This is a genomic window from Enterobacter hormaechei ATCC 49162 (assembly GCF_001875655.1).
GTDB classification, from domain to species: domain Bacteria; phylum Pseudomonadota; class Gammaproteobacteria; order Enterobacterales; family Enterobacteriaceae; genus Enterobacter; species Enterobacter hormaechei.
On record NZ_MKEQ01000002.1, the window covers coordinates 340,131 to 455,473 of the forward strand.

The 115,343-nt window shown below is 54.7% G+C and carries 102 protein-coding genes, 1 tRNA gene, 3 pseudogenes and 1 riboswitch (2 of these 107 cut by a window edge); of the genes and pseudogenes, 52 read left to right on the forward strand and 54 right to left on the reverse strand.

The annotated features are described in order from the left end of the window. From pflB to BH712_RS20735, 3 genes are all read left to right on the forward strand, one after another. Positions 1–1,004: the final stretch of a formate C-acetyltransferase gene (gene pflB, locus BH712_RS20725; protein ID WP_006812081.1), read on the forward strand. The gene continues 1,291 nt to the left of window position 1, outside the view; 1,004 of the gene's 2,295 nt are visible here — the last part of the coding sequence; the start codon falls outside the window, past its left edge; it ends in the stop codon at positions 1,002–1,004. A 272-nt stretch (positions 1,005–1,276) separates the two neighbouring features. Beyond that, positions 1,277–2,608 carry an SLC5/6 family protein gene (locus BH712_RS20730; protein ID WP_006812080.1) on the forward strand — a complete coding sequence of 444 codons (1,332 nt, stop codon included), beginning with the start codon at positions 1,277–1,279 and terminating at the stop codon, positions 2,606–2,608. A 20-nt stretch (positions 2,609–2,628) separates the two neighbouring features. Beyond that, positions 2,629–3,930 carry an L-cysteine desulfidase family protein gene (locus BH712_RS20735; RefSeq protein ID WP_032674066.1) on the forward strand — a complete coding sequence of 434 codons (1,302 nt, stop codon included), beginning with the start codon at positions 2,629–2,631 and terminating at the stop codon, positions 3,928–3,930. A gap of 108 nt (positions 3,931–4,038) precedes the next feature. Here the strand turns inward: BH712_RS20735 and BH712_RS20740 are convergent, their stop codons facing one another. Continuing rightward, positions 4,039–4,740 (reverse strand): pirin family protein, encoded by a 702-nt coding sequence (locus BH712_RS20740; RefSeq protein WP_006812078.1) that lies wholly within the window; start codon positions 4,738–4,740, stop codon positions 4,039–4,041. A gap of 104 nt (positions 4,741–4,844) precedes the next feature. On the opposite strand from BH712_RS20740, the gene yhaJ reads away from it, so the two are divergent. After that, positions 4,845–5,747, forward strand: a complete 903-nt coding sequence (yhaJ, locus tag BH712_RS20745) for a DNA-binding transcriptional regulator YhaJ (RefSeq protein WP_006812077.1) — start codon at positions 4,845–4,847, stop codon at positions 5,745–5,747. Between the two features lie 38 nt (positions 5,748–5,785). On the opposite strand, the gene BH712_RS20750 is transcribed toward yhaJ, so the two are convergent. From BH712_RS20750 to BH712_RS20800, 11 genes are all read right to left on the reverse strand, one after another. Then, complete coding sequence (locus BH712_RS20750) at positions 5,786–6,151, reverse strand: DUF805 domain-containing protein (protein ID WP_000384149.1); 366 nt, start codon at positions 6,149–6,151, stop codon at positions 5,786–5,788. A gap of 106 nt (positions 6,152–6,257) precedes the next feature. Then, complete coding sequence (locus BH712_RS20755) at positions 6,258–7,244, reverse strand: glutathione S-transferase family protein (RefSeq protein WP_006812076.1); 987 nt, start codon at positions 7,242–7,244, stop codon at positions 6,258–6,260. 72 nt (positions 7,245–7,316) lie between these two features. Then, positions 7,317–7,709: a DoxX family protein gene (locus BH712_RS20760; RefSeq protein WP_006812075.1), complete on the reverse strand. Its 393-nt coding sequence runs from the start codon at positions 7,707–7,709 to the stop codon at positions 7,317–7,319. A 203-nt stretch (positions 7,710–7,912) separates the two neighbouring features. Continuing rightward, complete coding sequence (locus BH712_RS20765; RefSeq protein ID WP_006812074.1) at positions 7,913–8,209, reverse strand: YqjK-like family protein; 297 nt, start codon at positions 8,207–8,209, stop codon at positions 7,913–7,915. Then, complete coding sequence (locus tag BH712_RS20770; protein ID WP_003862647.1) at positions 8,206–8,604, reverse strand: phage holin family protein; 399 nt, start codon at positions 8,602–8,604, stop codon at positions 8,206–8,208. Before BH712_RS20770 ends, BH712_RS20765 begins: the two co-directional genes overlap by 4 nt. 2 nt (positions 8,605–8,606) lie before the next feature. After that, positions 8,607–8,912 carry an ElaB/YgaM/YqjD family protein gene (locus tag BH712_RS20775; RefSeq protein WP_003862645.1) on the reverse strand — a complete coding sequence of 102 codons (306 nt, stop codon included), beginning with the start codon at positions 8,910–8,912 and terminating at the stop codon, positions 8,607–8,609. Between the two features lie 29 nt (positions 8,913–8,941). Then, positions 8,942–9,310, reverse strand: a complete 369-nt coding sequence (locus BH712_RS20780; RefSeq protein WP_006812073.1) for a DUF1090 domain-containing protein — start codon at positions 9,308–9,310, stop codon at positions 8,942–8,944. Positions 9,311–9,453: 143 nt separating this feature from the next. Further along, positions 9,454–9,837, reverse strand: a complete 384-nt coding sequence (gene mzrA / locus BH712_RS20785) for an EnvZ/OmpR regulon moderator MzrA (RefSeq protein ID WP_006812072.1) — start codon at positions 9,835–9,837, stop codon at positions 9,454–9,456. A gap of 2 nt (positions 9,838–9,839) precedes the next feature. Then, on the reverse strand, positions 9,840–10,502 hold the full coding sequence (yqjA, locus tag BH712_RS20790) for a DedA family general envelope maintenance protein YqjA (protein ID WP_003862638.1): 663 nt from the start codon (positions 10,500–10,502) through the stop codon (positions 9,840–9,842). A 342-nt stretch (positions 10,503–10,844) separates the two neighbouring features. Further along, positions 10,845–11,621 (reverse strand): transcriptional regulator ExuR, encoded by a 777-nt coding sequence (exuR, locus tag BH712_RS20795; RefSeq protein ID WP_006812071.1) that lies wholly within the window; start codon positions 11,619–11,621, stop codon positions 10,845–10,847. A gap of 197 nt (positions 11,622–11,818) precedes the next feature. Next, the gene (locus BH712_RS20800) at positions 11,819–13,117 is read right to left on the reverse strand and encodes an MFS transporter (protein ID WP_032674065.1); all 1,299 of its coding nucleotides are present in this window, start codon (positions 13,115–13,117) and stop codon (positions 11,819–11,821) included. Between the two features lie 475 nt (positions 13,118–13,592). On the opposite strand from BH712_RS20800, the gene uxaC reads away from it, so the two are divergent. Beyond that, positions 13,593–15,005 carry a glucuronate isomerase gene (uxaC, locus tag BH712_RS20805; protein WP_032674064.1) on the forward strand — a complete coding sequence of 471 codons (1,413 nt, stop codon included), beginning with the start codon at positions 13,593–13,595 and terminating at the stop codon, positions 15,003–15,005. Between the two features lie 17 nt (positions 15,006–15,022). Next, positions 15,023–16,510, forward strand: coding sequence for a UxaA family hydrolase (locus BH712_RS20810; RefSeq protein WP_006812068.1), 1,488 nt, complete (start codon positions 15,023–15,025; stop codon positions 16,508–16,510). Positions 16,511–16,595: 85 nt separating this feature from the next. Here BH712_RS20810 and sstT read toward each other — a convergent pair whose 3' ends face one another. The 4 genes from sstT to BH712_RS20830 form a co-directional block, all read right to left on the reverse strand. Next, positions 16,596–17,837, reverse strand: coding sequence for a serine/threonine transporter SstT (sstT, locus tag BH712_RS20815; protein ID WP_006812067.1), 1,242 nt, complete (start codon positions 17,835–17,837; stop codon positions 16,596–16,598). A gap of 210 nt (positions 17,838–18,047) precedes the next feature. Further along, a complete protein-coding gene (locus tag BH712_RS20820) occupies positions 18,048–19,013 on the reverse strand; it encodes a TerC family protein (RefSeq protein WP_006812066.1) in 966 nt (321 codons plus the stop codon). A 252-nt stretch (positions 19,014–19,265) separates the two neighbouring features. Then, positions 19,266–20,264, reverse strand: coding sequence for a Gfo/Idh/MocA family protein (locus BH712_RS20825; protein WP_006812065.1), 999 nt, complete (start codon positions 20,262–20,264; stop codon positions 19,266–19,268). Positions 20,265–20,334: 70 nt separating this feature from the next. Further along, positions 20,335–20,838: a M48 metallopeptidase family protein gene (locus tag BH712_RS20830; protein WP_006812064.1), complete on the reverse strand. Its 504-nt coding sequence runs from the start codon at positions 20,836–20,838 to the stop codon at positions 20,335–20,337. Positions 20,839–20,921: 83 nt separating this feature from the next. On the opposite strand from BH712_RS20830, the gene rlmG reads away from it, so the two are divergent. After that, the gene (rlmG, locus tag BH712_RS20835; protein ID WP_006812063.1) at positions 20,922–22,058 is read left to right on the forward strand and encodes a 23S rRNA (guanine(1835)-N(2))-methyltransferase RlmG; all 1,137 of its coding nucleotides are present in this window, start codon (positions 20,922–20,924) and stop codon (positions 22,056–22,058) included. Between the two features lie 82 nt (positions 22,059–22,140). On the opposite strand, the gene BH712_RS20840 is transcribed toward rlmG, so the two are convergent. The 3 genes from BH712_RS20840 to lsrR all read right to left on the reverse strand — a co-directional run bounded on the left by BH712_RS20840 (position 22,141) and on the right by lsrR (position 26,967). Then, the gene (locus tag BH712_RS20840) at positions 22,141–24,162 is read right to left on the reverse strand and encodes an NADPH-dependent 2,4-dienoyl-CoA reductase (protein ID WP_006812062.1); all 2,022 of its coding nucleotides are present in this window, start codon (positions 24,160–24,162) and stop codon (positions 22,141–22,143) included. Positions 24,163–24,331: 169 nt separating this feature from the next. Then, positions 24,332–25,963, reverse strand: coding sequence for an autoinducer-2 kinase (gene lsrK, locus BH712_RS20845; RefSeq protein ID WP_045284213.1), 1,632 nt, complete (start codon positions 25,961–25,963; stop codon positions 24,332–24,334). Between the two features lie 32 nt (positions 25,964–25,995). After that, positions 25,996–26,967 (reverse strand): transcriptional regulator LsrR, encoded by a 972-nt coding sequence (gene lsrR, locus BH712_RS20850; protein WP_006812060.1) that lies wholly within the window; start codon positions 26,965–26,967, stop codon positions 25,996–25,998. Between the two features lie 215 nt (positions 26,968–27,182). On the opposite strand from lsrR, the gene lsrA reads away from it, so the two are divergent. The 6 genes from lsrA to lsrG are packed head-to-tail and all read left to right on the forward strand — an operon-like array spanning position 27,183 to position 32,868. Beyond that, positions 27,183–28,670 carry an autoinducer 2 ABC transporter ATP-binding protein LsrA gene (gene lsrA / locus BH712_RS20855; RefSeq protein WP_032674062.1) on the forward strand — a complete coding sequence of 496 codons (1,488 nt, stop codon included), beginning with the start codon at positions 27,183–27,185 and terminating at the stop codon, positions 28,668–28,670. Continuing rightward, positions 28,667–29,698, forward strand: coding sequence for an autoinducer 2 ABC transporter permease LsrC (gene lsrC / locus BH712_RS20860; RefSeq protein WP_006812058.1), 1,032 nt, complete (start codon positions 28,667–28,669; stop codon positions 29,696–29,698). The genes lsrA and lsrC overlap by 4 nt, the downstream gene beginning before the upstream one ends. After that, entirely contained in the window at positions 29,699–30,676 is a 978-nt protein-coding gene (lsrD, locus tag BH712_RS20865) for an autoinducer 2 ABC transporter permease LsrD (protein ID WP_006812057.1), read from the forward strand. 1 nt (position 30,677) lies between these two features. Next, positions 30,678–31,679, forward strand: coding sequence for an autoinducer 2 ABC transporter substrate-binding protein LsrB (gene lsrB / locus BH712_RS20870; protein WP_006812056.1), 1,002 nt, complete (start codon positions 30,678–30,680; stop codon positions 31,677–31,679). 11 nt (positions 31,680–31,690) lie between these two features. After that, positions 31,691–32,578, forward strand: a complete 888-nt coding sequence (gene lsrF, locus BH712_RS20875) for a 3-hydroxy-5-phosphonooxypentane-2,4-dione thiolase (RefSeq protein ID WP_006812055.1) — start codon at positions 31,691–31,693, stop codon at positions 32,576–32,578. Next, positions 32,575–32,868: a (4S)-4-hydroxy-5-phosphonooxypentane-2,3-dione isomerase gene (lsrG, locus tag BH712_RS20880; protein WP_006812054.1), complete on the forward strand. Its 294-nt coding sequence runs from the start codon at positions 32,575–32,577 to the stop codon at positions 32,866–32,868. Before lsrF ends, lsrG begins: the two co-directional genes overlap by 4 nt. Positions 32,869–32,953: 85 nt before the next feature. On the opposite strand, the gene BH712_RS20885 is transcribed toward lsrG, so the two are convergent. Beyond that, positions 32,954–33,643, reverse strand: a complete 690-nt coding sequence (locus tag BH712_RS20885; RefSeq protein ID WP_006812053.1) for a B3/B4 domain-containing protein — start codon at positions 33,641–33,643, stop codon at positions 32,954–32,956. A gap of 42 nt (positions 33,644–33,685) precedes the next feature. On the opposite strand from BH712_RS20885, the gene BH712_RS20890 reads away from it, so the two are divergent. After that, positions 33,686–34,288 (forward strand): helix-turn-helix transcriptional regulator, encoded by a 603-nt coding sequence (locus BH712_RS20890; protein ID WP_006812052.1) that lies wholly within the window; start codon positions 33,686–33,688, stop codon positions 34,286–34,288. A gap of 69 nt (positions 34,289–34,357) precedes the next feature. Here BH712_RS20890 and ygjG read toward each other — a convergent pair whose 3' ends face one another. Continuing rightward, positions 34,358–35,737, reverse strand: a complete 1,380-nt coding sequence (ygjG, locus tag BH712_RS20895) for a putrescine aminotransferase (protein WP_032674061.1) — start codon at positions 35,735–35,737, stop codon at positions 34,358–34,360. A gap of 422 nt (positions 35,738–36,159) precedes the next feature. Here ygjG and BH712_RS20905 point away from each other — a divergent pair, with 422 nt between their 5' ends. Together BH712_RS20905 and BH712_RS20910 are read left to right on the forward strand one after the other, a co-directional pair. Next, positions 36,160–37,680: a methyl-accepting chemotaxis protein gene (locus BH712_RS20905; RefSeq protein WP_032674060.1), complete on the forward strand. Its 1,521-nt coding sequence runs from the start codon at positions 36,160–36,162 to the stop codon at positions 37,678–37,680. A gap of 239 nt (positions 37,681–37,919) precedes the next feature. After that, positions 37,920–39,479, forward strand: a complete 1,560-nt coding sequence (locus tag BH712_RS20910) for a methyl-accepting chemotaxis protein (protein ID WP_006812048.1) — start codon at positions 37,920–37,922, stop codon at positions 39,477–39,479. On the opposite strand, the gene BH712_RS20915 is transcribed toward BH712_RS20910, so the two are convergent. After that, the gene (locus BH712_RS20915; RefSeq protein WP_006812047.1) at positions 39,476–39,970 is read right to left on the reverse strand and encodes a PadR family transcriptional regulator; all 495 of its coding nucleotides are present in this window, start codon (positions 39,968–39,970) and stop codon (positions 39,476–39,478) included. The two genes, BH712_RS20910 and BH712_RS20915, sit on opposite strands and share 4 nt — an antisense overlap. A 145-nt stretch (positions 39,971–40,115) precedes the next feature. On the opposite strand from BH712_RS20915, the gene BH712_RS20920 reads away from it, so the two are divergent. Further along, positions 40,116–40,880 carry a siderophore-interacting protein gene (locus BH712_RS20920; RefSeq protein ID WP_006812046.1) on the forward strand — a complete coding sequence of 255 codons (765 nt, stop codon included), beginning with the start codon at positions 40,116–40,118 and terminating at the stop codon, positions 40,878–40,880. On the opposite strand, the gene BH712_RS20925 is transcribed toward BH712_RS20920, so the two are convergent. After that, the gene (locus BH712_RS20925) at positions 40,881–42,050 is read right to left on the reverse strand and encodes a coiled-coil domain-containing protein (protein ID WP_006812045.1); all 1,170 of its coding nucleotides are present in this window, start codon (positions 42,048–42,050) and stop codon (positions 40,881–40,883) included. 312 nt (positions 42,051–42,362) lie between these two features. On the opposite strand from BH712_RS20925, the gene BH712_RS20930 reads away from it, so the two are divergent. Genes BH712_RS20930 through imm45 form a run of 3 tightly spaced genes read left to right on the forward strand, consistent with a single transcriptional unit; the run spans position 42,363 to position 54,670 of the window. Continuing rightward, positions 42,363–44,039 carry a ShlB/FhaC/HecB family hemolysin secretion/activation protein gene (locus BH712_RS20930; RefSeq protein WP_006812044.1) on the forward strand — a complete coding sequence of 559 codons (1,677 nt, stop codon included), beginning with the start codon at positions 42,363–42,365 and terminating at the stop codon, positions 44,037–44,039. A gap of 9 nt (positions 44,040–44,048) precedes the next feature. After that, positions 44,049–54,359 carry a hemagglutinin repeat-containing protein gene (locus BH712_RS20935; RefSeq protein ID WP_006812043.1) on the forward strand — a complete coding sequence of 3,437 codons (10,311 nt, stop codon included), beginning with the start codon at positions 44,049–44,051 and terminating at the stop codon, positions 54,357–54,359. Beyond that, a complete protein-coding gene (gene imm45 / locus BH712_RS20940; protein WP_006812042.1) occupies positions 54,359–54,670 on the forward strand; it encodes an Imm45 family immunity protein in 312 nt (103 codons plus the stop codon). The genes BH712_RS20935 and imm45 overlap by 1 nt, the downstream gene beginning before the upstream one ends. A gap of 42 nt (positions 54,671–54,712) precedes the next feature. Here imm45 and BH712_RS20945 read toward each other — a convergent pair. Then, positions 54,713–54,838 (reverse strand): annotated as a pseudogene (locus tag BH712_RS20945) (SymE family type I addiction module toxin); the annotation flags it as partial. Between the two features lie 131 nt (positions 54,839–54,969). On the opposite strand from BH712_RS20945, the gene BH712_RS20950 reads away from it, so the two are divergent. The 4 genes from BH712_RS20950 to BH712_RS20970 all read left to right on the forward strand — a co-directional run bounded on the left by BH712_RS20950 (position 54,970) and on the right by BH712_RS20970 (position 57,666). Further along, positions 54,970–55,506 carry a hypothetical protein gene (locus tag BH712_RS20950; RefSeq protein ID WP_006812040.1) on the forward strand — a complete coding sequence of 179 codons (537 nt, stop codon included), beginning with the start codon at positions 54,970–54,972 and terminating at the stop codon, positions 55,504–55,506. Continuing rightward, positions 55,507–55,698 (forward strand): hypothetical protein, encoded by a 192-nt coding sequence (locus BH712_RS20955; RefSeq protein ID WP_006812039.1) that lies wholly within the window; start codon positions 55,507–55,509, stop codon positions 55,696–55,698. Between the two features lie 282 nt (positions 55,699–55,980). Then, positions 55,981–56,601 carry a hypothetical protein gene (locus tag BH712_RS25010; RefSeq protein ID WP_006812038.1) on the forward strand — a complete coding sequence of 207 codons (621 nt, stop codon included), beginning with the start codon at positions 55,981–55,983 and terminating at the stop codon, positions 56,599–56,601. A 522-nt stretch (positions 56,602–57,123) separates the two neighbouring features. Then, positions 57,124–57,666, forward strand: coding sequence for a hypothetical protein (locus tag BH712_RS20970; RefSeq protein WP_006812037.1), 543 nt, complete (start codon positions 57,124–57,126; stop codon positions 57,664–57,666). A 107-nt stretch (positions 57,667–57,773) separates the two neighbouring features. Here the strand turns inward: BH712_RS20970 and BH712_RS24940 are convergent, their stop codons facing one another. Then, the gene (locus tag BH712_RS24940; protein WP_006812036.1) at positions 57,774–57,914 is read right to left on the reverse strand and encodes a hypothetical protein; all 141 of its coding nucleotides are present in this window, start codon (positions 57,912–57,914) and stop codon (positions 57,774–57,776) included. A 48-nt stretch (positions 57,915–57,962) separates the two neighbouring features. Here BH712_RS24940 and BH712_RS24390 point away from each other — a divergent pair. From BH712_RS24390 to BH712_RS25305, 3 genes and pseudogenes are all read left to right on the forward strand, one after another. Beyond that, a pseudogene (locus tag BH712_RS24390) lies at positions 57,963–59,074 on the forward strand (IS3 family transposase). Positions 59,075–59,415: 341 nt separating this feature from the next. Next, positions 59,416–60,732: a tyrosine-type recombinase/integrase gene (locus BH712_RS20985; RefSeq protein WP_006812031.1), complete on the forward strand. Its 1,317-nt coding sequence runs from the start codon at positions 59,416–59,418 to the stop codon at positions 60,730–60,732. Positions 60,733–60,736: 4 nt separating this feature from the next. Beyond that, positions 60,737–61,349: pseudogene (locus BH712_RS25305) on the forward strand (Fic/DOC family protein). Here BH712_RS25305 and BH712_RS24775 read toward each other — a convergent pair. Further along, a complete protein-coding gene (locus BH712_RS24775; protein WP_006812029.1) occupies positions 61,346–61,504 on the reverse strand; it encodes a hypothetical protein in 159 nt (52 codons plus the stop codon). The pseudogene BH712_RS25305 and the gene BH712_RS24775 sit on opposite strands and share 4 nt — an antisense overlap. A gap of 138 nt (positions 61,505–61,642) precedes the next feature. Between BH712_RS24775 and BH712_RS21000 the strand changes: the two genes are divergently transcribed. The 4 genes from BH712_RS21000 to BH712_RS21015 all read left to right on the forward strand — a co-directional run bounded on the left by BH712_RS21000 (position 61,643) and on the right by BH712_RS21015 (position 65,240). Further along, complete coding sequence (locus BH712_RS21000; protein WP_019077733.1) at positions 61,643–62,506, forward strand: hypothetical protein; 864 nt, start codon at positions 61,643–61,645, stop codon at positions 62,504–62,506. 191 nt (positions 62,507–62,697) lie between these two features. Further along, a complete protein-coding gene (locus BH712_RS21005) occupies positions 62,698–62,934 on the forward strand; it encodes a helix-turn-helix transcriptional regulator (protein ID WP_006812027.1) in 237 nt (78 codons plus the stop codon). 132 nt (positions 62,935–63,066) lie between these two features. After that, positions 63,067–64,476 carry a YfjI family protein gene (locus BH712_RS21010; protein WP_006812026.1) on the forward strand — a complete coding sequence of 470 codons (1,410 nt, stop codon included), beginning with the start codon at positions 63,067–63,069 and terminating at the stop codon, positions 64,474–64,476. A 137-nt stretch (positions 64,477–64,613) separates the two neighbouring features. Continuing rightward, positions 64,614–65,240, forward strand: coding sequence for an inovirus Gp2 family protein (locus tag BH712_RS21015; protein ID WP_006812025.1), 627 nt, complete (start codon positions 64,614–64,616; stop codon positions 65,238–65,240). A gap of 114 nt (positions 65,241–65,354) precedes the next feature. Here the strand turns inward: BH712_RS21015 and brxL are convergent, their stop codons facing one another. The 8 genes from brxL to BH712_RS21055 are packed head-to-tail and all read right to left on the reverse strand — an operon-like array spanning position 65,355 to position 80,214. Further along, positions 65,355–67,424, reverse strand: coding sequence for a protease Lon-related BREX system protein BrxL (gene brxL / locus BH712_RS21020; RefSeq protein WP_006812024.1), 2,070 nt, complete (start codon positions 67,422–67,424; stop codon positions 65,355–65,357). A 10-nt stretch (positions 67,425–67,434) separates the two neighbouring features. Then, positions 67,435–70,032 (reverse strand): BREX-1 system phosphatase PglZ type A, encoded by a 2,598-nt coding sequence (gene pglZ / locus BH712_RS21025; RefSeq protein WP_006812023.1) that lies wholly within the window; start codon positions 70,030–70,032, stop codon positions 67,435–67,437. After that, entirely contained in the window at positions 70,032–70,601 is a 570-nt protein-coding gene (locus tag BH712_RS21030) for a hypothetical protein (protein ID WP_006812022.1), read from the reverse strand. The genes pglZ and BH712_RS21030 overlap by 1 nt, the downstream gene beginning before the upstream one ends. Further along, positions 70,595–71,716: an AAA family ATPase gene (locus tag BH712_RS21035; RefSeq protein WP_006812021.1), complete on the reverse strand. Its 1,122-nt coding sequence runs from the start codon at positions 71,714–71,716 to the stop codon at positions 70,595–70,597. The genes BH712_RS21030 and BH712_RS21035 overlap by 7 nt, the downstream gene beginning before the upstream one ends. Continuing rightward, the gene (gene pglX, locus BH712_RS21040; protein ID WP_006812020.1) at positions 71,716–75,321 is read right to left on the reverse strand and encodes a BREX-1 system adenine-specific DNA-methyltransferase PglX; all 3,606 of its coding nucleotides are present in this window, start codon (positions 75,319–75,321) and stop codon (positions 71,716–71,718) included. Before pglX ends, BH712_RS21035 begins: the two co-directional genes overlap by 1 nt. Positions 75,322–75,370: 49 nt before the next feature. After that, positions 75,371–78,985 carry a BREX system P-loop protein BrxC gene (gene brxC / locus BH712_RS21045; RefSeq protein WP_006812019.1) on the reverse strand — a complete coding sequence of 1,205 codons (3,615 nt, stop codon included), beginning with the start codon at positions 78,983–78,985 and terminating at the stop codon, positions 75,371–75,373. 12 nt (positions 78,986–78,997) lie between these two features. Continuing rightward, positions 78,998–79,600, reverse strand: a complete 603-nt coding sequence (locus BH712_RS21050; protein ID WP_006812018.1) for a DUF1788 domain-containing protein — start codon at positions 79,598–79,600, stop codon at positions 78,998–79,000. Continuing rightward, positions 79,597–80,214 (reverse strand): DUF1819 family protein, encoded by a 618-nt coding sequence (locus BH712_RS21055; RefSeq protein ID WP_032674058.1) that lies wholly within the window; start codon positions 80,212–80,214, stop codon positions 79,597–79,599. Before BH712_RS21055 ends, BH712_RS21050 begins: the two co-directional genes overlap by 4 nt. Before the next feature lie 424 nt (positions 80,215–80,638). Here BH712_RS21055 and BH712_RS21060 point away from each other — a divergent pair, with 424 nt between their 5' ends. The 12 genes from BH712_RS21060 (at position 80,639) to BH712_RS21115 (ending at position 86,836) form a co-directional block, all read left to right on the forward strand. Next, a complete protein-coding gene (locus BH712_RS21060) occupies positions 80,639–81,502 on the forward strand; it encodes a GTPase family protein (protein ID WP_006812015.1) in 864 nt (287 codons plus the stop codon). Between the two features lie 91 nt (positions 81,503–81,593). Continuing rightward, a complete protein-coding gene (locus BH712_RS21065; RefSeq protein ID WP_000197389.1) occupies positions 81,594–82,415 on the forward strand; it encodes a DUF932 domain-containing protein in 822 nt (273 codons plus the stop codon). 216 nt (positions 82,416–82,631) lie between these two features. Then, on the forward strand, positions 82,632–83,333 hold the full coding sequence (locus BH712_RS21070; protein WP_006812588.1) for a DeoR family transcriptional regulator: 702 nt from the start codon (positions 82,632–82,634) through the stop codon (positions 83,331–83,333). A 40-nt stretch (positions 83,334–83,373) separates the two neighbouring features. Continuing rightward, on the forward strand, positions 83,374–83,610 hold the full coding sequence (gene ypjK, locus BH712_RS21075) for a protein YpjK (RefSeq protein WP_001144031.1): 237 nt from the start codon (positions 83,374–83,376) through the stop codon (positions 83,608–83,610). Continuing rightward, positions 83,610–84,047 carry a YfjS/YafY family lipoprotein gene (locus BH712_RS21080; protein WP_016154551.1) on the forward strand — a complete coding sequence of 146 codons (438 nt, stop codon included), beginning with the start codon at positions 83,610–83,612 and terminating at the stop codon, positions 84,045–84,047. The genes ypjK and BH712_RS21080 overlap by 1 nt, the downstream gene beginning before the upstream one ends. A 28-nt stretch (positions 84,048–84,075) precedes the next feature. Further along, entirely contained in the window at positions 84,076–84,543 is a 468-nt protein-coding gene (gene ykfB / locus BH712_RS21085; RefSeq protein WP_001547765.1) for a protein YkfB, read from the forward strand. A 76-nt stretch (positions 84,544–84,619) separates the two neighbouring features. Further along, positions 84,620–84,859: a DUF905 domain-containing protein gene (locus BH712_RS21090; RefSeq protein WP_000194654.1), complete on the forward strand. Its 240-nt coding sequence runs from the start codon at positions 84,620–84,622 to the stop codon at positions 84,857–84,859. A gap of 97 nt (positions 84,860–84,956) precedes the next feature. After that, positions 84,957–85,415 (forward strand): antirestriction protein, encoded by a 459-nt coding sequence (locus BH712_RS21095; RefSeq protein WP_000211838.1) that lies wholly within the window; start codon positions 84,957–84,959, stop codon positions 85,413–85,415. 15 nt (positions 85,416–85,430) lie between these two features. Next, positions 85,431–85,907: a JAB domain-containing protein gene (locus tag BH712_RS21100; protein ID WP_071850078.1), complete on the forward strand. Its 477-nt coding sequence runs from the start codon at positions 85,431–85,433 to the stop codon at positions 85,905–85,907. 8 nt (positions 85,908–85,915) lie between these two features. Next, positions 85,916–86,137: a DUF987 domain-containing protein gene (locus BH712_RS21105; RefSeq protein ID WP_001548171.1), complete on the forward strand. Its 222-nt coding sequence runs from the start codon at positions 85,916–85,918 to the stop codon at positions 86,135–86,137. Between the two features lie 19 nt (positions 86,138–86,156). Next, positions 86,157–86,474: a type IV toxin-antitoxin system YeeU family antitoxin gene (locus tag BH712_RS21110; protein WP_006812013.1), complete on the forward strand. Its 318-nt coding sequence runs from the start codon at positions 86,157–86,159 to the stop codon at positions 86,472–86,474. Positions 86,475–86,494: 20 nt separating this feature from the next. After that, a complete protein-coding gene (locus BH712_RS21115) occupies positions 86,495–86,836 on the forward strand; it encodes a TA system toxin CbtA family protein (protein ID WP_006812012.1) in 342 nt (113 codons plus the stop codon). 161 nt (positions 86,837–86,997) lie between these two features. Here the strand turns inward: BH712_RS21115 and BH712_RS21120 are convergent. After that, a tRNA-Ile gene (locus tag BH712_RS21120) sits at positions 86,998–87,073 on the reverse strand. A gap of 124 nt (positions 87,074–87,197) precedes the next feature. On the opposite strand from BH712_RS21120, the gene mug reads away from it, so the two are divergent. Then, on the forward strand, positions 87,198–87,704 hold the full coding sequence (gene mug, locus BH712_RS21125; RefSeq protein WP_006812011.1) for a G/U mismatch-specific DNA glycosylase: 507 nt from the start codon (positions 87,198–87,200) through the stop codon (positions 87,702–87,704). A 94-nt stretch (positions 87,705–87,798) separates the two neighbouring features. Here the strand turns inward: mug and rpoD are convergent, their stop codons facing one another. The 3 genes from rpoD to rpsU form a co-directional block, all read right to left on the reverse strand. Next, on the reverse strand, positions 87,799–89,643 hold the full coding sequence (rpoD, locus tag BH712_RS21130; RefSeq protein WP_006812010.1) for an RNA polymerase sigma factor RpoD: 1,845 nt from the start codon (positions 89,641–89,643) through the stop codon (positions 87,799–87,801). Between the two features lie 165 nt (positions 89,644–89,808). Next, positions 89,809–91,554: a DNA primase gene (gene dnaG, locus BH712_RS21140; protein ID WP_006812009.1), complete on the reverse strand. Its 1,746-nt coding sequence runs from the start codon at positions 91,552–91,554 to the stop codon at positions 89,809–89,811. A gap of 115 nt (positions 91,555–91,669) precedes the next feature. Beyond that, positions 91,670–91,885, reverse strand: a complete 216-nt coding sequence (rpsU, locus tag BH712_RS21145) for a 30S ribosomal protein S21 (RefSeq protein WP_001144069.1) — start codon at positions 91,883–91,885, stop codon at positions 91,670–91,672. A gap of 236 nt (positions 91,886–92,121) precedes the next feature. Here rpsU and tsaD point away from each other — a divergent pair, with 236 nt between their 5' ends. Next, positions 92,122–93,135, forward strand: a complete 1,014-nt coding sequence (gene tsaD / locus BH712_RS21150; RefSeq protein ID WP_006812008.1) for a tRNA (adenosine(37)-N6)-threonylcarbamoyltransferase complex transferase subunit TsaD — start codon at positions 92,122–92,124, stop codon at positions 93,133–93,135. Positions 93,136–93,166: 31 nt separating this feature from the next. Here the strand turns inward: tsaD and BH712_RS21155 are convergent, their stop codons facing one another. Beyond that, complete coding sequence (locus tag BH712_RS21155) at positions 93,167–93,847, reverse strand: LuxR C-terminal-related transcriptional regulator (protein ID WP_006812007.1); 681 nt, start codon at positions 93,845–93,847, stop codon at positions 93,167–93,169. 595 nt (positions 93,848–94,442) lie between these two features. On the opposite strand from BH712_RS21155, the gene BH712_RS21160 reads away from it, so the two are divergent. After that, positions 94,443–96,227, forward strand: coding sequence for a S8/S53 family peptidase (locus BH712_RS21160; protein WP_226865413.1), 1,785 nt, complete (start codon positions 94,443–94,445; stop codon positions 96,225–96,227). A 33-nt stretch (positions 96,228–96,260) separates the two neighbouring features. Here BH712_RS21160 and ureG read toward each other — a convergent pair whose 3' ends face one another. The 9 genes from ureG to plsY all read right to left on the reverse strand — a co-directional run bounded on the left by ureG (position 96,261) and on the right by plsY (position 102,472). Continuing rightward, a complete protein-coding gene (gene ureG / locus BH712_RS21165) occupies positions 96,261–96,878 on the reverse strand; it encodes an urease accessory protein UreG (RefSeq protein ID WP_003862566.1) in 618 nt (205 codons plus the stop codon). 9 nt (positions 96,879–96,887) lie between these two features. Then, complete coding sequence (locus tag BH712_RS21170; RefSeq protein ID WP_006812004.1) at positions 96,888–97,562, reverse strand: urease accessory protein UreF; 675 nt, start codon at positions 97,560–97,562, stop codon at positions 96,888–96,890. Further along, entirely contained in the window at positions 97,562–98,101 is a 540-nt protein-coding gene (locus tag BH712_RS21175; protein ID WP_006812003.1) for a HupE/UreJ family protein, read from the reverse strand. Before BH712_RS21175 ends, BH712_RS21170 begins: the two co-directional genes overlap by 1 nt. Before the next feature lie 9 nt (positions 98,102–98,110). Then, complete coding sequence (ureE, locus tag BH712_RS21180) at positions 98,111–98,575, reverse strand: urease accessory protein UreE (RefSeq protein ID WP_006812002.1); 465 nt, start codon at positions 98,573–98,575, stop codon at positions 98,111–98,113. A 9-nt stretch (positions 98,576–98,584) separates the two neighbouring features. Next, positions 98,585–100,288 carry an urease subunit alpha gene (gene ureC / locus BH712_RS21185; protein WP_006812001.1) on the reverse strand — a complete coding sequence of 568 codons (1,704 nt, stop codon included), beginning with the start codon at positions 100,286–100,288 and terminating at the stop codon, positions 98,585–98,587. Then, entirely contained in the window at positions 100,281–100,595 is a 315-nt protein-coding gene (locus tag BH712_RS21190; RefSeq protein ID WP_006812000.1) for an urease subunit beta, read from the reverse strand. The genes ureC and BH712_RS21190 overlap by 8 nt, the downstream gene beginning before the upstream one ends. 10 nt (positions 100,596–100,605) lie before the next feature. Beyond that, positions 100,606–100,908 carry an urease subunit gamma gene (locus BH712_RS21195; RefSeq protein ID WP_006811999.1) on the reverse strand — a complete coding sequence of 101 codons (303 nt, stop codon included), beginning with the start codon at positions 100,906–100,908 and terminating at the stop codon, positions 100,606–100,608. A gap of 10 nt (positions 100,909–100,918) precedes the next feature. Beyond that, a complete protein-coding gene (locus BH712_RS21200) occupies positions 100,919–101,746 on the reverse strand; it encodes an urease accessory protein UreD (RefSeq protein WP_006811998.1) in 828 nt (275 codons plus the stop codon). Between the two features lie 111 nt (positions 101,747–101,857). Further along, a complete protein-coding gene (gene plsY / locus BH712_RS21205) occupies positions 101,858–102,472 on the reverse strand; it encodes a glycerol-3-phosphate 1-O-acyltransferase PlsY (protein WP_001272780.1) in 615 nt (204 codons plus the stop codon). 107 nt (positions 102,473–102,579) lie between these two features. Here plsY and folB point away from each other — a divergent pair, with 107 nt between their 5' ends. Further along, complete coding sequence (gene folB, locus BH712_RS21210) at positions 102,580–102,948, forward strand: bifunctional dihydroneopterin aldolase/7,8-dihydroneopterin epimerase (protein WP_000355782.1); 369 nt, start codon at positions 102,580–102,582, stop codon at positions 102,946–102,948. 106 nt (positions 102,949–103,054) lie between these two features. Continuing rightward, positions 103,055–103,876 (forward strand): undecaprenyl-diphosphate phosphatase, encoded by an 822-nt coding sequence (gene bacA, locus BH712_RS21215; RefSeq protein WP_006811997.1) that lies wholly within the window; start codon positions 103,055–103,057, stop codon positions 103,874–103,876. A 13-nt stretch (positions 103,877–103,889) separates the two neighbouring features. Here the strand turns inward: bacA and BH712_RS21220 are convergent, their stop codons facing one another. Beyond that, a complete protein-coding gene (locus tag BH712_RS21220; protein ID WP_006811996.1) occupies positions 103,890–105,131 on the reverse strand; it encodes a multifunctional CCA addition/repair protein in 1,242 nt (413 codons plus the stop codon). Between the two features lie 60 nt (positions 105,132–105,191). Beyond that, complete coding sequence (locus tag BH712_RS21225; RefSeq protein WP_001303390.1) at positions 105,192–105,812, reverse strand: TIGR04211 family SH3 domain-containing protein; 621 nt, start codon at positions 105,810–105,812, stop codon at positions 105,192–105,194. A gap of 237 nt (positions 105,813–106,049) precedes the next feature. Between BH712_RS21225 and BH712_RS21230 the strand changes: the two genes are divergently transcribed. Genes BH712_RS21230 through hldE form a run of 3 tightly spaced genes read left to right on the forward strand, consistent with a single transcriptional unit; the run spans position 106,050 to position 111,699 of the window. Then, the gene (locus BH712_RS21230) at positions 106,050–107,351 is read left to right on the forward strand and encodes a CYTH domain-containing protein (protein ID WP_006811995.1); all 1,302 of its coding nucleotides are present in this window, start codon (positions 106,050–106,052) and stop codon (positions 107,349–107,351) included. 21 nt (positions 107,352–107,372) lie between these two features. After that, on the forward strand, positions 107,373–110,228 hold the full coding sequence (gene glnE, locus BH712_RS21235; protein ID WP_006811994.1) for a bifunctional [glutamate--ammonia ligase]-adenylyl-L-tyrosine phosphorylase/[glutamate--ammonia-ligase] adenylyltransferase: 2,856 nt from the start codon (positions 107,373–107,375) through the stop codon (positions 110,226–110,228). Positions 110,229–110,268: 40 nt separating this feature from the next. Then, the gene (hldE, locus tag BH712_RS21240; RefSeq protein ID WP_006811993.1) at positions 110,269–111,699 is read left to right on the forward strand and encodes a bifunctional D-glycero-beta-D-manno-heptose-7-phosphate kinase/D-glycero-beta-D-manno-heptose 1-phosphate adenylyltransferase HldE; all 1,431 of its coding nucleotides are present in this window, start codon (positions 110,269–110,271) and stop codon (positions 111,697–111,699) included. 77 nt (positions 111,700–111,776) lie between these two features. Here the strand turns inward: hldE and ubiK are convergent, their stop codons facing one another. Beyond that, positions 111,777–112,073, reverse strand: a complete 297-nt coding sequence (gene ubiK, locus BH712_RS21245; protein WP_000566823.1) for a ubiquinone biosynthesis accessory factor UbiK — start codon at positions 112,071–112,073, stop codon at positions 111,777–111,779. Between the two features lie 120 nt (positions 112,074–112,193). After that, positions 112,194–112,344: riboswitch (FMN riboswitch) on the forward strand. A gap of 105 nt (positions 112,345–112,449) precedes the next feature. Between ubiK and ribB the strand changes: the two genes are divergently transcribed. Further along, complete coding sequence (ribB, locus tag BH712_RS21250) at positions 112,450–113,103, forward strand: 3,4-dihydroxy-2-butanone-4-phosphate synthase (protein ID WP_006811992.1); 654 nt, start codon at positions 112,450–112,452, stop codon at positions 113,101–113,103. Positions 113,104–113,149: 46 nt separating this feature from the next. Here ribB and BH712_RS21255 read toward each other — a convergent pair whose 3' ends face one another. The 3 genes in view from BH712_RS21255 to BH712_RS21265 are tightly spaced (at most 9 nt apart) and all read right to left on the reverse strand, a layout consistent with a single transcriptional unit that may run on beyond the window. Then, positions 113,150–114,211 carry a fimbrial protein gene (locus tag BH712_RS21255; RefSeq protein WP_006811991.1) on the reverse strand — a complete coding sequence of 354 codons (1,062 nt, stop codon included), beginning with the start codon at positions 114,209–114,211 and terminating at the stop codon, positions 113,150–113,152. Continuing rightward, positions 114,195–114,956: a fimbrial biogenesis chaperone gene (locus BH712_RS21260; protein ID WP_006811990.1), complete on the reverse strand. Its 762-nt coding sequence runs from the start codon at positions 114,954–114,956 to the stop codon at positions 114,195–114,197. Before BH712_RS21260 ends, BH712_RS21255 begins: the two co-directional genes overlap by 17 nt. A 9-nt stretch (positions 114,957–114,965) precedes the next feature. Next, positions 114,966–115,343 carry the final stretch of a fimbria/pilus outer membrane usher protein gene (locus BH712_RS21265; protein ID WP_032674056.1) on the reverse strand. The gene runs 2,061 nt beyond the window's last position, so the window shows 378 of its 2,439 coding nt (coding positions 2,062–2,439); its start codon lies off the right edge, out of view; it ends in the stop codon at positions 114,966–114,968.

The following is a 115,343-nucleotide window of genomic DNA, read 5'->3' on the forward strand; positions in this document are numbered from 1 at the left end:
GCAAGCAGATGCAGTTCTTCGGCGCACGCGCTAACCTGGCGAAAACGCTGCTGTACGCGATCAACGGCGGGGTGGATGAGAAGCTGAAGATCCAGGTCGGCCCGAAAACCGAGCCGCTGCTGGATGAGGTGCTGGATTACGACACCGTGATGGCGAGCCTCGATCACTTCATGGACTGGCTGGCGGTGCAGTACATTAGCGCGCTGAATCTCATTCACTACATGCATGATAAATACAGTTATGAAGCCTCGCTGATGGCGCTCCACGACCGGGACGTCTACCGCACCATGGCCTGCGGCATTGCCGGGCTGTCGGTGGCGGCGGATTCCCTGTCGGCCATCAAATACGCCACGGTAAAACCGGTGCGCGACCACACCGGACTGGCGGTCGATTTTGTCATCGAAGGCGACTATCCGCAGTACGGCAACAACGACGATCGCGTGGACAGCATTGCCTGCGACCTGGTGGAGCGCTTTATGAAGAAGATCCAGGCGCTGCCGACATACCGCAACGCGGTGCCGACGCAGTCGATCCTGACCATCACCTCCAATGTGGTTTACGGGCAGAAGACCGGCAACACGCCGGATGGACGCCGCGGTGGTACGCCGTTTGCACCGGGGGCCAACCCGATGCACGGGCGTGACAGAAAAGGGGCGGTGGCGTCGTTAACCTCGGTCGCCAAGCTGCCGTTCACCTATGCGAAAGACGGGATCTCCTACACCTTCTCCATCGTGCCGCAGGCGCTGGGCAAGGACGAGCCGGTGCGCAAAAACAACCTTGTCGGGCTGCTGGACGGGTACTTCCACCACGAAGCGGCCATTGAGGGCGGTCAGCACCTGAACGTCAACGTGATGAACCGGGAGATGCTGCTGGATGCGATTGCCCATCCGGAGAACTACCCGAACCTGACGATCCGTGTTTCAGGCTATGCGGTGCGGTTTAACGCCCTGACGCGCGAGCAGCAGCAGGACGTGATTTCGAGGACGTTTACGCAGGCGATGTAATTCCGGCTGCCTTCAAGCCTCCTCGTTTGAGGAGGCTTTTAATTTCGTGAACACCGTCACTTTTAGAAAATAACCTCTTTATCGAATCCACCAAAAGCAAAATTTCCTCCAAACGAAGAAAACCCTTATTAAAGTTGTGACTTTTTTCTCCCGCGCTCCGGATATGATCTCCCCATACCAATAACACACACCTGCACTCTCTGACTCGCCATCGCTGGCGGTCGGAACCTTATAAAAACAACTAGTTACCCTACAAAATAAGCGAGTGCCCAATGAATATGGCAACAAACAGCAATGTGATTGTGAGTGATTCCCCTGCGGCAAGGCGGGCGGGAATGAGCGAAAGCGAATGGCGAGAGGCGATCAAATTCGACAGTACCGATACGGGCTGGGTCATCATGAGTATTGGGATGGCTATCGGCGCGGGGATTGTTTTTCTCCCGGTGCAGGTCGGATTAATGGGGCTGTGGGTCTTTTTGCTCTCGTCGATTATTGGCTATCCGGCCATGTACCTGTTCCAGCGCCTGTTTATTAATACGCTGGCGGAATCCCCGGAATGTAAAGACTACCCGAGCGTCATTAGCGGTTATTTAGGTAAAAACTGGGGCATCTTGTTGGGTGCGCTTTATTTCGTGATGCTGGTGATCTGGATGTTTGTCTATTCTACGGCTATCACCAACGACAGCGCATCTTATTTGCACACCTTCGGCGTGACCGACGGTTTGTTATCTGAAAATCCGTTCTACGGTTTATTCCTGATCTGCATTCTGGTCGCCATTTCGTCGCGCGGTGAAAAGCTGCTGTTTAAAGTCTCCAGCCTGATGGTGCTGACCAAATTATTTGTGGTGGCGGCGCTGGGTCTTTCGATGATTGGACTCTGGCATTTAGCCAACGTCGGCATGCTGCCACCGATGGGGCTGCTGATTAAAAATGCCATTATTACGCTGCCCTTTACCTTAACCTCCATTCTGTTTATTCAGACCTTAAGCCCGATGGTAATTTCCTATCGGTCGCGGGAAAAATCCGTTGAGGTGGCGCGTCATAAAGCGCTGCGGGCGATGAATATTGCTTTCGGCGTGCTGTTTGTCACGGTCTTTTTCTACGCGGTCTCCTTCACACTGGCGATGGGGCACGACGAGGCGGTGAAAGCCTACGAGCAGAACATTTCTGCCCTGGCAATCGCGGCACAGTTTATCAGCGGCGACGGCGCGGGCTGGGTCAAAATCGTCAGCGTGATCCTCAATATCTTCGCTGTGATGACCGCCTTCTTCGGCGTCTATCTCGGCTTTCGCGAGGCGACGCAGGGCATCGTAATGAATATCCTGCGCCGCAAAATGCCGGTGAAGAAAATCAATGAAAACACCGTCCAGCGCGGGATTATGCTCTTCGCGATCCTGCTGGCCTGGAGCGCGATTGTATTAAACGCGCCGGTGCTGAGCTTCACCTCCATCTGTAGCCCTATTTTCGGGATGGTGGGCTGCTTAATTCCGGCGTGGCTGGTCTACAAAGTGCCCGCACTTCATAAATATAAAGGCGTATCGCTGGTGATTATTGTGATTACCGGGCTGCTGCTTTGTGTTTCTCCTTTCCTCGCCTTCTCATGAGGTTAAATAAGGTCGTAACGATGTCTGAGCAAATTAATCCTTTATGGAACCATTTTATTCGCGCCGTGCAGGAAGAGGTAAAGCCTGCGCTGGGGTGTACCGAACCCGTCTCGCTGGCGCTGGCCTGCGCCATGGCTGCCGGACAGCTTTCCGGCGACGTAACGCGTATCGAGGCGTGGGTATCGCCGAACCTGATGAAAAACGGGCTTGGCGTAACGGTACCCGGCACCGGTATGGTTGGTTTGCCAATAGCGGCCGCGCTGGGGGCCATCGGTGGCAATGCGCAGGCGGGGCTGGAGGTGCTGAAAGATGTCACCGCCGATGCGCTGGCGCGGGCCAAAGCAATGCTGAAAGCGGGCCTGGTGCAGGTGAAATTGCAGGAGCCGTGCGATGAGATCCTCTATTCGCGTGCCTGCGTTTACGCCGGTGAGTCCTCGGCGATGGTGACTATTGCGGGCGGGCATACCCGGGTGGTGGAGGTGGTTTGTCAGGGCGAAACGCGCTTCAGGCTTGACGAGCAACAGCGCCAGACGAACTATGATCCGCTTGCGGTGCTCTCGACCACCACGCTCTCGCAGATCCTTGAGTTTGTGGAGCAGGTGCCGTTCGACGCGATCCGCTTTATCCTCGATGCAGGGCGACTGAACGATGCGCTCTCCCGGGAAGGTTTACTTGGTAACTGGGGGTTGCACATTGGCGCGACGCTCAATAAGCAGCGCGCACGTGGATGGATGGCCCAGGATCTGGGTTCAGACATTGTGATCCGCACCAGTGCGGCCTCGGATGCCCGCATGGGGGGCGCGACGCTTCCGGCGATGAGCAACTCGGGGTCCGGGAATCAGGGCATCACCGCCACCATGCCGGTGGTCGTGGTGGCTGAACATGTTCAGGCTGATGACGAACGCCTGGCGCGGGCGCTGATGCTCTCGCATCTGTCGGCTATCTATATCCATTACCAGCTTCCGCGCTTGTCCGCGTTGTGCGCGGCGACAACGGCGGCAATGGGGGCTGCGGCGGGGATGGCGTGGCTGATGGGCGGTTCTTACCAGACCATTTCCATGGCGATCGGCAGTATGATCGGCGACGTGAGCGGGATGATCTGCGATGGGGCGTCTAACAGCTGCGCAATGAAGGTCTCGACCAGCGTCACCAGTGCCTGGAAAGCCGTGATGATGGCGCTGGATGATACTGCCGTGACGGGTAACGAGGGGATTGTGGCGCACGATGTGGAACAGTCTATTTCTAACCTGTGCGCCCTGGCGTGCCGCTCAATGCAGGCGACGGATCGGCAGATCATAGAGATTATGGCGAGTAAGGTGTAAAAATTTCCCCTCACCCCAACCCCTCTCCCCAGAGGGGCGAGGGGCTTGATCGTTCCCTCTCCCCTTTGGGGAGAGGGCCAGGGTGAGGGGTAAGGGCGAGTGTGTTCTTTACACCGGCAAATCAATCAGCAGCGCGCGCAGCGGCGTGTCCGCCACCAGGGTGATATTCGCTTCATCACGAATAAACGCCCCGTCACCGCAGGTGAGCGCTTCTTTCTCTTCCGTATGCGTTACCGCATGCACCGTTCCGTGAATGGACTGCAAATAGGCGCGCGGGCCATGAAGCTGGAAGCTCGCCTGTTCACCTTTTTTCAGTTCGATATGGTGCAGCCACACCTGCTGGCGTAACTGCAAACTGCCTTTGCTGCCGTCTGGTGAGGCAATCAGCTGCTGTTTATCGCCCTTCAGATCGATCTTTTGTACCAGCGGATTTTCCCGCTCCGGACAGGCATCAAGCCACAGCTGCATGCGGGTCAGCGTTTTATCTTTGCTGAGGTTATGCTCGCTATAGCTAATGCCTGGCTGCGTGGAAATTAGCAGCGCCTCGCCAGCCTTCGCCTGGACATGATTGCCCTCGCTATCGCGGTATTCTGCCTCGCCTTCCAGGATCAGGTTCAGGATATCGACTTTAGGGTACGTGCGCGGCTGGAAGGACGCGCCCGGGGCGAGCACTTCCTGATTCAATACGCGCAGTGAAGCGTAACCGAGAAGTTTAGGGTCAAAGTAGTGTCCAAAGGAAAAGGTGTAGCGGGCCTGCAACCAACCGAAATCGGCTTGTCCGCACTGTTTCGCTGTTCTTGTCGTAATCATAAACTTGACCTCTCTTTACACTAAATCAATGGTAAAGGTATGGACGCTGCATTGTTAGCCAGATATTCTGCCCGGTATGTTCAAATTTCCTGAATGAGAACGAGATGGCTAAAGAGAGAGCATTGACGCTTGAGGCGCTACGCGTCATGGACGCGATTGACAGGCGCGGCAGTTTTGCCGCGGCGGCAGATGAACTGGGGCGCGTTCCGTCTGCGCTGAGCTACACCATGCAAAAGCTGGAAGAGGAGCTGGATGTCGTGCTCTTCGATCGCTCCGGTCATCGAACAAAATTCACCAACGTTGGGCGAATGCTGCTGGAGCGTGGACGCGTATTGCTGGAAGCGGCGGATAAGCTGACAACGGATGCCGAAGCGCTGGCCCGCGGCTGGGAAACCCACCTGACGTTAGTCACCGAAGCGCTGGTGCCCACCGAGGCGCTGTTCCCGCTGGTGGACAGACTGGCCGCGAAAGCCAATACCCAGCTGTCGATCATCACCGAGGTGCTGGCCGGGGCGTGGGAGCGTCTTGAGACGGGCAGGGCGGATATCGTCATTGCGCCGGACATGCATTTCCGCTCATCGTCAGAGATCAACTCACGCAAACTGTACAGCGTGATGAACGTTTACGTCGCCGCCCCGGATCACCCTATCCATCAGGAGCCGGAGCCGCTTTCTGAGGTCACGCGCGTAAAATACCGCGGCGTGGCGGTCGCGGATACTGCCCGTGAACGACCGGTGCTGACGGTACAGTTGATGGATAAACAGCCGCGTCTGACGGTAACGTCGCTGGAAGATAAGCGTCAGGCGCTCCTGGCGGGGCTGGGCGTGGCGACCATGCCGTATCCGTTTGTCGAAAAGGACATTGCAGAAGGGCGGCTGCGCGTCGTCAGCCCGGAATACACCAGCGAAGTGGATATCATTATGGCGTGGCGTCGTGACAGCATGGGCGAAGCCAAATCGTGGTGTTTGCGTGAAATTCCAAAGCTCTTTGCCCACCACAACAAATAAGCGTAGGCCCGGTAAGCGTAAGCGCCACCGGGCAGAATTTACGCGCTTGCCTTAGGATCCGGACCAAAGCGGTTTTCGCCAGGCGTTCCGCTCTGACAGTTGAAAATCAAAATCACGATCCAGCCGATAAGCGGGATCAGCAGCAACAGCAGCCACCACGCCGAACGATCGGTGTCGTGGAGACGACGAAACAGTACGGCCCATGAAGGCAGCAGAACTAACACACCATAAATGGTGGTGAGAATGCCTTCACCCCCCTCGCGTTCCCAGCCGAGGATCTTGTCCACAATGCCCAGCACCATAATCAGGACGAAGTTCACCAGAACGAACATCCAGTACTCTTTGCGGCGGGCGCGGCCACCAAAACCAAAATAGTTGCGCAGTACCTTTAAATACCAGTCCATTTTTCCTTGCCTCTTAATCAGTCAATCACTTGTTTTCTAAGCGATCGAGGTAAGGATAGATGCATGCCGTAAATTAAAAAAGGGAATCAATTGATTCCCTAAATAATTATCCGAAACGCACGTCGCGCCCGTGTGGTTCATCCAGATCCTGCCAAGGGCCAATGGAGATAATGCCCGTTGGGTTGATGGTCTTATGGCTGCGGAAATAGTGGGTGCGAATATGGTCAAAATTGACCGTCTCCGCAATCCCCGGCATCTGGTAGATGTCGCGCAGGAAACCGTGCAGGTTCAGGTAGTCGCTGATGCGATGTTTGTCGCACTTGAAGTGGGTGACATACACCGGATCAAAGCGGATCAGCGTGGTCCACAGGCGGATGTCCGCCTCCGTCAGGCGGTCGCCCGTCAGATAGCGATGCTGGCCGAGGATCTGCTCCAGTCGTTCCAGGGATTCAAAGACTTTTCCGACCGCTTCGTCGTACGCTTCCTGGCTGGTGGCAAATCCTGCTTTATAGACGCCGTTGTTAACGTTGTCGTAGATCCAGCCGTTCAGTTCGTCAATTTTATCGCGCAGCTCAACCGGGTAGTAATCCCCGGCACGGGCGCCGTGCGCGTCAAACGCGGTATTGAACATGCGAATGATTTCAGCGGATTCATTGCTGACGATCGTCTGGTTTTTTTTGTCCCACAGCACCGGCACCGTTACGCGTCCGGTGTAGTGCGGATCGGCGCGCAGATAGAGCTGATACAGGAAATCGTGATGATAAAGCTCATCACCGGTCGCGGCAGGGAAGTCACTGTCGAACGTCCAGCCGTTTTCCAGCATCAGCGGGTTGACCACCGAAACCGGAATCAACGATTCGAGACCTTTAAGTTTGCGCACAATCAGCGTGCGGTGTGCCCACGGGCAGGCGAGAGAAACGTACAGATGATAACGATCTTTTTCCGCCGCAAAACCCCCTTCGCCACTCGGGCCGGGTGCGCCGTCGGCGGTCAGCCAGTTACGGAAGGCCGAAACAGAGCGCTTAAAGCGTCCACCGGTGGATTTGGTGTCATACCAGACATCCTGCCAGACGCCGTCTACGAGTTGTCCCATTTTTTACTCCTCCGTCAGATAGCAAAAGCGAGGAGATGTCTCCTCGCTTTGAATGTAATCAGTATAGCCTGCTTACCACTTCTTATTCAGAAGACGGTCGATGCTGTAGGCGCCTGGACCAGTGATGGCCAGCAGCAGGAAGCCACCCGCGATGGTCAGGTTTTTCATGAACATCAGGGAGTTCACGCCTTCCGCAAAGTTGCTGTGGAAGATGAACGCGGTCAGCAGGGTAAAGCCTGCGGTGAACAGCGCCGTGGTGCGGGTCAGGAAACCGAACAACACTGCCAGGCCGCCGCCGAACTCAAGCAGGATGGTCAGCGGCAGCAGGAACCCTGGCACGCCCATCGCTTCCATATATTGCTGAGTGCCCGCATAGCCGGTGATTTTGCCCCAGCCTGCGGTAATGAACAGAACAGGCATCAGAATTCGCGCTACCAGTACACCAACATCTTCTAATTTTTTCATTTTACTCTCCAGGAAACCACATCAGCGGCTAAACGTTATTTGCTTGCAAATTCGGGTAGATACCGCGTCTTTGCTGTCGATGGAGAGGAGTGTAAACGGGGCGGATGGCAATTGTTAGCAAGGAAAACTGTTAATCTTTTTCAAAGATATTGAGTAAGGGAGGAAGTTTTGCCGGGTAAGCGCAGCGTCACCCGGCAAGAAGGCTAGCGCAACTGCTGCTGTCGCAGCGTGGTTTTCACCAGACGCCATGCGCTCCAGACACCAAAGCCACGGCGTGCCCAGCGAATCAGCATGTTTGGATGACGAATCGTCCAGATAGCCATCACGCTGCTACCCACCAGCGCCCACGACCGCAGGCTCAGGAGAGTATTCCAGCCGCGATCGTAACGCTGCGTCAGCTCCAGCCAGTCGCGACGGCTGGCGGACAGATCCAGCCGCTGCTGCTGGATTTGGCTCAGCAGATACGCTTTTCGCTTCTGACGTTCGGCTTTGTCGCTCACGACTTATCATCCTCCAGCAGGGCGCGGTCGTTGGCCAGCTCCTGACGCGTGTGGCGCAGGAAGGTCGACGTACGCGCTTTATGCAGGGTCCAGATACCGCCTATCAGCGCCGCCACCAGCAGAACCACGGTAGTCGCAATCATCGCGTTCAGACGATACTGTGGATCGATTGCCCAGATGATTAACACCATCAGGCTCATCAGACCAAACGCGGCAAAGAGCATCGTAAGGCCAAGCATGAGCAGCATCTGGAAGAGATTGGCTTTCTCTTCTTCCAGTTCCACTACCGCAAGCCGGACGCGCGTTTCGGCAATCCCGACCAGCGTGGTAAGAATACGCTGGCCGATGCCGAGGACGTTTTTAGCAGGCCCTTGTGCGTGACGTGGATCTTCCATAATCAACGACGCGTCAGCAGGACACCCAGCACCACACCCACTGCGGCACCAATACCTACACCCGTCCATGGATTATCACGTACATATTCGTCTGCGCGCGCTGCCGCTTCGCGGGTCTGTTTCGCCAGTGCATCACCGGTTTCACCCAGACGGTAACGGCTCTCTTTCAGCGCCTGCTCCGCTTTGCTGCGCAGTTTGCTCACTTCTTCTTTCGATTTATCGGCAGAAGAGTTCAGCACCTCTTCCAGGGTATCCGCCAGGGATTTCAGTTCAGCGCGCAGATTTTCTGAAGTTGTATCTTTTGACATGATTTTCTCCTGTTGAGATTTCCGTTAACTCAATAATCGCGAGCTTCCAGCGCTTTCAGTTCGTCCTGCGCCTCTTGCAACTTCCTCTCGCGCTTGGCAATTTTTTCCGCATCACCTTTCTCTTTCGCTTCTTGCAGGTCTTGACGGCGCTCGGCTATCTCCTCCTTCTGTTCAGCGATTTTTTCCTGATGATCGGCACGCAGCTTGCTGTCCGTACAATTGTCTTTCACTTCGCTCAACGCTTTTTTCAGTCCGTCGATCCGGTGCTGATTGTTATGCTTTTCGGCATAACTGATTTCGCGTTGGATATCCTGTTCTTTCTCCTGACAAAGAGACATAGCGAAGGAAGCTGTGCTTAAAGAAAAAAGGGCCAAAGCCAGAGTGATGCGGTATTTCATTATAGAAACCTTCCATTGTGTAACGGCGTAAGCCGTGTTCCAGAACTATGCGGAGAACATCTGAGGGGTGCTCCGCGTACTTAAGCATAGTAAGTAAACGGGAGTTTCACCAAAGTCGGTGAAAATATTCGGAATCTTAGTCGTTAACCAAATCGATGCGAGGTGTCGCGTAACCGTGACATCCAGGAGGCAACGTGGCTGTCATCATCCTGTTGCGCGATGATGTAACCCTGCGGCAGCGTGCGGTCCAGCACGGCTTTCGCCGCGGCGCTTTGCGCACTGGAGTCAAATTTTATCAGCAGCACATCGTCTTGCGGCGTGATGCTCTTAAAGCGGATCCCGTTAGCGTCCAGATGATGCCAGATGGAAAAACCATCCGGCACGCTGGCTCCCTGGCTCACAGGACGGATAGCCAGCGTAGACTCCTCATGCTGTAGCGCCGACCACAGCAGAATGAGGGCGCTGAACATCATCAGCGCGACGATGGCGTAAGAGAAGCGGCGCAGCGCGAGCGGGGAGATAACCATCGTTAACCCCTGGCTCCGTATTTCTTCTTCCACAGCACAACCAGTGAACCGACCAGGCCAAACACCAGCAGGACGACGGGCAGCAGCATCAGGCAAGACATCAGCTGGTCTTCATATTTCATAAAGACCGGCGTTTTACCGAGCGCGTAGCCGAGCGTGGTCAGGATCAGCACCCACAGCAAGCCACTCATCCAGTTAAAGAACTGGAAGCGCGTACTGCTCAGGCCGGACAGACCCGCGATGGTGGGCAGCAGGGTGCGTACAAAGGCGATAAAACGGCCAATCAGCAAGGCGGAAAGCCCATGCTTATGGAAAAGGTGGTGCGCTCGCTGGTGGTAATGTGCCGGGAGATGCGAAAGCCAGTTCTGAACGATTCGCGTGTTGCCCAGCCATCGCCCCTGAATATAACTCACCCAGCAACCCAGGCTGGCGGCAATGGTCAAAAGCAGGACCGTTTGCGGGAAAGCCATTGCCCCTTTCGCACAGAGCACGCCGACCAGCACCAGCAGACTGTCGCCCGGTAAAAAGGCAGCAGGCAACAGACCGTTCTCAAGGAACAGGATCATAAATAACACAAAGTAGAGCATGCCAATCATGGACGGGTTGGCCAGCGTTTCGAAATCCTGAGCCCAGAGGGCGTTCAGTAGTTGGGTCAAAAGTTCCATTCAGTGTTCCTGGAAATCGGTTAACGTCACGCCTGTCATTCGGGAAAAACAGCACGGCGACATTGTCGTGATTTCATTATGGTCGCTCGCGGACACATTGATGTGTGGCCAACACTGTTCCCTGTTAATTGGCTGGTTAGCAAGCACTAACTTACAAAATAACGAAGTGAATCCAATTGTAACAAAGCCCGACGTTCTGCGTCACAGAATTTGAGGGGAAACACGATTTTGGCGTAAGCCACGGAGGGGAGCGAGAAATTTTACAAAGGCTGACACTATAGAGGTTTTCTTACCCTGTCTGGCCGGAAGGCGCAGCGGTGCGCCTGCCAGCAGTTCGGGAGCTTATTTTGCGAGATTGGTCGCCGTATCGAGGTGAACCACCGGATTATCGGCAAAAAGATAGCGGTCAGCGTTAAATTCAAAGTCATCACTTGTTTCATTAAACAGCATCTGCTTAGTGTTCTCGAGATGCTGCCACATCGCCAGTTTCGCCGCATGCGGATCTTTACGAATCAGGGCTTTAAGAATTTGGTCATGGTCGTCACACCAGTTATCAACCGTGCGGGAATCAATGTGATCGTGCAATTTTTTCCAGTACGGGTTGTGAACGCGCTGAGTCCACATTTTTTCAACGATTGCCGCCAGCGCCGTATTCTGAGTCGCAAGGGCAACCTGGACGTGGAATTGCAGGTCCCATTCTGAATCGCGGAAACATTTTTCTTTACGCGCGTGATCCTGGATTTCCATCAGCTTCATGATGTCCTGCTTGGTCACCTGCGTCGCCGCAAATTCCGCGATGTTGCTTTCAATCAGCTGGCGAGCCTGGAGAAGCTCAAACGGACCGTAGCTGGCAAACTCCAGACTTTCGTCCGGGGCGGGGGAGTGTTTCGCCTGGCTGGAAATCACATGAATGCCGGAACCTTTGCGTACCTCAACATACCCTTCCACTTCCAGCATGATGATGGCTTCGCGGACCACCGTACGGCTGACGCTTTTTTCATCCGCAATGAAGCGCTCAGCGGGAAGTTTATCACCGACAAGATAGACCCCTTGCTCGATGCGATCTTTCAGCTCGGCGGCAAGTTGTTGATATAAACGACGTGATTCGGTGATTTCCATATGCGCTCCAGGCAGGGTACGGCGAATGATTTGTTATACCACTTTTGCGTGCCAGTCTCCAGATTTCGCCATGAAAAAAGCCGCCCGGAGGCGGCTTTTGAGTAGATTTTGCCGGGTGGCGCTGCGCTTACCCGGCCTACGATTTTATTGGGTTTTGTAGGCCGGGTAAGGCGGAGCCGCTACCCGGCACAACAACGCTAACTCTGCGTCGCCGGTCCCCCGAGGGACTCTTTCGCCAGTTCGTCGGCGGATTTACTTTTCAGCACCGTCCAGATAACCACCGCACCCAGCAGGTCGAAGATAGCCAGTACCGCGAACAGCGGGCTGAAGCCGATGGTATCCGCCAGCGCGCCGACCACCAGCGCAAACATCGTACTCGCGGTCCATGCCGCCATACCGGTCAGGCCGTTGGCGGTAGCCACTTCGTTACGACCAAACACGTCGGAAGAGAGCGTAATCAGCGCACCGGACAGAGACTGGTGAGCGAAGCCCCCGATACACAGCAGGGCGATAGCCACGTAAGGGCTGGTGAACAGGCCGATCATGCCCGGACCAATCATCAGCAGGGCGCCCATGGTGACCACCATCTTACGGGAAACAATCAGGTTCACACCGAACCAGCGCTGGAACAGCGGTGGCAGGTAGCCGCCGACGATACAGCCCAGGTCAGCAAACAGCATCGGCATCCAGGCGAACATCGCGATCTCTTTCAGGTTAAAGCCATAAACTTTAAACATGAACAGCGGGATCCAGGCGTTGAACGTACCCCATGCCGGTTCTGCCAGGAAGCGTGGCAGGGCGATACCCCAGAACTGGCGTGTGCCCAGGATCTGCCAGACGGACATCTTCTTACCGTTGTCGGTCTGATGCTGAGATTCCTGACCATTGATAATGTAGTCACGTTCTTCGTCAGACAGCTTTTTCTGATCGCGCGGGTGTTTATAGAAGATCAGCCACGCCATGGCCCAGGCAAAGCTCAGCACACCAGAGATGATGAACGCCATCTGCCAGCTGTGCATCACAATCGCCCACACCACCAGCGGTGGCGCAATCATCGCCCCGATGGAGGAGCCGACGTTGAAGTAACCGACAGCGATAGAACGCTCTTTTGCCGGGAACCACTCGGAGCTGGCTTTCAGCCCCGCCGGGATCATCGCCGCTTCTGCCGCACCAACTGCACCACGCGCCAGCGCCAGTCCACCCCAGCTGCCAGCCAGCGCGGTTGCCCCACAGAAGACGGCCCAGGCTACTGCGAAGAAGGCATAACCAATTTTTGTACCCAGAATATCAAGAACATAACCTGCAACAGGCTGCATTACGGTGTAAGCGGCAGAATAGGCCGCAATGATGTAAGAGTATTGCTGCGTGGAGATATGTAGCTCTTCCATCAACGTTGGCGCCGCTGCTGCCACGGTGTTACGTGTCAGGTAGCCCAGCACGGTGCCGAGCGTCACCAGTGCGATCATGTACCAACGTAACCCTTTAATTTTACGCATGTAAAACCTCATCGTTATGTTATTTCCGTGTCGGGACACGGCAACAACTCAACCGTTGCCGGGAGCTGTTCTGTAACGGGAGGGGCGTAACCGGGAACCTGTCCCGGAACGGCCCGAACCTTGCCATAAGTAATCGTGCTAAGTCGGCTTCCGTACCGTTAAATCCGATGTATCAAACACCGGTAATGCATTCCGTCGGCTTATAGTTTGCGACGGCGAAAAGATAACTTGTCATACAACTTTAAAAGGTGAGTGACATCACAAAAGTGTGAATCTTTGTAGGGACATTATGCGGCGTGCGTAAAGCCAGAACTGGCGCGGCCTGCGAGTAGGTTTACCCCTTTGAGGGTAATTTATTTGTCGACGTTTATTGATCTAACTCACGAAAAAAACGTCGGCCTGTGGAAATTGGTGTGATAACTTTGCAGCATCTGAACATAAGCTTTCTGACGCTCCCGTAATGAGGAAGACGATAATGACGCCGTTTATGACCGAAGATTTTCTGTTAGATACCGAATTTGCTCGCCGCCTGTACCACGACTACGCAAAAGACCAGCCGATTTTCGACTACCACTGCCATTTACCGCCGCAGCAGGTTGCCGAAAATTACCGTTTCAAAAACCTGTATGATATCTGGCTGAAGGGTGACCACTATAAGTGGCGCGCAATGCGCACCAACGGTGTGGCCGAGCGCCTGTGTACCGGCGACGCGACCGATCGCGAGAAGTTTGACGCCTGGGCCGCCACCGTGCCGCACACCATCGGTAACCCGTTATACCACTGGACGCACCTCGAACTGCGTCGTCCGTTTGGTATCACCGGCAAGCTGCTTTCTCCCGCCACGGCGGATGAAATCTGGGATCAGTGCAACGAACTGCTGGCGCAGGATAGCTTCTCGGCGCGCGGCATCATGAAGCAGATGAACGTGAAGATGGTGGGCACCACCGACGATCCGATCGACTCGCTGGAGCACCACGCAGTTGTCGCGAAAGACACCTCTTTTGACATCAAAGTGCTGCCAAGCTGGCGCCCGGATAAAGCCTTCAACATCGAACAGGCCACCTTCAATGACTACATGGCGAAGCTGGCGGAAGTGTCCGATACCGATATCCGTCGTTTCGCCGATCTGCAAACCGCGCTGACCAAACGCCTGGATCACTTTGCGGCGCACGGCTGTAAAGTCTCCGACCACGCGCTGGACGTGGTGCTGTTCGCGGAATCGAACGAAGCCGAACTGGACAGCATTCTGGCGCGTCGTCTCTCTGGCGAACAGCTAAGCGAGCACGAAGTGGCGCAGTTCAAAACCGCGGTGCTGGTGTTTCTCGGTGCGGAATACGCCCGTCGCGGCTGGGTTCAGCAGTATCACATCGGTGCGCTGCGTAATAACAACCAGCGCCAGTTCAAACTGCTGGGCGCGGACGTGGGCTTTGACTCCATCAACGACCGTCCGATGGCGGAAGAGCTGTCAAAACTGCTGAGCAAACAGAACGAGCAAAACCTGCTGCCAAAAACCATCCTTTACTGCCTGAATCCACGCGATAACGAAGTGCTGGGCACCATGATCGGCAACTTCCAGGGCGAAGGGATGCCGGGCAAGATGCAGTTTGGCTCCGGCTGGTGGTTTAACGATCAGAAAGACGGCATGGAGCGTCAGATGACGCAGCTGGCGCAGCTCGGTCTGCTGAGCCGCTTTGTTGGCATGCTGACCGACAGCCGCAGTTTCCTCTCCTATACCCGTCATGAATATTTCCGCCGCATTCTGTGCCAGATGATTGGCCGCTGGGTGCATGCGGGTGAAGCACCAGCGGATCTTCAGCTGCTGGGCGAAATGGTGAAAAACATCTGCTTTAACAATGCGCGTGACTACTTCGCCATTGAACTGAACTAAGGCCGTTTGAGGTTGATATGCAATACATCAAAATCCATTCGCTGGATAACGTTGCCGTCGCGCTGGCCGATTTAGCCGAAGGGACGGAAGTCACCTTCGACAACCAGTCGGTGACGTTACGCCAGGCCATTGGACGTGGACATAAGTTTGCCCTGATCCCCATCGCGAAAGGGGAGAACGTGGTGAAGTACGGTTTGCCCATCGGTCATGCGCTGGCGGATATTGCGCCGGGTGAGTACATTCATTCCCACAATACCCGCACCAATCTCAGCGATCTGGACGAGTACAGCTATCAACCTGACTTCCAGGCAGAAGAAGGACAGGCGGCCGATCGTGAGGTGCAGATCTACCGCCGCGCCAACGGCGAGGTGGGGATCCGCAATGAACTGTGGATCCTCCCGACCGTCGGCTGCGTGAACGGGATCGCGCGTCAAATTCAGACGCGTTTCCTGAAAGAGACCAACGATGCTGAAGGCACCGACGGCGTGCATCTGTTCAGCCACACCTACGGTTGTTCCCAACTGGGCGACGACCACATTAATACCCGCACCATGCTGCAAAACATGGTGCGCCACCCGAATGCGGGGGCGGTGCTGGTGATTGGCCTTGGCTGTGAAAACAATCAGGTCGATGCCTTCCGCGACACGCTGGGCGAATTTGACCCTGAGCGCGTGCACTTTATGGTGTGCCAGCATCAGGACGACGAAGTGGAAGCGGGCATTGAACAGCTGCATCAGCTGTATGAGGTGATGCGTCACGACAAACGCGAGCCGGGCAAGCTGAGCGAATTGAAGTTTGGCCTGGAGTGCGGCGGATCTGACGGGCTTTCCGGCATTACCGCTAACCCGATGCTGGGCCGCTTCTCGGATTACGTGATTGCCAACGGCGGCACCACGGTGCTGACCGAAGTACCGGAGATGTTCGGCGCAGAGCGCATTCTGATGAGCCACTGTCGCGACGAAGAGACGTTTGAGAAGACCGTTACCATGGTCAACGATTTCAAACAGTACTTCATCGCCCACAACCAGCCGATTTATGAGAACCCGTCGCCAGGTAACAAAGCGGGCGGGATCACCACGCTTGAAGAGAAATCACTCGGCTGCACCCAGAAAGCGGGCGCCAGCCAGGTGGTGGACGTGCTGCGCTACGGTGAGCGTCTGAAAACCCACGGTCTGAATCTGCTGAGCGCACCGGGCAACGATGCAGTCGCCACCAGCGCGCTGGCGGGGGCGGGCTGTCACATGGTGCTGTTCAGTACCGGGCGCGGAACGCCGTACGGTGGATTTGTGCCGACGGTGAAAATCGCCACTAACAGCGAACTGGCGGCGAAGAAAAAGCACTGGATCGATTTTGATGCCGGACAGCTGATCCACGGCAAAACGATGCCACAGCTGCTGACGGAGTTTGTGGATACCATTGTGGAATTTGCCAACGGCAGACAGACCTGCAACGAGAAGAACGACTTCCGCGAACTGGCGATCTTTAAAAGTGGTGTGACGCTGTAAGTGTTATGTCGGGTGGCGCTAACGCTTACCCGACCTACGATATTCTGTAGGCCCGGTAAGGCGTAGCCGCCACCGGGCTTTTGTTTTAACTGCGCAGGGCGTTCTTCGCTAACCGCGCGTCTTCCGCCTGACAGGCCGCTGCGGTAAACAGCACGTCGGTAGAGGAGTTCAGCGCGGTTTCGCAGGAATCCTGCAATACGCCGATAATGAAGCCCACGGCCACAACCTGCATGGCAATCTCGTTAGGGATACCGAACATGTTACAGGCCAGCGGGATCAGCAGCAGCGAGCCGCCTGCCACGCCAGAGGCGCCACAGGCACACAGCGATGCGACGATGCTCAGCAGCAGCGCGGTAGGCAGATCAACCGGAACACCCAGCGTATGTACGGCCGCCAGCGTCAGCACGGTGATGGTGATTGCCGCACCCGCCATGTTCACGGTTGCACCCAGTGGAATCGACACCGAATAGGTATCGCGATCCAGGTTCAGCTTCTCCGCCAGCGCCATGTTGACCGGAATGTTTGCCGCAGAGCTGCGGGTGAAGAAGGCGTACACGCCGCTCTCGCGCAGGCAGGTCAGCACCAGCGGGTACGGGTTGCGGCGGATCTGCCAGAACACCAGCAGCGGGTTGATCACCAGCGCCACCAGCAGCATACAGCCGACCAGCACGAACAGCAGCTGCGCATAGCCCCACAGCGCGTCGAAACCGGTGGTGGCCAGCGTCGAAGAGACCAGACCAAAGATCCCGACTGGCGCAAAGCGAATCACCAGCTTCACCATAAAGGTGACGGCGTTCGACATATCGTTCACCAGGTTTTTCGTGGTCTCGTTACCATGGCGCAGCGCGAAGCCCAGACCAATCGCCCAGACCAGAATACCAATGTAGTTCGCGTTCATCAGCGCGGTGACAGGGTTAGAAACCATGCTCATCAGCAGACCGCGAAGCACTTCCACAATCCCGGATGGTGGGGTGATATCACCGGCCGCGCTGGTCAGGTGCAGCGTGGACGGGAACAGGAAGCTGAACACCACAGCCGTTAAGGCAGCAGAGAAAGTTCCCAGAAGATACAGGAACAGAATAGGACGAATGTTGGTTTTTTGTCCGTGCTGGTGGTTGGCAATCGATGCCATCACCAGCATCAGCACCAGTACCGGTGCGACGGCCTTCAGTGCGCCAACGAAAAGGGTACCGAGCAGTCCCGTCGCTTCCGCAGCGGGTTTTGACACCATCGCCAGCAGAATACCCAGTACCAACCCGACCAGAATTTGTTTTACAAGACTGCCCTGCGCCAGGCGCGCGAACAGACCGCGTGATTGTGTGCTCATACGTTATTCCTGAGTGAAATTGCGTTCCATCCTGGATGTGCTCTAAGTCACATTTTTGTCCGGATGTAAGTATTTGTTTGCCTGGTTGAGTATCAGGGAAAGCAGCGAAAGGCGGAAGAGTAAAATGCTGGATTTTACGTGTTGCGTCATGTTTTTTAACTATTGCTTAACGAAAGTGCCGGGTAGCGCAGCGCCACCCGGCAAAACGCACTAAACCTGCTGCTTTTTATCGTGCTGGCGGTTAACCCAGGTATTGATAATCAGCGTTACCAGCAGAATGCCAAACACCACGCCGAGCGAAATGGCGATCGGAATATGGTAGAAATCAACAATCAGCATCTTGATACCGATGAACACCAGAATCACCGACAGACCGTACTTCAGCATTGAGAAGCGCTCTGCCGCACCCGCCAGCAGGAAGTACATCGCACGCAGGCCCAGGATGGCGAACAGGTTTGAGGTCAGCACGATGAACGGGTCGGTGGTGACGGCGAAGATAGCCGGGATACTGTCCACCGCGAAAATCACGTCGCTCAGTTCAACAAGGATCAGCACCAGCAGCAGCGGGGTGGCGAACAGGAGACCGTTCTTACGCACGAAGAAATGCTCGCTCTCGATCTTGTCCGTCATGCGCAGATGACCCCGGATCCACTTCACCAGTGGCTTATCACCGATACCGGTATCGTCTTCTTTCGCCAGCGCCATTTTGACCCCGGTGAACAGCAGGAACGCACCAAACACGTACAGCAGCCATTCAAACTGAGTAATCAGCCAGCTGCCGGCGAAGATCATGATGGTACGCAGGACAATGGCACCCAGCACGCCATACACCAGTACGCGGCGTTGCAGAGCCGCAGGCACGGCGAAATAGCTAAACAGCATCAGCCAGACGAAGACGTTATCAACCGCCAGCGCTTTTTCAATCAGATAGCCGGTGAGGAAGGCGAGTGCCTGAGGATCGGCCACCGCGCGGCCTTCGGTTGAGGCCAGATACCACCAGAAGGCGGCGCAGAAAAGGAGTGAGAGGCTAACCCATACCAGCGACCAGACGGCGGCTTGCTTGACGCTCATGCCGTGCTCGCCGCGACGACCCTGCAAAAAGAGGTCGATTGCCAGCATGATGAGCACGACAACCGCGAATCCGCCCCACAGCATTGGAGTGCCGACAGAATGCATACTATTTTCCTTACACATAAAAAAACAAAAACGGCTATGGTCAGAAGACGATAGCCGTTAGCTTTTTATGCATAGACCTCGCCTTCCGGCAAGGTCTCACTTACAACCACGAGGGTTGCCCGGCGACCGGATGCGGTTTTGCACGCATCGTAATGACGATCCACCGGCGAAGAAGTTACTCCCCTTTGCAGGTAACAAATTATGTCAGACCATCGGTTTCGTCAATGGTCTGCACGGTTTCATTACACAGCTTTACGCGACGGCTTCCACATTCACGCCGTCTGCGGGGAACACCACGCCAGTCTGTCGGCGGATCTCCGTTTGCAGCTTCGCGGTGGTGCGGCTGATCGCAAGCCCGGGGTGGTTCACTTCGTTGTCTTCTACCAGGCGGGCGAAGACCTCTGCCTCATAGAGCATAGTGTTAATATGCTGAGGCTGCGTCAGCTCCTGCGCTTTGCCGCCGCGCGGGACGATGCTTAGCTTCTGGCATTCGGAGATTTTTTCGATCACCAGCGAGCCGTCTTCGCCCTGAATTTCGCTTGGCAGTACGGAGTCACTGACCTTCGAGTGCTGCAACGTCACGCTGAAATCACCGTAGTCCAGCACCACAACGCCGTGTGCATCCACGCCGCTCTCCAGCAGGCTGGCGGTGGCCGTTACGCCGTGCGGTTCACCCCACAGGGCGACCGCAGAGGCCAGGCAGTAAAAACCGATATCCATAATCGAGCCATTCGAGAAGGCCGGGTTAAAGGTATTCGGGTTTTCGCCGTCCAGGTAGCGCTGGTAGCGCGAGGAATACTGGCAGTAGTTGATAAAGGCTTTACGCACTTTGCCAATTTTTGGCAGTGACTGCTGCAACAGCAGGAAGTTCGGCAGGCTGGCGGTTTTGAACGCTTCAAACAGCACCACCTGGTTTTCGCGGGCAAGCGCAATGGCGGATTCCACTTCCTCAATGTTGGAGGCCAGCGGCTTCTCGCAGATCACATGCTTCTTGTGGCTGAGGAACAGCTTCGTTTGCGGGAAGTGCAGAGAATTCGGGCTGGCGATATAGACCGCGTCAATGGCGTCGCTTTGCGCCATCTCATCGAGCGAGGTGAACAGATGTTCAACCAGGTAGTCATTCGCAAAACTCTGCGCCTGCTCAAGGCTGCGGGAATAGACTGCGGTGAGCTTATATTTGCCGGTTTCGTGGGCGGCGTCGACGAACTGGCGCGTGATCCAGTTCGTACCGATGACTGCGAAACGTATCATAAACGTTTACGTACTCCGTAGCAGGGAACCTAATGCCACTGTAGCACGTCATCATGACATTTCGCGTGCGCTACTGCGCATTACTCTTTAACGATAAATGCGTCAGCCACAAACGGGTATCAAACTCCAGCTGGTGGTACTGCGGCTCCATATGGCAGCACAGGGAGTAGAACGCTTTGTCGTGCTCTTTCTCTTTCAGGTGGGCCAGCTCATGGACCACGATCATCCGCAGAAAGGCTTCCGGCGCGTTGCGAAAGACGGTCGCGACGCGGATTTCGGCCTTCGCCTTCAGCTTGCCGCCCTGCACGCGGGAGATGGCGGTGTGCAGGCCGAGCGCATTTTTCAGCACGTGGATCTTGTTGTCGTACATCACCTTATTGATCGGCGGCGCGCTCTTCAGATACCGGTTTTTCAGATCCTGCGTATACTGCCAGAGCGCCTTATCGGTGGTGACATCGTGCGTGTCGGGGTAGCGTTTTTCCAGCACCGCGCCGAGCTTTCCCCCGGCAATCAGGTCACGCACCTGGGAAAGTAATTGCTCCGGGTAGCCCTGGAGATAAGTCAGCTGGTTCATCAAAACCCCAAAATAGTGTGAAAACGGGTATACTCACGCACCCTTTTCAGGGATACGCCAAATTTTACCATTCAGGAGGGCCGATGAGCCACTTAGACAACGGTTTCCGTTCACTCAACCTTAAACGTTTCCCGGAAACGGACGACGTTAACCCGCTTCAGGCGTGGGAAGCGGCGGATGAATATCTGCTGCAACAGCTGGATGAGACTGAAATCAGCGGGCCGGTTCTGATCCTGAATGACGCCTTTGGCGCGCTGGGCTGCGCGCTGGCGGAACATGCGCCTTACAGTATCGGTGATTCTTACTTAAGCGAGCTGGCGACGCGTGAAAACCTGCGCCATAACGACATCGACGAGTCCAGCGTGAAGTTCCTCGACAGCACCGCGGACTACCCGCAGGCGCCGGGGGTGGTGCTGATCAAAGTGCCCAAAACCATGGCGCTGCTGGAGCAGCAATTGCGCGCGCTGCGTAAGGTCGTGACGCCGGATACCCGCATCATCGCGGGGGCCAAAGCGCGCGATATTCACACCTCGACGCTGGAGCTGTTCGAGAAGGTCCTCGGCCCGACCACCACGACGCTGGCCTGGAAAAAAGCGCGCCTGATCAACTGCACCTTCAGCGCACCGGCGCTGGCCGACGCGCCAGAGACTCTGAGCTGGAAACTGGAAGGCACCGACTGGACCATCCACAACCACGCGAACGTCTTCTCCCGCACCGGTCTGGATATCGGGGCGCGTTTCTTTATGGAACATCTGCCGGAAAATCTGGAAGGTGAGATTGTCGATCTCGGCTGCGGTAACGGCGTGATTGGCCTGACGCTGCTGGCGAAGAACCCGGAAGCCAGCGTGGTGTTCAGCGACGAGTCACCGATGGCGGTGGCCTCCAGCCGTCTGAACGTGGAAACCAATATGCCGGACGCGCTGGATCGCTGCGAGTTTATGATCAACAACGCACTGTCCGGCGTAGAGCCTTTCCGCTTCAACGCCGTGTTCTGTAACCCGCCGTTCCACCAGAAGCACGCCCTGACGGATAACGTCGCGTGGGAGATGTTCCACCACGCGCGCCGCTGCCTGAAAATCAACGGCGAGCTGTACATCGTGGCGAACCGCCACCTGGACTACTTCCATAAGCTGAAGAAGATTTTCGGCAACTGCGTCACCATTGCGACGAACAACAAGTTTGTGGTGCTGAAATCGGTGAAGCTGGGGCGTCGTCGGTAAGATTGTTTTGCCTGGCGGCGCTGCGCTTGCACAGGCCTACGGTTTAGTAGGCCCGGTAAGCGCAGCGCCACCGGGCAATGATCTAGATCTCCAGAGCTAATTTCGTCCCCTGCGCAATGGCCCGCCGCGCATCCAGCTCCATCGCCACATCGCACCCGCCAATTAAATGCACCGTTTTACCGGCCTCGCGCAGCGGATCGGCCAGATCGCGCTTCGGCTCCTGCCCGGCGCACAAAATCACATGATCCACATTCAGCAGCTGCGGCTCGCCGCCGATCAGCACGTGCAGACCCTCGTCGTCGATCTTCTGATAGCTCACCGCCGGGATCATCTTCACCCCGCGCGAGAGCAGGGTGGCGCGGTGGATCCAGCCCGTGGTTTTGCCCAGCCCTTCACCCGGCTTGCTGGCTTTACGCTGGAGCATCACGATCTGACGCGGGCTTTTCGGCAGCTGTGGCCCTTCCGGGCGTAAACCGCCGGACTGACTGAGACTGGTATCAATGCCCCATTCCACGCAGAACTCAGCGATGTTCTGGCTGGTGGCCTCACCCGGCTGGCTTAAATACATTGCGGTATCAAAACCGATCCCGCCGCAGCCGATAATCGCCACCTTCTCGCCAACGGGTGCTTTGTCACGCAGCACATCGAGATAGCTCAATACCTTCGGATGATCGATACCCTCGATCGCCGGGGTACGCGGGGCGATCCCACTTGCCAGGATCACCTCGTCGAAACCTACCAGATCCGTCGCGCTGACAAACTGGTTGAGCCGCAGATCGACGCCCGTCAGCTCGATCATCCGGCGGTAGTAGCGCAGCGTTTCGTAGAACTCCTCTTTGCCGGGGATCTGTCTGGCGATAGTAAACTGCCCGCCGATTTCCGCCAGCGCATCAAACAGCGTCACGCTGTGCCCGCGCGAGGCGGCATTCACCGCAAACGCCAGCCCGGCGGGGCCAGCGCCCACCACGGCCAGGCGTTTTTTATTCACCGCCGGAACGACCGGCATTTTGGTTTCATGGCAGGCGCGTGGGTTAACGAGACAGGAGGTGACCTTGCCGACGAAGATCTGATCCAGACACGCCTGGTTACAGCCGATGCAGGTGTTGATCTCATCCGCACGACCGCTTTGCGCTTTGGAGAGCAGTTCGGCATCTGCAAGGAACGGACGCGCCATCGACACCATATCGGCGTCGCCGCGCGAAATCACATCATCCGCCACCTGCGGGTCATTGATCCGGTTGGTGGTGACCAGCGGGACAGACACTTTGCCTTTCAGCTTCCGCGTCACCCAGCTGAAGGCCGCGCGCGGCACCGGGGTGGCGATGGTCGGGATGCGCGCCTCGTGCCAGCCGATGCCGGTGTTGATAATGGTGGCGCCAGCGGCTTCAATGGCCTTCGCCAGCTGCACGGTTTCGTCGAACGTGCCGCCGCCCTCCACCAGGTCGAGCATCGACAGGCGGAAGATGATAATAAAGTCCGCGCCCGCGCGTTCGCGCACCGCGCGCACCACCTCCACGGCAAAGCGCATGCGGCGGGCGTAGTCGCCGCCCCATTCGTCGTCGCGCTGGTTGGTGCGGGCGGCGAGGAATTCGTTGATCAGATAGCCTTCAGAGCCCATCACCTCAACGCCGTCGTAGCCCGCTTCACGCGCCAGCGCGGCGCAGCGGGCAAAATCGTCGATCAGCGCCAGGATCTCGTCGTGGGTGAGGGCATGGGGCGTAAAGCGGTTAATCGGTGCCTGAAGGGCCGACGGCGCGACCAGGTTCGGCTGATAGCTGTAGCGCCCGGTATGCAGAATTTGCAGGGCGATCTTGCCGCCCTCGTTGTGAACCGCGTCGGTGACGATACGGTGGTGCGGCAGCTGTGACGCATCGTTCAGGACCGCGCCACCCTCCATCGTCACGCCCGTGGGCGCGGGCGCTACACCGCCGGTCACAATCAGCGCCACCCCGTGGCGTGCGCGTTCGGCATAGAAGGCCGCCAGACGTTCAGCCCCGTCCGGACGCTCCTCCAGCCCGGTGTGCATCGAGCCCATCAACACGCGGTTTTTAAGGGTGGTGAACCCGAGATCGAGAGGGGCGAATAACGACGGGTAGCGGCTCATAGTCTCTTCCAGTGTAAAATTATTGTTATGTGGTCGGATGAGTTACTAATTTAGCCAGCGGCAGCGGAAAGGTAAAAGCGGGATCGAATGATTGTGATAGATCTCAAAGAACTTCGCCCCTCACCCTAACCCTCTCCCCGGAGGGGAGAGGGGACTGGCCGGTGCGGTCTTAACGTATTGGCTCGATCTGGTTTTCTCCCTCGCCCCTTTGGGGAGAGGGCCGGGGTGAGGGGGAGCGCGCTAACCCCGGCGCCTGCCACATCGACGTCGTCAGCCCGCTGTCCACCAGCCCGAGCTGGTCGGCGTACACCGCCTGCCACTTCTGCATCATGCCGTCGTACAGCTCGCGGTGCTCCGGGTTTGGCGTGAACTCGCGGCTCCACTTCACCAGCCGCTCGCCCGTCGAGGCCATATCCGCGAACAGCCCCGCGCCCGTTCCGGCGGCAATGGCGCAGCCGAGCGCCGTTGCCTCTTTCACTTCCGGTACGCGCACCGGCAGCCCGGTGACGTCGCTTAAAATCTGGCTCCACAGGGCGCCTTTCGCGCCGCCGCCCGCAAACACCAGGCTCTCAAACGTCACGCCGGAGAAGCGCGAAATCTGCGCCAGGTTGCAGGCCGAGACGATTGCCGCGTTCTCTTCAAGCGCGCGGAACAGCGTCGCTTTGTTGCACTTTTCCGGATCGATGGAGAGGTTAATAAACGACGGCGCGGCGTGGTACCACTGCTTAAAATGCATCGCGTCAGAGAAAATCGGCATCACGCCGTGGGAGCCAGCGGGCACGCGGCCCGCCATCTCTTCCAGAAGGGAGTAGGTGTCCATTCCCATTCGTTCGGCAATCAGCTTCTCTTCGGCGCAGAAGGCGTCGCGGAACCAGCGCATGGTCAGCCCGGTAAAGAAGCTGATCGACTCCGCCTGCGCCATGCCGGGGATCACGTGCGGGTTTACGCGGATGTTCATCTCAGGGTCGGTGCGCACCTGCGGCAGGTTGACCACCTGCTGCCAGAAGGTGCCGCCCAGCACCGCCGTTTGTCCGGCGCGGACCACGCCCAGCCCCAGACAGCCCAGCTGCACGTCGCCGCCGCCCATCACCACCGGCATACCCTCGCGCAGGCCGCTTTGCTGCGCGGCCTCTTTCGTTACGGCGCCCAGCACGGTGCCGGTCTCTTTCACCGGGGAGAGAATATCGGCGCGCAAACCGGCCATGTCGAGCAGCGCCGGACGCCAGTCGCGGGAGAAGAGATCCAGCATGCCGGTCGTGCCCGCGTTCGACGGGTCAACCGCCAGCTCGCCGGAGAGCTTCGCCGCCAGCCAGTCGCTGATCATGGTGATGGTGGCGGCTTTACGATAAATATCCGGGCGATGATGCGCCAGCCACAAGAGGCGCGGCATGGCGCTCAGCGCCAGCGTCTGCCCGGAGACGTCATACACTTCGGATTCAAAACGGTAATCGTGGATCTCTTTGAGTTCGGCCACCTCGCGGCTGGCGCGGGCGTCGACGTTAGCGCAGGCCCAGATAGCCTCGCCGTTGCGGTCGTACAGCACGATCCCTTCGCGCATCGAGCAGCAGGCGACGGACTGAATGTCCGCCGCGCTCAGGCGTGCGCGTTCCAGCGCCTGATGAATACACTGGCAGGCCAGCCGCCAGTTAGTGTCGAGGTCGAACTCCATCGACCCCGGTACGTTCTCCACGCTCAGGTGTTTCCACTCGGCCTGGCCAACGGCAATCTGGTTGCCCTGTAAATCGAAAATCACGGCGCGAACGCTGCCTGTCCCTGCATCTAACGCTAAAAGGTAACTCATGAGCTTGCCTCGTGTCAGGCGCAGGGCTGCTCTTATCCGGCCAGAGCCAGCACCGCGCGGGCTGTCGTCTCTTCCGTCACCAGGCCATTGATACGGCGACCTTTCAGTGCGGCATAAATCGCATCGGCTTTCTCTTCTCCTCCGGCCACGCCTACGATGGTGGGCAGTTGCGCCAGTTCATCGAGCGTGACGCCCAGTAATTCTTTGTGGATCTCCAGCTCCTCGACGCATTCCCCTTCGGCATTGAGGAAAAAGCCGAGGATATCGCCCACCGCGCCTTTACGGGCGTACATCAGCTGTTCACCTTCGCTGATATAGCCGGAACGCAGTATCGTCGCGTCACGGCGCTGATTTACCGAACCAATCCCGACCACCGCCACGTCAGCGGCGGTGGCGGCGAGGATCACGTCCCGCACGCTGGTTTCGCGTTTTAAGATCCCGGCCACTTCAGCGGATGAAACGCGAAGCGGGGCGGGGATCATGCTGACGCTACAGGCTGCATCCAGCTGGCCGATACCGGTCATATACGGCCCGACGCCGCCGGAGAGCGTCACCAGGCGGATCTGCTGCGAGCTGATAAAGCCGCTTAAGTGTTGCAGGCTGCTCATGGTGGTTTCACCGAAGCCCACCGCTAACAGCTGGCCGGGTTGCAGTACGCCCATCAGCGACTGCGCCGCGCCAATGCCTAACCGCACGTTCATCGGCGGCGTATTCAGGGCGGGCATCACCCGCACCAGCTTCAGGCCAAAGCGCTGCTGTAGCTCGGTTTCCAGCGCCAGACAGCCCTCATAGCGGGAGTTGATCTGCACGCGGATCACCCCTGACTGGCGGCCCTTCTCCAGCAGGCGGGAGATCTTCAGACGCGGCAGCCCGAGCCGTTCACCGATGTCGTTCTGGGTCAGCCCGTCGTGGTAGTAGCACCAGGCCACGCGCGCCACCAGCTCCTCTTCCGCCAGAGCCAGCCCGGCAAACCGTCCTTCTTCCGCAGTGCGTTTATCGCTCATAATTGAACTCTTATAAAAATTTAGATCATATGTTCGTGATGGCGCGACGTGAAAATGTGAGCCACGCGGCAAAACGGATCTTTTCGATCGTTTCTGGTTTATCTGAATATCAATCGATAAAACTGTGATCCCTGCACGGTTGTAAATATAGTTCACCGTCTACGCTTTTGAACATTATTAAATCTAAAAATCATTTGTTCAATAGCGGAGCGATGATGACCCCAATTCTCGACGCGCGGAATATCAGCAAGCAGTTCTCAGGCGTGCCGGTTTTAAAAGGCATTGATTTCACGCTGCTTGCGGGGCAGGTGCACGCGCTGATGGGCGGTAACGGCGCGGGAAAATCGACGCTGATGAAGATCATCGCCGGGGTGGAAACCCCGGACAGCGGTGAACTTTCGGTTGCCGGTGAGTCTTTTGCACGGCTTACCCCCGCGCAGGCGCACAGGTTAGGCATTTATCTGGTGCCGCAGGAGCCGCTGCTTTTCCCCAACCTGACGGTGCGGGAAAACATCCTGTTTCGTCTGCCGCGCGAGCGCGATCGGGAAAAACGCCTGACGGAGAAACTCCGGCAGCTGCAATGCCAGCTTAACCTTGACGCCACTGCCAGCACCCTGGAGGTGGCGGATCAGCAAATGGTGGAGATCCTGCGTGGGCTGATGCGCAACGCCAGAATTTTGATCCTCGATGAACCCACGGCCTCTCTTACACCGGGCGAAACCGAACGCCTGTTTCGCCAGATCCGCGCCTTGCAGGATCTCGGCGTCGGGATTGTTTTTATCTCGCACAAGCTGCCGGAGATTCGACAACTGGCGAGCCACGTCTCGGTGATGCGCGACGGCGCGGTGGTACTCAGCGGCGAAACCGCGCAGTTTGACGATAACGCCCTGATCGCCGCCATGACCCCGGTCAGCCGGGAGACCTCCCTCAGCGATACGCAAAAGCTGTGGCTGGCGCTGCCGGGCAACCGCCGCACCCAGGCGCAGGACTTTCCCGTGCTGCGCGTGGAAGCGCTCACCGGGGAGGGCTTTATCGATCTCAGCCTGGAGATCTACGCCGGGGAGATCGTCGGTCTGGCCGGGCTGGTGGGGTCCGGGCGTACCGAGTTTGCCGAAACGCTCTACGGCCTGCGTCCGGTACGCGGCGGACGGGTGTGGCTGGAGAGTCAGGAGATCACCGCCGATCCGGTCAGTTCACGTCTGGAAAAAGGGCTGGTCTATCTGCCAGAAGACAGGCAGGTGTCCGGCCTGTTTCTCGACGCGCCGATCCGCTGGAACACCGTGGCGCTGAACGAGCCGTCGCTCTGGCAGCAGCGCAAGCGGGAGTCTGCGGTGGTCGAGCGCTATCACCGGGCGCTGGGGATCAAGCTCAACCATGCGGATCAAACCGTGCGCACGCTCTCCGGCGGCAATCAGCAGAAGGTACTGCTGGCCCGCTGTCTGGAGGCCAACCCGCTGTTGCTGATCGTCGATGAGCCGACGCGCGGCGTGGATGTGTCGGCGCGCGCCGATATTTATCAACTGCTGAAAAGCGTGGCGGCGCAGAACGTGGCGGTATTGATGATCTCAAGCGATCTTGATGAGTTTCCCGGCCTCGCGGACCGCGTGCTGGTGATGCATCAGGGCGTACTCAGCGGCGAACTGCCGCGCCACGCCGTCAGCCTTGACCGGATGATGGCGCTGGCGTTTGGAGGGCAATCATGAAGATCTTACTGAAAAACCGCGAGTTGAGCGCGTTTCTGGCGATCCTCGCCCTGTTCGCCGTGCTGGTGGCGCTGAACCCGTCCTACTTCAGCCTGCAAACGCTGGGGATGATTTTCGCCAGCGCGCAGATCCTGATTTTGCTGGCAACCGGCGCGGCGCTGGTGATGCTGACCCGCAATATCGACGTCTCAGTTGGCTCCATCGTCGGGCTGTCTGCCATCGCCGTCGGCGTGGCGCTCAATAGTGGCTACAGCCTGCCCGTTTCAATCCTCTTCGCGCTGTCGACTGGTGCGCTGGCCGGAGCGTTCAACGGGGTTCTGGTGGTGGGCCTGCGCATTCCGGCGATTGTCGCCACCCTCGGCACGCTGGGGCTGTACCGCGGGGCGATGCTGCTCTGGACCGGCGGAAAGTGGATTGAGGGGCTGCCGCCGGGGCTGAAATCCCTCTCTGAGCCAGCCGCCGTCGGCATTTCGCCGCTCGGCATGCTGGTGTTGATTATCGCGGCCACAGGCGCGTGGACGCTGTCGCGCACCGCCTTTGGGCGTGATTTCTACGCGGTGGGAGATAACCTCGCCGCCGCGCGGCAGCTGGGCGTGGCGGTGAACCGCACCCGTATGCTCGCTTTTACCCTCAACGGCATGCTGGCGGCCTGCGCCGGGATTGTCTTTGCCGCGCAGATTGGCTTTGTGCCCAACCAGACCGGCAGCGGGCTGGAGATGAAGGCCATCGCCGCCTGCGTGCTCGGCGGCATTTCGCTGCTGGGCGGCACGGGTACGCTGGTCGGCGCCTTCCTCGGCGCGTTTTTCCTCACCCAAATCGATACCGTGCTGGTGCTGTTCAGGCTGCCAGCGTGGTGGAACGACTTTATCGCCGGGTTGGTGCTGCTGGGCGTGCTGGTGCTCGACGGACGTCTGCGTCAGGCGCTCTCAAAACATCAGCGAGCGCTGAAATACAGCCGCTTCCAGCCGGGTAACAAAGGGGGAAAGCACGTTACCCCATTTCCAGAATGCAAAAAAGAGGTGGCGTAAATGAGGCTTAACTGGGAAAGCGCGCTGCTCATTTTACTGGTGCTGGAGATCCTGCTCTTTGGTGCCCTCAACCCGCGCATGCTCGACATCAACATGCTGCTGTTCAGCACCAGCGACTTCATCTGCATCGGCATTGTGGCGCTGCCGCTCACGCTTGTGATTATCAGCGGCGGGATCGATATCTCCCTCGGCTCGACCATCGGCCTGTGCGCCATCGCGCTGGGGGTGATGATGCAGGCCGGGTGGCCGATGGCAGTTGCTATTCCGCTGACGCTGCTGCTGGGACTGCTGTGCGGGCTGCTGAATGCGGCGCTGATCCACTACACCGGCATTAGCCCGTTAGTGATCACCCTCGGTACGCTCTACCTCTACGGCGGCGGGGCGCTGCTGCTCTCCGGCATGGCGGGGGCGACGGGCTACGAGGGCATCGGCGGCTTCCCGGACAGCTTTACGGCCTTCGCTAACCTCACGGTGGTGGGTCTGCCGATCCCATTGGTTTTGTTTGCGGTGATTACCGCTTTCTTCTGGCTGATTACCCATCGCGGGCGCTTTGGTCGTCATCTGTTTTTAATTGGGCAAAACCCGCGCGCGGCGCGCTATGCGGCGCTGTCGGTGAACGGCATGCCCTACGCGCTGTACGGCCTGGTGGGCGTGGCCTCGGCGATTGCCGCGCTGGTGATGGTCTCTTATTTCGGTTCCGCGCGCTCGGATCTGGGGCGCGATTTGCTGATGCCCGCGCTTACCGCCGCCGTGCTTGGCGGCGCCAATATCTACGGCGGGTCAGGTTCGGTTGTCGGTACGGCGCTGGCGGCGCTGCTGGTGGGCTACCTGCAACAGGGGTTACAGATGGTCGGCATCCCCAACCAGGTGTCGAGCGCGCTGTCAGGGGCGCTGCTGGTTGTGGTGGTGATGGGACGTTCGTTGAGTCTGCACCGCGAATGGGTGCGATCTCTCTTCAGAAAACTATCCGGAGCGTAAGATGAAAACAAAACTGCTCGTTCTGGCAATGGCCCTCAGCTTCGCTTCGGCGCAGGCGGCGGATCGCATTGCCTTTATCCCGAAGCTGGTGGGCGTGGGCTTCTTCACCAGCGGCGGCAACGGCGCGAAAGAGGCGGGGAAAGATCTTGGCGTGGACGTCACCTACGACGGCCCGACCGAGCCGAGCGTCTCCGGCCAGGTGCAGCTCATCAATAACTTCGTCAATCAGGGCTATAACGCCATCATCGTTTCCGCCGTGTCGCCGGACGGCCTCTGCCCGGCGCTGAAGCGCGCGATGCAGCGCGGCGTCAAGGTTCTGACCTGGGATTCCGACACCAAACCGGAGTGCCGCAGCATCTACATCAACCAGGGGACGCCGGAACAGCTGGGTGGCCTGCTGGTGGAGATGGCGGGCAAGCAGGTCACCAAACCGAATGCCAAAGTGGCGTTCTTCTACTCCAGCCCGACCGTCACCGACCAGAACCAGTGGGTGAAAGAGGCGAAGGCCAAAATCGAGAAAGAACACCCCCAGTGGCAGATCGTCACTACCCAGTTTGGCTATAACGACGCCACCAAATCCCTGCAAACCGCCGAGGGGATCTTAAAGGCGTATCCTGATCTGGATGCGATTATCGCCCCGGATGCCAACGCGCTGCCTGCGGCGGCGCAGGCGGCGGAGAATCTGAAGCGGGAAGGGGTGGCGATTGTCGGCTTCAGCACGCCGAACGTGATGCGTCCGTATGTTGAGCGCGGCACGGTGAAAGCCTTCGGCCTGTGGGATGTCGTACAACAGGGCAAAATTGCGGTCAATGTCGCCGATCGTCTGCTGAAAAAAGGCGATCTTAACGTCGGCGACAGCGTGGACGTAAAAGAGATTGGCGCGCTGAAGGTCGAGCCGAACAGCGTGCAGGGCTACCAGTATGAGGCGAAGGGCAACGGCATCGTCCTGCTGCCGGAGCGCGTGGTGTTCACCAAAGAGAACATCAATAAATACGATTTCTGACGGGGGAGCAAATGGCTGATTTAGACGACATCAAAGACGGCAAGGATTTTGGCATCGGCACGCCGCAGCAGAATGTGCCGTACACCCTGAAGGGCTGCGGCTCGCTGGACTGGGGCATGCAGTCCAGGCTTGCGCGCATCTTCAACCCGCAGAGCAACCGCACGGTGATGCTGGCCTTTGACCACGGCTACTTTCAGGGGCCGACCACCGGCCTGGAGCGTATCGACCTCTCCATCGCGCCGCTGTTTGGCGAAACCGACGTGCTGATGTGCACCCGCGGTATTCTCAGGAGCCAGGTGCCCGCCGCGACGAACAAACCGGTGGTGCTGCGCGCCTCCGGCGGTAACTCGATTCTGGGCGAGCTGTCGAACGAGTGCGTGGCGGTGGCGATGGAGGACGCCCTGCGCCTGAACGTCTGCGCGGTGGCGGCGCAGGTGTACATTGGCAGCGAGTTTGAGCATCAGTCGATCAACAACATCATCAAGCTGGTGGACGCGGGCGCGCGCTACGGCATGCCGACGCTGGCGGTGACGGGCGTGGGTAAAGAGATGGCGCGTGACGCGCGTTATTTCTCGCTTGCCAGCCGCATCGCCGCCGAAATGGGGGCGCAGTTCGTCAAAACCTACTACGTGGACGAGGGCTTTGAAAAAGTGACCGCCAGTTGCCCGGTGCCGATTGTCATCGCCGGGGGCAAAAAGCTGCCGGAGCATGAGGCGCTGGAGATGTGCTGGCGCGCGATCGACCAGGGGGCATCGGGCGTGGACATGGGGCGCAATATCTTCCAGTCCAGCGCGCCGCTCGCCATGCTGAAGGCGGTGAAGAAAGTGGTACACGAGAACATGAGCGCCCGGGAGGCGTTCCAGTTCTGGCAGGAAGAGAAACAGGGAGAAGCAAAATGAACGTGACGTTAGTGGAGATCAACATCAAGCCCGAGCGGGTGGATGAGTTTCTGGAGGTATTTCGCGCCAACCATGAGGGGGCGATCAGGGAGCCGGGAAACCTGCGCTTTGACGTGTTGCAGGACCCCAGGGTGAAAACCCGGTTCTTTATTTATGAGGCCTACAAAGACGAAGAGGCGGTGCTGGCGCACAAGCAAACCCCGCACTATCTGGCCTGCGTGGATAAGCTGGAGGAGCTGATGTCAGAGCCGCGCAAAAAACGCTGTTTTGTGGGGCTGTTGCCGGAGTAGCGGCTTTGCCCGGTGGCGCTGCGCTTACCGGGCCTACATATGCAGTATTTGTAGGCCGGGTAAGCGAAGCGCCACCCGGCGTTGTTCACGCCAGCTCCAGCAACTGAACACGCGCCGTCGCGCCCGGCATCAGCTTTTGCAGATTGCTCACCAGCTCATCGCCAGCTTCCTGTAATGCTGCCAGCGGCATCGACGGCAGGCTTTCGAGAATAAACCACATGGACTGCGCCTGGCTGTCCAGACGCGTGCGTATCCCCTGTCGCCAGTTCCAGCGGCGGCAGGTGACGCCGAGATCGTCACGCCAGATAACTTCGGCAGGCTCCGGATTTTCGACGACCGGCTCACCCTCTTTGAAGGTATCAAACGGCTCGCTGCCGTCGGCCAGCGTCAGGCGCGGCACACCCGAGTAAGCCGCCAGATTTTCTCCCCCCACCGGAATAGCGTAGCGGATGCTGATGGCATTATAGATATCCACCACCGGGTCGAGCGGCGGCAGCGAACCGTCTCTCATCACGCGCTTGCGCAGGGCCGAGGCCGAGCAGGGCGTGCGTTTGGGTTTTGCACCAAAGGCTTTAAACACCTCATCCCAGGCGGCGAGGTGATTTTCTGCCCAGGGCACATCATCATTGAGCATCTGCTGGCAGGCCTGCGCCAGCGCGGCGGGCGCAACCTCCGGTTGGGTAATCGGGGCGGCTTCCACCTGAATGCTCAACGCCCGAAAGCCGGGCGCGATCCCGACAAGACGCGAATCTATTGACGGTGTTACAAGAGACATAAATAATCCTGTATTGACTGTTTTATACCATGGTAGTGACCAATGACTGATAAAGTCAATATAATGACCGAAGCGGGCGCCGATGTTGCCCAGGTAAGCCTGGCCGTGGCGAACCGTATCCGCAGCTGGCGGAAAGAGAAAAAGCTGTCGCTGGACGAGCTTTCCCGCCGCGCCAGCGTCAGCAAAGGCATGCTGGTGGAGATCGAAAAAGGGGCTGCCAACCCCAGCATTGCCATTTTGTGCAAACTGGCCGCCGCGCTTGGCGTCTCGGTGGCAGATATCGTTAACGTCTCCAGCGAGCCGCAGGTACACATTATTCAGGAAGAGGCGATCCCGGTTCTGTGGCAGGGCGCACAGGGCGGTTACGCCAGACTGCTGGCAGGCACCGCAGGCCCGGACATGATTGAGCTGTGGCAGTGGGAGATGCATCCGGGAGAGACGTTCACCTCTCCGGGGCATCCGGCGGGAACGTTTGAACTGCTGCACGTGAACGAAGGCGTATTAACCCTGACGGTGGACGAGACGGTGGCACAGGTTAATGCTGGCGCGTCGGCGGTGGCGAAAACGGAAGCGGCGCACGGCTATGCCAATAAAGGCGATACCGTGCTTCGCTTCACTATGACGGTGGCGGAGTTTCACCGATAAAAAGCAGCCCGGCGGCGTGCATATGCAGTATGTTGTAGGCCGGGTAAGCGTAGCGCCACCCGGCGTTTTTTACGCCTCTTCCACACTCACCCGCAGCGCCGCCAGCGCCTTACGCGCCGCCTTCAGCACCTGCTCACACTGCTCAATGGTGAGCGTCAACGGTGGCTCAATGCGGATGGTTTTCGAGTTGTTGAGCGTTCCCGCCACCAGTACCCGCTGGCGGAACATCTCGCTTGCGAAGCTATAGCCGGTTTCGTTATCAACGAACTCAATCGCCATCAGCATCCCTTTCCCGCGCGCATCCTGTACCAGATCCGGGTACTCACGCCCCAACTGGCGGAAGCCGTCCAGCAGCATGTCGCCTTTCTGCTCCGCCTGCGCAGGCAGGTTTTGCTCCAGCAGCACGTTGATGGTCGCCAGCGCGGCCGCGCAGGCCAGCGGGTTACCGCCGAAGGTGGTGGTGTGCAGGAACGGGTTGTCGAACAGCACCGAGAATACCTCTTCCGTTGCCACCGTCGCGCCAATCGGCATCACGCCCCCGCCGAGTGCTTTCGCCAGGCACAGAATGTCCGGCTGAACGTTCTCGTGTTCGCAGGCGAACATCTTGCCGGTGCGTCCCATTCCGGTCTGCACTTCGTCGAAGATCAGCAGCGCGCCAAATTCATCGCACAGCTGACGCACGGCGGGCAGATAGCCCTGCGGCGGCAGGATGACGCCGCCTTCGCCCTGAATCGGCTCCAGGATCACCGCCGCCACGTCGTCGCCGGTTTTACGGCATTCGCTGAGCACGGTGCGCATGGCGTTGATGTCGCCGAACGGCACATGGCGGAAGCCCGGCAGCAGCGGCATAAACGGTTTACGGAAGGTGGATTTGGCGGTCGCCGACAGTGCGCCCAGGGATTTCCCGTGGAACGCGCCGCTGGTGGCGACAAAGGTGAATTTCCCGCGCGGCGACTGGTACGCTTTGGCGAGCTTGAGCGCCGCCTCGACAGATTCGGTGCCGCTGTTGCTGAAGAAGCTGTATTTCAGCTTGCCGGGCGTGAGCGCCGCCAGCGTTTTCGCGAGCATGGCGCGAAGCGGGTCGAGCAGCTCCTGGCTATGGAGAGGTTGTTTCGCAAGTTGATTCTGTACGGCGGAAACCACAACTGGATTACGGTGCCCCACGTTGAAAATACCAAAACCACCCAGGCAATCGATAAACTCCTGTCCCTGGGTGTCGACAAGCGTATTCAGACTTCCCGCTTGCCACTCTACGGCTCCGTAATCCCCGCCGGCGGTAACAGATTTGCGATACTCCAGAAAACCAGGATTCACATGCTCTTTAAAGTAATCAATGACCTCTCGGTTAAGTTGTTTCATCTCCTCATGATCAAGTGTTCGCTTCTCGATGAGATTCAGTGCGTGCGCGGTACAGGCAAGAGCCGAGGCGCTGGAAGGTAACCTGTTCAAAATATGCTCCCGGGGATCGCGTATCACATGATACTGAGTTAAGTATTGCAGGGATTACGCCACCTCAGATGCCTTAACAAAAATCGGGATAAACGCCAGGTGAAATCAAAGTTGCGCAATATTTAATCATGCCATTGCGCGCCGCGCGGGATAAGGGATAACGAGCCGGGGATGGGGTTTCGTCAATTGCACTGGCGTAGGGCAGAGCGTGCAACTTAAGTGTGCATCGGGGGATCATGCTTTGTGGGTAGTTTCGGCGCGAAAGTATTTTAAATCAATTAATTAGAAAAGCGTACGAAAAGTGCGGTTTAACCGAGATTTGCGATCTCAATCATATTTAACAACTAAAGATAAATTTTTTATCGCCGAAAAAACATAAGCCACAAAATTAACATTCAAATAACCTGCAAGGGATGCTCACTATGTCCTCTCCTGACTACGTCACCCAGAATGAATATCCGCTGGACGATGACACCACGCTTATGTCGACCACCGACCTCCACAGCTACATGACCCACACCAATGACACCTTTGTGCAAGTGAGCGGCTTTTCGCTCCAGGAGCTGCTCGGGCAGCCGCACAACATTGTGCGCCACCCGGATATGCCGAAAGCGGCGTTTGCCGACATGTGGTACACGCTGCAAAAAGGCGAGCCCTGGAGCGGGATTGTCAAAAACCGGCGTAAAAATGGCGATCACTACTGGGTACGCGCGAATGCGGTACCGATGGTGCGTAATGGTCAGATGACGGGCTATATGTCCATTCGTACCCGCGCCACACGGGACGAGATAGCCGCGGTGGAGCCGCTATATCAGGCGCTCAACGAAGGACGCTGCAAAAAACGGATCCATAAAGGGCTGGTGGTGCGCAAGGGCTGGCTCGGCAAATTACCGGCGATGCCGCTGCGCTGGCGCGTACGTAGCGTGATGGCGGGACTGTTTGCGGTGATGGCCGCAACGCTGGTTGCCAGTGCTGCGGGCTGGGCTTCGCTGGTGGCGGCTGCCGTGGTCATGCTGCTCGGCACCCTGGTGTTTGAACAGCAGATTGTTCGCCCGGTGGAAAACGTCGCACGGCAGGCGCTCAGGGTCGCTACCGGCGAGCGTAACAGCGTTCAGCATCTTAACCGTAGCGATGAACTGGGGCTGACGCTGCGGGCCGTCGGCCAGCTGGGGCTGATGTGCCGCTGGCTTATCAACGACGTTTCCAGCCAGGTGGTAAGCGTGCGTGACGGCAGCGACAGGCTGGCGCAGGGCAATGAAGATCTCAACGACCGCACGCGCCAGACCGTGGCTAACGTGCAGCAGACCGTGGCGACAATGAACCAGATGGCGGCGTCGGTGCAGAGTAATTCTGAGACCGCAGCCGAAGTCGACAAGCTCTCGATGGCTGCCAGCAGCGCGGCCACGCAGGGAGGCACCGTGATGCAGACCGTGGTGAAAACCATGGATGACATTGCCGACAGTACCCAGCGCATTGGCTCTATTACCTCGCTTATCAATGACATCGCTTTCCAGACCAATATTCTGGCGCTGAACGCCGCAGTTGAGGCGGCACGCGCGGGCGAGCAGGGGAAAGGCTTTGCGGTGGTGGCGGGGGAAGTGCGTCATCTTGCCAGCCGCAGCGCGAATGCGGCGAACGATATTCGCAAGCTGATCGACGCCAGCGCCAGCAAAGTGCAGTCGGGCGCCGATCAGGTCCACGCCGCGGGGCGTACCATGGATGATATTGTCGAGCAGGTGAAAAACGTCACGCAGCTTATCGCGCAGATCAGCCACTCCACCTCCGAGCAGGCGACAGGCTTGACAGAGCTAACCCGTGCTGTGGCTGAGCTGGACAGCATTACGCAGAAAAATGCTGACCTGGTGGAAGAGAGCTCGCAGATTTCCGCGATGGTTAAGCACCGGGCCGGACGTCTTGAAGATGCGGTTACCGTGCTTCATTAAGAAATGCATGCTTTGATAAAGCCGTTTATTCCCCCGGGGTAAACGGCTTTTTTGTTTTTCAGAATACGTTATGTTGTTAATGAAATATTAATTAACTAAAAAAAATGACCGGTTTTTAATTCCTGCGCCCCGGCTTCATTGCGAGTGATAAATAAAAAAACGATCAAAGTCATAAAGTTAGCGAGTTTGCTACCGATAACAGCGATCGTCTGAGAAATAATCACATCGATGGGGTAAATATGTTCATACATGACGTAAAGATCGGCACGAAATTATTTCTGGCGTTTGGATTATTTATTGTCCTGATGGTCGTCAGCGCAAGTTTGTCTCTGATGAGCCTGAATCGGGCCAACAATGGAATGCAAACCATCCTTACCAGCGACTATCCAACCACGGTAAAAGCGAACCAGTTAATCGACAACTTCCAGGAATTTATCAGCACACAGCAGCTCATGCTGCTGGACGAACAGGGGACGTACACGGCGCAATCAGAGCAGCGTATGAAGGCGATCAGCGAGCGCATCACCGCCATCCTGAGCGAGCTGGACAACGATCTCAAGGATAAAAAATCCCAACAGGTGCTGGCGGATATCCACGGCGTACGCCAGCAGTATCTTGACTCGCGCTACCGCATTTTGCAGGCCGTGCAGAATAACGATCGTGCGGGCGCGGTAAACGAGATGATGACCAACACCCTGAATCTGCAACAGTCCTACAAAGCGAAAGTGCAGGCGTTGATTGCGATCCAGGATCAGGAAATGCAGCATGCGGGCGCGCAGGTGGAAGGTGATTTCCGCACCAATCGTCTCCTGTTGATCCTGATTACGCTTTTCAGCGTCGCGGCAGCCAGCGTGATTGGCTGGTTCATTGTGCGATCCATTACCCGCCCGCTGAACGACGCGGTGAATTTTGCACAAGCCATTGCCGAGGGCGATCTCACCGGCAGCATTACCTCGCACGGTAAAGATGAAACCGGACTGCTACTCACCGCACTGATGGAGATGAAAACGCGTCTGCTGGAGATTGTGCAGCAGGTGCAAACCGGATCGGAAAACATCTCCAGCGCCGCCGCGCAGATTGTCGCGGGCAACCAGGATCTGGCTGCGCGCACGGAGGAGCAGGCCAGTTCCGTTGAACAGACGGCCGCGTCGATGGAGCAGATCACCGCCACGGTGAAGAACACCGCGTCGCACACCGGAGAGGCGACGAACCTGTCTGCCGATGCGGCTGCCGTGGTGAAAAACAACGGTGAGATGATGAAGCAGGTCACCAGCAAAATGCGCCTGATTAACGAAACATCGAACAGGATGTCCGACATTATCGACTTGATCGACGCCATTGCCTTCCAGACAAACATACTGGCGCTCAACGCGGCGGTCGAAGCGGCGCGCGCGGGTGAGCATGGTCGCGGCTTTGCGGTGGTGGCGGGGGAAGTGCGCCAGCTTGCGCAGAAAAGTGCAACATCCGCGAGTGAAATCCGTCAGCTGATCGAAAGTTCCACAAGCCAGACGCAGGACGGCATGAACCTTGTGGAGAAAGCCAGCGGGCTTATCAACGGGATGGTCGGTAACGTGGAGGAGATGGACGTAATCCTGCGTGAAATTCGCCAGGCCAGCCACGAGCAGACGGAAGGCATCTCGCAGATCAACAGCGCCATTGGCCTGATAGACGCCACCACCCAGCAGAACTCCGCGCTGGTGGAGGAGTCCGTTGCGGCGGCGGCATCCCTTAACGAACAGGCGATGCATCTGAAAGAGCTGGTCCGCGTGTTCCGCGTGAGCAACAGCGTGCTGGCTTAATCCAGCTGGGAGATCTCCAGCGCCGCACGGTCAATCACGCCGATAATCTGTTTGAGCTGCGCGTCGCTGAGTTCCCCCTGGTTTACCTTCAGGTCCAGAACCGCTTTGAAATTATCCAGCGCCCGCTTCATCTGCGGGTTTTTGCGTAGCTGAAAACCGACAGAACGCGCTTTGATTCGCGTCTGGATCTGTTCCAGCTGTTCCCGATTGTCATCCAGCCATTGCTGTCCTGCGGCGTTAATCGCAATCCGCTTACGGCCATTCTCTTCCTCGGTAATGGTGATAAACGTCTGATCCTGTAAATAATCCAGCGTCGGGTAGATCACGCCAGGGCTTGGCGTGTAATGTCCCTGCGTCAGGTTCTCGATCTCTTTTATCAATTCGTAACCATGGCTCGCGTTACGGGTCAGGATATCCAGGATCACCAGCCGCAGATCGCCATGGCCAAAAAATCGTGGCCGACGTCCGCCGCCCTCGTGTTCGTGTCGCATGTTTTTTCCTCAATTTGATATATCTAAACTATATCTAAGATATATTCAGATGCAATCTAAAAAATCTTGCTTTCTGAGTTAATAGCAATCATTATCATTAAAAAATCATTCCGATATATCGTATTCACCTGAGAAGGGCATCAACATGGCATCTACCCGTTACCCTCAACGTGTCCGTAATGATCTGCGTTTTCGTGAGCTGAACGTGCTGCGCACTGAGCGAGTCAGCGCCGGATTTCAGCGCATAGTGTTAGGCGGCGAGGCGCTGGAGGGCTTTAGCTCTCGCGGCTTTGACGACCACACCAAGGTCTTTTTCCCGGCACCGGGCACCACCTTCGTGCCGCCTGTCGTGACCGATGAAGGCATCGACTGGGGCGACGGCGTACGTCCGCAGGCGCGCGACTATACCCCGCTGTACGATGACGAAAAACATGAGCTGGCGCTCGACTTCTTCATACATGATGGCGGCATTGCCAGCCACTGGGCGACAGAGGCGAAGGAGGGCGATAAGCTGACCATCGGCGGTCCGCGCGGTTCGCTGGTGGTGCCGGAAGATTACGCCTGGCAGCTGTACGTGTGCGACGAATCCGGCATGCCCGCGCTGCGCCGCCGTTTAGAAGGCATCGCAAAACTGCCTGTTCGCCCGGCGATCCACGCCATCGTCACCGTGGGCGATGCGGCGTACCAGGACTATCTGGCGCATCTGAGCGGGTTCAACATCACCTGGGTTATCGGCCACAACGAGCAGGCGGTAGCGGACCATCTTGCCGCGCTGACCGTGCCGGACGAGGATTACTTTATCTGGCTGACCGGGGAAGGAAAGGTGGTGAAACGCCTGAGCCGTCAGTTTGACACCGACGATATTGACCCACAGCTGGTGCGTGCCAGCGCATACTGGCACGCTAAATAATCAGGCTGCGGGATCAAGCTGCGCTTCGCTCACCTGAAGTTCGAGCGAGGCGCATACCTCTTTCAGCGCTTTCTCCTGCTGGGCGAAGTAGGCTTCCATATTGCTGAGCGACGAGACGAGCAGCCAGGACTCTTCCTTCTCCAGCTCTGCCAGCTCGTTCACCAGGGTGTCGATTTGCTCACGCACCTGCGCCATCTTTTTGCGAATACGTTCCAGGTCGTTCAGCCTGTCGCTCGCCATCATCGGTTCGAACCCTTGTTGCAGACGGGCGACCAGCGAGCGAATGGCCTTCACGTCGCCGCGCTGTTTGGCCTGGTTGAGCTGCACCATCATCCTGTTGGCTTCTTCTTTTAAATCATCGGCAACCAGATCCGGGTGGCATAGCTTGCTCGCCTGACGCCAGAGCCGCTTCAGTTCGTTCCGATCCTCTTCGGAGAGATCTTTGCCTTTGCGCAGGCGAACTTCGGCATCATGGTGCTGTTCGCGATACTTCTTGTACTCCTCGTTGGCCTCATCGCGCGCCTGACGTGCAGGCTCTTCTTCACGCGTTAAACCGTGCTCCAGCTCCATCGCTTCGGCCAGCAGGTTGGCAATCAGATTGCTTTGCTGCTGAAGATGCTTGCGCGCCTCTGCCGCCTGGACGGAATCCGCAGGCAGATCTCGCCAGCGCCGGGTGAGTGTTGCCAGCACCTCCACGGCCTGCGCCATATAGCCCTGGCAGCGGCGGTAATCCTCCTCCCGACGACGCGCCTCCGCCTGCTGACGACGCAGGTTTAGCTCTGCCAGCGTTTTACGCAGGGCGAGGATCTGCTGCATCAGCGGCCCGAGACGGGAGAAATAGAGATCGTTGAACTCATCAAGCTGCTGTACCCGGGCGTTACGGCGGTCAATCAGATCGCGCAGACGCTCTTCCAGGGCTTTCAGCTCCAGCTTGCTGGCCGCCAGCTGTGGGTCACGCCACGGGGTAACGGCACGCTGGCTTTGCAGCCAGGCGGTGATAGCCCTGATGGCTGCGGTGTAGTTCTTATTCTCAAGCGCCACGACGATTGCCTGTAGCTCCTCGTCAAACGCTTCATTTTTCAGCCGCGTCAGCTGGCTCTGGATGATGTCGTCATCTTCCAGTTCGATGGCATTTTTAATGATTTCAAGCCGTTTGATCGGTGTGCTCATGATGCCTTTCGCTCTGGCGCTTAAGTATTTGAGTTAAGGTTAGTTGTTGTAAAAGCTACAGGAAATAATACACACGGATGATGATCGGCGCGATGGGGGATTTCTTTAGCGATATGACGAGTCCATTTTGTCTTGCACAGTCACGCTCTCTCTTTTTGCGGACGATCGGATAAACACACTGAAAACTCTGAAAGTATCTTGAAATAATCTGAATCTCATTTACATCTGTTTACATCGGTTACCTTCCTGACATAAGTTGCTCATTTTTTAACAGTCAAGTTTGCAAACGGACTTTACGCAGGAGCGGCAGTAATGTTAGGGAAAACGGCGATAATCAACGCGCTGGCAGGTGTTACCCTGCTGGTATCCGGTGCTGCACTGGCTGCTCCATTGTCCCCGGCTGACCGTAATACCATTCAACAACAGCAGCAGCAGTTGCTCGATGAAAACCAGCGTCAGCGTGAAGAGCTTGAGCGCAGCGCGATCGTGCCGCGTCCCGTTACGCCAGACGACGCCTTCACGCCGCAAGGACCCTGTTTCGTCATTCGCCGCATTGAGCTGTCGGGCGCGACGCTGCTCTCACCTTCTGCCAAAAACCGTTTGACCGCCCCCTGGATTAACCAGTGCCTTGATATGGCTCGTCTCACCCGGCTGACTGACGCGGTTTCTGACTGGTACATCAGCCGGGGTTATATCACCAGCCGCGCGTTTTTAACCGAGCAGGATCTCTCCGGTGGCGTACTCCATCTTGCCGTGCTGGAAGGAAAGCTTCAGCACATTCGCCTCGAAGGCGTGCCGGACCGCACATTGAAAATGACCTTCCCTGGGCTTGAAGGGAAGATCCTTAACCTGCGCGATATCGAACAGGGCATGGAACAGCTCAACCGGGTACGTCAGCGGCCCGTTGAAATTGAAATTTTGCCTGGCGACAGGCAGGGCTACTCGGTGGTCAATTTGACCGCCACGCCAGAGTTCCCGCTCAGCGGCTCTGTCAGTTTTGATAACAGCGGGCAAAAGAGTACCGGGACCGGTCAGCTTAATGGCGCGTTGTACGGAAATAACCTGCTGGGGCTGGCGGATAAGTGGTTTATCAGCGGCGGGCGCAGCAGTGATTTTTCCAACAGTAAGGATGCTCAAAATTTTGCAGCGGGCGTAAGCATTCCTTACGGCTACGGATTGCTGGACTACAGCTACAGCTGGAGCAACTACCTCAGCACTATTGATAATAACGGCTACTTCTGGCGGTCGACGGGGGATACCGAAACGCACCGTCTGACGGGCTCCTGGGTGTTGTTCCGCAATGGCGATATCAAAACCGGCGTGTCGGCGGGCATCACTCACCGCATCAACCGCAACTATCTTGATGATGTTTTGCTGGCTACCAGCAGCCGTAAGCTCTCCAGTTTGTCATTGGGCATTAACCACACTCAAAAAATCGCTTCGGGCGTCGCGACCCTGAACCCAACCTTTACGCAGGGCGTACCATGGTTTGGTGCGGAAGACGATAGCGACAAGCAGGGTGATGTGCCAAAAGCAGAATTCCGTAAATGGAGCCTGAACGGCAGCTTTCAGCGTCCGCTGGCGGACAAACTCTGGTGGCTCACCAGCGTCTATTTTCAGTGGTCGCCGGACAGGTTGTACGGCAGTGAGCGTCTGACGCTGGGCGGCGAAACGTCCGTTCGGGGCTTTAAGGAGCAGTATATCTCCGGCGATAACGGCGGCTACTGGCGAAACGAGCTGAACTGGTCGCTCTTTACGCTGCCGTGGATTGGTGATGTTGGTGTGCTTGCCGCAATTGACGGCGGCTGGCTGAAGAAGGACGGCCTGGATCGCTACGCCTCCGGCACGCTGTGGGGAACCGCGTTGGGGCTTACCGCGACGAATCGCTGGTATTCAAGTCAGTTTACCGTCGGCACGCCGGTGGACTATCCGGACTGGCTGGCACCGGACCACCTCGTGATGTATTACCGTTTTTCAGTGGCTTTTTAAGGGACAGGGATGATGGAAAAGGATCAGATTCGTTTTTCACAGCGTGCGCTTAGCGCATTACTGAGCGTATTGCTGGCCACCCAGCCGCTGCTGCCTGCGGTGGCTGCCACGATCGCCCCGTCCGGAAATACGCAGATGGATAAGGCGGCCAACGGTGTTCCGGTCGTGAACATTGCTACGCCGAATCAGTCCGGTATTTCCCATAATAAATACAACGATTACAACGTCGGCAAAGAAGGGCTGATCCTGAATAACGCCACAGGACAGCTGAACCAGACCCAGCTTGGCGGGATTATCCAGAACAACCCCAACCTGAAAGCCGGGCAGGAAGCCAAAGGGATCATCAACGAAGTCACCGGTGCTAACCGCTCACAGTTGCAGGGCTACACCGAAGTGGCGGGCAAGGCGGCAAACGTTATTGTGGCGAACCCCTACGGTATCACCTGTAACGGCTGCGGATTTATTAATACGCCGAATGCGACACTCACCACGGGGAAACCGGTACTCGACGCCAGCGGCAGGCTGCAATCGCTTGACGTGACTAAAGGTGTGGTCACCATTGAGGGCGCAGGGCTGGATGGTAGCCAGAGCGATGCCGTATCGATTATTTCCCGCGCGACCGAGATCAATGCCCAGCTGCATGCGAAAGCGGTGCGCGTGATCGCCGGGGCGAACCGCGTCGCGGCAGACGGCAGTATCAGCGCCTTAAAAGGGGAAGGGAACGCGCCGAAGGTGGCGGTAGACACGGGGGCGCTGGGCGGAATGTATGCTAACCGCATTCGTCTGGTGTCCAGCGAAACAGGGCTGGGGGTAAACCTGGGGAACCTGAATGCGCGGCAGGGTGATATTACGCTCAGCAGCGCGGGGAAAGTGGTGCTGAAAAACACGCTTGCCAGCGGCAGCACCCGCGTTTCTGCGAAAGAGGTGACGCTAACCGGCGACCATAAAGCCGGGGGCAATCTGACGGTTTCCGGGCAGACGGCCCTGACGCTTGACCAGGCCCATATCGCCGCCGAGAAAAACCTCCAGTTAGCAACCGACGGTAAACTCACGCAAAACGGCGGTGCTTTCACGGCGGCAACCGACACCACGCTGACGGCAAAAAATCTCACGCAGAGTGCGGATGTCCAGACCGGTGCTGGTCGTAACCTTACCGTTAACGTTGCAGAAAACGCGGCGCTTAAGGGTAAAAATATCGCCGGGCAGGATGCCACGGTGAACGCGAAAACGCTGGAAACCGGGACGCAACTGACTGCGTCACGCAATATTTCGCTGGAGGCGTCACAGCGTGCTGTGCTTAACGGCTCTGTCGTCGCGGGTCAGCAGCTGTCAGTGAAAGGCGGTGAGCTGGCGCAGCACGGAAACGTAAGCGCCTCAGATATCACGCTAAGCGCTCAGACGCTGGCTCAGGAGAGCAGCAGCAAAACCAGCGCCAGCGGAAATATCGCTCTCACTACGTCAGGGAATACCCAGTTGAAAGGCAGTACCACCGCCGGAAAATCCCTTGCCATTAACGCGGGGAACCTGATCAACAGCGGGATGCTGTCCGCAGGTGCGGATGCTTCGGTGAAGACCGGGACATTCAGCAACACCGGCACCGTCCAGGGTAACAGCCTGAACGTATCAGGAACCGACATTACCAGTACCGGTACACTGACAAGCGCTTCCACGCTGGGTATCAACGCACGCAACGCCACGCTGTCTGGTGATACTGGCGCGAAAGGCAAAGCGACCGTTATCGCGAGCGGTAAACTGGAAAACAGCGGCACGCTCATCAGCGATGACACGCTGACGCTGAAGGCAGCGCAGGTGACAAACCGCGGCACGCTTTCCGGTGCCAGGGGGCTTACCAGCTCAGCAGACGCGTTCATCTCCACCGAAAAGTCAGTCACCCACAGCGATGGGGATCTGGCGCTGAACAATTCCGAAACCACCCTTGAAGGTGAAACCAGCGCGGGCGGCTCGGTGAACGTTCGGGGTCACAGCCTGACAACCACGGCAACGGCACAGACGCAGGGTAACCGCGTCAGCGTGGACGTACAGAATGCGCAGCTTGATGGTACACAGGCGGCGAAAGACGGTCTTATCCTGAACGCCACTGACGCTCTCAGTCACGGGGGAAAATCCTCAGCGTCATCCCTGAAGATTGAAACCCGCAATCTCAATAACAGCGGGACGCTGACGGCGTCCTCGCTCGCCGTCAACAGCCCTGTAGTCATTAACAGTGGTCTGATCCACGCGGGACAGACGCTGTCGCTGGTCACTCATCTGCTGGATAACCGCAGCAGCGGCGTGCTGTACAGCCCGGCATCACTCACCCTTTCAGTTTCTGACGTGAAAAACAGCGGCATTATCACCAGCGATGCCGGGCTGTCCCTTTCCGGCTCGCGCCTGTCCAACAGCGGTGAGTTGAGCGGCGCGTCACTCCTTGTTGATTACGGCACGCTGAATAACAGCGCAGGAGGCCTGCTGCTGGCGCAGGGGGCAAACCGTATCACGGCACAATCCGTGACCAGCGCGGGCAGTATCGTGGGGAACACGCTGGCGCTGAATGCCGATCGTCTCGACGGTCGCGGTCTCTTACAGGGGGACACCGCGTTATCCGTGACCGCCGGGATACTGAATTTACTGGCTGGCTCCCGCACGCTTACGGCCGGGACACTCACGTTTTCAGGTACCACGCTGACCACGGCTGGCCAGCTACAGGGGCAGGACGTCAGTATTCGTGGGCGCGACTGGCATAACAGCGGAAGTTCGCTGGCGACCGGTTCATTTGATGCCATCGCCGCCGGGGCATTCAGCAATACTGGTGAACTGATGAGCCAGGGCGACATTACGCTGAATGCGGTCAATACCGTTAACAACGGCAATCTGTTATCGGCTGGCACACTCTCGCTCACAGGAAATACGCTGCGCAACAGCGGAACGGTTCAGGGCAACCGTGTTACCGCGCATCAGGACAGTATCACTAACAGCGGTACGCTCACCGGGATCGCCGCGCTGACGCTGGCTGCTCGTCTGGAGATGGCGGCACCGCTACTGTCGCTGGTGAATGACGCATCAGGATCGTTGCTGACGGCGGGTGAGTTGACTGTGACGGGCGGCGATCTGCGTAACACAGGGCAATGGCAGGGGAAACGGGTATTTATTCATGCGCAGGCGCTTACGAACGGCGGTGCGATCCAGGCAGAAAATTTACTGGATGCACACATCAACGGCAGTCTTACGGGCACTACGGGCAGCAAAATCACCTCCAACGGTGAACTGGCGCTCTCAGCACTGACGCTGGCTAACAGCGGACAGTGGATTGCGAAGGATCTCACGCTGAAGGGGAATACGCTGACAAACAGCGGTGAAATCACCGGGGTTGATGCGCTTTCTGGCGCGCTGAACCAGAACCTGAATAACCAGGCTGGCGGAAAAATCCTTACTGCTGGCGTTCTTTCGCTGAATACCGGTAATGCCACGAACGCAGGCCAGATTCAGGGTAAAACGACCGCAATCACAGCCGGGCAACTTAGCAACAGCGGACGGCTTCAGGGTGAAGCGCTGACGCTGAACGTTTCCGGGGCCTTGAACAACACCGCCAGTGGCGTTCTGTTGAGTCAGAACGCGCTGAAGGCGTCGTCCGCTACGCTGAATAATCAGGGGACGGTGCAGGGCGGTGGTGAATCCACGGTGAACGCCACCACCCGTTTACAGAACGACGGCAAAATTCTTTCTGGCGGGAAGCTCACGCTGACCACGCCTGAGCTGGCAAACGGTAGCGGCGGGTTGGTTCAGGCCGTCACGCTGCTGCTGGATGTGGTGAAGGCCGTGAATGGCGGAAATATCCTGGCGACGGGCCGCGCTGAATTGCGTGGCGGTTCGATTGATAACCGTGGCACGCTTCAGGGTGCGGATTTGGGAGTGCAATACCGGAACATCACCAACAGCGGAACGGTGCTTGGCACTGCCTCGCTGACGGTAGCGGGTGACTCTCTCACGGATACCGGGAGCGGTAAACTCTATAGCGGGGGCAGTCTGCTGCTCGATATTGGCAATTTCAGCGGTCGTGGTCAGGTGGTTTCCCTGGGCGACGCCACGCTGAAGCTGGTTAATGCGCTCGTTAACACCGGAACGCTGGCCGCAGGTAAAACGCTGTCGGTCTCCTCGCAAAATGCCATCACCAACAGCGGCGTTATCCAGGGTAATGCCATCGCCCTCAGCGCGGGGGGAGCATTTACGAACAGCGGTACGCTCACCACCGGTAACGGCAGCAGCACGTTCAATGCGCAGAGCCTGCTGCTGAATGCGTCCGGCTCGCTTCAGGCGGGCGGAGATGTGCAGCTCACCTCGCGTGAAAATATCACCGTTAACGGCTTCACCGGTACGGCGGGCAGTCTGACGATGACGGCAGCAGGCACGCTGCTTAATACAGCGCTGATATATGCGGGCAATAATCTCTCCCTGTTTGCTGCACGTATCCACAACATATATGGCGATATTCTTGCTGGTAATAACCTGTGGATGCAGAGGAATGCAGTCGGCACCGCGAATACGGAAATTATCAATACCTCAGGGAATATCGAAACCCTTCAGGGTGACATCACCATGAAGACCGGTCTTCTGCTGAACGAGCGGGACGGATTTTCTGCAACGACAACGACGACCAGTAACCCATCAGTCATTAGCGGAATGGGCGGTGTCACCATTGATGTACCGCTTTACCTGATGCCGGATGGCAGTTATGGCTATTTCACGCGTGAAGTCGAAAATCAGCATGGTACGCCCTGCAACGGCAATGGTGCGTGTAACATCACCATTGATACGCTTTACTACTATGCGCCATTTGCGGAAAACGCGACGCAGCGTTTCCTGAATAGCCAGACTGTTACCACGGTGATCGGCGGTGATAATCCCGCAGGACGTATTTCCTCAGGCAAAAACCTGACGGCTCAGGCTGATTTGCTGGAAAACAGGGCTGGCTTTATCCTGGCCAACGGTGATATCGCCCTCTCCGGCAATCAACTGAGTAACCAGAGCTGGCAGACGGGGACGGAAAATACGTATTTCGTCTATCGTTATGAACCGAAAGCTACCTACTGGAACGGAGATTATGCTACCGGCTCACTCGACGAACTGGGTCCGCTGCTCCCTGACTTTGAAAATAACACCATAAAGTTCACGCTGGATGGTCGGGCAAATGAGTATGCACCCGGCGAAACGTATTATTCGATGATAATGGCGGGTGGCAACGTCGGCCTAAACTTCGCCAGCACCATCAATAACGGAACCACTACCGCCCATGCGGGCAGTTTCAGCCCGCAGGTCTCTACGCCTGCGCTGAACACGTTGAGTAAGCAGGACATCAGTGGTGCGCTTACCCAAACGGATCTCCAGGATTCGGGCACTGTGGCGGTCACTTCTCCGCAATGGCGTGATGCGTTGAGCGACGCCCTGAAAGACATCTCCGGCGGTTCATCCCTTTCCGACCAGAACGGCAGCAGCGGTAACTATCCGCTGCCGTCTGGTGATAACGGTTACTTCGTGCCATCTACCGACCCCGATAGCCCGTATCTGATAACGGTGAACCCTAAGCTTGATGGCCTCGGGAAGGTGGACAACAGCCTGTTTGATGGACTCTATGACATGCTCGGCATCCAGCCTGGCGATGCACCGCGTGAGACCAACAGTGCCTACACCGATCGGAACCAGTTCCTTGGCTCGGCATATTTCCTCGACCGTCTGGGGCTGAACCCGGATCGCGATTACCGTTTCCTCGGTGACGCGGCATTCGATACCCGTTACGTCAGCAACGCCATCCTCAACCAGACTGGCAGTCGGTATATCAACGGCATCGGCTCCGATCTCGACCAGATGCGCTATCTGATGGACAGCGCAGCCACACAGCAGCAGGCGCTGGGCCTGAAATTCGGCGTGGCGCTGACGGCAGCGCAGGTTGCCGCGCTTGACCACAGCCTGCTGTGGTGGGAAGCGGCAACCATTAACGGCCAGACGGTGATGGTCCCGAAAGTGTATCTGTCACCGAAGGATGTCACCGTTCACAGCGGCAGCGTGATTAGCGGTAATAACGTCCAGCTGGCGGGCGGCAACGTCACCAACAGCGGCAGCACCATCACGGCGCAGAATGTCCTGTCCATCGACAGCAGCAACAGCATCAGCAACCTCAACGCCGGGCTCATCAGCGCGGGCGGCGGGCTGAACCTGAGCGCGCTGGGGGACATCAACAACATCGGCTCCACCATCAGCGGTAAAACCGTACAGCTGGAAAGCGTGGGCGGCAGCATCAACAACGTGACGCGCATACAGCAGTGGAGCGTGGGCGACGACAGCCGTCGCGGCAGCGTGCACGTCAGCGGCACCGCCGCCGGACAAACCGCCTCCATCAGCGCCAGCGATGGCCTTTATATGGCGGCAGCAAACGACATCAACATTACCGGGGCGAAGGTGAGCGCAGGCGGCGACCTGGGTATGAGCGCAGGCAATAACATCACTATTGCCGCCAATCAGATAACCGACAGCAGCAGCCGGTCAGGTTTCTGGCGTCAAAAAGACACGGCTTCGTCATCCACCTCAAACCAGGGCAGCAGCATTACGGCGGGCGGTAACGCGGTGATGCAGGCAGGCAACGACCTGAACGTCACGGCGAGCGCCATCTACGCAGGTAAAACCGCACAGCTGGTGGCGGGCAATAACCTGAACCTGAACGCGGCGGGCAACGGACAGACCAGCCGTACGGGCGGCAGCGAAAGCCATCAGAGCAGCGCAGACAGAACCACCGTTTCAGCGGGCGACAACGTGACGCTGGTTGCCGGGCGGGACGTTACCAGTCAGGCGGCAGGCATCGCGGCAGAAGGGAATGTCGGTATCCAGGCCGGACGTGATGTCAGTCTGCTGGCGGAAGAGTCCGTGACCGGCAGCAGTTCGCACTCGAAAAAGAAAACCGTTATCGACGAGTCTGTTCGTCAGCAGGGAACGGAGATTGCCAGCGGTGGTAACACCACGATTATCGCCGGACGTGACGTGAACAGCGAAGCCGCACAGGTGACCGCCAGCGAGGATATCGGCGTAGCGGTAGGCCGCGACGTGAATCTGACCACGGCGACGGAGAGCGACTACCACTTTAAGGAAGAGACCAAAACCAAAAAAGGGTTCCTCAGCAAGAAGACCACCCACACCATTGAGGAAGACAGCGCGACGCGGGAGAAAGGCTCGCTGCTGAGCGGCGACAACGTGACGGTGTCGGCGGGGAACAACCTGCGGGTGAAAGGCTCGGCGGTGGCGGGTGACGGTGACGTGGCGCTGTCGGCGGGCAACAACGTGGACATCGTGGCGGCCACCAATACGGACACCTCGTGGCGCTTTAAGGAGACCAAAAAGTCCGGTCTGATGGGCACGGGCGGCATTGGCTTCACCATCGGCAGCAGCAAAACCACCCACGACCTGCGCGAGCAGGGCACGACCCAGAGTGAAAGCTTCAGCACGGTCGGCTCGACGGGCGGCAGCGTCAGCATCACGGCAGGCAAACAGGCGCATATCGGCGGGGCGGATATCATCGCGCAGAAGGATATCAGCCTGACCGGCGACAGCGTGGTGATTGAGCCGGGGCACGATAAACGCACCCGCGATGAGAGGTTTGAGCAGAAGAGCAGCGGGCTGACGGTGGCGCTGTCTGGGGCGGCGGGGAGCGCGGTGAATAACGCAGTCACCACGGCGCAGAGCGCGAAGCAGAGCAGCGACTCGCGCCTTGCCGCACTTCAGGGCACGCAGGCGGCGCTTTCCGGCGTACAGGCCGGACAGGCCGTAACGCTGGACCAGGCGAAGGGCAGCCCGGACAAACGCAATAACAATACCATCGGCGTCAGTGCGTCGATTGGGTCACAGTCGTCGAAATCGTCATCACACATGGAGAGCGAGACGACGACGGGCAGCACCCTGAGTGCGGGCAATAACGTCACGATAAACGCTACCGGAAGCGACATCACCGTGGCGGGCAGTCAGATTAAGGCCGGGAAGGACGTGACGCTGGATGCGGCACGGGACGTCAACCTGATCGCCTCGCAGGACACGCAGCAGATAACGGGTAAAAACAGCAGCAGCGGCGGCAGCCTTGGCGTCGGGGTGGGTGTCGGCTCCGGCGGTGCGGGCATCAGCATCTCGGCGAACGCCAACAGCAGCAAGGGGCACGAGAAGGGCAACGGGGTCTGGCAGAACGAGACCACGGTGGATGCGGGTAACCGCGTGACCATCAACACCGGGCGCGACGCGACGATTGCCGGGGCACAGGTGAGCGGCGACGCCGTGGTGGCGGATATCGGGCGCGACCTGACGATAGCCAGCACGCAGGACAGCGACCACTACAACAGCAGGCAGAACAGTGCCAGCGGCGGTGTGGGTTATACGTTTGGTGCAGGCGGTTTCTCCGGCAGCATCAGCGCCAGCCGCGACAAAATGACCAGCGACTACGACTCGGTGCAGGAGCAGAGCGGCCTGTTTGCAGGCAGCGGCGGGTTTGACGTGACGGTGGGCAACCACACGCAGCTCGACGGCGGGGTGATTGCCTCGACGGCGACGGCGGATAAAAACAGTCTCGATACGGGAACGCTGGGCTTCAGCGATATCCATAACCAGGCGGACTTTAAGACGGAGCACCAGGGAGCCGGCATCAGCTCGGGCGGCAGCATCGGCGGGCAGTTTGCCGGGAACATGGCGAACGCTCTGCTGGCCGGAGGCGGTAACAGTGGTCACGCGGAAGGGACGACGCAGGCTGCGGTGAGCGAGGGCAGCCTCATCATCCGCGACAAGGAGAGCCAGAAGCAGGATGTGGCTGACCTGAGCCGCGATGCGGCGCACGCAAACGGCAGCATCAGCCCGATATTTGACAAGGAGAAGGAGCAGCAGCGCCTACAGGAAGTGCAGCTGATTGGAGAGATTGGCACGCAGGCGGCGGATATTGCGAACACGTATGGCGAGACGGAAGGGCTGAAGGCGGCGCGGGATGCGCTGGCGAAAGAGGGCGTGACTGAGCCGGGAGCGGATGCCAGCGACGCACTGAAAAAGGCCTATCAGGATGCGCTGCGCGGGACCGATGCGTACAAAACCACGACGGCGAAATACGGCACGGGCAGTGACCTTCAGCGGGGTATACGGGCGGCAACGGCGGCGCTTCAGGGGCTGGCAGGCAGCGACCTGACGGCAGCGCTGGCGGGAGCGTCTGCACCGGAGCTGGCAAACTATATCGGACATGGTTCCGGGCTGAGCGATGAGGCTGCGGTGGTGGCGCACGCGATACTGGGCGGTGCGGTTGCGGCGTTACAGGGGAACAGTGCGGCAGCGGGTGCTGCGGGCGCGGCGACCGGTGAGCTTGCGGCGAAGGCGATAGCGGGTATGCTGTATCCTGACGTCAACGATTTATCGAAGCTGAGCGAGGAGCAGAAGCAGACGGTCAGCGCGCTGGCGACGATATCAGCAGGAATGGCGGGAGGGCTGGCGGGAGACAGCACGGCGTCGGCGATGGCGGGCGCGCAGGCTGGCAAGAACTCGTCTGAGTCAAACTCGCTTGCCGGGGACAGAGCCCGCGAAGCGGCGAAACAGGCTGCTGAATCCCTGAAAAATCAGGTCAGGGAAACGCTGGGTGAAGGTACAACCTCTTCCATCGCGAACGGTATTATCAATGCCCTGGCAGATACTGGTGATGCAGCATTAGGCTCGGCGGACTATGCCGCTGATGCGGCTATGGCGCTGGCTTCCTGTGCAGCGGGCGACAGCTATTGTAGTAAAGCGATGAGCGACCTGGCCGGGAAGAATCAGGCGGTGGCGGATAGCGTTACTGCGCTGATGCGAAGCGAAACCTGGTCAGCAGTTGCTGATACGGTTAAAGAGGCGGCTGGAGAAAATCAGGCGGCGCTGGAAGCGACAGGTGGGTTGCTGGCTGGCATTATATTGCCCGGTAAGAAATTACCAAATGCGGGGAAATTGGTTGATCCAACTGTAAAAATTGCTACTGGGAATACTGTTGGTGCTTTCGAAGCGAGCCTATCCAAGCTTCCACCAGGAGAACGAGTAGCTATTGTAAAAGAAACAGTTAATAAAGTTATCGTTGAACAAGGCATGGTGAAAGACAATAGGTTGACCAAACTAAATAATCGAGATGTCTATCGAGGAGTCGATGGAAATTTATATGCGCTTGATACTCAGCATGGGCGATTTGAGGCTGTTAGCCTGAAAGGTAAGCATTTAGGCGAAGTTGATTTCTCTATGCAAAAAATCCCTAACAGCATAGATAAGTCAGGTGGTCATGATCTTAAGGTGAAATAATGAAACTTATTGATTATAAAAACAAATCCATTAAACGAGGAACTGTCTTTAGGTTACCTGCTGTTTGGCCATATGAAGAATGGGTTGATTTTATGGTCATAGATTTATTTGAAACTCATGGTTTAGTTGTATCCTCTGGCCACAAAGCTGGCTTGATTTTGATATCTTTACCCATCGAAAGTGCGTCAACCGAAGGCAGAGCATTAAGTACAGAATGGGTTATTACCAATTGGGCCAAATGGATTTATCCTGACTGTCAGGTTGAAAATGTTCATATCCTTGATGAATATGTAGCAACGCCCATTGAATAAACAAAGACCCCGGTCGAATCGCGCCGGGACCTTTTTTTACCGTCAACCCTTAACCAGCCCGATCACCAGCCTTCCCAGCTCCACGCTGACCGTGATCGGGGTGTCGGTGCTGAATCTAGCCTCTTCCAGCCAGTTACCATTCATGTGCAGACTGGGTTGGCAGGAATAGTATGTTGTCCTTTGGGAGCATGCTCTTTAATAGCACTAGGAAAATGGAAAACGGGGAGCAAAACCGCGTATCGGGGCACCGGTGTCTTTCCATCAAAATGCAGCAGGAAAAAATGGTTGTAACCTGCTGAATGAACAGGGAAAATTTCCCTCCTGAAGCTAACTTCGCAACGGATAAGGTTGTTGTGGAGAATAAGCTGATGGGCGGAAGTGAAGACGCTCAGGCAGCATGGATTCGCCAGCATGGTATCGACATGGCGACATGTGCAGATAGTCCTACCGGTGCCGCCTGCCAGAAAGCAATGAATGAGCGAGATTCTGTAGGGCTGGTTCCAGCAACGGGTACAGTGGCACTACTCCCAGGTAGTACTCAGGCTATGTGGGGACTGGGAGCAAGTGCGAATGCTGGTATCAGTTATCTGGCTGATGGTACTGTCGATCCGGCAAACGCAGCCATTGCAGGCTGGGTGAATGTGTTCAGCCAGGGTAATGGCCTGACGGGGACCGTGGGCTGGAATGCGGCAGGTGGTGCGCTGGGTAACTGGATTGACAACAAAGATCCTCTGTCTGGTGCAATTTCAAATGGTATCGGTTCTGCCGCTGGGTATGGTATCGGTAAAGGTATTACTTGGGGGACCGATAAGATCACGAATTCTGTAGAAAAATAGGTGACAAATGGCTGGGATCCTAAGTACGATCCAACGTGGATAAAATATGCTGAAGTAAATCGTAACGATATCATTCGAGAAGGCATGAAACCGAGCAATGTTCCTGGAACTGCTGGAGATATTGGTGGTTCTATAGGATCCGAGCTAGGTGGAAAAGTAACAGATAAAGTATCTGAGGGACTCAAGAAATGAAATACTCTTCTCGAGTGGTAATAGGTAAGTTTATTATATGCAGTTCAATTCTCTTATTGTGTTGTATTGGCATGATGTTAGCTGCCATAACAATTAAACTAGCATTTATAGCGTTAATATGGTTTCAAAGCGGAATTTTTGAAGTTGTATTGAGCGATATTGTTTATGCTGCTCAGTTGGGTGGCCTTGGTGGGTTCATATTAGGTTGTTGTTGGGTTTTGTTATATCTTTTTAAGGCAAAGGGTTTTAGTTGAGAATAACTCGCTGAGCCTCGGTACTGGTATGGACAGCTATGTAAATACGGCGGCGTCCTGGAACCAATATGCAGCGGCCAATGGTCTGACACTGGAAAAAACTCAGGCGGGGCTGGATAAACTGGTGAAGGGCGATTTACCGGAAGGGGCAAATATCGCTAAAGCCAGTGTGGAGGACAATCAGGATGGTGTGCTGGTTGCAGGCGCGTGGTATCCGGGACTAGCGGCATCTGTGGGTAAAGTTGCCGGTGGTGTGATACTGGCATTGAGTGCAAACGGCGGTTACCAATACAACGTTTTGAGTAAGCTCGGTAATGAGAATAAATCATGGGATTATTTAGGGAGTGCTACATCATTTACGACAGGAATGTTAGCTCCGGGGCGTGGTATATGGGCTAAAACCGGAATAGCCACAGGCGGTACTGTATTCACCGATGGACCTGATGGTGCAGCTCTTACAAGTGCAGGTGCGGGAGCATTTATTGGTGGTGGGTTCGGAAAGTATGCACCTGTTATTTTGGTTCCTGTTTTTGGAAATTCTGCTGCTTTTGTTGGTGACGTTGGAAGTGCGTTTATGTCTGAAATCATTAGTAACGGGATGAAAAATAATAGCAATAGCACCAATAAAAAGGAGGCAGGAAATGACTAAGAAAGTGACTGTTTCACTGCTTGATCTTGGAGTTGTTTATTGCTTTTTATGCTTTTTAATTCTTGGTATAATAATACAGAGTGTGATGATATTTATGCATGCTGGACATATAACCCTAAGCAAAAAATACTGATTGATACTTTAGTCTTAAGTGGCATTGCCGGTATAACTGCTGGAGTAGGCTCGTGGCTCTTCGCTAAACTGGACGAGCGCAAAGCCCGTAAACCCCCCCCATCAGATCCAAAATCCTGATCGAAAGCTCCCGACTACCACGCCGGGAGCTTTGGTTCTATAGCAGGAGTAGGTGTAATAATCATAAATTTTATTTATAAAACATCCAAAAAATATAACCAGTGTAAATCTCCACCATCTTTTCCGAAAAATTAACCTAACCTCCTACACTGACGGGATGGATCATGAAAAAACTGCGGTGAATGCGGCCGCACAGAAAAGAAACGATACAGTTGATAATAGTGTAAATTTTTTTGCAACATTAAAAATTATTAATTTGAGGTAAAATAAATGAAAAAGGAATTTAAAAATTTTATTATTGGCATTACAGTATTTACGTTGAGTGGATGCACAGCAGGTCTGAGACCTATTTTGGAAGATTATAAAGGCTCGGATGCAGCCAGGATAAGAACCACATCTACCGGTAATACGTCACTTCAATTTTTTGAAAAGCAACCTGCTGGTTGTTATAAGAAAATGTTGGAACGACGTATTACATCTGGCTTCTCGATCATCGGTCTTCCTGTCACAGGCAATAAAAAAATTGGGATGCCTCCATCGTCAGACAACAAAGGGATGTTCATAAATGAATTCACTCTTAAACCTGATCAGTATATAAAAGTTATCCATTACTGGACGCAGCAAGGTTATTATCAAAATTCTGAGCGCTCGGTGAGCTATGACTTTATACCACAACCAAATCATGATTATGATATAATTGTAACTGGCTCTGAGTTTTCCGGTGATAACCTGAACATAAAAGATCTTAATCCTGATGCTAAAGTAATTAGGTGGGGAGACGTTAAAATATGTCAGTCCGACAGTATTTTTTGATGAATTTCTCACAACAAGAAGTCTGCTTTTAATATAGTGAAAAAATAGCCACGATAAATCGTGGCATTCATTGCTCCCGGACAATACTCCGGGAGCAAAACTTCTCCTTACCTGCCCCGCTTAATCATCGGCACATCACCCAAATCATTCAGCTCACCCGGAAACGTTTTTAACCACTTCGCCACTTTTTGTTTATTGATTTTCACCACACTCATACTGTAAGTATCCCGCATAATCGTGCCATTCATATTTAGAGATCATCCGGCATAATCACTCTGCCAACGAAGGAGATCGCTATGCGTAAAGCCCGTTTTACTGAGCATCAGATCATCGCTGTGATTAAGTCGGTTGAAGCCGGACGAACGGTTAAAGATGTCTGCCGGGAGGCCGGTATCTCTGAAGCCACCTACTACAACTGAAAGTCCAGATACGGTGGCATGGAAGCTTCTGATATTAAAAAAATCAAGGATCTTGAGGACGAGAACCGCCGTCTAAAACAGATGTTTGCCGACCTTAGCCTGCAGAACCGGGTGCTGAAAGACGTCATCGAAAAAAAGCTTTAAAACCAGCCTTTAAGCGTGAGCTGGTCACTCATCTGATAACGACGTCCGGACTCAGTATTCGTCATGCCTGCCGGAGTCTTAATCTGAGCAGAACGGTTTACCATTACCGCCCGGATACCACACGTGATGAGCCCGTTATTGCCGCATTGCAGGCTGTGGCTGAACGATACCCACGATATGGTTTTCCGAAGCTTTACCAGGTTTTGCGACGGCAGGGATATCCGTGGAATCACAAAAGGCTCCACCGTATTTACTTTCTGCTGAAGCTGCATTTTCGCCGTAAGGGCAAACAACGGCTGCCGGTACGCAATCCCTCACCACTGGCCACGCCGGAAGCGCTGAACCAGAGCTGGTCTGTCGATTTTATGCATGATGCGCTGGCCTGTGGCCGTCGTTTTCGCACGTTAAATGTCATTGATGACTTTAACCGTGAGGCGTTGTCGATTGAAATCGATCTGAATCTGCCAGCTTTGCAAGTGGTTCGTGTTCTCGACAGGATCGCGGCAAACCGTGGCTATCCGGTCATGCTGCGCATGGATAATGGTCCGGAATCTATCTCTCTGGCGCTGACTGAATGGGCTGAGAGGCACGCAGTAAAACTGGAGTTTATCCAGCCGGGTAAGCCGACGCAGAATGCTTTCATCGGGCGTTTTAACAGGACATACCGTACAGAAATACTCGATTTTTATGTGTTCAGAACGCTGAATGAAGTGCGGGAAATCACGGAGAAATGGTTATCAGTATATAACTGTGAACGCCCGCATGAATCACTGAACAATATGACACCGGAGGAATATCGACAGCACCATTATCTGGCCGGGATCTCAAAAAATGCCTGGAACTAAAACGAGTCTATTTACAATACGATCCTTACCTTCAATACCTGTGAATGCCACCCCAAAAAACAAAAGGACTCACGATTTCTCGTAAGTCCCTGATATCTGGTGGCCCCTGCTGGACTTGAACCAGTGACCAAGCGATTATGAGTCATAAAATTGGCATGTTTTTAATTGTTCGTCATTGTCTCTATTCGTATTTTTAATTGTCTATAATCAATCAGTTATGAAGTTATTTTTGTTTCTGATTGGTTCTCTCATTTCCCCATTGTACTATCCTTACCTGACCCGTTACCTGACCCGAAATGGGCATCGGGTCAGGTAACGCTTATCCTTAGAAAGGTAAACTCATGGCCGCTAATCTTACCGAGACTGCTATACGTGGATTGAAGACAAAAAGCACGGCGTACTACGTGTGGAGCAACAGCGCTCAACGTGGTACTGGCAGGCTTGGCGTTAAGGTTCAGCCTTCAGGCAGCAAAGTTTTTTATTTCCGTTACTACGTTGAGAAAGGGAAGAAAGAGAAGTTCATCCAGTTGGGCATCTGGCCTGAGATGAAACTGGTGACGGCCAATGAGCTGGCGAAAAAGTATGGTGCCTGGCTTGTTGAAGGAAAAGAGCCCCAGCAAGAGCTTGAGCAACAGCGCCTGGCCGAACAGCACATCATGCAGATCCATCGTTCTCAAGGATCGTTTGAAGAACTGGTGCATGGTTACGTTAACAAGATGAAGCTCGACAATAAGCGGACCTGGGCTGATGTTCTGAAGCGTCTTGAAAAAGAGTGCTACACGGTTATCCCTCGAGAAACCAAAGCGAAAGATGTAACACCTCTCCAGATTAAAACCATCCTCTCAGGCATTATCCAGCGTGATGCGGTGGTGCATGCTAATCGGATTCGCTCGTATCTGATGGCGGCATTTAACTACGGCCTGAAAGCTGATAACGATCCGATGAATACCAGCGTGGGTATCACGTTTGGTCTTGAAGTTAACCCGGTCTCGGCCATACCGAAACAGTCTTCGGCGGAAAAAGTGGGTGATACATGGCTAACGCTGGAAGAGTTGCGTGTTGTCATGGAACAGTTCGCCGAGGCCACCAACGTTGGGCCGCTGATGCAGCATCTGATTCGCTTCTGTGTTTATGCTGGTGGGCAGCGTCCGTTTGAAATGATAGCCAGCCAATGGAGCGCGATTGACTGGCAGCAAAAGACGCTACTGGTCATAGCTGATGTATCGAAAAACAAGCGCGAACACCTGATCCCGCTGACTGATTCTGCGCTACAGGAATTAGCCTCGGTGAAAGAACTGGCTAAGGAAAGTGGGAGCCCCTATATCTTCCCACTCTCGACCAATGGAGAGCGACCGGTACGCACTGATAGCTTGGCGCGTTCCATCATGTACTTCCGGGCCTTTAATCCTGAGTTTAAAGTTTTCACGGCACGAGATTTACGTCGCACCTGCAAAACGCTGATGGGGGAGGCGGGGATCAGCAAAGAGATCCGCGACCGTATCCAGAATCACGCTTTAAATGACGTCAGCTCGAAACACTATGATCGTTATGATTACTTGCCTGAAAAGCGTAGGGCGCTTGAGATCTGGGAAGACCGGGTTAACAACTATCAGCGACAACAGGAAAACAACGTTGTGAACTTGTTTGGACGGAGGTAAGAGCTTGGCAAAATATGAGCTTAATTCAGCAGAAGAGCGGTATCAGCCGGACTCTGGAGATTTAGTGCTGGCTAATAAGCTGGGAATCATTGATGAACAGGAAATGGATACGCTGGAGTCTGGCTTGCTGCTGATGCTGTATGAGCAGCTATTTATTGAGAGCCAGCCGCCTGAGGCGCTGGTTTTTGAGCATATCAGTAGATGGCATCGTCAATGGCTGGGGAATGTGTACGACTGGCGGGGAGGTTGCGTAATGCCAACCTGACAAAAGACGGCTTCCAGTTTGCCGCTGCCGACAGGATTCCTCTGCTTCTTGATGGTTTCGAGAGGTAGTTTCTCTCCCGAACTGGTGAACTGAAATCCCTGGCTCGCCCGGAGCTGGTTAGTTATCTGGCTGAATGCCACGTTGAGTTTATTTTGATCCATCCATTCAGAGAAGGTAACGGGCGTCTGTCGCGGCTACTTTGCGATGTGCTGTCGGTTCTGGCAGGGAAGGGCTTACTGGATTACAGCCTGTGTGATGAGCACAAGGCATTTTACTTCAAGGCAATACAGGCGGGGGCTCAGGGAACTATAACCCTATGATGCAGCTGGTAAGCGATATCTTGCCAGACTAGCGGGCGAGGCCAACGGCTTTCGCCTGTGCCTGATTTTTTTTTAGTTGCTGCTCAATCTTTTGTACAGAAACGCCCGTTTCGATAGCTGTTGAGCTGGCAACGGAACGGTAAATCTGGGCTTTTGTAACTTGCGGTGATATTGATTGTTTGCGCATGGAGCGGTTCCTTGATGTATTCAATTGGATTATAGTTGTACTGGATGAATTGGACAATAGATCTCATTGGTTAGTATTTTAAAGCACAATCAAAAGCGTAAAATCGGTGAGAATTTTATTCTGAGGAGGAAAAATATAATGGAAAACAAATCTCAATTTCTTACTGTTGAAACTATCTGTATAAAATATAGTATTAAGTTAGAAAATATAATAGAGCTTTGGTGTGATAATAACATCCCTCTCTATATACATCTTGAAGGAAATCCGTGTCAATTATCATGTTCTATTCGTAAAGACGATGAGTCTCACTTAAAGGAGGTGTTAAACGATATTCCCACCGAGATTGGCTCGCCTAATAGTTCACTAGATAATATCGAACAGCATAAATATTTTATTGAAGACCGCAAGGTTGAAATTATTAACGAAGTTGATTTATATCAAAAAGATAAATCCCCTCTAACTAAGATAAGACAGTTTCGAATGAAAAAAGGGGCGGGTATTTTCTATATTCCCATCGGCGATGATCAGTTTTATTACGATGGTTACGCATATGGATATTGGCGGATTAAGCCTGGACCAACTACACGGTTCATAAAGGGTGATTATAAAATATCTAATTCAAATCCTTTGTTGTCGGATGACGATGTTTCAGCTTTATTGAAAGTCATAGGACATGATGAAGGGGACTTTTTGATATTTAAAGAAGCAATTGAAGTTAATAAACGTGAGCTATGTATGAATGTTGATGACATTGAAAATTTAGAGTTTGCATTGACTGGTTCATCGAAAATTGAAAAGAAAGAAAGTGAAAATCGTTATTCTAAGGTAGAGCATTTGGCTTTATATATTTTGCTAAATGAGTATTGTTTGGAAAATGATGGTAGTGTTAACTTCACAACAATGGCAGGTGTTTTAACCAGTCTGAATAAAAATAAATATGGTGGAGAATATGAATTCAAACCTGAGACTATTCGCCGTTGGTTAAAAAACATTCCAAAGTAACTTAATGTATTGAATTGATATAGCTCAGTCCACTTTGTCCGAACTCATCATCCTACATGCTGTGTTAAAAGGATGAGAGTGTTCTTTTCCTGTTGTCCTCGATACCTTATTAAGGCCTTAATAAGGTGTCTGTTCCTTTCACATCCTCGTAAACTGAGACATGCTGCTTTCACTGAAACGAAGGAGGCAACATGAAAACAACATTCAACTATCCAACACCACAAGAACGTTTACAGGTCCTGCGTAACTATGGCGAACCCCATGACCGCCTAGTACGTGAAAAGGAGCGTCAGTACATCACATCGGTATCTCGTTCAACGGCCTGGAAACTGGAGCAAGTCGGTCAGTTTCCGTTGCGTAAGTCTATTGGGTTGAAGTCCTGTGGCTGGCTGTTAAGCGATCTACTTTGCTGGATTAACGAACGTTAGCATCCAGAGATTTTGTGCATTTATTTTTGTTTTTTTTCTGAGTATCCGTGTTCATCCTGCTATTTCTGCAATTAATAGCGGAATAGCAACTTGCGCGGAACTTTTTAACGTGAATTGTATTAGAGGTGTTATATGTTTAACGGTAGTCCTTTCCCTGTAGATGCATTTCCTCAGATTATCAGAAATGCCATTTATGAAGTGGAACAGCATACGCAAGCCCCGCAAGCTTTGATCGCAGCTTCTGCTCTGGGAGTTATTTCTCTTGCCTGTCAAAACCGGATTGATGTTTGCCGGCTGAACAATCTGCGAGGCCCAGTATCACTTTTCTTACTGACACTGGCAGAATCCGGTGAACGGAAAAGTACGGTTGATAAATTGCTGATGGAGCCATTATATCAACTGGAGGAAAATTTATTTGAAAAGTACACCCATGATCTTACCGTCTGGCGAAATGATGAAGCGATTTTTAATATTGAAAAAAAATCTCTGATGTCAAAACTCAAGTCAGAAATTAGACGTAACAAAGATCATTTGGCAACAAATGAAAAACTTAAAGTGCTGCTGGCATCGCATCCTAAATCACCGGTGAGATTCAAGCAGATATTTAACGATGCCACACCCGCGGCCATTAAAGATTACCTCTGTGGCTACTGGCGATCTGTAGGCATTATGTCTGATGAGGCTGGCACTATTTTTAATGGTTACACGCTGAACGAACTGCCTTTCATCAATAAGATGTGGGATGGTGCAATGTTTCCTGTAGAAAGGAAAGGTGAGCCTGAAAAATTAATCAGAGATGCCAGAATGACACTGTCACTGATGGTCCAGCCTAATATTTTTAAGGGTTATATTAAACGGAAAGGTGATATGGCAAAGGGAATAGGTTTCTTCGCACGATGCCTAATCTGCCAGCCTGGTTCAACACAAGGCAATAGACAAATTACTAGCCCGGTTGTTTCAACCGAATATCTACCAATATTTCATCAAAGACTTATGAAGATCGTTAACGAAAGTATTGCTAGAAATAATGAAAATGATCGTCTTTGCCTCCGATTCACTGTAGAAGCAGAAAAACGCTGGATCGCATTTTCTAATAATGTCGAGTATGAAATGGGGATTCTTGGAAGACTGTCAAACTTTAAAGATTACGCATCAAAAATGGCAGAAAATATGGCAAGAATAGCCGCACTATTGCACCATTTTAATGGTGATGAGGGTGATATCTCACTTTTAACAGTTGAGGCCGCAGTAGAGATAAGTACCTGGTATGTTGGCGAGTACGTACGCTTGTTTTCTAAACCCCAGGAATTCACGCTGGCAATCTCGGAGGCGGATGAACTTTATTGGTGGATAAATAATTATTGTATTCGACTCAAGGCATCTTGGATTACTAAAAATACAGTGCTCCAATACGGCCCTAATAAATTCAGGAATCGTAGCAAAGCAAATGAGGTGCTTAATACGCTATATTCTCAAAATAGAATACTCACAGAAAAGAAAGGTAAGACAGTATTTATAGCCATAGCAGGCTCAATATTCTGACATTCTACGGTTGAACAGATATTTAATTCAAGAGTAAAAATACAAACTGAGCCTATTACCAGTAAGGGTTTGTTATCTTGATAGGTAATATATTTGTAGTCCAATCAATACCTCAATATTACTTGGTAGGATACTATATGACATACGACAGTGAGTTTGGTTCACATGTATCCCTATATCGGGATAGAATCAAACAGGTTATTGATGACTCCCTAAACGAACATCTTAACTCAATGATTCTACGTGTTGATCTGCATGACCCAATTGATACAGAAAATATGGATAACCCATTCTTTCAACCCAGGGTTGACTCTGGTGCTATATCTCGCTTTACCAGTGCGTTAAAAGCAAAGCTTAAACACGATAAGCATATTAAAACTCAACGGAAAGACTGGCCTGATAGTCGACATTCCACTTTACGTTACGCATGGGTCAGAGAATATACCAAAAATGGAAAGCGGCATTACCATTTGATACTGTGTTTCAATCAGGATGCTTATTATCATTTAGGTGATTACGACTTAAACCGTAACACGTTACGTACAATGATAACGACAGCTTGGTACAGTGCACTTGGCATCCCTATAGATAGCTCGGGGAAGTTAGTTAATTACCCGCCAAATGGCAAATACCTTCTCAATCGTAAAAGGGAGAACTTTGAGGAAACTTATAACGACTTATTGAATAGGGTAGATTATATGACTAAGGTGCGAACAAAAATCTTCGGTGATGGAGACCGTAATTTCGGTTGTAGTCGAGGTTGATTTATTTTTTACAGCCATAGCCTTTGTTATGGATGGAAAGGCTATGGCTATTGTATGATGTCTCAATTCTATGACGGATATGTTACAAGCATTACTGGCTATTGCATAACCATCTTAGTTGACGCCTAAAGCTTTATAAACAGCGTCCACCGGGTCTGCATAAAAGCTTACCTGAAACTTGGTAAATAATTCCGTCGGTACTGTTGGGATATCCATAGCTGATGCCATCGGCAGCAGTACGCGCTTAGCTCCACTATCGAATGCTACCTGTAGACATGCTGCCAGATCCTGCACTGGTTTAATCACGCCTCCCAGTGTCATGCTACCCAGGACGACCATTTGTTCCTGTACGGGCTTAGCCAGCAGCATAGAGCAAAAGGCAATCAACGATGCAAGGCTGGTGGTTGTACTTGGCCCGGTGTTGTGAAGTTCTACCACATGCAGATGATATTCATGTTCAGAGAATTTTGCTGCTGCACTGATACGGCTCAAGTTGCCTTTGAAATAGTCGAAACCAACTCGAACAGCTTCTTTCGCTGCAGTATTCGATCCCAAGCCTGAAACGGCATGTTTACCATTTCCCGCCATCATTTGGGTTTCAAACCGGTATAGGCCAGTCATCCCTGAGTCTGCCTGAGTAACCAAATGTACTACACCAGGTTTTTGCATTCCTGCCGGAATCAGTTCGCTCCCGCCTTGTTCTGGCACACTGACGAAAAATTCTTCCAGGCTGTCGTTATCGATATAGCTGAAGTTCACATCAAAAAACTCGAGACCGCCGAGTTTCTTAAGCTGTTCTTTCACACGACGACGAACCTCTAATGCATAGGTCAGACACACGCGTACATCTTCTTTATCGTAGGCCCCATCCGGATGCATTAGCTTTAACAGGCCAGATACAGTGCGGCGTACAGCAATCACATCACGCTGGTTGAGGTTGTTTCCCAGCTTGAAGAATTTATCAATCGCGTCTGAGAAGCTACGTTTACGCATTTCACGCATGTACTCGGCGAGATAATCAGTGATTAAACCGTAGCGGTTGGTGAAAAATTCCGGACGCATTTTGGGAATTTCCCAGCCAGGAATATAGGCGTGGAAACGATCAAAAAATGCGGTATCGATCATTGCATCCGGGAATGGCGCGAGCAAATGGCTAGTTTTTACAAGCGTATCCACGCTCTGATTAATGTTGCCGACAAACACCATGGAGGCTTTTCCTTCAATGGAGTCACGTCCGCGAGAGAACGAGCCTGACGCCATGTAATCCTTCATAATTTGCACGCCGTCTTTGTCTTTGAAAGTAATTCCCGCCACTTCATCAAACGCCACCACGTCCCACATGCCGACTAAACCAATCTGGCGGCTGGCCATGTTGTAGAACAGATTAGCCACGGTGGTCTGCCCACCTGAAACCAGCAATGAATTTGGTGAGCATTCCTTATAGACGTGGCTTTTACCGGTACCGCGTGGCCCGAGTTCGCAGACGTTATAATTATTCTCAACAAACGGGATCATGCGGGCAATCAGATGCCATTTGGTGCGCGGCTCAATATTAGCAGGTTCCATCCCTACAGAGCGCAGCAGCACGTCAATCCACTGGTCGCGATCAAATTGTTTACGTGCCTCAAAGACTTCATCCATGTCCATATTCGGCATCTGAATAGGCTTCAGTGTGAACAATGAAAAAGGGGATGTTTTTTGCCCTTCTTCGTAAAAGTAGTTCACCGTAATCATGCACCAGATGCCGCCGGTCAGCAGTTTCTCGTTATCTTTCACCATTTGAGATGGAACTAGGGCATCTTTAATGCCGAGGTTAGATAGCTGAGCTTCGTAAACGTCTTTCTTTTGGTTTAGCTTCACCGTGACTTTATCGATGATTTTGTAGGAGCCGCGTTCACGAATCAGCGATTTTATTTTTTCTGCTTCATCCGGGCGGACGTAGTTATCAGAAAGAATACGTTTAACAGACTGAAGCCCCTGATCGACAACCTCATCGTCATCGGATGCACAGTACATACCGAGCAAATATTCCAGTACATAGACCGGAACATTCGCCCCTTCTTTAAGTTGTTTAGTCAGGTCTTTACGCACCACGCGGCCACGAAAGTGCTGATTCAATAATGAATCCAGGTCCTGAACAGAGGCCATTTCCATGTTGGTCGCCGAGTTATCCTGCTGTTGCATAACGCCTCACTTAAAAGAAGTCATCCTGGAAAGCCAGGTCGATTGTAATCGGATAGCGGCCATACTCTGTGGCGCTGTCCGCATTCTCCAGGATCAGCACATATTTGTTTTTACGATTGAATGCTGTGCCCATGAGTTTCATGGTCACATCGCGGGTACGTTTCCCCATATCGTCATTGTCGCTATCGAAGCAAACCGTTTCCATGCCGGAGACAACCTGATTATTTTCATCAACGATAAAGATATTCAGCGTGCGCGGTTCATTGAGGTCGTCCACCGCTGTAGTCTGTATAAAGCCGACTTTATCAATGCTGTTTACCAGTTTTATCACGTGATCCCGTGCAACAACTGATACAGGTTGGCGCTGTGGTTGTTTCTCGGCAGCCTTTTTCTCAAGCGCCCGGATTTTCAGCACTGGGACACATACTTCCTGCAACATGGCTCCGCCATGAACGAAACGTGCGCCACCTGCAAAGTGGAAACGCTGTACGCCTTTTGGCAACAGGAATTCACTCTCATCATTTGTCCCAGCGGTATCCGACAGTTTGCCGTGCCAGCAAAATTCGTTCACAGGCAACTGATGGCCGACGATGTAGCGCTTTTTCGCTTCAATGGCATTTACAGCTTTACTCTCCAGCTTAGTCTTATCCTGCTCCACCAGCGCTTGTTGTTGGAACAGGAAGCCATGATCGGCGGTGACGAAAATTCGGCTGGCGTTAAAGCGGTTTCGCAGGCGTGATACCAGATCTTTCAACTCGGTGATTGCACTTCTACAGGCTTCAAAGGTTTTGTCTTCCGTTGCCGCCTTATCGCCAATAGCATCAATAGTGTCGTGCCAGATATAAACCACAGAGGCATTGCGAATCTGATCGTTCACATCTTGGTTATTGGCGCTCTGCAATTCCTTCGCGCTTAATGCCACACCGTTAACTTTCGCCAGAATAGAGGCACGTTTTTCAAACCCGGAGGTAGACATCCCATCGGCATACACCACACCGGAATTGTCAGGCAGATAACTCAAGGACTCATGAGGTAACAATGCCGCCATACCTAACTGCGTGTAGCTCGGCAACACTCCCGTCTGGGAGCGCAGTTCGGCACTGAAGTGCTTCTCATGATTGATGTGTCTACCCAGTTCTTCTGCTACCTCGTAGCGCAACGCATCTGAAATCACGACAAAAACACGTTTCACCTGCGAAGTGTCAAATTGCCGTTTCACATTCTCTTTATAGAAATTACGCTGCAACGGCACGCCGCTAATTTGCCAGGTCTGCATGCGATTTTCCGCTTCCAGCAGTTTGTTCCAGCCACGGCTCAGCTCTGCCAGATACCAATTGCTGTAAAGCTCTTCAATGAATTTATCCAGCTCATGGAGGATCATCGCCCCTTTACTGTGCACTGGCGCGGCATATTCATTGAACAGGCGGTAGGTCTGATCGAAGCGATAAATTTCGCCGCAATAGGCTTTCCAGAACGTGCCGGTATCGGGGAAATTAAATCCATCAGTATAATGATTACGTAGATTAAGCAGGCGCTCAGCCTGGCGTAAGGCATTCCAAATAGAGAGATATTCCGGGCGGGTCTGGCTCCAGTATTTCGCACTACGTTCTGACACCAATGCTTTAAACGCGTCCCTGTCCAGGGTCGTGCTTTCTTCCTGTAGTTGAGTCACCAGGCCACGGATAATCAATTGCTCGATAGCTTCGAAAGTGTCACATTTTGCCAGCGCATATGGCGAGCTGTAGTTGTAATGCTCTTTCGGCTGCAGTGTCTGCTGGAGATCGGCTGCACAATAATCGTATTCTGTTTTATAACGACGATCGTTCCGCCACGCCCCCATAAAGGCCAGGGCGGACGCACGACCTGCGGCAGTAGTCAGCACATTTTTACTCAACCACTCGCGATGAGCGTCATCACCTTGTGCCCAAAGATCGGTACAGAACAGTTTCAGCAGTAGGTTTTCCAGCGTTGGTGCTTCTGCCTGGTAACCCAGTTCTAGGTTAAGGATTTCCCAGAGGACCTTATCCAGCCCCAGCTTTTTCAGCACGGCAAAAGTATTTTCTAAAGCACTATCATCCTGATGACTTGCAGCAACAAATTGCTGGATCAGAGCAAACAGGATTTCTTTGGTTTCAAAGGTGCTGGCTCCGGCAACCACTGCCAGCATCTTCTTATCGAGGGATTTTTCTGTTTCGCGCTCGGTGACCCAGCCTTTAAGTAACTGGGTACGTTTGACGGTAAAGAAGGCTTTGCGAAGTTGAATATGTTCGCGCAACCCTAATTGTGGGATGCCCAGTGAATTCAGTGTGATCGCTGCATAGTCAGCGTGGAATTCGGTGCTATAAAGGCGGATGTCTAGCAGCCAGTCCTGCTCATGGGCAGGAACTTCACTGGTAAAATAGAGTAAAAATTTCTGTGTTGGCTCGTCGATTTCGATTCTTTTTTTTGTGGCGAGCACAGAAACGCCGCCCATATCCAGCAGTGTGACGTTGTCGAGATCCAGCTCATTGAGCGAATCGGTGAAGCGTTGCTCCGGGTCGTGCCAGAAGACGATGCGATTGTCGTTAAACTTCTGACGAAGCCCGGATTCCAGTTCTTTAAATTGCATTATTGATTCTCAAACCAGTCTACCAGTTCGCGGGCACTTGCGCAGTTTGGGTGGGCAGCTGCTTTGCTCACATCAAACCCATAACGGGTAACCATTTTATTTGCAAAAATAGTTTTGCTAGGGCCAGTCCCTGGTTTGTTTAGTTGCTGGGCTATTTGTTTTAGTCTGTCCCAAGGTTTAGTGACCGTTACCTCGGGTTGGTCTTCATAAAATTCATCTACATTGAGCCAGACTTTCATTGCCTCGGAATCTGCCAAAAACCAGGCTTCAATCGCTTTAATTGCAATAAAGGAGACGTCAACCTCACCATGAGCGATGCGTGCTCTTACCACTTCAGTTGAAGCTTCATCTTCCAAATCTGTCAGAATGCAGATTTTCTCAGCACCTGCCCCCTTTAATTCTGCGACGAAGCTATCAACATATTTTGGCAAAAGATTACCGCCACCTTTGGCATCTACAACCGGCGTAACTAATTCGAAACCGTGGTTTTGCAAAAAGGCGACAAATAAAGACGAGTTAACAATGATAGATTCAGTACTGCCCTCGACGATAAATCCAACTTTTACCATGGCAAACCACCGTTAAACAAATTTGTTAACCATGCGGTATCCAGGGGGATTTTCTTTTTATCAACACCAGCATCTGAGGCACGTTTCAACTGGGTTTTCCCCTCTTGCTTACTCACAAGCCACAGCTCATCCGGTTCCAGGTTTCTAACAACAGATTCACTATGAGTGGTGATAATAATGGGATGTTCCAAAGTAGCATTCTCGCGCATCAACTGCACCAGCTCACCGATGGCTTTAGGGTGGATGCCTCGCTCTGGCTCTTCGATGATGGTCATTCCTGTCTGCTGCGCCCGACTTAGTATGGCCGTCATAATGCACAAGGTATAAATAGTGCCATCGGAGATCAAATGTGCTGGAAAACGCGCTTTAGTTCCGTGTTCTTTGAAAGTCAGTACTGTTGAACCATCCAGTTTTTGTTTTTCGGTGGACACATTTTCCATACCAGGAACAATGAGCTCCATCCAGTCCAGTATTTGCTCTTTGAAGTCGCTATTGGACTCCAGTTCAGCAAGCACAGAGGCAATATTTTTGCCGTGAGGGTCCAGAAAAGAGGCGTCTGTTTTTGCACCATCAGGTTCTTTCGCCCGCAGCGGATCGATGCGGAACACGACAATATTGGTTAAAAATGCATACAGCTCGCTTTTACCCAGCAGCATGAGCGCCGTCATATCTGACGAATAGTTAGGAAAATGCGCAGGGGGAATTTCGGGATCGTCACTTAAACGGATGGTGAGGGCATCTGGTTGTCTGCGATCAATATAGATCTCCCCATTGATCGCCAACCTCTCTGTAATGGCGGGCTTCTTATTCATACTTTTGATCGTCAGATCATAGGTAAACTGTTTTCCTGCCAGCTCAATATCAAGATGCAGTGACGCCGTCGTCCGGTTTTCACTACGCAGCTTATAGCAATGGATCTGCTGAAAACCACCGAAATCGCGAATAGCCTGAGTCGCGCCGGTTTTGACCACGGCACCAAAAAAAGCCAGAGCATCGGTAATGTTACTTTTTCCCGCGCCGTTGGCCCCGGCAAAAGTAATGAACGGTGGGCTTTCCACAAGGGAAAGCTCCGCGATACTCTTGTAGCCTTTAATAATCAGGGGATGTTGATCCATTATGCCTCCTGTGGAGTGCTACCGGTGATCGCCTTCACATCTGCCAGTAGATCGCCAAATTTGCCGTAGTTAACCTTAACGCCGTCATCCAGATCAATAGTGATACGTCTATCAGCATAGTGACGCAAGCGATCGTCAAAATTGCGCAGTTCGTTGAACTTCTTGGTAAACCCATCCAGCTCTTTTTTCAGGCGCGTGGTGGCAGCTCCCGATTCAGCACTCTTAAGCTGATCGTTAACCAGGTCGATATTGCCCTGATAGCGCGCCAGCAGCGGAACCACGTATTCGGTACGCATACGCGACAGGGTGGCGTCATTATAGCGGTGCAGATAGACCAGACACTCAAACGCCTTCTCTTTACCGGAGCTGAACAGCCAGTAAATTGGGCGCTTCTTGTACATCTTCATATGATCTTTCCAGAACTGCGTGGAAAGATAGCGGCGAATGGTATCGAGTGATGATTCGCCTTTTTTCGGTTTGATGGCGTACAAGCAGAGGCTTTCGGCAATGAAATCGAGGTTTTCCTGTAGGTGCTCTTCACCCCATACGGTTTGGACAAACTCTTTTACACGAGCGGTGACATCGTCGTCGAACCAGTCGGAATCCATTAATGGCAGGATGCCATCTTCATCGGCTGGGAAGGTTTTGTAAGCACCTTCGGCGACTAATTCGGCAAAACCTTTGTTGCCTTCGTGAGCGTAGACTAAACCTTCGCGATCGAGAGAGTAGCGGCCCATTTGGCAGCCGATGATGTAAGAAATCAGCTCCCCAATCATTGCGGTTAAATTAATATAATCAGAACCACTAACAACATTAGATATAACATCCTCTCTAATGTCATAAATATTAATTAACTCAATGTTTATTTCATTCTCAATATCGGAAATACAATCCGCATGATTTTGACATGAGATAATATATTTATTTATAGAGTTAGATAGCACTTCATCTAATGCAGTATTAGATATAAAATTTGGTCTTTTAAAATCCCAAGATAATTCTTTATCATCCCAGCTCTGTTTGGATTTCATAACGGCTTCTTTACTGAGAGATATAACCTTTTCCATTTGAGTGCTATCACCCTCGATTACAGGTAACTTAGCGACGTCGCCCGGCTGCAGTGAAATTGTTGGGGTAATAGAATGAACGGTTAATTCAAATATTTTCGAATTAAGTATAGCTAATAGGTAAAGTCGCTTTTCTCCATCGATGAAAATTGAAGCTCCTTTGTTATCAAAGATAAACCCATTATCAAATAGACGAAATCCATAACCAGAGCTTGAGACCGTAGAAAATGTTATTCCAGGCTTGAAATAGTTACTTTCGTTTGCTACCACTGAGTGTGGTATGGCTTTTATTTGCTCACCACCGTCTTCCCAGTTAACAATGCTTTCATTCAACCCATACCATTTTAACGAACCACCACCTTTATTGTATGGACACCATTTTTTCTTATGCTCTGAAAAATCTTTTGCTGATGAGTATCCAAGCCCAATTTTATCAAAATTAACTTCAAACCAAGAGCGAACAAATTTTTCATTGTTTGTTGTAGTATTTCCCTGTCGAGGAATGGATATATTCCTCAAAGCTTCCCCTCTAAAAAAAACATCTATTATTGATGGTGTTAGCCAATACGCAACAGGTGCGCTTGGTATTTTTTTAAAGTCTTCTTGTAGAGTATTATCAAATCGATTTTCCCGCTCGAGCAAAACCGTCTTCTTCAGTTCCTCATTTCCTTCAATCAAACGGAAAAATACCGGCTGGTAGCGTTCAAAATGGTTATTACTCATCACCCATGCAGTAGTCTGGACCACTTCTCCAGAAATCTGCCCAAACGCCCGCGCCCCTAAATGTGCCATAGTGATAAAAGTTTTATTATCCAGCAGCCAACCGCGAAGCGCTTCATAGCTCGACAGGAACATCCATGACTGCATATTCACTTGCGCATTGAAACCATTCTCTTTGAGTAAAGAAAATGCATGCTGCATAAACATCGCAAACAAATCTGACTTGCTGTCCGGGAATTGTTTTTTAGCAAATTCTTTTAGCTCGCCATTCATCCCTTTCCCGCCCATATATGGCGGGTTCGCCACAACCGCATCGTAACGCTGCGCCAAAATCCACGCCTGCTGAATATACGGAATCAGCTCCGCCGCCGCTTCTTTCTGCGGGATATCACCCTCGACAGCCAGACGATACAACTCATCAAGAAGCCCTTTTAACGCCACTTCATCTTCATGTGGAACCTGAATCAGCGAACCCAGCGTTTTTGCGCTGGTAAATAACGCCAGCGTTCGCATCAGCAGCTTGTATTCCGCGCTGTCGGTGTTGGCTAGTGTCATCTCTTCAGGGAACATCTGGCTAGTAGTGCCACGCTGCACCTGCTGGTGGAAGTTCAGCTTGGTCCATAGCTCAGCGATATCCAGCTTACTTTCCTGCAGGGAGACAATATTCAGCCGCACACCACGGCCCAGGATGCGGCGATCGTCCTGACGCGCCAGCATCAACATCGCAAAGCCTGAGAGCTGTGCGGCGCGGTCATCGATGTCCAGGCCGAAAATATTGTTTTCCAGAATCAGCTGCGGAATATCACGGGTGCGGTAGCCTCGTTCTTCATAAATCGCTTTCAGCACGTTATAGGCTTCGGTCAGGATATGCCCGGAGCCGCAGGCTGGGTCCAGCACTTTAATGCTTTCAGGTTCAATGCTTGATGGGGTGATGGCTGCCAGCTGCGCCTGCACTTCCGGCGTTTGCTCCGCTGGCTCGATGTAATATGGCATTTTGCCTTTCAGGTTGGAAACCGGATAGGTTTGCAGCCACTGGCGACCCACCGAGTTCTGCACCAGATACTGCACAATCCAGTTCGGGGTAAACAGTTGGGTCGCGGCAGGAATATCTTCGCTCTTCACCACCTTGCCGATTACATCGTCTTTTTTCTCGGAGATGTAGGACTGATACAGCCAGCCGATCACTTCGACCTGTTCCCAGTCTTCTTCAGGAATAATGTCCACCAGCCCACGCAGAATGGAGTCAGTACGGGTCAGGTTATCCGGCAGCACCAGCTCAATTTCATCATTGACTGCTTCGAACAGGAAAGGCATTGCACCGTGCAGCGCATGACACTGGGCAAGCAACAGTTCACGATACAGCTCTTCGTCACGATCGCCCGCCAGCTTCATCTCAACCAAACGCGATGTGTCCAGCCCAAGTGCATCAGCCACTTCAGGCACATGGTCCAGAACCTCAAAACCACCTGCCAGCGTCGGGTGAGACAGCATACGGAAACCGTGATCAAGATAACCGTGCAATTCCATATAGCGAATGGCGCAGAAGCGGTTAAACCAGGTGTAAGCGATGTGCTCTACCAACACCTCGTAGCCTTGCTTTTCGGCACGTTTTACCAGACGTTCACGACGTGAGATTAGGGATTTGTCCAGCGAGAACTGGCCATAGCGAACCAGGTCTCCAAGATCGGTTGCCTGCGCAATCTGTACATTACCTTTTTTATCGGCCTCAATACCCAGCGTGGTCAGTTTTTGCATGACCGCATCGCGGAACTGTTTACGTGCCACCGGGGCGTATTTTTTGATGTTTGACGTATTCATGTGGAGTCCTGAAAAGGGCAGATAACGTCTGCCCTGAAAATGGGGAATGTTACTGAAGCTGCACGCGTTCGCCTGCGTTAATGGCATCCATGAGCGTTTTACGCAGCTGTTCCAGCGCTTTGTCGACCTGTTCGGCGTTATCCAGCGTTGTTACACCCGCAGCACGTTCCATCGTCTTACGCGTGTTCACGTAGATTGTCTTTTTCAGTTTGGGTTCAGGCTTATCGATGGGGTCGATAATTCCTGGCTGAGGCGATTTTTTGGGGACAGGCACTTTCTTACGCTGTTCCTCAACCCAGCTGTTCAGCCGTTCGTTCGCTTTAAATTGAAGCGCCCTAACCTCAGCCTGTTCTTCCATAATTTGCGGGATCAGACCGTTCTGCTCTACTTTTTTACGCGATTGTTGCATCGGGTGTAAAAGCGAGTGCTGCAAGTCAGCAGGAACGAGCATCTCCAGCATGCTTTGCTTCAGCTCATTGATATGACCATCGATCTGCAGCAGCGCATGGCTTCGGTATTCTTCCACCAGACGCTGGTTGATGGTTTCAACGGTTTCAATCAGCGGGATAATCCGGTGCAGCTCTCCGTAAGGTCGTGCCTTACTGTAGATGCCTTCCAACTCCTGCAACAGCTTTTGGGCCGTTTCGTCTTTATCCAGCGCGTTACGGTTAGCTTTAAAACTGCCATTCAACGCGGTACTTAAACGCTGCCAGGTAGCGTACTGATTTTTGTAGAAGCTGACTAAATCGTCCCAGTCTTCCGAGAAATCTTCGAGGTCACCGGCTGCTGCAGTGACTTTTTCAATGACCGCGTATTCTTCTTTCTCGTTCAGTATCCCGTTCAGCAGCACCAGACCTTCTGCAATTTCTTTTTGCCCTGGGTTTTTGCCGCTCTCTGCACGGGTTTTGAAGACGGTCAGCTCGCTCTTCCAGCGGCCAAACAATTCGCGGATGTGTGACACCAACGACTGCTCTTCACGCTCGTTAAACGGTTCCCCGGCAATCTCGGCCATCAGCTGCGCGGCTTTGGTCAACTGCGCTTCGTCATGGCGACGCACTTTGTGCAAACGCAAATCACTGTAACGACGTGAATTATTAAACGCGTCCCACGCCTGCTTCAGTGCGATTTCACTGCCTTGCAGAGTGAAGCTGTATTTACCGCTGCGTGCCAATCGAGCAACCAGCAATTTGACTTCATCTTCCGGCCAGCCAAATGGACGACGGCCAAAAGTGGTAAGAATATCCCGCAGGTAAACTGGCTTATGAGTCTCAATACTCATACTGATCCAGTTGTCCACTTCACGCATCGCCTCTGGGTTGGATTCTTCCATATCACCGAGGTCGAGCTGGGTATCATTTTCTACTGTCAACAGCGCGTGAGTCTCACGATTTACGTCTCCGGTACTCAGGCGCAGCAATTTTAGTTTGGAGAAACTGTTCTCGATAACGTAACCGCAGGCTGCATCTACGATAGCTAACGGCGAAGAGGATTTCTTATCCAACCGCTCGCCCAACGCCCAGACATCAGCCTGAGCCAACAAGCCTTCAATCTGCGCCTTCAGCGTTTTTTCGCGCATGCCATTTTCACGGCCTTTTTCCGCCAGCAGTGTTGCCTGTTCCGGGCGCTGTCCGCTTTGCTTGCTGAGGAAGGCTTTAGTTTGGGCATACATGGTCAGGTCTTGCCAGGTTCGGGCTTCATCAGGCAGACAAATGAGGATGCAGTCTTTACTGTCCGTCATCAGCAGGCTATTGGAATGCACCCCCTTGTAGCTCTCGTAGTTCGAGTCCAGCGGCGTGAGCACTTTAACTACCAAATCGTTAAGATTTGCGCCATCCAGTGGGTGCCCGTTACAGAAACGACTGATATCAAAATCCTGCTTGTTCGCCGGATAACGGTACTTTTTGTTCTTCAGGATCTCGTCAAAAATGATAGTCGAGAGCTGTTTATTGATGGTGGTGAACTCAATGTCGATATTGCGGATTTCGTTTTCAATCTCTTTCTCTTCATTGGTGAGGAAAACGAATTTGTCATCAATACGCGAGATCAGCATTTCAGCCTGCAGACGATTAAGGCTGGCTTCAATCTGTCGACGCAGTTCCACTTTATCAGTATCAATACGATCGATGGAGAGCGTGACGAGGTTATCAAGAGTACTTTTCAGGACGTCAACGTAGCGGATCAGGAACAATGTCTTCAACAATTTGCCGTCAAATTCCGTCAGTGACGGAGACTGGCAAGCCTGAATGATAGTGCGGCTAACCGCAGGTTCAAGGAAGCTTTCAATCGCGGAGTAGAAACGCCAGAACGGGACTAGGCTGTCCAGACCATCGGCAGAAATCTGCACAGCTGCTGACTGGAAGGCATCCAGCAGAGAGCGCTCCCCCATTGCCAACTGCTTACCCGCAGCCCCTTTGGTACGGATCGATTCAAAGACCTTTTGTAGGATCTGGTACTGCCATGGCACAAACGGATAGTTATCAACGAATTCTTTGCTGTTGGAGTAAGCGCGCAGCGTGGCTGTGGTTGTTGTGTCGAACGCCAGCTGGTTACGTAGAATGTCACCTTTCTCCTGCCAAACAGCTTCCAGCGCCGGTTTTGCCGCCTCGGTTTTCACCAATAGTCGTTTCTGGATAACTTCTGAAGTATTGGAACTGGAGAGCTGTAAGCGTGTGGAGAAACGTCCCTGGATTTTGGAAAAATCCTGACCGTCACGGCTACTCATACCGCCAATCGCGGCATTGATGTCAGCCTGAGAGGTGACAATCACCCATGCGCGACCACCGCAGATAACGCCCAGGTTTTCCGTGATAGTTTGCAGCTTCAGCATCATCTGGGCATCTTTGCCAATGAACTGACCAACCTCATCGACCATAAACAGAATGTTACGGTTGCCCTGGATGTCGAGCCACTCTTTCACCCACGTACAGAAGTTCTTAATATCTAGCGGGAAGTTCTTATCCAGTTGTTCGATCCACTGACGAGAGGATTCCTCACTCTGTTTGGTCGCGATGCTTAATGCTTTCGCCATCTGATCGTTGATCATCAGATAGACATCGCGTTCATCTTCCCAGCGAGAACCGGTAATGTCGGCAAAGGCGGCTTTAAACGTATCAAACTGATCGCGTTTATCGAGCTCGCGTTCCAGATGTGCAATGTGCGGGAAGTCCCCGCAATAGCCTGCCAATTCGTTAAAGACTTTCAGGAAAACTTTTAGGATCGCATCAACGCCATCTTCAACGTTTGCGCGCGAGTCAATATTGAACAGCACCACATCGGTCGGGTGTTGAACCGCTTTGCGAATATCGGCCAATAACAGTGCGTCGTCGATTTTCTCTTCAAAGAAAGAGAGCGCATTGCGTGTTACGCCATTGTGGCTGACCTCGCGGTTCGCCAACAAATAAGAAAGGATTTTAATGAAGTGAGATTTACCGGAGCCAAAGAAGCCGGAAACCCAAACACCCATCTTATCGGCAAGTTGCAACCTACCGGGGCCTGTGGCGGGGGCGTACACCTCGAAAAACTGGCGTAGGTGACCGTCCAGTTCTCGGGTGATGACATACTCATCCAGTTCAACCCAGGCACTTTCGTCATCGGTCTGCTCGGCTTTAATCACGCCGTTAATATTACGTTTTAGCGGTTTTTCGAAAATCTGTTCAATATTCATTGCTGTCGTCTTTTAACGAGGGTTCAAAGTCGCCGCAGGACCGGTTTCGGGTACCAGTCTGAAGGCTCGGTAATAGTTACGGGAGTTAATGCCAGCTAGAGGAGACAGGTCATATCCACTGTAATTGCCTGGATAGAACATCAGAAGTGGCGTAAAACCCATTACATCCTGTAAAGCACTCATGAGCTCATGCCCGCGCACCAGCGGCCAGGCGTTGCCGAGCCCAGTCAGAATGACAAATTGCTGCGAGGGAAGATCTACCGTACGGGCAATATATTCAGCGATTTTTTTCTGGCTGAGCGGCGCTGCCAGATGTTTTTTCAATGTTTCCAGCCCAAGTTCAGGCTCACGCTGGCAGATACGCTCGAATAGCTTACGTTCCTCCAGCATGTCGATGATGACCTGAAAAATATTCAACTGGGTGAATGTGTATTTTTTTTCTAGTTTCTTAAAAAGAAACGCCAGGTACTCACGTACCTGTAGTTCCTGCTGTGCCGGATAATCAAAAATCCAGAAGCCAATCTCATTACCGGAGCCCTGGTTTTTTAAAAAACGGTCGTCGCCGATACGCTCTTCTAACTGCTTTAAACGGTAATCAAGGATTGGGTCATTCATGCATTACCCTCCAGGATTGGTAGCAGTTCTGCTTTGTTTAATCGATGCAACGCCGCAGCGACATCAGGTAACAGGAAAACAGTTTGAAGATTGCGACGGCGTGGGGTGTCCAGGTATCCGGCTTCTGCGAGGGCCTTAATCAGGTTATTGCCCATTTTTTGAATAGAGGAATCAGAAAAAGCCCCCAGTTCGGGGTGCAAACGAAGATTCTCATCAACAAACTCACTCCAGCAATTTATACCAAGCTTTTCTTTAAACTGCTGGCGTGCCGGGTTCACGACATCAGCCATAAAATCCGCGACAATCGGCGACTGAATCATTAGAGCCACTAGCAGCATTTGCAGACGTTCACTTTCACTCCCATCGGCAATCAGTTGCCAGCACTCGCGATCCAGCGTCATTAGTCGAAGTTTTACTGTTCTGGCATAGCGATTCGCCGTGCTGGTGGAGGATGCCTGAAGGATATTTTCATCGATTATTTGCTGTTGCCAGGTCGTTTCGTCTGGTTCAGAAAGCAGCAGCTTAGCAATAATCCTGCTCTCACGAACCATCAGCGCGCCGCCCAGCAGATCGCCAATCCAGCGTTTATCATTTTTAATCATGGTAGTTGTCATCAAAAATCCGGAATGCTGCTCGCAAAAAATCAAGTAATGATTGTAATCGGCATGCAGGGTAGATGCCATGACTATGGTCACCCCATTCATGTGATTTATTCATGCTGGTTATTGACTGATCGCGATCATAGATTCGAATCGTGGTTAGACGGTCTTACTCCAGTTATCGACTCTTCACAGGGCGATATCACAGCGAATTATTAACGATCATTCCCGAGTGTTGAAAATGGGTCTTCAAGTTAATCGTGTATAGGCCTTATCTGTGTCGATTTAATGGTACAGCCAGTATGAACAAGGGAATCCAGGAACGTACGTCCTTAATTTAAATAATTTTTCGATATATATCATGCTCTTGAATGCACCAGTATAACGGCGAGTCCATCAAGGATTCGCCGTTTTTGTTTTCTTTGTCTCGGGAGATGTCATGAAAAATAAGGAAGGCCAACAGTCCCTGCAGGACTCGCTTACGGGTTTGCCGGAATGGGCCTCAGAGCGGGTCATGCAGCAGATACGTCAGCTCACAAACTACGAACCAGCGATCGGTATTATGGGAAAAACCGGGGCGGGGAAATCGTCACTCTGTAATGCGTTGTTTGCCGGTGAAGTATCGCCGGTCAGCGATGTGGCGGCCTGCACCCGTGAACCTTTACGCTTTCGTCTGCTGGTTGGCGACCGCCATATGACGCTGGTGGACCTGCCCGGTGTGGGCGAAAGTGGCGCTCGCGATAACGAATATGCTGCGCTGTATCGCGAACAGCTTCCCCGGCTTGACCTGGTGCTGTGGCTGATTAAGGCCGATGACCGGGCGCTGGCAGTGGATGAACACTTTTATCATCAAGTGATTGGGGAGGCATACCGGCATAAGGTGCTGTTTGTTATCAGCCAGTCGGATAAGGTCGAGCCCACCAGCGGTGGGGGGCCATTGTCCAAAGAGCAGAAGCAGAATATCAGCCGTAAAATCTGTCTGCTGCATGAGCTGTTCCAGCCCGTACATCCAGTGTGTGCCGTGTCGGTCCGTCTTCAGTGGGGACTGCGGGTGATGGCCGAGCGAATGATTAAGTGCCTGCCACGTGAGGCCACCAGCCCGGTGGTGTCGCAACTCCAGCCTTCCTTTCGCACGACGGTAGTCCGGGAACAGGCGCGTAGCGATTTTGGTGAAACCGTCGGTGCTGTACTCGATAGCATCAGTGCCTTTCCCCTGATACCCGCCCCGGTGCGGGCCGTCATTCAGGCCGTGCGCACCACCGTGGTGTCAGTGGCCCGTGCCGTCTGGGATTTCTTCTTCTGAGTATTTAACCCATCCCTGTTATTTCCCTAACCCTGTCGCCGATGCGACGGGGATTTCTTTTATTTGTTTTCCCATTATGAGGAGTCTGCTTATGACCCGTCTGGCTTCGCGCTTTGGCGCAGCAAACCTTATCCGTCGCGACCGCCCGTTAACCCGTGAGGAGCTGTTTCGCGTGGTGCCCAGTGTGTTCAGCGAGGACAAACATGAATCCCGCAGTGAGCGTTATACCTATATACCTACCATCTCCCTGCTCGACAGCCTACAGCGAGAAGGCTTCCAGCCATTCTTTGCCTGTCAGACCCGCGTGCGTGACCCCGGTCGTCGTGAACATACAAAGCATATGCTGCGTCTGCGGCGTGAGGGGCAGATTACCGGTAAACAGGTACCAGAAATTATCCTGCTCAACTCCCACGATGGCACTAGTTCGTATCAGATGTTGCCGGGACTATTTCGTGCGGTTTGTCAGAACGGGCTCGTCTGCGGTGAGTCGTTTGGCGAGGTGCGGGTGCCACACAAGGGGGACGTGGTGAGTCAGGTGATTGAAGGCGCGTATGAGGTGCTGGGGATTTTTGACCGGGTGGAGGAGAAACGGGATGCCATGCAGTCGTTGCTGTTGCCACCCCCGGCACAGCAGGCACTGGCAAAAGCTGCCCTCACATACCGCTTTGGTGAAGACCACCAGCCGGTGACTGAATCGCAGATCCTCTCCCCTCGCCGCTGGCAGGATGAGAGCAATGACCTGTGGACCACGTACCAGCGTATTCAGGAGAACCTGATTAAGGGCGGGCTCAGTGGCCGTAATGCCAAAGGAGGACGGTCACATACCCGTGCCGTTCGCGGTATCGACGGGGACGTGAAACTTAACCGGGCACTGTGGGTGATGGCGGAAGCCCTGCTCACGCAACTGCAGTGACCGTTTAATGTTGCTGCTTTGTTAATATCGGACACCACCTGTCCGCATCGCACCGTGCTGACGGTCCTCACTCACCGAGGGAAGGCCTGTAACCCCCGCTGCCTCTGGCTTTTGCAGAAATGAAAAATAGTTTCTGTGGTGTCCATACCCTGTCCGACCCCCTCTTTAAAGTAATCACATCATTTTCAGTCAGTTAACTTTCACGGAGAACGTCTCATGACACAGGCAGAACGCCGCCATGACCGGCTGGCTGTCAGGCTGTCACTGATAATCAGCCGTCTGGTGGCAGGGGAAACGCTGAGTGTGCGTAAGCTTGCCGCTGAGTTTGGTGTGTCGGTGCGCACGCTGCGGCGTGATTTTCGTGAGCGGCTGATGTATCTGGACCTGGAGTATCAGTCCGGATATTGCCGCTTACGCACTGCGGGCAGTGAGACGCAGATGGTGCCCGACGTGCTTATCTTTGCCCACCGCAGCGGGATGGCCGGTCTTTTCCCTGGCTTTGACCGTCGTCTGGTAAACGCACTGCTGATGTGCGATGAGTCTCCCTGCGTAATCGCACCCGCCAGTCCGGCTCCTTCGCCATCAGGCGCATTGTCTTTCTGGCGACTGATTCAGGCCATTACCGGGCGCAGGCGGGTGACTCTGATTGCCGAGGGGCAGCGCTGTGAGCGGCTGGCTCCCTGCCGGTTACTTATCCACCAGCAGGCCTGGTATCTGGTGGCAGAGCACGACGGACATATCGCCGTATTCTCCCTGGATGAAATCCATCTGGTTCAGCCCCTGCAGGAGACTTTCCGGCGTAACGACAGTCTGTGTCGTCTTGTTGAAGACCCGGGCTTTATTCAGTCCTTACCCCATTTTCGCTTTATCCAGCAGTCACTGCTTACGTTTGTTCCGGCCAACAGCTCACCAGAATAGCGCAAGCGTTGTTATCAACCCGGCAACAGGGAGGAGCCCTATGCCCGTTATTGCCATTATCGCCATTGTTGTCATCGTCATCATTCTGAACAAAACCGGGGTGTCCGACAGTCTCGCGGCCCTGACCCTTGCCACTGTTGCCGCACTGCTGACGGGAGGTGGCGCAGCCGGTGCTGCCAGTGTCGCGCTAACACCGTTCGTCGGCGTGCCGGTGGGTATTTTCGTGGGCATTTATGTCTTTGCCAAAGTGGTTCGTCTGATTTCAGGAAAAAAATAATGAAACGTAAAACACTGCCTCTGCTGGCGCTGGTTGCCACCACTCTGTTTCTCATCGCATGCGATGACAGAAGTGATGACCTGAAGGCCATCAGTAAATTTAAGGACCTCACCCCACCGCGTTTCAGTGATGTGGTCAGCCACCAGGATGATGTCAGCGAAGAATGGTCACAGGTTGACTACTTATCCGGTCCCACCTTGCAGGTTTTACGTACCCGCCAGTCGCCCGATGGCTGCGAGGATGGCAGTTACTACTACCTCGTGGATATGCAGGAAAAAACCGTCCAGCCACTGATGAATGCGCTGTGTATTGCCGATAACATCAAACTGGAATACCAGGAGGTGACGGACCCGTATACCAAAGAAAAATACTTTGAGTACGCCCATGACGGCAAACTGATGGGGCGACTGCTGATACCCTCAAACCCTGAGAACTAGGAATAAAACAACGACAAAGGAGACAAGAATGACAATACTTTCACTAAGTCGGTTTATGCTGGCGGGTGTACTGCTCGCGAGCTTTAATGCCTCTGCTATCCCGGGGTTCTGGCAGCAGGGTTACGGTCAGGGCAATACGGAATACAGCGTGACCGAAGCCAGCGGAAAGACGTTTACCATCAACTGCACAGGGAACCCGGACCAGAATGGTTTCTATCAGCATTCAGTCTTTCTTACCCTTGCCGATGACAAGATGGTCAGTTCGCACGATGACGACACTACTATCACCGTAGTGATGGATCACCAGCAGTACATTATTCCGTCCAGCCTAGGCTGGCGTAACGGCGATAACGCCTGGTTTGACTTCATCAGCAATATCTCTGAGGCCGGGCAGTTCGACGTCTACGTCAATGACCACAAAGCAGGGACCTTCACTGCGGACCGGAAGAACGCTGAGAAAGTTCTGTCCACTCTCGGAGACTGCAGCAACGACTGATAGTAGTATCTTCCCCAGCAAATCCACCCCGACAGCTAGCAGGCTGCCGGGGTTTTCTTTTATCAGGAGCCCGAAAATGACCCAATCCGTGTTGCTGCCACCGGGGCCTTTCACCCGGAGACAAGCGCAAGCGGTCACTACCACGTACAGCAATATCACACTCGAAGACGACCAGGGCAGTCACTTCCGTCTGGTGGTTCGTGATACTGAAGGCCGGATGGTCTGGCGGGCATGGAACTTTGAGCCGGATGCCGGTGAAGGTCTTAACCGCTATATCCGCACCTCAGGCATCCGTACAGACACGGCCACCCGCTGATCGCGAAGCATTTACCCGCATTCACCTCCCCGAACACACTTTATATCCCCATACGCCAGCCATCGCCGCTGGCGTTTTTATTGACGGAGACATACCCATGACAACACAGACGCAGCACGACCTCGCACCCGCTAACCAACCCGAATTTGAACTGACCGTCACGCCGGTCCCCGATGAACAGCGTATCGATTTCTGGCCACAGTACTTTGGCGCTATCCCGCAGTGGCTACTCCTGGAGCCGCATATCTTCGCCTGGATGGACCGCTTCTGTGAGGGCTACAGCGGTGGTATCTGGTCGTTCTACACCCTCAGCAATGGCGGCGCATTTATGTCCCCCGAGCCTGACAACGATGAGACATGGCGTCTGTTTAACTGCCTGAACGGTAACGATGCCCAAATGAGTGCAGAAGCAGCAGGTATTGCTGTCTGCCTGATTGCGTATAGCCACCATGCCTGCCGTACAGAATGTGACGCGATGACCGCGCACTATTACCGCCTGCGGGAGTATGCCATGCAACATCCAGAGGCTCACGCCATTCTGCGTATTATCGACTGACCGAAGGAGCAACAGATGAAACAGCTTTCCTTTTTACCCGGCGAGATGACGCCACAGGACCGGCGTCTCATTCAGCGGGCGCTCAGGGCTCTGGACCGCCACCTGCATGAGCCCGGCGTAGCCTTCACCTCTACCCACGCCGTACGTGAATGGCTGCGACTGCATATGGCCGCGCTTGAGCGGGAAGAGTTCCGGGTGTTGTATCTGGACAACCAGAATCAGTTGATTGCCCATGAAACGCTCTTCACCGGCACGATTAACCGCACCGAGGTGTATCCCCGGGAGGTGGTCAAACGTGCTCTGCACTTCAACGCGGCGGCGGTGATACTCGCGCATAACCATCCTTCCGGCGAGACGACACCTAGCCAGGCCGACAAAACCCTCACGCAGCGACTGGTTCAGGTGCTTCAGCTGGTGGATATCCGCGTCCCTGACCACCTGATTGTCGGTGGCAGGCAAATCTATTCGTTCGCAGAACACGGTCTGTTGTGAGGTATGACATGAAAATTATCAGTAAACGCCGGGCAATGACGATATACCGCCAGCATCCTGAGTCCCGGATCTTTCGCTACTGCAGTGGAAAATATCAGTGGCACGGTAGCGTCTGCCATTACACCGGCAGGGATGTGCCGGATATCACAGGAGTCCTCGCGGTATACGCCGAACGCCGCCAGGACCGTAACGGGCCTTATGCCTGCCTAATGAGTATTACCCTGAACTGACAATAAAAGGAGAGCCGCCATGACCCACATCAACTGGGGCCTGCAGCGGGCTATCACGCCGCGCCTGGGAGCCCGTCTGGTGCAGGAGGGTAACCGACTGCACTATCTGGCTGACAGGGCCAGCATCACCGGCAGGTTCAGTGACACCGAATGCCGGAAGCTGGATGAAACATGCCCGCACTTTATCCGCCAGATGGAGTCGATGCTAACCACCGGTGAACTCAGTCCCCAACACGCCCACTGCGTCACCCTGTACCACAACGGTTTCACCTGCGAAGCCGATACTCTTGGCAGTTGCGGCTACGTATACATCGCCATTTACCCCACTCAGAGTTAATTACCTTCACGAGAGTAAACATGAAAACTTTACCTGCAACAACTCAGCGGGCGGCGAAGCCCTGCCTAGCACCCGTGGCTGTCTGGCAAATGCTACTGACCCGCCTGCTGAAACAGCACTATGGTCTCACCCTCAACGACACACCGTTCAGTGAGGAACGTGTTATACAGGAACATATCGATGCCGGAATCACGCTGGCTGATGCCGTGAATTTTCTGGTGGAAAAATACGAACTGGTGCGTATCGACAGGAAGGGATTTAACTGGCAGGAACAATCCCCTTATCTCCGGGCTGTAGACATTCTGCGAGCACGGCAGGCAACTGGCTTGTTGCGGCAAAGCCGTAAAAATTCGGTACGGTGAATATTACAGGCAGTGCTACTGGCTTTCATCACTATCCGGGGATGCTGGCAGCGAGATGAAGAGGGCAGGGTAGCAATTCCTTACCTGACCCATTACCTGACCCAAATTGCATCCAAAGAAAAAGGAGTTAGACGATTTCTCATCTAACTCCTTGTTTTATTTGGTGGCCCCTGCTGGACTTGAACCAGCGACCAAGCGATTATGAGTCGCCTGCTCTAACCACTGAGCTAAGGGGCCGTGGTGGTGAATTATAAAGTAACTCCCCTCAGCAATCCAGCCATTCACACCTGCCTGCTGTTTTTATAAACAATGCATAATCAATCCTTTATACTTATCTTAAGATGCATAGACAGGAGTAAAGATGATCAACGATATTCTGGCCCCTGGCCTCCGGGTGGTGTTCTGCGGTATCAATCCTGGCAAGTCATCGGCGCACACCGGTTTTCACTTTGCTCATCCGGGGAATCGCTTCTGGAAGGTGATCTATCAGGCCGGGTTCACCGACAGATTACTCAAACCGGAAGAGGAGCAGCATCTGCTGGATACGCGCTGCGGTATTACCATGCTGGTCGAGCGGCCTACGGTGCAGGCAAGTGAGGTCAACCTGCATGAACTGCGAAGCGGTGGGCGAGAGCTGGTTAAGAAGATTGAAGACTACCAGCCAGCCGCGCTGGCTATTCTCGGCAAGCAGGCCTACGAACAGGCGTTCAGCCAGCGCGGGGCTAAATGGGGTAAGCAGAACATTACTATCGGCGTAACGCAGGTCTGGGTGCTGCCCAACCCGAGCGGGCTGAACAGGGCGACGCTGGATAAGCTGGTGGAGGCGTATCGGGAACTGGATGAGGCGCTGATGGTGAGGGGGCTTTAGGGGCCACTGGGGCATGATGCCTTCACCCTGAGCCTCGCCCACAAGGAGAGGAAAAAAAAGCTCCCCGAAGGGAGCTTTTTCATTTCAGGACCGATTAATCGTCCAGGAAGCTACGCAGCACTTCAGAACGGCTCGGATGGCGCAGTTTACGCAGCGCCTTCGCTTCGATCTGACGGATACGTTCGCGGGTAACATCGAACTGTTTACCCACTTCTTCCAGCGTATGGTCGGTGTTCATGTCGATACCGAAACGCATACGCAGTACTTTGGCTTCACGGGCGGTCAGGCCAGCCAGAACGTCGTGCGTAGCGGCACGCAGGCTCTCGGTGGTGGCAGAGTCCAGCGGCAGTTCGAGGGTGGTATCCTCGATGAAATCACCCAGATGCGAATCTTCATCATCACCGATTGGTGTTTCCATGGAGATTGGCTCTTTAGCGATTTTCAGCACCTTACGGATCTTGTCTTCCGGCATCAGCATGCGTTCAGCCAGCTCTTCCGGCGTCGGCTCGCGACCCATCTCCTGCAACATCTGGCGAGAGATACGGTTGAGTTTGTTGATGGTCTCAATCATATGCACCGGAATACGGATGGTGCGCGCCTGGTCTGCGATAGAGCGGGTGATCGCCTGACGGATCCACCAGGTAGCATAGGTGGAGAACTTGTAACCACGACGGTATTCAAACTTATCTACCGCTTTCATCAGACCGATGTTGCCTTCCTGAATCAGATCCAGGAATTGCAGGCCACGGTTGGTGTATTTTTTGGCGATAGAGATAACCAGACGTAAGTTCGCTTCAACCATCTCTTTCTTCGCACGGCGGGCTTTCGCTTCACCGATGGACATACGACGGTTGATGTCTTTCACCTGCTCAATGGTCAGGCCGGTCTCTTCTTCAATCTGATGCAGTTTTTGCAGGCCGCGCTGCACATCTTCTTTCACGTCGTGCAGCTTTTCAGACCACGGCTTGTTCATCGCGATAGCGGCGTTGAACCAGGTTTCGCTGGTTTCATTGCCGGTGAAGAGGGTGATGAAGTTCTTCTTCGGCATTTTGCACTGTTCAACGCACAGCTTCATGATGATACGTTCCTGGGTACGTACGCGATCCATCATCACGCGCATGCTGTTCACCAGGTAATCGAACTGTTTTGGCACCAGGCGGAACTGTTTGAACACTTCAGACAGCTTCAGGATCTCTTCCTGAGCGGCGGCATGGCTGCGGCCTTTCGCTTTGATGGTGTCACGCGTTACTTCGTACTGGGTACGCAGCTCGGCAAACTTCTCACGCGCCAGTTCAGGGTCGATGCTGTTGTCGTCGTCGCTGCTGTCGTCGTCTTCTTCTTCATCTTCGTCTTCGTCATCATCCATCTCTTCCTGAGACAGCTCAGAACCGACGTGAGTGGCGGTTGGCGCCATGTCTTCTTCAGCGTTCGGGTCGACAAAGCCGGTGATCAGATCGGACAGACGCGCTTCTTCCGCTTCAACGCGATCGTACTGCTCCAGCAGATAGGTAATCGCTTCCGGGTATTCGGCAACAGAGCACTGAACCTGGTTGATCCCGTCTTCGATGCGTTTTGCGATGTCAATTTCGCCTTCGCGGGTCAACAGTTCAACGGTACCCATTTCGCGCATGTACATGCGGACCGGGTCAGTCGTACGCCCGATTTCAGATTCCACGCTGGACAGTACCTGTGCAGCAGCTTCTTCCGCATCTTCGTCAGTGTTGTTGGAGGTTTCAGCCAGCAACAGATCATCGGCATCCGGTGCTTCTTCCATCACCTGAATGCCCATGTCATTGATCATTTGGATGATGTCTTCGATCTGATCTGAATCGACGATATCTTCCGGCAGATGGTCATTGACCTCGGCATAGGTCAGATAGCCTTGCTCCTTACCGCGTTGGACAAGAAGTTTCAGCTGTGACTGCGGGTTTTGCTCCATAAGACGGTATCCACACTTAATTCGTTTGATTGGTGTCGGCGATAGGGCTGCCAACCTTTAAAGCGAGGGCGTACTTATATTTTTGCCGCTGCCTCTCAGTGCGGCTGCCGGGGGCTTCCCGATCGATATTCGGCACTTAAGCCGTTAAATACTGTTGTCTTTGACTTATTTCTTCGCCAGTTCCTGGTTAATCATCCAGAGCTCCCGGCGTTCTTCGCTGCTCAGGCCATGTGTGCGCTCGCGAGCTATCAACTCTTCCTGGCGCAACTCAAGCATCGAATCAAACATATGGTTGAGTGAGTCGGTGAACGTTTTTTCTGCAATATCCTTATCTGCTATATCGTCCCACATCGACAGTTTTTCAAGGGTAGCGGCCTCTTTTGTGCCGCGATAATGCTCTAAAAGTTGTCCGGTGGTCAGACCTGGCTGAGACAAACAAGTGTTGACCAATTCTGAAAATAAGCCAAGCCCGGGCAATTTTTCGTGGTTCAAACCCGCCAGCGACGGCACTTGCGGAGCAAGTTCGGGGTTTTGCACCAGCAACCCTATCAGTATACGCATGGTTGTGCGTTTTAGCTGAGGCGCGGGGCGTACCGTGCCGTTTTCAGCGTGTTTAGGCATTAAACGTTCAAGCTGACTGTCATCCAGAATGCCGAGCTTGTTGCCTAATTCCTGACGCAGATAGATGCGCAGCGTTTCACCGGGCACCTGGCTGATTAACGGCAGCGCCAGCGTGCTGAGCTGCGCGCGCCCGTCAGGGGTACTCAAATCAACCTGCGGCATCAGGCTGTTAAACAAAAACGTGGAGAGCGGCTGAGCCTGCTCCATCCGCGCTTCAAATGCCGCTTTACCCTCTTTACGCACCAGCGTATCCGGGTCTTCACCGTCGGGCAGGAACATAAAGCGTAGCTGACGCCCGTCGGTCATATACGGCAGCGCGGTTTCCAGCGCGCGCCAGGCGGCATCGCGTCCTGCGCGGTCACCGTCGTAACAGCAAATCACGTTGTTCGTCACGCGGAACAGCAGCTGGATATGATCCGCCGTGGTGGACGTTCCCAGCGACGCAACGGCATAGTTAATGTCGTACTGCGCCAGCGCAACAACGTCCATATAGCCTTCGACGACCAGAAGACGCGGAGGTTCCGCATTATCCTGCTGTGCCTCATAAAGACCGTAAAGCTGGCGGCCCTTATGGAAAATATCGGTTTCCGGGGAGTTAAGGTATTTCGGCAGGGCATCACCCAGCACGCGACCACCAAAACCTATTACCCGGCCACGCTTGTCGCGGATCGGGAACATCACCCGTTCACGGAAGCGGTCGTAGCTTCGTCCCTGGTCGTTGGTGACCAGCATGCCTGCGTCGATGAGGGATTTACGATCTTCGCTATTGCCGCCAAAACGCTTTAATACGTTGTCCCAGCCGGGCGGGGCGTAACCAATAGCGAAACGCGCAATCACATCGTCGCTCAGTCCGCGCTTGTTCAGATACTGACGCGCAGGCTCAGCCGCAGAGTGCTTAAGAGACTGTTGGTAAAACGAATTCAGGCCATCCATCAGTTGATACAGCGTTTGCCGCTGATGGCGCTCGATCTGACTTGGCCCACTGCCCGCTTCATACGGCACTTCAAGGTTATGCATCGCCGCCAGCTCTTCGACGGTTTCAACGAACTCGAGCTTGTCGTAGTTCATCAAAAAATCGACGGCATTACCGTGTGCGCCACAGCCGAAGCAATGGTAGAACTGTTTTTCACCGTTTACGGTGAAAGAGGGGGTTTTTTCGTTATGGAACGGACAGCACGCATGGTAGTTCTTGCCCTGCTTTTTTAGCTTCACCCGCGCGTCGATGAGATCGACGATGTCGGTTCTGGCAAGCAGGTCATTGATGAAAACGCGTGGGATTCTTCCGGCCATATGCCCCAAAAATTTAAGCGACTTATAAACGAAAACAAGCCGCGCATTCCTTCCGGAAGCACGGCCTTACGACTACAACTCTGTCTGTCAATTGAGGGCTGTAGCCCTCAACAGATTAGTACAGACGAGTACGGCGTGCGTTTTCGCGAGCCAGTTTCTTCGCGTGACGTTTCACAGCGGAAGCTTTAGCGCGCTTACGTTCGGTCGTTGGTTTTTCATAAAACTCACGACGACGAACTTCAGCCAGAACACCTGCTTTCTCGCATGAACGTTTGAAGCGACGCAGTGCTACGTCGAACGGCTCGTTTTCACGTACTTTAATTACCGGCATGTAACTCTCACCTTTGATAAATTCGGTTTGCCGCTGGCATCAACGCCAGCTTATTTCAAAATGGTGCGGAATTTTACTGCAAATGCTGCTGCTTTGTAAAGCACCGATGCGATTTTGAAAGGGACTTTAATAAGGGTGAGGAGTATACACGAGCCTTCCTCCTGGGGCGAACAAAGTTTTACATCAACCCGCCCAGGCTCTACACTGCGCGGTATTGAAACGAGGTAAAACAAGTCATGCGTGTACTGGGTATTGAAACATCCTGCGATGAAACCGGCATCGCCATTTACGACGACGAAAAAGGGCTTCTGGCCAACCAACTGTATAGTCAGGTGAAATTGCACGCTGACTACGGCGGCGTCGTGCCTGAACTGGCCTCTCGTGACCACGTGCGCAAAACGGTTCCCCTGATTCAGGCGGCGCTGAAAGAGGCCGGGTTAAGCTCAACCGATATTGACGCCGTGGCCTATACCGCAGGTCCGGGTCTGGTCGGCGCGCTGCTGGTCGGCGCAACGGTCGGCCGTTCTCTGGCCTTCGCGTGGGATGTGCCGGCGATTCCGGTTCACCATATGGAAGGGCATCTTCTGGCGCCGATGCTGGAAGACAATCCGCCTGCGTTCCCGTTTGTGGCGCTGCTGGTCTCCGGCGGTCATACGCAGTTGATTAGCGTCACGGGCATTGGCAAGTACGAGTTGCTGGGCGAGTCGATCGACGATGCCGCCGGTGAAGCCTTCGACAAAACCGCCAAGCTGCTGGGTCTGGATTACCCGGGCGGCCCGATGCTGTCGAAAATGGCCGCGCAGGGTACGGAAGGGCGCTTTGTCTTCCCGCGCCCAATGACTGACCGTCCGGGGCTGGATTTCAGCTTCTCCGGGCTGAAAACCTTCGCGGCGAATACCATCCGCAATAACGATGACAGTGAGCAGACGCGTGCCGATATCGCCCGCGCGTTTGAAGACGCGGTGGTGGATACGCTGATGATCAAGTGCAAGCGCGCGCTGGATCAGACCGGCTTTAAGCGCCTGGTGATGGCGGGCGGCGTCAGCGCCAACCGTACGCTGCGCGCGAAACTCGCGGAGATGATGCAAAAGCGCCGCGGGGAAGTGTTCTACGCGCGTCCGGAATTTTGTACCGATAACGGGGCGATGATCGCCTATGCCGGGATGGTACGCCTGAACGCTGGCGCAACGGCTGACCTGAGCGTGTCCGTACGTCCACGCTGGCCGCTGGCGGAACTGCCGGAGGCATAAACGACTCTCCCGTCGTCGCGACGGGGGAGGTTTACATCCTGATGTCGAACATCTGGTTCTTGATGATCAACGAGTAAAGCTGGCAGTCGTTTTGCACATCCAGCTTTTCCATCGCCCGGATCTTATGCGCACTGACCGTTTTGATGCTCAGGTGCATATGCTGTGCAATATCCTTCAAATGTAATCCCTTACAAATCAGACGCAGCACATCAATTTCCCGTGGCGAAAGTTTTTCTATATCTGTCATCTCATGACGAAAAAGCATATTAACCAGCTGGCTTTCGATATAGATCTCCCCTTTCAGGACCGTTGCAATCGCCTGGTTTAAGGTTTTCTCGTTGATATCACGCGACAAATACGATTTCACGCCTTCCTTTAGCGCCTGACGAATAAGCATGGCGTTGGCATAGGGGGAGATCAGGATAACGTTGATCGCAGGATAGGTCTGATTGAGCCATCTCAATAGCTTCAGACCGTCCATACCCGCAAGCGGAGGACGGCTCAGGCTGGTTGTCAGTGAATAGCCCAGGATAACGATATCGGGGTGATGCTGGCCCAGAAGCGAAAGAAGTTCAGCGGAAGAGGCAGCCTCTCCGGTTAGCACACACCTCTGATTCATGCCGGAGGCGGGTAACGAGAGCGCTGGCATCATTGAGGATAAGCCGCGACGAATCAACGAGGATTCTTCAGCGATAACGATTTTAATGTCCATAATGCTGCGTTGTATTTACCCTTTCATGATAATGGCGGGGCCAACGGCGGTTGGAACACCTCGCAAGATATATCGTTATTAAAATCCAGGTCGCGTTAAAATCGCAGCAGCGATGAGAATATTTTTAACGGCGGCGCATGTTGATTATTTCATTATGATTAATGTTTACGTTTTTTGTATCTGAGTGTATCCTCGCATTGCGAAATATAAAATATCATGATGTAGAATTTTCTTATCTAATGAGAGAAATGTCTGTCCCACAGAACAGGCTGCTCTTATTCTTCACGGTGCATATATCAGAGAGAGTGAAAAAGGAGAAATTTCAATTCACAAAGGAACCGTGAGTATCATGAAGAAAAGTGCCCTGTCTCTTTTTATTTGTGCGGCAATTTCATTTTCTGCTGCGGCTGAATATTCTGTGCAAAACGAGTTGGCACAGGATAATGCTACCTACAACGCAATTGTAGTCAAACTAAAGCCGACGACAGGTTTGTTAAAAGCGACTAACAATAAAATTACCCTGAGCGACACTTCCCTGACACCAACAAATATGTTCAGGCCGACTAATCTGCGTAGTTCAGCCCAGTCATCCGAGTTGACGGAACTCAATAAGCGCTATGGCTTCGACCGCTATCTGCGCATCGCGTTACCGAAAGAGAAAAGCCAGGATAAAACATATATTAACCATATTATTACAGAGCTGGAGCAGAATCAGAACGTCGAGCTGGTTTATCCGGAGGCCGAACCGGTATCGTTGGATGTCACGGCTCTTGCGTCGTCGTTGAAGTCTTCGGTGAATGGAAATTTAACGGCTGCCGCAGCGCCGGATTTCCGCAATAAGCAGGATTATCTCAAAGCTCCGGATGTTAAACGCACCGGTTATTATATGGGTGGCGTTAACCGCGAGAGCGTCGATCACTATGCAGGCAGTGCGGGTGAGGGGGTGACGATTATTTCAACGGAGATTTATCCCTGGAACAGCAACCATATCAACTTACCGCCGATAAGCCTCAGTTCAGGAAAGACGACTTATATTGATAAGCAGGATCATGACACCGCCTCAGTCGGGATTATGGCGGCGAAAGATATTGGCACCGGTATTCGGGGGATCAGCTGGAAAAGCCGACTGGGGTATTCTGCCTCAGCGCATAATAACCTCTATAATTTAATTCCGCAGCTAAACGCTGGCGATGTGGTGCAGATCGGGATTCACGTAGCGGGCGGTTATCCCGCAGGTTGTACGAAGGATTGCTGGATCGCAATGGAGTCTGAGCCTGCCTATTACGATGTGATTAAAGCGCTGACGGATAAAGGCATTTACGTTATTGAGGCGGCAGGTAACGGGAATGTCAACCTGGACAGCCCGGGGTTCCGGGGGGCGTTTGATGTCAATGTGCGGGACTCCGGGGCTATCCTGGCCGGGGCGTTTTGTGCAAAAGACGGTAAAAAAGCGTCGTTCAGCACCTATGGCTCGCGCGTCACCAGCGCTGCATGGGGCTGCTGGGATGTGGTGACCACAGGGTATGGCGATCTTTATAAAAATGCGGGCGCTAACGATTTTTATACCTCGACGTTTGGGGGAACCTCTTCCGCGAACCCGATTATTGCGGGTGTGGTAGCAAGCCTGTCAGGTATCGCCAAAGCCAACGGTATTACCGTGACGCCGCGTCAGATGCGTCAGATCCTGGCGGAGACCGGTACGCCACTGGCGAACGGAGACTCGGCAAAAGTGGGGACTCAGCCTGATATGGAACGTGCTGTCGCCCGTATTTTAGCGCTAAAAGACGGTGGCACGCCTGCCGCGCCAGCCCCAACGGCGGTTGCAGGCGCGGATCACACCATGGTTTCACCGACCACGGGCGTGAGCACCTACCCGCTGGACGGTAGCAAGAGCCTGAATGCCAAATCGTATAACTGGAGCGTGACGAAAGGGGCGGAAACCTTTTCCCTGGAGGCGACACTCAACGGCACGCTGGTGAAAAGCGTGGACAGCGCACATGCCTATGCCGTCATTCCTGCCAACAGCGAGGGGGAAGCAACCTTTACGCTGACGACGACCGGCGCGGATGGGCGAACTGCGACGGACAGTATGACCATTAACGTCAGTAAGCCAGCGGTGCCTGCAACGGATGACACTCCGGCTAAGGATGACACGCCGACGACGGATGATACCCCGGCGACGGATGACACTCCGGTAAATCCAGCGGCGCCCGCCTATAAAGCTAAAATTGCCTATCCAATCCAGTGCACCAAAGTGTCTTACAACGGTAAAGTTTGGTTCAACCAGTGGTATGTCAACCCGGGACAGGAAACGCCGGGCACCGGTGGCCAGTGGGGCGCATGGCGCGAACAGGGTGCTGCCAATAACAGCTGTAAATAACCCTCACGGCCTGGCGCTATGCCAGGCCTTTTTTCAGATCCGCAGCATCCCTTTCTCTTCCAGAAACGCAATAATCGTTGCCAGACCGTCACCCGCCTTCAGGTTGGTAAACGTCCACGGACGTTCGCCGCGCATGCGGTTGGTATCGCGCTCCATCACTTCCAGCGACGCACCCACGTACGGCGCGAGATCGGTTTTGTTGATCACCAGAAAGTCGGATTTGGTGATCCCCGGTCCGCCCTTGCGTGGGATTTTTTCCCCTTCGGCCACGTCGATCACGTAGATGGTCAGGTCCGCCAGCTCCGGGCTGAAAGTCGCGCTCAGGTTGTCGCCGCCGCTTTCCACGAAGATCAGATCCAGATTGCCGAACTTCTCGCTTAACGCTTCCACCGCCGCCAGATTCATCGAAGCATCTTCCCGGATAGCGGTATGCGGGCAGCCGCCCGTCTCCACGCCCACGATGCGCTCCGGCTCCAGCGCACCCGCCTCGGTCAGGATGCGCTGATCTTCTTTGGTGTAGATATCGTTGGTCACCACCGCAAGATGGTAGGTGTCGCGCATCGCCTTGCAGAGCGCTTCCAGCAGCGCGGTTTTGCCCGACCCTACCGGGCCACCCACGCCCACGCGCAGGGGATGTTTGTAATCAGCCATGTTGACTCCTCAGGAACGGAATAATCGTGAATATTGGGTTTCGTGGCGCGCGGAGGCGATGGCAGAGAGCGGCGTCGCTGCCCCCAGCGCGTCGTCGCCACGTAAAAATGCCTGTTCAAAACCAGCGGCGTAGTGGTCACTCAGGTCGATAATCAGCTGTTGTGCCGCCTGCTGCCCAAACGGCACCAGCTTGACGCCCGCCATCACCGCGCTCTCAATCCAGCTGTAGCCGAGGCTCAGCGCCAGCTCGCGCGCGCTAATGCCCCAGCGCACGCCGAGCCACGCCATGCCGCTAAGCTGGCTTTGCATAAACAGCGGTAGCCATTCGGGCGGACAGTCAGGCTCCCAGCTCGTAATCAGTCGCGTAAAGGCCGCCCCGCGGTTGCGCTCCTCTTCGCGCAGCTCGCGCGTTTCCCGGCAGGCGAGCAGGTACGCCGTCCAGCGTTTGGCCGTCGCCAGATCCTGCTGCTCGCAGGCCCGGAACAGCCGGATAAACAGCGGCAGATCCACGCAGAAAAAGCTCTGCTCCATCTGCTGGATCTGCCAGCGCTTGAAGGCGTCGGCGTCCGTGATCCAGCCCGCTTCCACGGCCCACTCCAGCCCCTGCGACCAGGTAAACGACCCGACCGGCAGGCTGCTGCTGGAGAGCTGCATCAGGCGCAGCCGCTGGCGGGCGTGCTCCATCAGGCGATCAGCGCCAGCAGAGCGGAGGCAATCAGCCCGCCGCCGAAGGTTTTACGCAGGCCGTCGTGACGGCGCAGCAGCCGCCCTGCGGCAAAGCTGGCGCACAGCACCGTGGCGCTGGCGAGCATAAACCCACTGGTGAACAGCCAGAAGCTGTGGCCGGACATCTCCACCCCGTGCGCCCAGCCGTGGAACATCGCCAGGGCAGGCACCGCCAGCAGCAGGCGGTTTTCAGTTTTAAACATCATCACGCCGCAGACCGCCAGCGAGGCGATAATCAGCATCTCCATGCCGCTAAAGCCGCCGAGCAGGCTGCCCGCAATGGCGCCAGCAAGCATCATCCCGAGCGTTGCTAACGGCAGCAGCAGCTTGCGGCCGCTCAGCGCCGAGAGCACGCCCGCGCCCGTCAGCATCAGCAGGTGATCAAGCCCGGTCAGCGGGTGGAGAAACCCGGCCTGAAAGCTGTCGGTACCGTGTCCCGGATGGGCAAGCGCCGGAACGGAAAAAGCCAGCAGTAACAAGGGCAAATACTTACGCATGATGGGTCCTTAATGTGAATGAGCGTGAGAGTGGCTATGGCTGTGGGCATCGCTGGTGTAAGCGCCCGCTTCCGGTTCAAACGGCAGGCTGGCGAAGGCCACCTCCAGCCCGAACTGACGCAGCATGTCGTCGAGGACGTGGTCGTGGTGGTAGCGCAGTTCGCCGGGCATGATTTGCAGCGGCACGTGACGGTTACCCAGGTGATAACAGGCGCGGGCGAGCAGGAACGGGTCGGCGCAGCGCACCACGGAAACCGACTCCGGGGCGGCGATCACTTCGATCACTTCGCTGCCGTCGTCGGTAGTCAGCAGATCCCCGCCGCGCAGCAGCAAACCGCGCGGCAGCATCAGCCCGGCTTCGCGACCGTCGTTCAGCGCCACGCGGGCGCGGCTTTTCACCCGCACGTCAATCGGCAGCGTGACGCTGGCGGTAATCGGGTGCGCGTGGTCAAGGCGTTGGGTTAAACAGATCATTATCACTCCTCAAAACAGAAAATAGCGTTGCGCCATCGGCAGAACCTCTGCCGGTTCGCTGGTGATCAGTTCGCCGTCGACGCGCACCTCATAGGTTTGCGAGTCAACGGTGATATTCGGCTGTAAATCGTTGTGGATCATGTCGGCCTTTTTCACCGTCCGGCAGCCTCTCACCACTGCGGTGGCGCTTTGCAGGTTGAGCTGCTGCGGAATGCCGCTGGCATGAGCCGCCTGCGAGACAAACGTCAGCCGCGTGGCGTGGCGCGCGGCACCAAGGGCACCAAACATCGGACGGTAATGCACCGGCTGCGGCGTGGGGATCGAGGCGTTGATATCGCCCATCGGCGCGCAGGCGATCATCCCACCTTTGACGATGGTGGCGGGTTTAACGCCAAAGAACGCCGGGGACCAGACCACCAGATCCGCCAGCTTGCCCGCCTCAATCGATCCCACTTCATGGGCAATGCCGTGGGTCAGCGCCGGGTTGATGGTGTATTTGGCGACATAGCGCTTCACGCGGAAGTTATCATTTTCGCCCGTCTCTTCCGGCAGTGCGCCGCGCTGCACCTTCATGCGGTGCGCCACCTGCCAGGTGCGGATAATCACTTCCCCCACGCGGCCCATCGCCTGTGAATCTGACGAGGTGAGCGAGAACGCGCCGATATCATGCAGCACGTCTTCGGCGGCGATGGTCTCCCGGCGAATGCGGGATTCGGCAAACGCCACGTCCTCGGCGATATCCGGGTCGAGATGATGGCAAACCATCAGCATGTCCAGATGCTCGTCGATGGTGTTGACCGTGTAAGGCAGCGTCGGGTTGGTGGAGGAGGGCAGAATATTCGGGTGCGCGCAGGCGGTGATGATATCCGGCGCATGGCCGCCGCCCGCGCCTTCGGTGTGGAAGGTGTGGATGGTGCGCCCGCCGATGGCCGCCAGCGTATCTTCGACAAAACCGGACTCGTTCAGCGTATCGCTGTGCAGCGCCACCTGAATGTCCATCTCTTCGGCCACCTCCAGCGAGCAGTTGATCGCGGCGGGCGTCGCGCCCCAGTCCTCGTGGATCTTAAGCCCGATAGCGCCTGCCGCGATCTGCTCGCGCAGGGCGTCCGGGTTTGAACCGTTCCCTTTGCCCAGCAGGCCAATATTCACCGGCAGCGTATCGGCGGCCTGCAACATGCGGGCGATATACCACGGCCCCGGCGTACAGGTGGTGGCGTTCGTACCTGCCGCGGGGCCGGTGCCGCCGCCGATCATGGTGGTGACGCCAGACACCAGCGCCTCTTCCGCCTGTTGCGGACAGATCCAGTGGATGTGGGTGTCGATCCCGCCAGCGGTGACGATCTTCCCTTCGGCGGCGATCACTTCCGTTGCCGCGCCAATCGGGATCGTCACGCCGGGTTGGATGTCCGGGTTTCCGGCTTTGCCGACGGCGAAGATCCGCCCGTTCCTGACGCCAATATCGGCCTTCACGATCCCCCAGTGATCGACGATCAGCGCATTGGTGAGCACCAGATCCACACACTCTTCGGCGGTCATCTGCCCCTGGCCCATGCCGTCGCGGATCACCTTCCCACCGCCGAATTTAACCTCTTCGCCGTAGATCGTGAGATCGTCTTCCACTTCGATCCACAGTTCACTGTCCGCCAGCCTTACCTTATCGCCAGTGGTGGGGCCGAACATATCGGCATACGCCTGGCGCGAAATTTCAGCCATGTTTCACCTCGCCCATTACCTCGCCGCGAAAGCCGAAAATGCGCTGCGCGCCCGTCACCTGCACCAGCGTCACTTCCCGCTTCTGGCCTGGCTCGAAGCGTACGGCGGTGCCCGCCGGAATGTTCAGCCGGTAGCCTTTAGTGCCTTCCCGGTCAAACTTCAGCGCCGGGTTGACCTCGTAAAAGTGGTAGTGCGAGCCGACCTGGATCGGCCTGTCGCCGTGGTTTTCAACAATCACGCTTCGGGTTTCGCGCCCGACGTTGATCGCAATAGTGCCGGGCTGGATCTGGTATTCCCCTGGGATCATCACGCGCTCCTCACACGATCGGGTTATGGACGGTGACGAGCTTGGATCCGTCCGGGAAGGTGGCCTCCACCTGTATATCCGGGATCATCTCCGGCACGCCCTCCATCACCTGGTCGCGCCTCAGGACGTGGCGGCCCGCCTCCATCAGCGAGGCGACGGTTTCGCCATCGCGCGCGCCTTCCATAATAAAGGCGCTGATCAGCGCGACCGATTCCGGGTAATTGAGCTTTACCCCGCGCGCCAGGCGGCGCTCAGCAACCAGCGCGGCGGTGAACAGCAACAGCTTGTCTTTTTCTCTGGGTGTCAGTTCCATAGCGTTTCTCTTATGTCTGCCAGATACGCGGCGAACAGGCGGTTTTGGTGGTGAGAAGCGGGCGAAGCGACTGCCAGATATCGCGCATCACCCGCTGGCAAATCAGGTTGTCGTGGGAGAGAAAACGTACCGACAGCAGGTCATCGGTGAGTGTTGCCCCGGCATAATGTTCCAGCGGCGCGAGCAGTGCGCGCACCGCTTCGAGGTGAACATCGGTAGCCGGATAGAACAGCAGGGTGCCGATCCACGGTTTCCCGGCGACGGGCGTAAGGTCGCCATCGCTGAGATGCAGCCGCTCTATCAGGCGCGGTTCGTCATCCACCCACACCTCCAGGCGGCTCTCCAGCGTGCCGTGGGTGAAGGTTTCGTTTATCACCGGACGGCCCAGACAGTACAGCTCCCACGCCAGCAACGTGCTGGAGGCCTTGAGGTGGAAAACGGAACGCAGCGCGGCATTCGCGCCAGGAAAGAGAATGGTGTCCTGCGGCAGCCACTCCAGCGTGGCATCTTCGTCGAGGTAAAAATGCTGGCTCAGACGGGCCTGCGGGCCACTGCTGCGATAGAACTTGCTGGCGCCGGGCATGGTGATAAGCGCGTGGCTTTTGGCGTCGAGCCGCACGGAAATATCCAGCGTATCGCCGCCCACAATTCCGCCTGGCGGGTGCAGCAGGTAAAGGTGGCAGGTTTCCCCTTCAGGATAAAACGGACGCTGAACGGTGAGCGGTCCGGTGTGACGCGCGGCATGAAGGCGGGTTTTCTCAGGAGTATGACAAAACTGGAGAGCAAGCGAGGCCTGCCAGCCTTTGTATGAATTATCAGTGACCTGAATTGCTAACATGGTGCTTCCATTCGCGCGCCAGAGGGATACTTTTCAGTATGCCCTGGCGGAAATGAAGGCTGTCATATGACTCGCTTATGGATAAGGGCGCTGTTACTGACGTCGCGCGCTTTATTCTGGCTCTTTTTTCTTTCTTTTGAGCTTCGTCCAGATCTTGGTTTCCTGACGACGCCACAGGCGCTGAATGTTGTCGTGATGGCGCAACAGGATCAGACAGGAGAGCATCGACACCGGGAAGGTAAACTGCGGTTTGAACCACCAGACATAGAACGGGGCGATCAGCGCGCTGACGATGGCGCCCAGCGACGAATAACCGCTTAGCAGGATGGTCAGCAGCCAGGTCCCGGCCATGACGCCGGTTAAGTCCCAGCCGATCGGCGCAATCGCGCCAAATGCGGTGGCAACGCCTTTACCACCTTTAAAACCAAAGAAAACCGGCCAGATATGGCCGACGCAGGCGGCGATGGCAATCAGCCCCAGCCAGAAGGGTGTAACGCCGAGCGCATACGCGCCCCAGACGGGAAGCATTCCTTTCAGAACATCAAAAATCAAAACCGCTACGGCTGCTCCCTTGCCGCCAATTCGTAGTACATTGGTCGCCCCCGGATTCCCGGAACCACTTTCACGCGGGTCAGGCAACCCGGCGATGCGGCAGACCAGAATGGCGCTGGAGATTGAGCCGCAAAGGTAGGCGAGGATAATCATTCCAGGCGCGATTGCACTCATAACGCTGTTCCGTTTTGAAAATGTATCTGTATTCTCAGCATCTGTGGATAATACGCATAATTCGCCGGAAGTGGTATCCGGTTTAGCCAAAAAGCAGGCAGGTCGTGATGGATATTGTATTTATAGAGCAACTTTCGGTAATCACCACAATTGGTGTTTACGACTGGGAACAGACCATCGAGCAGAAACTGGTGTTCGATATCGAAATGGGCTGGGATAACCGCAAGTCAGCGAAAAGCGACGATGTGAATGACTGTCTGAGCTACGCCGACATCAGTGAAACGGTCATTGGCCATGTGGAAGGGCAACGTTTTGCGCTGGTGGAACGCGTGGCGGAAGAGGTGGCGGAGCTGCTGCTGAACAAGTTTAACTCTCCGTGGGTACGCATCAAGCTAAGCAAGCCGGGCGCGGTGGCGCGCGCCGCCAACGTGGGCGTCATTATTGAGCGTGGCACAAATCTGAAAGGAAAGATTTAACGTCATAATAGCTAAACCATTTTAGGTTATACCGGTCTTAAAACCGTATCTTTCACGGTTGTCCGTGTGGGCACCGTTTTTTATATCTTTTTTTAGGGGTTTATAGATGAGCGATATGCACTCGCTGCTGGTGGCGGCAATACTGGGTGTGGTCGAAGGATTGACGGAGTTTTTGCCGGTGTCCAGTACGGGCCATATGATTATCGTTGGCCATCTTCTTGGCTTTGAAGGCGATACCGCAAAGACGTTTGAGGTGGTGATTCAGCTCGGCTCTATTCTGGCGGTAGTCGTGATGTTCTGGCGTCGTCTGTTTGGTCTGATCGGCATCCACTTCGGGCGTTTGCCGCAGCGTGAAGGCGAAAGCAAGGGCCGCCTGACGCTGATTCATATTCTGCTGGGGATGATCCCGGCGGTGGTGCTGGGGCTGGTATTCCACGACACCATTAAATCGCTCTTTAACCCGATTAACGTGATGTACGCCCTGGTCGTCGGCGGTTTCCTGCTGATTGCCGCAGAAGTGCTGAAGCCAAAAACCCCGCGTGCGGAAGGCCTGGACGATATGACGTATCGCCAGGCGTTTATGATTGGCTGCTTCCAGTGTCTGGCGCTGTGGCCGGGCTTCTCCCGTTCAGGGGCCACCATTTCCGGCGGGATGCTGATGGGCGTGAGCCGTTACGCGGCGTCTGAGTTCTCGTTCCTGCTGGCGGTACCGATGATGATGGGCGCCACCGCGCTGGATCTCTACAAAAGCATCGACTTCCTGACCGTGGGCGACATTCCGATGTTCGCCGTGGGCTTTATCACCGCCTTTATTGTGGCGCTGATTGCCATCAAAACCTTCCTGCAACTGATTAAGCGTATCTCGTTTATTCCGTTCGCGATCTACCGCTTTATCGTTGCCGCTGCGGTGTACGTGGTCTTCTTCTGATAACGGGTTGCCCTCACTCTTTCGGCTGAGGGCAACGTTTTTCCTTCCACACCGCGACCGCATCAATCCGCCGTTTCGTCAGCTCTTCGCGGATCGCCGGGCCTTTAAATCCAGCCTCTACCACATCTTTCGTCGGCACCGCTTTTGCGACGTCCCACGCCTCACGCAGCAAACGACCCTGCGGATAATCGGACGCTTCAAACCCGGTGCGGCCGCGCACGTCGGCTTCGCTGGTGAGCGCTATCTGCTCCACCCGCTGCGGCTTGCGCCAGGCGTCGATGTTATCGAACAGCTTCACGATGGTGGCGGGCTTCAGGATCGGGAAGGTGTGGATCAGGTCGTGAAATTCAGCGACCAGCTTTGCCAGATCGCGAATGTCATTCGGCACGCGCAGGCGCTGGCACAGTCCTTCAACCAGCTTCACCCCGGCCGGACCGTGCCCGTGGTGGCGTGGCCACAGTTCCTTAGGCGTTAACCCTTTGCCGAGGTCATGGCAGAGGGTGGAGAAGCGCACGTCCACCTCAGGGCTGAGCATGGCGGCCATGCTCAGCGTCATCAGAGTGTGAACGCCGGTATCAATTTCCGGGTGCCATTTCGCTGGGGCGGGCACGCCAAACAGCGCGTCTATTTCCGGGAACAGCACCTTCAGCGCCCCGCAGTCGCGAAGGACCTGGAAAAAGACCTGTGGATTGCGGGTGGTCAGGGCATTTTCAGTCTCTTTCCAGACGCGTTCTGGCGTCAGGTGTTCCAGCTCACCCGCGTCGGTCATGGCCGTCATCAGCGCCATTGTCTCGTCGGCGATACGGAAGCTGAGATGGGCATAACGGGCGGCAAAACGCGCCACGCGCAGCACGCGAAGCGGATCTTCAGAAAAGGCGGGGGAAATATGGCGTAAAAGACGGTCGCGCAGATCGTTCTGGCCGCCGTAAGCATCGATGATATGACCGTTTTCGTCCTGCGCCAGGGCGTTAATGGTGAGATCGCGGCGCAATAAGTCTTGCTCCAGCGTCACATCCGGCGCGGCATAGCAGGTGAAGCCGGTATAACCGGAACCGGATTTCCGTTCGGTGCGTGCCAGGGCGTACTCTTCCCGGCTTTTCGGATGGAGGAACACAGGAAAATCGCGGCCTACCTGCTGGTAGCCCGCGTCAATCATCGCTTCGGGCGTGGCACCGACCACGACCCAGTCTTTATCTTTGACCGGCAGACCTAATAACGCATCACGTACCGCACCACCGACCAGATAACTCTTCACGCCAACACTCCCGTTTTCTCTTTTCGCAAGATGATACGTAAGTGTGGCAGAGAAGACGAGTTAGTTCATCCAGCGGTCTTTACGTTTACGGCTTGGGATAAGGTGAGGAAGCACCAGACCCAGCACCAGACCTACGCCCAGCACGCCGCCGCCATACATAAACCACTGCATGATGATGGTGCGCTGTTTGTCATCCAGCTGTAGATTAGCGGCGTTCACTTTCTTCTGCGCCACAATCAGCTCGTTTTTCAGCTTCTGGTTTTCGTCTTTCAGACCGGCGATCACGCTGTCGCTTTGCGCCACTTTTTGCTGCATCTCTGCGGTGCGCTGGTTCCAGGTGCCGTCGATGTTGTTCAGCTTATCGGTCAGGGTTTTCACCTGATTTTCCAGATCCGGCACGCGGGTGCGCAGGCTTGGCACAGTGCTCAGCTCTTTCAGCGGGATCCACGAGGTGCGGCCAGAGCTGTCACGAACCTGGCCGTAATTGGTGTCTGCGTTAGTTTGCAGTAGCGTCACTTCCTCGCCGGCATTTACCGTACCCACGAGGCGATAATTGTCTCCAGGGCCGCTGCGTACCCAGGTGTTCAGTTCATCAGAAACGTAACGTTTCTCTTCAGCGTGGACCGCGGTTGCGGCGCTAAAAGCGAGTAAAGTAAGTCCAATCAGGCGTAATTTAAGCATATCAGTCGTTATTTTCATAAAAAGTGGAACGATAGTAGTGGCATCAGTGTCGCTACGCAAAGGATTCATCATCAATCGGAATCATCTGTGTCATGATTTCCACCGCTTTAAACTTTTACGCCCGTCAAATTGCTCATTGCGTGGCAATTTGGCGCAAAATACTATGTACTGACAAACAAATGGCGAGGAAGTTCGCCTTCATCGACGCGTCTGTGACGCACGCAAAAGTACAAGGCTATGGCACAAGAGATCGAATTAAAGTTTATCGTCGAAAAAGACAGCGCTGACGCGCTCCGCCAGCATCTGAATACGCTGTCCGGCGAGCACCATGAACCCGTACAGCTGCTCAACATCTATTACGAAACGCCGGACAACTGGCTGCGCAACCACGATATGGGCCTGCGTATCCGTGGTGCGAACGGGCGCTACGAGATGACGATGAAAATCGCCGGTCGCGTGGTGGGCGGTTTGCACCAGCGTCCGGAATACAATATCGACATCAGTAAGCCAGAACTTGAGCTGGATCGTTTTCCGGCGGAAGTGTGGCCGGAAGGGACGCTGCCCGCAACGCTGTCGGCAGAGGCGCAACCGCTGTTCAGCACCGATTTCTGGCGCGAGAAATGGCTGGTGACGGAAGGCAAGAGCCGCATTGAGATCGCCTTTGATCGCGGTGAAATTAAGGCGGGTGATGAGCAGGAGCCGATCTGCGAGCTGGAGCTTGAACTGCTGGAAGGCGAGGCGAGCGACGTGCTGAAGCTGGCGCGCAAGCTGGTGAACCAGCCTGGTCTGCGTCAGGGCAGCCTGAGTAAAGCGGCGCGCGGCTATCACCTGGCCGCCGGAAATGCGCCGCGCGTGCTGCGAGAAACCCCGATTCTGCGCGTTGTGCCGAAAGCCTCCGTGGAGCAGGGCATGGAAGCGGCGCTTGAACTGGCGCTCTCACAGTGGCAATACCACGAGGAGCTGTGGGCGCGTAATGTGAAAAATGCCAAAAAACAGGTGCTGGCCGCTATGGGGCTGGTGCGTCATACCCTGGCGCTGTTCGGCGGTATCGTACCGCGTAAAGCCAGCGCTCACTTACGTGATCTGCTCACTCAAACCGAAACGCTGATGCTTTCCGACGTGTCGGCACAAACGGCGATCTACAGCCCGCAAAATGCCAGCGCGAAACTGGCGCTGACCGAATTTCTGGTGACGCGTGGCTGGCGCACGTTCCTTGATGCGAAAGGGCAGACCAAAATCGCGGAAAACTTCAAACGCTTTGCGGATATCCATCTTTCCCGCCACGCGGCCGAACTGAGAACCACCTTCGCGCATCCGCTGGGCGACCAGTATGGCGACCAGCTTCCCCGTCTGGCGCGTAACATCGACAGCATGTTGCTTTTGTCAGGTGCGTATGAGGGCGTGAAGGCGCAGGCCTGGCTGGAGAACTGGCAGGGGCTTCAGCATGCCATCGAGACCCGTCAGCAGATTGAGATCGAGCATTTCCGCAACGAAGCCATTTCGCAGGATCCGTACTGGCTGCACAGCGGAAAACGTTAATTCTGGCAAGGAACCCCTGATATGCCGCTTTCTTCGCAGTTACAGCAGCACTGGCAGACCGTTTGCGAACGCCTGCCTGAGTCGTTACCCGCGTCATCGTTAAGCGAGCAGGCGAAAAGCGTGCTCATCTTCAGTGATTTTGTGCAGGAGAGCGTCAGTGCCCACCCGGACTGGCTGACAGCGCTGGAAAGCGCGCCGCCGCAGGCTGAGGAGTGGCGGCATTATGCTGGCTGGCTGCACACCGCGCTGGAGGCGGTGGCGGATGAGCCGACGCTGATGCGCGTTCTGCGTCAGTTCCGCCGCCGGGTGATGGTACGCATTGCCTGGGCGCAGGCGCTGGAGCTGGTAAGCGAAGAGAGCACCTTGCAGCAGCTGAGCGAGCTGGCGCAGACGCTGATTGTCGCCGCGCGGGACTGGCTCTACGCCGCCTGCTGTAAAGAGTGGGGCACGCCGTGCAGCGAAGACGGGGTTCCGCAACCGCTGTTGATTCTGGGGATGGGCAAGCTGGGCGGCTGCGAGCTGAACTTCTCCTCAGACATCGACCTGATTTTTGCCTGGCCAGAGAACGGCTCCACGCGCGGCGGTCGTCGCGAGCTGGATAACGCCCAGTTCTTTACTCGCCTGGGGCAGCGGCTGATTAAGGCGCTGGATCAGCCCACGCAGGATGGTTTTGTTTACCGCGTGGACATGCGTCTGCGTCCGTTTGGCGACAGCGGTCCGCTGGTGCTGAGCTTTGCGGCGCTGGAGGATTATTACCAGGAGCAGGGCCGCGACTGGGAGCGTTATGCGATGGTCAAAGCGCGGATCATGGGCGACAGCGATGATGCCTACGCCAACGAGCTGCGCGCCATGCTGCGCCCGTTCGTGTTCCGCCGCTACATCGACTTCAGCGTGATCCAGTCTCTGCGTAACATGAAAGGGATGATTGCCCGCGAAGTACGCCGCCGTGGTCTGAAGGACAACATCAAGCTCGGCGCGGGCGGTATTCGTGAGATCGAATTTATCGTCCAGGTCTTCCAGCTGATTCGCGGCGGGCGTGAACCCTCTCTGCAATCCCGCTCGCTGTTGCCGACGCTGAGCGCCATCGATCAGCTGCATTTACTGCCGGAAGGCGACGCGCAAACGCTGCGTGAGTCTTATCTCTTCCTGCGCCGTCTGGAAAATTTGCTGCAAAGTATCAACGATGAACAGACCCAGACGTTACCGGGGGATGAGCTGAACCGGGCGCGTCTGGCCTGGGGGATGCACGTGGACGACTGGGCGGCGTTGACGGAACGGCTGGAAGCCCATATGGCGGGCGTGCGCCGCATCTTTAACGATTTGATCGGCGACGACGAAAGTGAATCGCAGGACGATGCGCTCTCCGAGCACTGGCGCGAACTGTGGCAGGACGCGCTCCAGGAAGATGACACCACGCCGGTGCTGGCGCACTTAAGCGACGATGCACGTCATCGCGTGGTGGCGTTGATTGCCGATTTCCGCCTCGAACTGAACAAACGCGCCATTGGCCCGCGCGGTCGTCAGGTGCTGGATCAACTGATGCCGCATCTGCTGAGTGATGTCTGTTCCCGCGAGGACGCGCCGGTGCCGCTGTCGCGCATGATGCCGCTGCTGAGCGGGATCGTCACGCGTACCACTTACCTGGAACTGCTGAGCGAGTTTCCCGGCGCGCTGAAGCACCTGATTTCCCTCTGCGCCGCCTCGCCAATGGTGGCGAACAAGCTGGCGCGTTATCCGCTGCTGCTGGACGAACTGCTCGATCCGAATACGCTCTATCAGCCGACGGCGACGGACGCCTACCGTGACGAGCTGCGTCAGTATCTGCTGCGCGTGCCGGAAGAGGACGAAGAGCAACAGCTTGAGGCGCTGCGTCAGTTTAAGCAGGCGCAGATGCTGCGCGTGGCGGCGGCAGATATCGCCGGTACGCTGCCGGTGATGAAAGTGAGCGATCACTTAACCTGGCTGGCGGAAGCGATCATCGACGCGGTTGTCCATCAGGCGTGGGTGCAGATGGTGGCCCGCTACGGGCAGCCGAAGCACCTTGCCGACCGCGAAGGCCGCGGTTTTGCGGTGGTCGGCTACGGCAAGCTGGGCGGCTGGGAGCTGGGCTACAGCTCCGATCTGGATCTGATTTTCCTCCACGACTGCCCGGCGGACGTGATGACCGACGGCGAGCGTGAAATCGACGGGCGGCAGTTCTACCTGCGCCTTGCCCAACGCATTATGCACCTGTTCAGTACTCGCACTTCATCCGGCATTCTGTATGAAGTGGATGCGCGTCTGCGTCCGTCCGGCGCGGCAGGCATGCTGGTCACTTCGACGGAGGCTTTTGCCGACTATCAGAAGAACGAAGCCTGGACGTGGGAGCATCAGGCGCTGGTGCGCGCCCGCGTGGTGTACGGCGATCCGCAGCTCAAAACGCAGTTCGATGCGATTCGCAAGGCGGTCATGACGACCCCGCGCGAGGGCAGTACGCTGCAAACCGAAGTGCGGGAAATGCGGGAGAAGATGCGCGCGCACCTTGGCAACAAGCATCGCGATCGCTTTGATATTAAAGCCGATGAAGGCGGTATTACTGATATCGAGTTTATCACTCAGTACCTGGTGCTGCTGCACGCGCACGATAAGCCGAAGCTGACCCGCTGGTCGGATAATGTGCGCATTCTGGAACTGCTGGCGCAGAACGACATTATGGATGAGCAGGAGGCGCAGGCGTTAACCCGCGCCTACACCACGCTGCGTGATGAGTTGCACCATCTGGCGTTGCAGGAACAGCCGGGCCATGTGGCGCTGGACTGTTTCACCGATGAACGCGCGCAGGTAACCACAAGCTGGCAGAAGTGGCTGGTGGAACCGTGCGTAACAAAACAAGTGTGATATTATCGCGCGCAAATTGTGAATCTTTCTGGAGTCAGGAATGAAAGTAACACTGCCAGAGTTTGAACGTGCTGGAGTTATGGTTGTCGGTGATGTGATGCTGGATCGCTACTGGTATGGGCCGACCAGCCGTATCTCTCCGGAAGCGCCGGTGCCGGTAGTTAAGGTCGACACCATTGAAGAGCGTCCAGGCGGCGCGGCAAACGTGGCGATGAACATAGCCTCGCTGGGCGCACATTCGCGTCTGGTCGGCCTGACCGGCATTGACGATGCGGCGCGTGCCCTGAGTCAGTCGCTGGCGGACGTGAACGTGAAGTGCGACTTCGTTTCTGTCCCGACACACCCAACCATTACCAAGCTGCGCGTGCTGTCGCGTAACCAGCAGCTGATCCGCCTCGATTTCGAAGAAGGGTTCGAAGGCGTCGACCCTGAGCCGCTGCACGAGCGCATTAGCCAGGCGCTGGGCAATATCGGTGCGCTGGTGCTGTCTGATTATGCCAAAGGCGCGCTGGCGAGCGTGCAGACCATGATCCAGCTGGCGCGTAAAGCCAGCGTACCGGTACTGATCGACCCGAAAGGCACCGATTTTGAGCGCTATCGCGGCGCAACCCTGCTGACGCCAAATCTCTCTGAGTTCGAAGCGGTGGCGGGCAAGTGCAAAACTGAAGAAGAGCTGGTTGAGCGCGGCATGAAAATCATCGCTGATTTTGAGCTGTCAGCGCTGCTGGTGACCCGTTCCGAACAGGGCATGACGCTGCTGCAACCGGGCAAGGCGCCGCTGCATATGCCAACCCAGGCGCAGGAAGTGTATGACGTGACCGGTGCCGGTGATACGGTGATCGGCGTGCTGGCGGCGACGCTGGCGGCGGGTAACTCCCTGGAAGAAGCCTGCTACTTTGCGAACGCCGCGGCGGGCGTGGTCGTCGGTAAACTCGGCACCTCCACCGTTTCGCCAATCGAGCTGGAAAACGCGGTGCGTGGGCGTGCGGATACCGGCTTTGGCGTCATGACCGAAGACGAGCTGAAAGTGGCCGTTGCCGCCGCGCGCAAACGCGGTGAAAAAGTGGTGATGACGAACGGCGTGTTCGACATCCTGCATGCGGGCCACGTTTCGTATCTGGCGAATGCGCGCAAGCTGGGCGATCGCCTGATTGTGGCGGTTAACAGCGATGCGTCAACCAAACGTCTGAAAGGCGAAACGCGTCCGGTGAACCCGCTGGAGCAGCGCATGATCGTGCTTGGCGCGCTGGAAGCGGTGGACTGGGTGGTCTCATTTGAAGAAGATACCCCGCAGCGCCTGATTGCCGGGATCCTGCCTGACCTGCTGGTGAAGGGCGGCGATTACAAACCAGAGCAAATCGCAGGTAGCGAAGAGGTCTGGGCGAATGGCGGTGAAGTGATGGTGCTCAACTTTGAGGACGGGTGTTCAACCACCAACATCATTAAGAAGATCCAGAAAGTCAGTCAGTAAAAAACGGGCCAGTTGGCCCGTTCGTTTTTCACCCTCTCCCCGTGGGAGAGGGCTGGGGTGAGGGCATCAGGCCGCACTTATGCCTGGTCATCCACCGGTGGAATAGCTGGCGCTGGCTTCACTTCTTCCGGCGCATTGCGGCTCTCCAGCTCGCTCAGACGCTGTTCCAGCAGCGCCAGCTTCTCGCGGGTGCGCAGCAGCACCTGCGTCTGCACGTCAAACTCTTCGCGGCTGACTAAATCAAGGCGAACCAACTGTGCCTGCAACGTCTGGCGGATTTTCTTCTCAACGTCATCACCAAACTCACGAATACCTTTCGGCATGGACTCATGAACCTGACGCGCGATCTGCTCAATTTTCTTTGGGTCAATCATTGTCGTTTCCCTTGATGAAAAGGTGTTAGTGCCTATTGTAGCGTGTCATGCCGTGGGTTAAACAAAATTGTTTGAAGCTTATGCATTGCCCAGGGTAATCAATAGCGTTATAGTTATCTCGCTTATTCTCAGGGCGGGGCGAAATTCCCCACCGGCGGTAAATCAGCTTAACGCTGAAAGCCCGCGAGCGCTTTGGGTGAATTCTCAAAGGTCAGCAGATCCGGTGTAATTCCGGGGCCGACGGTTAGAGTCCGGATGGGAGAGAGTAACGATCCAGTCGGGCAAGGCCCGCTCACGTTATTTTTTTGCCGCTTGTACGGCGCTCCTAAGACTGCCCTGATTCTGGTAACCATAAAGTTAATGAGGTTTTTTTACCATGAATCAGACGCTACTTTCCTCTTTTGGCACTTCAACTCAACGTGTTGAACATGCACTGGATGCACTGCGCGAAGGCCGCGGTGTGATGGTGCTGGACGATGAAAACCGTGAAAACGAAGGCGACATGATTTTTGCCGCCGAGAACATGACCGTTGAGCAGATGGCGCTGACCATCCGTCACGGTAGCGGCATCGTATGCCTGTGCATCACCGAAGAACGTCGTCAGCAGCTTGATCTGCCGATGATGGTTGAAAACAACACCAGCGCCTTCGGGACCGGCTTCACCGTGACCATTGAAGCGGCGCATGGCGTCACCACCGGTGTGTCGGCGGCTGACCGCCTGACCACCGTGCGTGCAGCGATTGCTGATGGTGCGAAACCATCCGATCTGCACCGTCCTGGCCACGTTTTCCCGCTGCGCGCGCAGCCGGGCGGCGTGCTGACCCGTGGTGGCCATACCGAAGCGACCATCGACCTGGTGACGCTGGCTGGCTTCAAGCCAGCAGGCGTACTGTGCGAACTGACCAATGATGATGGCACCATGGCGCGCGCGCCGGAGTGCATCACCTTTGCGCGTCTGCACAACATGCCAGTGGTGACGATTGACGATCTGGTGGAGTATCGCCAGGCGCACGAGCGCAAAGCCAGCTGAAATCGCTGATGTAAAAAAGCCGGGGAAACCCGGCTTTTTTTTATGTTTAGTGGTAGTTAATTTTGAACAGCACCACCGTTTCGAACGGCCCGGACTGAATCGCTTTCCCTTCTTCCCGTGAAAGTTCAGCCGTGTAGTTTTGCTCAACGTTCAGCTTCTCGCCCGTGAAATCGGCATATTCTTTATACTGGTTGAAGGTGTAGGGTTCCGTTCCGTTAAGGATACGCAGTTTTAAACCATTCCCGATCAGCAACGCGGTGTCGTCCGCACTCAGCGTCTCAGTGGTGTAAAAAGACGAATCCATCTTAAAGCCGTCGGAGCACTGAGCATCCTGCACTTTAGTCGTTCGTATCGAAAACGTGCGAATACGTTTCTGCTGATTCACGATATCGCGCGCGCTGAAGGTACCAAAGTCGATCTCCTGGTTCTCAGGAAAAATACTAAACGTTGCCCCGCAGTCCAGTACCGTAATGTTCTGTAACCCGGTAATGTGGTATTTGAGGTTCTTCGCATCGGCCATCTGGTTCACACCGCCTTTACCGTCAAACTGGACAACTATGTAATCGCTCAGCGAGCTTACGTAGCCGTGAGGCGGCATCGCTTTGATTCTTACGTATAAGCGCAGTCGTGCAACAAAGGTGCGGGAGGTGTGAATATCCTCCGGGTTGCCGGAGCATATGAGGTTTTCCCAGCCCATCTGGTGGATCTGGGCAGGGGTATAAATTGTGATGTTTTTGTTGTCGAGGCACTGGCGGGTATCCACGCCGTTGGGCTGGCCCGTGGCGTCGTAGTCGATCCCTTCATAAGTCACCCCAAGTTCATAATAGGGATCGGTGGCAGAAGGATAGGGATTCACCCAGGCAAAAACGTCCTCCGGTTCAAAGCCGCTTGTGACGTTGTGATCGCATGTCACCGGGATTTTGATGTCATTCGACTCCCAAATCTTCTCGCCTGGCTGCGCATTGCTGGGTATAGCAAACGGCGATATCGTTTCGGTTTTTTCGACGGGGCCACCCGCCCCTCCGAGGTAGCAGTCCAGCGCCAGCGCCTCTTTTAACGGCAGCACCGTGAGCAGCAATATAAACAGCAGGTTAGTGAGATTTCGCATCGTTTTCGATCTTCCGTTCGGTCAGGGCGCACTGGGCGGTTCCCGCGCACTGCACGTCGAACTTTTTCAGGGCACCGTAATCGTCGATATAGCCGATGCTGTAATAATTTCCGTGATAGTCGCCGGTAGAGGTCGTTGCTGTGGCAAACGGCGCAAGCATCAGACTGTCGAAGCCCGGCAGCATGGTCTTCGCATCCTTACTGAGCCAGGCCAGGGTGATGTAGTACGGCGTCGGGTTATGCAGGGTCAGCCCGCTGGCATTGGCTGAAATTTCCAACCGCATCTCCGCCTGCTCGCCGGGCTTTTTGGTAATCGCTTTAGGCCGCCATAACAGCTTGATTCGGCTCTGCATCGCCACCTGCATTACGCTACGCTCCTCGCTTGCGCTGGCGCTTTTCGGCGGCACTTCACGCAGGTTGAAATAAAACAGTGATTCCCTGTCTTTCGGCAACTGGCGCGTAGCGGCTTGTTTAACGATTCTCACCTGGGACGAGGAGCCTGCTTCGATGCGTTGAATGGGAGGAAGCGCCATAAAGTGCGTATCTTCTTTTTGCCCCTTCTCATCTTCAATCCAGGAGAGCGCCAGATAAGGCAGCGCCTTGCTCTGGTTGTCCACTTTCAGGCTGGTGGCCTTGTCGCTTTCTGAAAAAATAATGCGTGTGCGGTCCAGGTTAATGGCTGCATGAGCGGTAAATACTGTGCTGATTAGCACCAGGCACAGGCTTTTAAATGGCGTTAATTTCATGATGATTTCTTACTGACACGGCAGTATCAACTGCATACTGTTTTCTAAGTGAGAAGGTAACGAGAAGCGACACTGTTGGTTGTCGCCCCATGTCACCCGAAATTGCTGTTCTGGCTCAACGGCGCCCAGCCAGACGTGGCCTTCATCGGCCACCATCCCAACCTGTAAATCACTTTCTTCCAGGCGAACAATCGCCCCGAGCGGGGGCGTTCCTGATGGCATCCGCAGAACGCCAGCCACATCCTTACCTGCGCGGGTGGCAATCTGACGATAACCAATGGCCCCTTCAGTCCATGTTGACGTCACGACGCGGTTGTCCACATCCACGCCATCCGGGAGGTTGTTCATATTGACCTGCACGGTGGCGGGGGAATAGCTGGAGAATGA

Coding starts and splice junctions, on each gene's coding strand:
- BH712_RS21050 (WP_006812018.1), bottom strand. CDS start 79,600: ATGAATGACCCAATCCTTGATTACCGTTTAAAGCAGTTAGAAGAGCGT.
- BH712_RS20985 (WP_006812031.1), top strand. CDS start 59,416: ATGGCCGCTAATCTTACCGAGACTGCTATACGTGGATTGAAGACAAAA.
- BH712_RS20735 (WP_032674066.1), top strand. CDS start 2,629: ATGTCTGAGCAAATTAATCCTTTATGGAACCATTTTATTCGCGCCGTG.
- ubiK (WP_000566823.1), bottom strand. CDS start 112,073: ATGATTGACCCAAAGAAAATTGAGCAGATCGCGCGTCAGGTTCATGAG.
- pglX (WP_006812020.1), bottom strand. CDS start 75,321: ATGAATACGTCAAACATCAAAAAATACGCCCCGGTGGCACGTAAACAG.
- ureE (WP_006812002.1), bottom strand. CDS start 98,575: ATGATCTGTTTAACCCAACGCCTTGACCACGCGCACCCGATTACCGCC.
- lsrK (WP_045284213.1), bottom strand. CDS start 25,963: ATGAGTTACCTTTTAGCGTTAGATGCAGGGACAGGCAGCGTTCGCGCC.
- BH712_RS21080 (WP_016154551.1), top strand. CDS start 83,610: ATGAAACGTAAAACACTGCCTCTGCTGGCGCTGGTTGCCACCACTCTG.
- BH712_RS20930 (WP_006812044.1), top strand. CDS start 42,363: ATGTTAGGGAAAACGGCGATAATCAACGCGCTGGCAGGTGTTACCCTG.
- mzrA (WP_006812072.1), bottom strand. CDS start 9,837: ATGGTTATCTCCCCGCTCGCGCTGCGCCGCTTCTCTTACGCCATCGTC.
- bacA (WP_006811997.1), top strand. CDS start 103,055: ATGAGCGATATGCACTCGCTGCTGGTGGCGGCAATACTGGGTGTGGTC.
- hldE (WP_006811993.1), top strand. CDS start 110,269: ATGAAAGTAACACTGCCAGAGTTTGAACGTGCTGGAGTTATGGTTGTC.
- BH712_RS20925 (WP_006812045.1), bottom strand. CDS start 42,050: ATGAGCACACCGATCAAACGGCTTGAAATCATTAAAAATGCCATCGAA.
- BH712_RS21070 (WP_006812588.1), top strand. CDS start 82,632: ATGACACAGGCAGAACGCCGCCATGACCGGCTGGCTGTCAGGCTGTCA.
- BH712_RS20970 (WP_006812037.1), top strand. CDS start 57,124: ATGAAAAAGGAATTTAAAAATTTTATTATTGGCATTACAGTATTTACG.
- glnE (WP_006811994.1), top strand. CDS start 107,373: ATGCCGCTTTCTTCGCAGTTACAGCAGCACTGGCAGACCGTTTGCGAA.
- BH712_RS21105 (WP_001548171.1), top strand. CDS start 85,916: ATGAAAATTATCAGTAAACGCCGGGCAATGACGATATACCGCCAGCAT.
- BH712_RS20755 (WP_006812076.1), bottom strand. CDS start 7,244: ATGGGACAACTCGTAGACGGCGTCTGGCAGGATGTCTGGTATGACACC.
- ureC (WP_006812001.1), bottom strand. CDS start 100,288: ATGGCTGAAATTTCGCGCCAGGCGTATGCCGATATGTTCGGCCCCACC.
- lsrG (WP_006812054.1), top strand. CDS start 32,575: ATGAACGTGACGTTAGTGGAGATCAACATCAAGCCCGAGCGGGTGGAT.
- BH712_RS24775 (WP_006812029.1), bottom strand. CDS start 61,504: ATGCGCAAACAATCAATATCACCGCAAGTTACAAAAGCCCAGATTTAC.
- BH712_RS21065 (WP_000197389.1), top strand. CDS start 81,594: ATGACCCGTCTGGCTTCGCGCTTTGGCGCAGCAAACCTTATCCGTCGC.
- BH712_RS21015 (WP_006812025.1), top strand. CDS start 64,614: ATGACATACGACAGTGAGTTTGGTTCACATGTATCCCTATATCGGGAT.
- BH712_RS20780 (WP_006812073.1), bottom strand. CDS start 9,310: ATGAAATACCGCATCACTCTGGCTTTGGCCCTTTTTTCTTTAAGCACA.
- BH712_RS21230 (WP_006811995.1), top strand. CDS start 106,050: ATGGCACAAGAGATCGAATTAAAGTTTATCGTCGAAAAAGACAGCGCT.
- BH712_RS21115 (WP_006812012.1), top strand. CDS start 86,495: ATGAAAACTTTACCTGCAACAACTCAGCGGGCGGCGAAGCCCTGCCTA.
- BH712_RS21155 (WP_006812007.1), bottom strand. CDS start 93,847: ATGGACATTAAAATCGTTATCGCTGAAGAATCCTCGTTGATTCGTCGC.
- ureG (WP_003862566.1), bottom strand. CDS start 96,878: ATGGCTGATTACAAACATCCCCTGCGCGTGGGCGTGGGTGGCCCGGTA.
- BH712_RS25010 (WP_006812038.1), top strand. CDS start 55,981: ATGGACAGCTATGTAAATACGGCGGCGTCCTGGAACCAATATGCAGCG.
- BH712_RS21010 (WP_006812026.1), top strand. CDS start 63,067: ATGTTTAACGGTAGTCCTTTCCCTGTAGATGCATTTCCTCAGATTATC.
- BH712_RS20890 (WP_006812052.1), top strand. CDS start 33,686: ATGACTGATAAAGTCAATATAATGACCGAAGCGGGCGCCGATGTTGCC.
- mug (WP_006812011.1), top strand. CDS start 87,198: ATGATCAACGATATTCTGGCCCCTGGCCTCCGGGTGGTGTTCTGCGGT.
- BH712_RS21030 (WP_006812022.1), bottom strand. CDS start 70,601: ATGGTAAAAGTTGGATTTATCGTCGAGGGCAGTACTGAATCTATCATT.
- lsrB (WP_006812056.1), top strand. CDS start 30,678: ATGAAAACAAAACTGCTCGTTCTGGCAATGGCCCTCAGCTTCGCTTCG.
- uxaC (WP_032674064.1), top strand. CDS start 13,593: ATGACGCCGTTTATGACCGAAGATTTTCTGTTAGATACCGAATTTGCT.
- BH712_RS20905 (WP_032674060.1), top strand. CDS start 36,160: ATGTCCTCTCCTGACTACGTCACCCAGAATGAATATCCGCTGGACGAT.
- BH712_RS21035 (WP_006812021.1), bottom strand. CDS start 71,716: ATGGATCAACATCCCCTGATTATTAAAGGCTACAAGAGTATCGCGGAG.
- BH712_RS20730 (WP_006812080.1), top strand. CDS start 1,277: ATGAATATGGCAACAAACAGCAATGTGATTGTGAGTGATTCCCCTGCG.
- yhaJ (WP_006812077.1), top strand. CDS start 4,845: ATGGCTAAAGAGAGAGCATTGACGCTTGAGGCGCTACGCGTCATGGAC.
- BH712_RS20840 (WP_006812062.1), bottom strand. CDS start 24,162: ATGAGCCGCTACCCGTCGTTATTCGCCCCTCTCGATCTCGGGTTCACC.
- pglZ (WP_006812023.1), bottom strand. CDS start 70,032: ATGCAATTTAAAGAACTGGAATCCGGGCTTCGTCAGAAGTTTAACGAC.
- imm45 (WP_006812042.1), top strand. CDS start 54,359: ATGAAACTTATTGATTATAAAAACAAATCCATTAAACGAGGAACTGTC.
- BH712_RS21005 (WP_006812027.1), top strand. CDS start 62,698: ATGAAAACAACATTCAACTATCCAACACCACAAGAACGTTTACAGGTC.
- rpsU (WP_001144069.1), bottom strand. CDS start 91,885: ATGCCGGTAATTAAAGTACGTGAAAACGAGCCGTTCGACGTAGCACTG.
- BH712_RS21000 (WP_019077733.1), top strand. CDS start 61,643: ATGGAAAACAAATCTCAATTTCTTACTGTTGAAACTATCTGTATAAAA.
- ykfB (WP_001547765.1), top strand. CDS start 84,076: ATGACAATACTTTCACTAAGTCGGTTTATGCTGGCGGGTGTACTGCTC.
- ypjK (WP_001144031.1), top strand. CDS start 83,374: ATGCCCGTTATTGCCATTATCGCCATTGTTGTCATCGTCATCATTCTG.
- BH712_RS20775 (WP_003862645.1), bottom strand. CDS start 8,912: ATGTCAAAAGATACAACTTCAGAAAATCTGCGCGCTGAACTGAAATCC.
- BH712_RS20830 (WP_006812064.1), bottom strand. CDS start 20,838: ATGAACCAGCTGACTTATCTCCAGGGCTACCCGGAGCAATTACTTTCC.
- plsY (WP_001272780.1), bottom strand. CDS start 102,472: ATGAGTGCAATCGCGCCTGGAATGATTATCCTCGCCTACCTTTGCGGC.
- tsaD (WP_006812008.1), top strand. CDS start 92,122: ATGCGTGTACTGGGTATTGAAACATCCTGCGATGAAACCGGCATCGCC.
- BH712_RS21200 (WP_006811998.1), bottom strand. CDS start 101,746: ATGTTAGCAATTCAGGTCACTGATAATTCATACAAAGGCTGGCAGGCC.
- BH712_RS21055 (WP_032674058.1), bottom strand. CDS start 80,214: ATGACAACTACCATGATTAAAAATGATAAACGCTGGATTGGCGATCTG.
- rlmG (WP_006812063.1), top strand. CDS start 20,922: ATGAGCCACTTAGACAACGGTTTCCGTTCACTCAACCTTAAACGTTTC.
- BH712_RS20770 (WP_003862647.1), bottom strand. CDS start 8,604: ATGGAAGATCCACGTCACGCACAAGGGCCTGCTAAAAACGTCCTCGGC.
- BH712_RS20740 (WP_006812078.1), bottom strand. CDS start 4,740: ATGATTACGACAAGAACAGCGAAACAGTGCGGACAAGCCGATTTCGGT.
- BH712_RS21095 (WP_000211838.1), top strand. CDS start 84,957: ATGACAACACAGACGCAGCACGACCTCGCACCCGCTAACCAACCCGAA.
- BH712_RS20820 (WP_006812066.1), bottom strand. CDS start 19,013: ATGCATTCTGTCGGCACTCCAATGCTGTGGGGCGGATTCGCGGTTGTC.
- BH712_RS21110 (WP_006812013.1), top strand. CDS start 86,157: ATGACCCACATCAACTGGGGCCTGCAGCGGGCTATCACGCCGCGCCTG.
- BH712_RS20825 (WP_006812065.1), bottom strand. CDS start 20,264: ATGATACGTTTCGCAGTCATCGGTACGAACTGGATCACGCGCCAGTTC.
- BH712_RS20920 (WP_006812046.1), top strand. CDS start 40,116: ATGGCATCTACCCGTTACCCTCAACGTGTCCGTAATGATCTGCGTTTT.
- lsrF (WP_006812055.1), top strand. CDS start 31,691: ATGGCTGATTTAGACGACATCAAAGACGGCAAGGATTTTGGCATCGGC.
- brxC (WP_006812019.1), bottom strand. CDS start 78,985: ATGAATATTGAACAGATTTTCGAAAAACCGCTAAAACGTAATATTAAC.
- lsrR (WP_006812060.1), bottom strand. CDS start 26,967: ATGAGCGATAAACGCACTGCGGAAGAAGGACGGTTTGCCGGGCTGGCT.
- BH712_RS20800 (WP_032674065.1), bottom strand. CDS start 13,117: ATGCGTAAAATTAAAGGGTTACGTTGGTACATGATCGCACTGGTGACG.
- BH712_RS20750 (WP_000384149.1), bottom strand. CDS start 6,151: ATGGACTGGTATTTAAAGGTACTGCGCAACTATTTTGGTTTTGGTGGC.
- lsrC (WP_006812058.1), top strand. CDS start 28,667: ATGAAGATCTTACTGAAAAACCGCGAGTTGAGCGCGTTTCTGGCGATC.
- BH712_RS21175 (WP_006812003.1), bottom strand. CDS start 98,101: ATGCGTAAGTATTTGCCCTTGTTACTGCTGGCTTTTTCCGTTCCGGCG.
- BH712_RS21190 (WP_006812000.1), bottom strand. CDS start 100,595: ATGATCCCAGGGGAATACCAGATCCAGCCCGGCACTATTGCGATCAAC.
- BH712_RS21060 (WP_006812015.1), top strand. CDS start 80,639: ATGAAAAATAAGGAAGGCCAACAGTCCCTGCAGGACTCGCTTACGGGT.
- BH712_RS21195 (WP_006811999.1), bottom strand. CDS start 100,908: ATGGAACTGACACCCAGAGAAAAAGACAAGCTGTTGCTGTTCACCGCC.
- BH712_RS20760 (WP_006812075.1), bottom strand. CDS start 7,709: ATGAAAAAATTAGAAGATGTTGGTGTACTGGTAGCGCGAATTCTGATG.
- folB (WP_000355782.1), top strand. CDS start 102,580: ATGGATATTGTATTTATAGAGCAACTTTCGGTAATCACCACAATTGGT.
- BH712_RS21255 (WP_006811991.1), bottom strand. CDS start 114,211: ATGCGAAATCTCACTAACCTGCTGTTTATATTGCTGCTCACGGTGCTG.
- BH712_RS21100 (WP_071850078.1), top strand. CDS start 85,431: ATGAAACAGCTTTCCTTTTTACCCGGCGAGATGACGCCACAGGACCGG.
- BH712_RS21260 (WP_006811990.1), bottom strand. CDS start 114,956: ATGAAATTAACGCCATTTAAAAGCCTGTGCCTGGTGCTAATCAGCACA.
- BH712_RS20915 (WP_006812047.1), bottom strand. CDS start 39,970: ATGCGACACGAACACGAGGGCGGCGGACGTCGGCCACGATTTTTTGGC.
- yqjA (WP_003862638.1), bottom strand. CDS start 10,502: ATGGAACTTTTGACCCAACTACTGAACGCCCTCTGGGCTCAGGATTTC.
- BH712_RS20885 (WP_006812053.1), bottom strand. CDS start 33,643: ATGTCTCTTGTAACACCGTCAATAGATTCGCGTCTTGTCGGGATCGCG.
- BH712_RS21090 (WP_000194654.1), top strand. CDS start 84,620: ATGACCCAATCCGTGTTGCTGCCACCGGGGCCTTTCACCCGGAGACAA.
- BH712_RS20910 (WP_006812048.1), top strand. CDS start 37,920: ATGTTCATACATGACGTAAAGATCGGCACGAAATTATTTCTGGCGTTT.
- BH712_RS20935 (WP_006812043.1), top strand. CDS start 44,049: ATGATGGAAAAGGATCAGATTCGTTTTTCACAGCGTGCGCTTAGCGCA.
- BH712_RS20950 (WP_006812040.1), top strand. CDS start 54,970: ATGAACAGGGAAAATTTCCCTCCTGAAGCTAACTTCGCAACGGATAAG.
- brxL (WP_006812024.1), bottom strand. CDS start 67,424: ATGCAACAGCAGGATAACTCGGCGACCAACATGGAAATGGCCTCTGTT.
- sstT (WP_006812067.1), bottom strand. CDS start 17,837: ATGAGCACACAATCACGCGGTCTGTTCGCGCGCCTGGCGCAGGGCAGT.
- BH712_RS21170 (WP_006812004.1), bottom strand. CDS start 97,562: ATGGAGCACGCCCGCCAGCGGCTGCGCCTGATGCAGCTCTCCAGCAGC.
- lsrD (WP_006812057.1), top strand. CDS start 29,699: ATGAGGCTTAACTGGGAAAGCGCGCTGCTCATTTTACTGGTGCTGGAG.
- dnaG (WP_006812009.1), bottom strand. CDS start 91,554: ATGGCCGGAAGAATCCCACGCGTTTTCATCAATGACCTGCTTGCCAGA.
- lsrA (WP_032674062.1), top strand. CDS start 27,183: ATGACCCCAATTCTCGACGCGCGGAATATCAGCAAGCAGTTCTCAGGC.
- BH712_RS21225 (WP_001303390.1), bottom strand. CDS start 105,812: ATGCTTAAATTACGCCTGATTGGACTTACTTTACTCGCTTTTAGCGCC.
- exuR (WP_006812071.1), bottom strand. CDS start 11,621: ATGGAAATCACCGAATCACGTCGTTTATATCAACAACTTGCCGCCGAG.
- BH712_RS20810 (WP_006812068.1), top strand. CDS start 15,023: ATGCAATACATCAAAATCCATTCGCTGGATAACGTTGCCGTCGCGCTG.
- BH712_RS24940 (WP_006812036.1), bottom strand. CDS start 57,914: ATGAATGGCACGATTATGCGGGATACTTACAGTATGAGTGTGGTGAAA.
- rpoD (WP_006812010.1), bottom strand. CDS start 89,643: ATGGAGCAAAACCCGCAGTCACAGCTGAAACTTCTTGTCCAACGCGGT.
- ribB (WP_006811992.1), top strand. CDS start 112,450: ATGAATCAGACGCTACTTTCCTCTTTTGGCACTTCAACTCAACGTGTT.